The 114,761-nt window shown below is 56.2% G+C and carries 109 protein-coding genes, 1 tRNA gene and 1 riboswitch (1 of these 111 running past the window's edge); of the genes, 62 read left to right on the plus strand and 48 right to left on the minus strand.

What is annotated here, in order from left to right:
- Positions 1-542: 542 nt before the first annotated feature.
- On the plus strand, positions 543-1,361 hold the full coding sequence (locus tag N6P30_RS03390; RefSeq protein ID WP_023294536.1) for a DUF4225 domain-containing protein: 819 nt from the start codon (positions 543-545) through the stop codon (positions 1,359-1,361).
- Here the strand turns inward: N6P30_RS03390 and N6P30_RS03395 are convergent.
- Positions 1,339-1,665 (minus strand): hypothetical protein, encoded by a 327-nt coding sequence (locus N6P30_RS03395; protein WP_039265473.1) that lies wholly within the window; start codon positions 1,663-1,665, stop codon positions 1,339-1,341. The two genes, N6P30_RS03390 and N6P30_RS03395, sit on opposite strands and share 23 nt — an antisense overlap.
- A 258-nt stretch (positions 1,666-1,923) precedes the next feature.
- Entirely contained in the window at positions 1,924-2,475 is a 552-nt protein-coding gene (locus N6P30_RS03400) for a LuxR C-terminal-related transcriptional regulator (RefSeq protein ID WP_044597653.1), read from the minus strand.
- A gap of 672 nt (positions 2,476-3,147) precedes the next feature.
- Here N6P30_RS03400 and pgaA point away from each other — a divergent pair.
- From pgaA to pgaD, 4 genes are read left to right on the plus strand one after another with little or no spacing between them, the layout of a single operon-like run.
- The gene (gene pgaA, locus N6P30_RS03405) at positions 3,148-5,586 is read left to right on the plus strand and encodes a poly-beta-1,6 N-acetyl-D-glucosamine export porin PgaA (RefSeq protein ID WP_023294539.1); all 2,439 of its coding nucleotides are present in this window, start codon (positions 3,148-3,150) and stop codon (positions 5,584-5,586) included.
- Between the two features lie 2 nt (positions 5,587-5,588).
- A complete protein-coding gene (gene pgaB, locus N6P30_RS03410; RefSeq protein WP_170226934.1) occupies positions 5,589-7,532 on the plus strand; it encodes a poly-beta-1,6-N-acetyl-D-glucosamine N-deacetylase PgaB in 1,944 nt (647 codons plus the stop codon).
- A complete protein-coding gene (pgaC, locus tag N6P30_RS03415) occupies positions 7,525-8,853 on the plus strand; it encodes a poly-beta-1,6-N-acetyl-D-glucosamine synthase (RefSeq protein ID WP_260629931.1) in 1,329 nt (442 codons plus the stop codon). The genes pgaB and pgaC overlap by 8 nt, the downstream gene beginning before the upstream one ends.
- Positions 8,853-9,284 (plus strand): poly-beta-1,6-N-acetyl-D-glucosamine biosynthesis protein PgaD, encoded by a 432-nt coding sequence (pgaD, locus tag N6P30_RS03420; RefSeq protein ID WP_023294542.1) that lies wholly within the window; start codon positions 8,853-8,855, stop codon positions 9,282-9,284. The genes pgaC and pgaD overlap by 1 nt, the downstream gene beginning before the upstream one ends.
- Before the next feature lie 52 nt (positions 9,285-9,336).
- Here the strand turns inward: pgaD and gss are convergent, their stop codons facing one another.
- The 6 genes from gss to N6P30_RS03450 form a co-directional block, all read right to left on the minus strand.
- Positions 9,337-11,199, minus strand: coding sequence for a bifunctional glutathionylspermidine amidase/synthase (gss, locus tag N6P30_RS03425; RefSeq protein WP_023294543.1), 1,863 nt, complete (start codon positions 11,197-11,199; stop codon positions 9,337-9,339).
- Between the two features lie 183 nt (positions 11,200-11,382).
- Entirely contained in the window at positions 11,383-12,360 is a 978-nt protein-coding gene (locus N6P30_RS03430; RefSeq protein WP_023294544.1) for an ABC transporter ATP-binding protein, read from the minus strand.
- A complete protein-coding gene (locus tag N6P30_RS03435) occupies positions 12,357-13,334 on the minus strand; it encodes an ABC transporter ATP-binding protein (RefSeq protein WP_058673451.1) in 978 nt (325 codons plus the stop codon). The genes N6P30_RS03430 and N6P30_RS03435 overlap by 4 nt, the downstream gene beginning before the upstream one ends.
- Complete coding sequence (locus tag N6P30_RS03440; RefSeq protein WP_023294546.1) at positions 13,327-14,172, minus strand: ABC transporter permease; 846 nt, start codon at positions 14,170-14,172, stop codon at positions 13,327-13,329. Before N6P30_RS03440 ends, N6P30_RS03435 begins: the two co-directional genes overlap by 8 nt.
- Positions 14,173-14,177: 5 nt before the next feature.
- On the minus strand, positions 14,178-15,131 hold the full coding sequence (locus tag N6P30_RS03445) for an ABC transporter permease (RefSeq protein ID WP_023294547.1): 954 nt from the start codon (positions 15,129-15,131) through the stop codon (positions 14,178-14,180).
- Positions 15,132-15,176: 45 nt separating this feature from the next.
- Positions 15,177-16,766 carry an ABC transporter substrate-binding protein gene (locus tag N6P30_RS03450; RefSeq protein ID WP_023294548.1) on the minus strand — a complete coding sequence of 530 codons (1,590 nt, stop codon included), beginning with the start codon at positions 16,764-16,766 and terminating at the stop codon, positions 15,177-15,179.
- A 245-nt stretch (positions 16,767-17,011) separates the two neighbouring features.
- Here N6P30_RS03450 and yghU point away from each other — a divergent pair, with 245 nt between their 5' ends.
- The 4 genes from yghU to N6P30_RS03470 all read left to right on the plus strand — a co-directional run bounded on the left by yghU (position 17,012) and on the right by N6P30_RS03470 (position 19,233).
- Positions 17,012-17,878 (plus strand): glutathione-dependent disulfide-bond oxidoreductase, encoded by an 867-nt coding sequence (gene yghU, locus N6P30_RS03455; RefSeq protein WP_023294549.1) that lies wholly within the window; start codon positions 17,012-17,014, stop codon positions 17,876-17,878.
- Between the two features lie 158 nt (positions 17,879-18,036).
- Positions 18,037-18,369 (plus strand): glycine zipper domain-containing protein, encoded by a 333-nt coding sequence (locus N6P30_RS03460; RefSeq protein ID WP_008499797.1) that lies wholly within the window; start codon positions 18,037-18,039, stop codon positions 18,367-18,369.
- Between the two features lie 192 nt (positions 18,370-18,561).
- Complete coding sequence (locus N6P30_RS03465) at positions 18,562-18,894, plus strand: type II toxin-antitoxin system RelE/ParE family toxin (protein WP_008499798.1); 333 nt, start codon at positions 18,562-18,564, stop codon at positions 18,892-18,894.
- 12 nt (positions 18,895-18,906) lie between these two features.
- Positions 18,907-19,233 (plus strand): DNA-binding protein, encoded by a 327-nt coding sequence (locus N6P30_RS03470; RefSeq protein ID WP_008499799.1) that lies wholly within the window; start codon positions 18,907-18,909, stop codon positions 19,231-19,233.
- A gap of 44 nt (positions 19,234-19,277) precedes the next feature.
- On the opposite strand, the gene N6P30_RS03475 is transcribed toward N6P30_RS03470, so the two are convergent.
- The 3 genes from N6P30_RS03475 to N6P30_RS03485 form a co-directional block, all read right to left on the minus strand.
- Positions 19,278-19,550 (minus strand): hypothetical protein, encoded by a 273-nt coding sequence (locus N6P30_RS03475; protein WP_023294550.1) that lies wholly within the window; start codon positions 19,548-19,550, stop codon positions 19,278-19,280.
- A 202-nt stretch (positions 19,551-19,752) separates the two neighbouring features.
- On the minus strand, positions 19,753-20,007 hold the full coding sequence (locus N6P30_RS03480) for a hypothetical protein (protein ID WP_023294551.1): 255 nt from the start codon (positions 20,005-20,007) through the stop codon (positions 19,753-19,755).
- A 126-nt stretch (positions 20,008-20,133) separates the two neighbouring features.
- The gene (locus N6P30_RS03485) at positions 20,134-21,681 is read right to left on the minus strand and encodes a methyl-accepting chemotaxis protein (RefSeq protein WP_154827261.1); all 1,548 of its coding nucleotides are present in this window, start codon (positions 21,679-21,681) and stop codon (positions 20,134-20,136) included.
- A gap of 550 nt (positions 21,682-22,231) precedes the next feature.
- Between N6P30_RS03485 and N6P30_RS03490 the strand changes: the two genes are divergently transcribed.
- Together N6P30_RS03490 and N6P30_RS03495 are read left to right on the plus strand one after the other, a co-directional pair.
- Positions 22,232-24,778: an autotransporter outer membrane beta-barrel domain-containing protein gene (locus N6P30_RS03490; protein WP_225828805.1), complete on the plus strand. Its 2,547-nt coding sequence runs from the start codon at positions 22,232-22,234 to the stop codon at positions 24,776-24,778.
- 181 nt (positions 24,779-24,959) lie between these two features.
- Positions 24,960-26,000 (plus strand): aldo/keto reductase, encoded by a 1,041-nt coding sequence (locus N6P30_RS03495; protein WP_023294555.1) that lies wholly within the window; start codon positions 24,960-24,962, stop codon positions 25,998-26,000.
- 64 nt (positions 26,001-26,064) lie between these two features.
- Here N6P30_RS03495 and N6P30_RS03500 read toward each other — a convergent pair whose 3' ends face one another.
- Entirely contained in the window at positions 26,065-26,553 is a 489-nt protein-coding gene (locus N6P30_RS03500) for a TIGR00645 family protein (protein WP_023294556.1), read from the minus strand.
- An 82-nt stretch (positions 26,554-26,635) separates the two neighbouring features.
- Positions 26,636-27,139 (minus strand): ESA_00282 family adhesion-associated protein, encoded by a 504-nt coding sequence (locus N6P30_RS03505; protein ID WP_008499806.1) that lies wholly within the window; start codon positions 27,137-27,139, stop codon positions 26,636-26,638.
- A gap of 103 nt (positions 27,140-27,242) precedes the next feature.
- Between N6P30_RS03505 and N6P30_RS03510 the strand changes: the two genes are divergently transcribed.
- Both N6P30_RS03510 and N6P30_RS03515 read left to right on the plus strand, forming a co-directional pair.
- Complete coding sequence (locus N6P30_RS03510) at positions 27,243-27,647, plus strand: hypothetical protein (RefSeq protein ID WP_008499807.1); 405 nt, start codon at positions 27,243-27,245, stop codon at positions 27,645-27,647.
- Between the two features lies 1 nt (position 27,648).
- Positions 27,649-28,098, plus strand: coding sequence for a hypothetical protein (locus N6P30_RS03515; RefSeq protein ID WP_023294557.1), 450 nt, complete (start codon positions 27,649-27,651; stop codon positions 28,096-28,098).
- A 43-nt stretch (positions 28,099-28,141) separates the two neighbouring features.
- Here the strand turns inward: N6P30_RS03515 and exbD are convergent, their stop codons facing one another.
- Positions 28,142-28,567, minus strand: coding sequence for a TonB system transport protein ExbD (gene exbD / locus N6P30_RS03520; RefSeq protein ID WP_008499809.1), 426 nt, complete (start codon positions 28,565-28,567; stop codon positions 28,142-28,144).
- Between the two features lie 4 nt (positions 28,568-28,571).
- Positions 28,572-29,303, minus strand: a complete 732-nt coding sequence (gene exbB, locus N6P30_RS03525; RefSeq protein WP_021242115.1) for a tol-pal system-associated acyl-CoA thioesterase — start codon at positions 29,301-29,303, stop codon at positions 28,572-28,574.
- Positions 29,304-29,554: 251 nt separating this feature from the next.
- Here exbB and metC point away from each other — a divergent pair, with 251 nt between their 5' ends.
- Positions 29,555-30,742: a cystathionine beta-lyase gene (gene metC, locus N6P30_RS03530; RefSeq protein WP_023294558.1), complete on the plus strand. Its 1,188-nt coding sequence runs from the start codon at positions 29,555-29,557 to the stop codon at positions 30,740-30,742.
- A 143-nt stretch (positions 30,743-30,885) separates the two neighbouring features.
- Positions 30,886-31,545, plus strand: coding sequence for a DedA family general envelope maintenance protein YghB (gene yghB, locus N6P30_RS03535; RefSeq protein WP_008499812.1), 660 nt, complete (start codon positions 30,886-30,888; stop codon positions 31,543-31,545).
- A gap of 48 nt (positions 31,546-31,593) precedes the next feature.
- On the opposite strand, the gene N6P30_RS03540 is transcribed toward yghB, so the two are convergent.
- Positions 31,594-32,493, minus strand: coding sequence for an AraC family transcriptional regulator (locus N6P30_RS03540; protein ID WP_023294559.1), 900 nt, complete (start codon positions 32,491-32,493; stop codon positions 31,594-31,596).
- 194 nt (positions 32,494-32,687) lie between these two features.
- Here N6P30_RS03540 and yqhD point away from each other — a divergent pair, with 194 nt between their 5' ends.
- Positions 32,688-33,851 carry an alcohol dehydrogenase gene (gene yqhD, locus N6P30_RS03545; RefSeq protein WP_008502995.1) on the plus strand — a complete coding sequence of 388 codons (1,164 nt, stop codon included), beginning with the start codon at positions 32,688-32,690 and terminating at the stop codon, positions 33,849-33,851.
- Between the two features lie 105 nt (positions 33,852-33,956).
- A complete protein-coding gene (gene dkgA, locus N6P30_RS03550) occupies positions 33,957-34,784 on the plus strand; it encodes a 2,5-didehydrogluconate reductase DkgA (protein ID WP_023294560.1) in 828 nt (275 codons plus the stop codon).
- A gap of 97 nt (positions 34,785-34,881) precedes the next feature.
- Here dkgA and N6P30_RS03555 read toward each other — a convergent pair whose 3' ends face one another.
- On the minus strand, positions 34,882-37,056 hold the full coding sequence (locus N6P30_RS03555) for a YgiQ family radical SAM protein (RefSeq protein ID WP_063617857.1): 2,175 nt from the start codon (positions 37,054-37,056) through the stop codon (positions 34,882-34,884).
- Between the two features lie 199 nt (positions 37,057-37,255).
- Between N6P30_RS03555 and N6P30_RS03560 the strand changes: the two genes are divergently transcribed.
- Positions 37,256-38,731: a TrkH family potassium uptake protein gene (locus N6P30_RS03560; protein ID WP_008502992.1), complete on the plus strand. Its 1,476-nt coding sequence runs from the start codon at positions 37,256-37,258 to the stop codon at positions 38,729-38,731.
- A 31-nt stretch (positions 38,732-38,762) separates the two neighbouring features.
- Here N6P30_RS03560 and ftsP read toward each other — a convergent pair whose 3' ends face one another.
- From ftsP to N6P30_RS03580, 4 genes are all read right to left on the minus strand, one after another.
- Positions 38,763-40,175, minus strand: a complete 1,413-nt coding sequence (gene ftsP / locus N6P30_RS03565) for a cell division protein FtsP (RefSeq protein ID WP_008502991.1) — start codon at positions 40,173-40,175, stop codon at positions 38,763-38,765.
- Positions 40,176-40,233: 58 nt separating this feature from the next.
- Positions 40,234-40,971, minus strand: a complete 738-nt coding sequence (plsC, locus tag N6P30_RS03570; RefSeq protein ID WP_008502990.1) for a 1-acylglycerol-3-phosphate O-acyltransferase — start codon at positions 40,969-40,971, stop codon at positions 40,234-40,236.
- Between the two features lie 163 nt (positions 40,972-41,134).
- Positions 41,135-43,393, minus strand: a complete 2,259-nt coding sequence (gene parC, locus N6P30_RS03575; RefSeq protein WP_008502989.1) for a DNA topoisomerase IV subunit A — start codon at positions 43,391-43,393, stop codon at positions 41,135-41,137.
- Positions 43,394-43,511: 118 nt separating this feature from the next.
- Complete coding sequence (locus tag N6P30_RS03580) at positions 43,512-43,913, minus strand: YgiW/YdeI family stress tolerance OB fold protein (protein ID WP_023294562.1); 402 nt, start codon at positions 43,911-43,913, stop codon at positions 43,512-43,514.
- A 138-nt stretch (positions 43,914-44,051) separates the two neighbouring features.
- Between N6P30_RS03580 and qseB the strand changes: the two genes are divergently transcribed.
- The 4 genes from qseB (at position 44,052) to N6P30_RS03600 (ending at position 47,090) form a co-directional block, all read left to right on the plus strand.
- Positions 44,052-44,711, plus strand: a complete 660-nt coding sequence (gene qseB / locus N6P30_RS03585) for a quorum sensing response regulator transcription factor QseB (RefSeq protein ID WP_023294563.1) — start codon at positions 44,052-44,054, stop codon at positions 44,709-44,711.
- Positions 44,708-46,057, plus strand: coding sequence for a quorum sensing histidine kinase QseC (gene qseC / locus N6P30_RS03590; protein ID WP_023294564.1), 1,350 nt, complete (start codon positions 44,708-44,710; stop codon positions 46,055-46,057). Before qseB ends, qseC begins: the two co-directional genes overlap by 4 nt.
- A 105-nt stretch (positions 46,058-46,162) precedes the next feature.
- Complete coding sequence (locus tag N6P30_RS03595) at positions 46,163-46,744, plus strand: NAD(P)H-dependent oxidoreductase (protein ID WP_014833281.1); 582 nt, start codon at positions 46,163-46,165, stop codon at positions 46,742-46,744.
- A gap of 31 nt (positions 46,745-46,775) precedes the next feature.
- On the plus strand, positions 46,776-47,090 hold the full coding sequence (locus tag N6P30_RS03600) for a putative quinol monooxygenase (RefSeq protein ID WP_008502984.1): 315 nt from the start codon (positions 46,776-46,778) through the stop codon (positions 47,088-47,090).
- A gap of 96 nt (positions 47,091-47,186) precedes the next feature.
- Here the strand turns inward: N6P30_RS03600 and N6P30_RS03605 are convergent, their stop codons facing one another.
- From N6P30_RS03605 to N6P30_RS03625, 5 genes are read right to left on the minus strand one after another with little or no spacing between them, the layout of a single operon-like run.
- On the minus strand, positions 47,187-48,074 hold the full coding sequence (locus N6P30_RS03605; RefSeq protein WP_021242303.1) for a MurR/RpiR family transcriptional regulator: 888 nt from the start codon (positions 48,072-48,074) through the stop codon (positions 47,187-47,189).
- Positions 48,071-49,021 carry an iron-siderophore ABC transporter substrate-binding protein gene (locus tag N6P30_RS03610; RefSeq protein WP_025912500.1) on the minus strand — a complete coding sequence of 317 codons (951 nt, stop codon included), beginning with the start codon at positions 49,019-49,021 and terminating at the stop codon, positions 48,071-48,073. Before N6P30_RS03610 ends, N6P30_RS03605 begins: the two co-directional genes overlap by 4 nt.
- A gap of 9 nt (positions 49,022-49,030) precedes the next feature.
- Positions 49,031-50,071: a FecCD family ABC transporter permease gene (locus N6P30_RS03615; protein WP_023294566.1), complete on the minus strand. Its 1,041-nt coding sequence runs from the start codon at positions 50,069-50,071 to the stop codon at positions 49,031-49,033.
- Positions 50,068-51,051: a FecCD family ABC transporter permease gene (locus N6P30_RS03620; protein ID WP_023294567.1), complete on the minus strand. Its 984-nt coding sequence runs from the start codon at positions 51,049-51,051 to the stop codon at positions 50,068-50,070. Before N6P30_RS03620 ends, N6P30_RS03615 begins: the two co-directional genes overlap by 4 nt.
- Positions 51,048-51,860 carry an ABC transporter ATP-binding protein gene (locus tag N6P30_RS03625; RefSeq protein WP_023294568.1) on the minus strand — a complete coding sequence of 271 codons (813 nt, stop codon included), beginning with the start codon at positions 51,858-51,860 and terminating at the stop codon, positions 51,048-51,050. Before N6P30_RS03625 ends, N6P30_RS03620 begins: the two co-directional genes overlap by 4 nt.
- A gap of 385 nt (positions 51,861-52,245) precedes the next feature.
- Here N6P30_RS03625 and N6P30_RS03630 point away from each other — a divergent pair, with 385 nt between their 5' ends.
- A complete protein-coding gene (locus tag N6P30_RS03630; protein WP_023294569.1) occupies positions 52,246-54,387 on the plus strand; it encodes a TonB-dependent siderophore receptor in 2,142 nt (713 codons plus the stop codon).
- Positions 54,388-54,470: 83 nt separating this feature from the next.
- On the opposite strand, the gene parE is transcribed toward N6P30_RS03630, so the two are convergent.
- From parE to nudF, 5 genes are read right to left on the minus strand one after another with little or no spacing between them, the layout of a single operon-like run.
- On the minus strand, positions 54,471-56,363 hold the full coding sequence (gene parE / locus N6P30_RS03635) for a DNA topoisomerase IV subunit B (protein ID WP_008502977.1): 1,893 nt from the start codon (positions 56,361-56,363) through the stop codon (positions 54,471-54,473).
- A gap of 28 nt (positions 56,364-56,391) precedes the next feature.
- On the minus strand, positions 56,392-56,973 hold the full coding sequence (gene yqiA / locus N6P30_RS03640) for an esterase YqiA (RefSeq protein WP_008502976.1): 582 nt from the start codon (positions 56,971-56,973) through the stop codon (positions 56,392-56,394).
- Positions 56,973-57,800, minus strand: a complete 828-nt coding sequence (cpdA, locus tag N6P30_RS03645; RefSeq protein ID WP_008502975.1) for a 3',5'-cyclic-AMP phosphodiesterase — start codon at positions 57,798-57,800, stop codon at positions 56,973-56,975. The genes yqiA and cpdA overlap by 1 nt, the downstream gene beginning before the upstream one ends.
- Before the next feature lie 27 nt (positions 57,801-57,827).
- Positions 57,828-58,250 (minus strand): DUF1249 family protein, encoded by a 423-nt coding sequence (locus N6P30_RS03650; RefSeq protein WP_003862516.1) that lies wholly within the window; start codon positions 58,248-58,250, stop codon positions 57,828-57,830.
- Complete coding sequence (nudF, locus tag N6P30_RS03655) at positions 58,247-58,879, minus strand: ADP-ribose diphosphatase (RefSeq protein ID WP_008502974.1); 633 nt, start codon at positions 58,877-58,879, stop codon at positions 58,247-58,249. Before nudF ends, N6P30_RS03650 begins: the two co-directional genes overlap by 4 nt.
- Positions 58,880-59,083: 204 nt before the next feature.
- On the opposite strand from nudF, the gene tolC reads away from it, so the two are divergent.
- From tolC to N6P30_RS03670, 3 genes are all read left to right on the plus strand, one after another.
- Positions 59,084-60,562: an outer membrane channel protein TolC gene (gene tolC / locus N6P30_RS03660; RefSeq protein ID WP_023294570.1), complete on the plus strand. Its 1,479-nt coding sequence runs from the start codon at positions 59,084-59,086 to the stop codon at positions 60,560-60,562.
- A 194-nt stretch (positions 60,563-60,756) separates the two neighbouring features.
- Complete coding sequence (locus tag N6P30_RS03665) at positions 60,757-61,422, plus strand: DUF1190 family protein (RefSeq protein WP_008502972.1); 666 nt, start codon at positions 60,757-60,759, stop codon at positions 61,420-61,422.
- A gap of 2 nt (positions 61,423-61,424) precedes the next feature.
- A complete protein-coding gene (locus tag N6P30_RS03670; protein WP_021242309.1) occupies positions 61,425-62,585 on the plus strand; it encodes a glutathionylspermidine synthase family protein in 1,161 nt (386 codons plus the stop codon).
- 79 nt (positions 62,586-62,664) lie between these two features.
- Here N6P30_RS03670 and ygiD read toward each other — a convergent pair whose 3' ends face one another.
- The gene (gene ygiD / locus N6P30_RS03675; RefSeq protein ID WP_023294571.1) at positions 62,665-63,453 is read right to left on the minus strand and encodes a 4,5-DOPA dioxygenase extradiol; all 789 of its coding nucleotides are present in this window, start codon (positions 63,451-63,453) and stop codon (positions 62,665-62,667) included.
- Positions 63,454-63,649: 196 nt separating this feature from the next.
- Here ygiD and zupT point away from each other — a divergent pair, with 196 nt between their 5' ends.
- The 5 genes from zupT (at position 63,650) to N6P30_RS03700 (ending at position 69,649) form a co-directional block, all read left to right on the plus strand.
- The gene (gene zupT / locus N6P30_RS03680) at positions 63,650-64,423 is read left to right on the plus strand and encodes a zinc transporter ZupT (RefSeq protein ID WP_008502969.1); all 774 of its coding nucleotides are present in this window, start codon (positions 63,650-63,652) and stop codon (positions 64,421-64,423) included.
- Positions 64,424-64,755: 332 nt separating this feature from the next.
- Complete coding sequence (locus N6P30_RS03685; protein ID WP_021242311.1) at positions 64,756-65,316, plus strand: fimbrial protein; 561 nt, start codon at positions 64,756-64,758, stop codon at positions 65,314-65,316.
- 78 nt (positions 65,317-65,394) lie between these two features.
- Complete coding sequence (locus N6P30_RS03690) at positions 65,395-67,833, plus strand: fimbria/pilus outer membrane usher protein (protein WP_023294572.1); 2,439 nt, start codon at positions 65,395-65,397, stop codon at positions 67,831-67,833.
- A 9-nt stretch (positions 67,834-67,842) separates the two neighbouring features.
- On the plus strand, positions 67,843-68,604 hold the full coding sequence (locus N6P30_RS03695) for a molecular chaperone (protein WP_032676967.1): 762 nt from the start codon (positions 67,843-67,845) through the stop codon (positions 68,602-68,604).
- A complete protein-coding gene (locus tag N6P30_RS03700; protein ID WP_021242314.1) occupies positions 68,588-69,649 on the plus strand; it encodes a type 1 fimbrial protein in 1,062 nt (353 codons plus the stop codon). Before N6P30_RS03695 ends, N6P30_RS03700 begins: the two co-directional genes overlap by 17 nt.
- Positions 69,650-69,693: 44 nt before the next feature.
- On the opposite strand, the gene ribB is transcribed toward N6P30_RS03700, so the two are convergent.
- Positions 69,694-70,347, minus strand: coding sequence for a 3,4-dihydroxy-2-butanone-4-phosphate synthase (ribB, locus tag N6P30_RS03705; RefSeq protein ID WP_008502964.1), 654 nt, complete (start codon positions 70,345-70,347; stop codon positions 69,694-69,696).
- Between the two features lie 106 nt (positions 70,348-70,453).
- A riboswitch (FMN riboswitch) is annotated at positions 70,454-70,604 on the minus strand.
- 119 nt (positions 70,605-70,723) lie between these two features.
- Here ribB and ubiK point away from each other — a divergent pair.
- Positions 70,724-71,020 (plus strand): ubiquinone biosynthesis accessory factor UbiK, encoded by a 297-nt coding sequence (gene ubiK, locus N6P30_RS03710; RefSeq protein ID WP_023294574.1) that lies wholly within the window; start codon positions 70,724-70,726, stop codon positions 71,018-71,020.
- 115 nt (positions 71,021-71,135) lie between these two features.
- Here ubiK and hldE read toward each other — a convergent pair whose 3' ends face one another.
- The 3 genes from hldE to N6P30_RS03725 are packed head-to-tail and all read right to left on the minus strand — an operon-like array spanning position 71,136 to position 76,785.
- Positions 71,136-72,566, minus strand: a complete 1,431-nt coding sequence (hldE, locus tag N6P30_RS03715) for a bifunctional D-glycero-beta-D-manno-heptose-7-phosphate kinase/D-glycero-beta-D-manno-heptose 1-phosphate adenylyltransferase HldE (protein WP_008502962.1) — start codon at positions 72,564-72,566, stop codon at positions 71,136-71,138.
- A 40-nt stretch (positions 72,567-72,606) separates the two neighbouring features.
- Positions 72,607-75,462 carry a bifunctional [glutamate--ammonia ligase]-adenylyl-L-tyrosine phosphorylase/[glutamate--ammonia-ligase] adenylyltransferase gene (gene glnE / locus N6P30_RS03720; RefSeq protein WP_023294575.1) on the minus strand — a complete coding sequence of 952 codons (2,856 nt, stop codon included), beginning with the start codon at positions 75,460-75,462 and terminating at the stop codon, positions 72,607-72,609.
- Between the two features lie 21 nt (positions 75,463-75,483).
- Positions 75,484-76,785, minus strand: coding sequence for an inorganic triphosphatase (locus N6P30_RS03725; RefSeq protein ID WP_023294576.1), 1,302 nt, complete (start codon positions 76,783-76,785; stop codon positions 75,484-75,486).
- Between the two features lie 229 nt (positions 76,786-77,014).
- Between N6P30_RS03725 and N6P30_RS03730 the strand changes: the two genes are divergently transcribed.
- Both N6P30_RS03730 and N6P30_RS03735 read left to right on the plus strand, forming a co-directional pair.
- The gene (locus N6P30_RS03730; protein WP_025912514.1) at positions 77,015-77,635 is read left to right on the plus strand and encodes a TIGR04211 family SH3 domain-containing protein; all 621 of its coding nucleotides are present in this window, start codon (positions 77,015-77,017) and stop codon (positions 77,633-77,635) included.
- Positions 77,636-77,695: 60 nt separating this feature from the next.
- The gene (locus tag N6P30_RS03735; RefSeq protein ID WP_008502958.1) at positions 77,696-78,937 is read left to right on the plus strand and encodes a multifunctional CCA addition/repair protein; all 1,242 of its coding nucleotides are present in this window, start codon (positions 77,696-77,698) and stop codon (positions 78,935-78,937) included.
- A gap of 10 nt (positions 78,938-78,947) precedes the next feature.
- On the opposite strand, the gene bacA is transcribed toward N6P30_RS03735, so the two are convergent.
- Complete coding sequence (bacA, locus tag N6P30_RS03740; protein WP_023294577.1) at positions 78,948-79,769, minus strand: undecaprenyl-diphosphate phosphatase; 822 nt, start codon at positions 79,767-79,769, stop codon at positions 78,948-78,950.
- Between the two features lie 106 nt (positions 79,770-79,875).
- A complete protein-coding gene (gene folB / locus N6P30_RS03745) occupies positions 79,876-80,244 on the minus strand; it encodes a bifunctional dihydroneopterin aldolase/7,8-dihydroneopterin epimerase (protein WP_021242319.1) in 369 nt (122 codons plus the stop codon).
- A 107-nt stretch (positions 80,245-80,351) separates the two neighbouring features.
- Between folB and plsY the strand changes: the two genes are divergently transcribed.
- From plsY to ureG, 10 genes are all read left to right on the plus strand, one after another.
- A complete protein-coding gene (plsY, locus tag N6P30_RS03750) occupies positions 80,352-80,966 on the plus strand; it encodes a glycerol-3-phosphate 1-O-acyltransferase PlsY (protein ID WP_023294578.1) in 615 nt (204 codons plus the stop codon).
- A gap of 90 nt (positions 80,967-81,056) precedes the next feature.
- Positions 81,057-82,523: an MFS transporter gene (locus N6P30_RS03755; RefSeq protein ID WP_023294579.1), complete on the plus strand. Its 1,467-nt coding sequence runs from the start codon at positions 81,057-81,059 to the stop codon at positions 82,521-82,523.
- Between the two features lie 209 nt (positions 82,524-82,732).
- Entirely contained in the window at positions 82,733-83,560 is an 828-nt protein-coding gene (locus N6P30_RS03760) for an urease accessory protein UreD (protein WP_023294580.1), read from the plus strand.
- 10 nt (positions 83,561-83,570) lie between these two features.
- Positions 83,571-83,873, plus strand: coding sequence for an urease subunit gamma (locus N6P30_RS03765; protein WP_003862556.1), 303 nt, complete (start codon positions 83,571-83,573; stop codon positions 83,871-83,873).
- Between the two features lie 10 nt (positions 83,874-83,883).
- Positions 83,884-84,198 (plus strand): urease subunit beta, encoded by a 315-nt coding sequence (locus N6P30_RS03770; RefSeq protein WP_023294581.1) that lies wholly within the window; start codon positions 83,884-83,886, stop codon positions 84,196-84,198.
- Positions 84,191-85,894 (plus strand): urease subunit alpha, encoded by a 1,704-nt coding sequence (gene ureC / locus N6P30_RS03775; RefSeq protein WP_023294582.1) that lies wholly within the window; start codon positions 84,191-84,193, stop codon positions 85,892-85,894. Before N6P30_RS03770 ends, ureC begins: the two co-directional genes overlap by 8 nt.
- Before the next feature lie 9 nt (positions 85,895-85,903).
- Complete coding sequence (gene ureE, locus N6P30_RS03780) at positions 85,904-86,368, plus strand: urease accessory protein UreE (protein WP_023294583.1); 465 nt, start codon at positions 85,904-85,906, stop codon at positions 86,366-86,368.
- Between the two features lie 9 nt (positions 86,369-86,377).
- Positions 86,378-86,917 (plus strand): HupE/UreJ family protein, encoded by a 540-nt coding sequence (locus N6P30_RS03785; RefSeq protein ID WP_021242324.1) that lies wholly within the window; start codon positions 86,378-86,380, stop codon positions 86,915-86,917.
- Complete coding sequence (locus N6P30_RS03790; protein WP_023294584.1) at positions 86,917-87,591, plus strand: urease accessory protein UreF; 675 nt, start codon at positions 86,917-86,919, stop codon at positions 87,589-87,591. The genes N6P30_RS03785 and N6P30_RS03790 overlap by 1 nt, the downstream gene beginning before the upstream one ends.
- Before the next feature lie 9 nt (positions 87,592-87,600).
- Complete coding sequence (ureG, locus tag N6P30_RS03795) at positions 87,601-88,218, plus strand: urease accessory protein UreG (RefSeq protein ID WP_008503187.1); 618 nt, start codon at positions 87,601-87,603, stop codon at positions 88,216-88,218.
- 87 nt (positions 88,219-88,305) lie between these two features.
- Here the strand turns inward: ureG and tsaD are convergent, their stop codons facing one another.
- On the minus strand, positions 88,306-89,319 hold the full coding sequence (gene tsaD, locus N6P30_RS03800; RefSeq protein ID WP_008503186.1) for a tRNA (adenosine(37)-N6)-threonylcarbamoyltransferase complex transferase subunit TsaD: 1,014 nt from the start codon (positions 89,317-89,319) through the stop codon (positions 88,306-88,308).
- Between the two features lie 236 nt (positions 89,320-89,555).
- On the opposite strand from tsaD, the gene rpsU reads away from it, so the two are divergent.
- From rpsU to rpoD, 3 genes are all read left to right on the plus strand, one after another.
- Positions 89,556-89,771 carry a 30S ribosomal protein S21 gene (gene rpsU, locus N6P30_RS03805; RefSeq protein ID WP_001144069.1) on the plus strand — a complete coding sequence of 72 codons (216 nt, stop codon included), beginning with the start codon at positions 89,556-89,558 and terminating at the stop codon, positions 89,769-89,771.
- A gap of 114 nt (positions 89,772-89,885) precedes the next feature.
- Positions 89,886-91,631 carry a DNA primase gene (dnaG, locus tag N6P30_RS03810; protein WP_023294585.1) on the plus strand — a complete coding sequence of 582 codons (1,746 nt, stop codon included), beginning with the start codon at positions 89,886-89,888 and terminating at the stop codon, positions 91,629-91,631.
- Between the two features lie 154 nt (positions 91,632-91,785).
- Positions 91,786-93,633, plus strand: coding sequence for an RNA polymerase sigma factor RpoD (rpoD, locus tag N6P30_RS03815; protein ID WP_008503184.1), 1,848 nt, complete (start codon positions 91,786-91,788; stop codon positions 93,631-93,633).
- A gap of 98 nt (positions 93,634-93,731) precedes the next feature.
- Here the strand turns inward: rpoD and mug are convergent, their stop codons facing one another.
- A complete protein-coding gene (mug, locus tag N6P30_RS03820) occupies positions 93,732-94,238 on the minus strand; it encodes a G/U mismatch-specific DNA glycosylase (protein ID WP_008503183.1) in 507 nt (168 codons plus the stop codon).
- A 124-nt stretch (positions 94,239-94,362) separates the two neighbouring features.
- Here mug and N6P30_RS03825 point away from each other — a divergent pair.
- Positions 94,363-94,438, plus strand: a tRNA-Ile gene (locus tag N6P30_RS03825).
- A 143-nt stretch (positions 94,439-94,581) separates the two neighbouring features.
- Positions 94,582-95,412: an abortive infection family protein gene (locus N6P30_RS03830; RefSeq protein WP_023294610.1), complete on the plus strand. Its 831-nt coding sequence runs from the start codon at positions 94,582-94,584 to the stop codon at positions 95,410-95,412.
- Positions 95,413-95,576: 164 nt separating this feature from the next.
- On the opposite strand, the gene N6P30_RS03835 is transcribed toward N6P30_RS03830, so the two are convergent.
- The 3 genes from N6P30_RS03835 to N6P30_RS03845 form a co-directional block, all read right to left on the minus strand.
- Positions 95,577-95,840, minus strand: coding sequence for a hypothetical protein (locus N6P30_RS03835; RefSeq protein WP_162813945.1), 264 nt, complete (start codon positions 95,838-95,840; stop codon positions 95,577-95,579).
- 371 nt (positions 95,841-96,211) lie between these two features.
- Positions 96,212-96,685: a hypothetical protein gene (locus N6P30_RS03840; protein WP_023294611.1), complete on the minus strand. Its 474-nt coding sequence runs from the start codon at positions 96,683-96,685 to the stop codon at positions 96,212-96,214.
- The gene (locus N6P30_RS03845; RefSeq protein ID WP_008503179.1) at positions 96,663-96,965 is read right to left on the minus strand and encodes a polymorphic toxin type 44 domain-containing protein; all 303 of its coding nucleotides are present in this window, start codon (positions 96,963-96,965) and stop codon (positions 96,663-96,665) included. The genes N6P30_RS03840 and N6P30_RS03845 overlap by 23 nt, the downstream gene beginning before the upstream one ends.
- A gap of 300 nt (positions 96,966-97,265) precedes the next feature.
- Here N6P30_RS03845 and N6P30_RS03850 point away from each other — a divergent pair, with 300 nt between their 5' ends.
- Positions 97,266-97,757, plus strand: a complete 492-nt coding sequence (locus N6P30_RS03850; RefSeq protein WP_023294612.1) for an Hcp family type VI secretion system effector — start codon at positions 97,266-97,268, stop codon at positions 97,755-97,757.
- A gap of 389 nt (positions 97,758-98,146) precedes the next feature.
- Positions 98,147-99,316: a molecular chaperone DnaJ gene (locus N6P30_RS03855; RefSeq protein ID WP_023294613.1), complete on the plus strand. Its 1,170-nt coding sequence runs from the start codon at positions 98,147-98,149 to the stop codon at positions 99,314-99,316.
- Here N6P30_RS03855 and N6P30_RS03860 read toward each other — a convergent pair whose 3' ends face one another.
- Positions 99,317-100,081, minus strand: a complete 765-nt coding sequence (locus tag N6P30_RS03860) for a siderophore-interacting protein (RefSeq protein ID WP_023294614.1) — start codon at positions 100,079-100,081, stop codon at positions 99,317-99,319.
- 146 nt (positions 100,082-100,227) lie between these two features.
- On the opposite strand from N6P30_RS03860, the gene N6P30_RS03865 reads away from it, so the two are divergent.
- Complete coding sequence (locus tag N6P30_RS03865; RefSeq protein WP_008503175.1) at positions 100,228-100,722, plus strand: PadR family transcriptional regulator; 495 nt, start codon at positions 100,228-100,230, stop codon at positions 100,720-100,722.
- Here N6P30_RS03865 and N6P30_RS03870 read toward each other — a convergent pair.
- On the minus strand, positions 100,719-102,278 hold the full coding sequence (locus N6P30_RS03870; protein ID WP_008503174.1) for a methyl-accepting chemotaxis protein: 1,560 nt from the start codon (positions 102,276-102,278) through the stop codon (positions 100,719-100,721). The two genes, N6P30_RS03865 and N6P30_RS03870, sit on opposite strands and share 4 nt — an antisense overlap.
- Before the next feature lie 337 nt (positions 102,279-102,615).
- On the minus strand, positions 102,616-104,136 hold the full coding sequence (locus tag N6P30_RS03875; RefSeq protein WP_008503173.1) for a PAS domain-containing methyl-accepting chemotaxis protein: 1,521 nt from the start codon (positions 104,134-104,136) through the stop codon (positions 102,616-102,618).
- Between the two features lie 436 nt (positions 104,137-104,572).
- Here N6P30_RS03875 and ygjG point away from each other — a divergent pair, with 436 nt between their 5' ends.
- The 10 genes from ygjG (at position 104,573) to N6P30_RS03930 (ending at position 114,183) form a co-directional block, all read left to right on the plus strand.
- Positions 104,573-105,952 carry a putrescine aminotransferase gene (ygjG, locus tag N6P30_RS03880; protein WP_008503172.1) on the plus strand — a complete coding sequence of 460 codons (1,380 nt, stop codon included), beginning with the start codon at positions 104,573-104,575 and terminating at the stop codon, positions 105,950-105,952.
- Between the two features lie 511 nt (positions 105,953-106,463).
- Positions 106,464-107,006: a fimbrial protein BcfA gene (locus N6P30_RS03885; protein WP_008503171.1), complete on the plus strand. Its 543-nt coding sequence runs from the start codon at positions 106,464-106,466 to the stop codon at positions 107,004-107,006.
- Positions 107,007-107,078: 72 nt separating this feature from the next.
- Positions 107,079-107,612 (plus strand): fimbrial protein, encoded by a 534-nt coding sequence (locus N6P30_RS03890; RefSeq protein WP_021242352.1) that lies wholly within the window; start codon positions 107,079-107,081, stop codon positions 107,610-107,612.
- 45 nt (positions 107,613-107,657) lie between these two features.
- Positions 107,658-108,365 (plus strand): fimbria/pilus periplasmic chaperone, encoded by a 708-nt coding sequence (locus tag N6P30_RS03895; protein WP_008503169.1) that lies wholly within the window; start codon positions 107,658-107,660, stop codon positions 108,363-108,365.
- 77 nt (positions 108,366-108,442) lie between these two features.
- Positions 108,443-111,070, plus strand: coding sequence for a fimbrial biogenesis usher protein (locus N6P30_RS03905; protein WP_023294615.1), 2,628 nt, complete (start codon positions 108,443-108,445; stop codon positions 111,068-111,070).
- Complete coding sequence (locus tag N6P30_RS03910; RefSeq protein WP_008503167.1) at positions 111,071-112,078, plus strand: fimbrial protein; 1,008 nt, start codon at positions 111,071-111,073, stop codon at positions 112,076-112,078.
- A gap of 10 nt (positions 112,079-112,088) precedes the next feature.
- Positions 112,089-112,634, plus strand: coding sequence for a fimbrial protein (locus N6P30_RS03915; RefSeq protein ID WP_023294616.1), 546 nt, complete (start codon positions 112,089-112,091; stop codon positions 112,632-112,634).
- Positions 112,635-112,643: 9 nt separating this feature from the next.
- Positions 112,644-113,174 (plus strand): fimbrial protein, encoded by a 531-nt coding sequence (locus N6P30_RS03920; protein WP_023294617.1) that lies wholly within the window; start codon positions 112,644-112,646, stop codon positions 113,172-113,174.
- Positions 113,175-113,184: 10 nt separating this feature from the next.
- Entirely contained in the window at positions 113,185-113,886 is a 702-nt protein-coding gene (locus N6P30_RS03925) for a fimbria/pilus periplasmic chaperone (RefSeq protein WP_046092490.1), read from the plus strand.
- 9 nt (positions 113,887-113,895) lie between these two features.
- Positions 113,896-114,183: a hypothetical protein gene (locus N6P30_RS03930; protein WP_023294619.1), complete on the plus strand. Its 288-nt coding sequence runs from the start codon at positions 113,896-113,898 to the stop codon at positions 114,181-114,183.
- Positions 114,184-114,284: 101 nt separating this feature from the next.
- Here N6P30_RS03930 and lsrG read toward each other — a convergent pair whose 3' ends face one another.
- Both lsrG and lsrF read right to left on the minus strand, forming a co-directional pair.
- Entirely contained in the window at positions 114,285-114,578 is a 294-nt protein-coding gene (gene lsrG / locus N6P30_RS03935) for a (4S)-4-hydroxy-5-phosphonooxypentane-2,3-dione isomerase (RefSeq protein WP_008503162.1), read from the minus strand.
- Positions 114,575-114,761, minus strand: the 3' end of a protein-coding gene (lsrF, locus tag N6P30_RS03940) for a 3-hydroxy-5-phosphonooxypentane-2,4-dione thiolase (protein WP_023294620.1). The gene runs 701 nt beyond the window's last position; only the last 187 of its 888 coding nucleotides appear in the window; the start codon falls outside the window, past its right edge; its stop codon occupies positions 114,575-114,577. Before lsrF ends, lsrG begins: the two co-directional genes overlap by 4 nt.

Here is a 114,761-nt window from a genome sequence, read left to right on the forward strand (position 1 = left end):
TATTCAAAAAACCCGCCCTCGTGGCGGGTTTTTGCTTTCTGAGTCAACAACTTGTTGGTTTATCAGTAGTTACCCCTCTTATCTTTCCTCCGGCCCCGCTTCCCGGTGGTACAAAATGGGCATTATGATAAAGCCTACCAAAGACCGAAACGGCACCTACTATACAGTGGACACATGCCGGATTGCCCAGGGCCTCCGAAAACGTCCAGTCGTGCTGCACATCCGGCCTGATTGATGGTGAAATTCCCGACAAAAACGGCTGGCTTTCCGCTGGTGTTGCCCTTTCCCTACTACAGCGGCCACTCAAGCGAGAACGGGCTTCTCATTGATGCCATTGAGCAAAAATCTGGCCTGATACTTTCGGTGATGCCCGGTGAAAGCCGTCTAGTAGGCCGAGGTGTGTAGCTGCAAAAAGCGACTTCTGCTTCAGACCCCGTAACCACATTGCTACTATATTGTGCATGCGTTGGCACGCATGGCAGTCAGAGGGAGCCGTTTATCAGTCTAAACAGACGCCGGTAAAGCAATTGAGAGGAATTACAATGGATGCAGCATTGCTTAACATGATGCAATCAGGTGGAAGAAATAAAGCCTGGGCGGAAACGATGGTGAATATGGAAGCCAGGAAACTGGTAAATACAGCCAACACTCTGTCGGCTTTTCATCTCAGCGATGGTCTGACTCGAATGAAGTTCATTCAGGAAATTCGGGACCTCATAGAACAACAGTTTACGCTAGCTCGTCAGGCTAAATCAGATAAAGAATGCATGGACTGCGTTAAAATACTTCGAGAAGAAAACTATAACCTCCTGGAACAAGCTCGTTTATTACGAACGAAGGCAGCGAAGCTTTACGCGAAAGTCGAGTTCATCCGAGAGAATAACAAAATTGTTGGGTATGTTATCTCGGCAGTTAGTGTTGTCCTGGCCAGTGCTGAAATAGCCGCAGGATTTACACTGATTGGCACGATGACCCCTCTCGGAGTTCTTGCTGGTGCGATTCTGGTTACTGACGGGGCAAACAGCATCAGTAAAGAAGTGGCTCGCTACGCAACGAACAACACTACCAGTGAAGGGCTGGTCGCGAATGCCGCGATGTCTACAGCTGAGTTTATGGGCTTTAGTCGTGAGAATGGTTTAGGTGTCTACAAATCAATCTCACTGGCCGCTAATGCGTATACCATTTTTGGCTTGTTACGGCGACCTGGTACCTGGCGACTGTTTCGTTATCTACCCACAGACTATTACCGAAAGGTGAGCACATTGAGCCGCCCGCAGCTTACAATGAAAATAGCAGGTTACGGCGTGAAAGCTAAGATTATTTTTGATCTGTTGTCCGTCAGCGACCCGTCTCAGAATTAGTCAGCATTTTACGGTAACGCCAGGATTTGTAGCCAAGTTTTGCTGGCGTTATATACCAGATAAAAGGTAGTACAATCAATAACGTGAGCGCAAGTGTCAGACTTGTATCCCTGGATGCAAGTAAAAGAGTTAAAGCCAGTATGATAAAGGCAATAATAGTTATCCACTTCATTGCCTTAAAACGATTGGCCAGATCATGAGTTACGCTATCAAACGAACCACCGTAATTCTCGATATTGTTTTTTAGCTTTTGAAGATCTCGTTTACTAAAACCTGATTTTAAAAGTGCTTCTTCGCTGGTCATTCTACTAACCATCCCATAACTCACTGAAACATGTGACGAAGTTTAACTGAATTTGACGGATAAATCGCTACCTGTCGATATTTGTCAAATTTATATTTATATCAAATAGTTGAAGATATCTTACAGTGGCGGTGACCAGACTCTTCAATCGTGTCCATGACAACGTCCTTGTGTCGTTTTGAGCCAGAGTAAATCCAAACCCAAGGCCAGGAAGTTGTCCTCATCCAGCGTTCTCAAACCTCAGAATACCGCCCGCAATTATGCTTTTGATCTCTCCCCAACCCAGGGATCGTTCCCACCTGCGCCCAGCAGTTTGTTTTTGAAGATAAACAAACACGCCTCGTTGAAGTTCTCCGCCCCCAGCCGTTCCGAGAGCGCCATTCGTTTGCGATAGAGACTTTTCACCGACGTATTCAGCTCGCCTGCAATCTCCTCCATTGACATCCCTGCTCTCAGCAACCGCAACATGATCGTTTCATGCGTGCTCAGCCGTAAATTCAGCAGCCACTTCGTGGTCAGGCGACGGCCCTTCATATTGAGCACCAGGTTAAACAGCGAGGCCATGTCCGGCGCCGTCAGCGACGTATTCATAAACAGCTTCATACTGAGCAGATTCTCCTCGCGATGGCGCATATCAAGCATAACGCAGCAAATCGTTTTTTTCGTTCTGGCCGGATGGCGTATCAGGTAATCATATAAACGGAGCGGCGCACGACTATCAATCAATACAGAATATTCATCTGCACCGTTATCAAATATGTTTCTGTCAATCGAATCGAGCAGGATAATATCCGGAAAAAATATCCGCATCCCCCTGACAAGGTAGCGATCCTGAGTCACTAACACTATTGAAGTTGCCACTAACCATCCCTTTTAGATTAAAGCAAGAACGATCCTACGAAAAGAAGACCGCCTTCGTTTTATAGCGCTGTAATATTAACGATAGATGTATTCTGGCTTTAGACATCCCTCAATACACACATTGATGAGCAAGACTTCCTGTAGACTATCATTCAATGTCTGTCTTTAATTATAAATAAAAAACAATCGCAGAAAAGTCACTTCTCTAAACATTAAGAATTTTTGTCATGAAACTTCCCAAACATGCACCAGAAAGTACTTTAATTGAGGCTAGCAAGCGTCATTAAAAATATATACAAAACTGTCACAATAAAAATAAAATCATTATATTTCAATGAATTGTAATTAATCACTCAATTCAAAATAAACACAAAAATCTGCTCATTACAGAATTATCTCAAAACGACACAGCCGCTTTTCAGCATATTTATCGGGCAACATATCGGGTGTACATTACCTCCCATCCAGTCCACTAAGATGAGGCGCCATAATTACCTTTAAGTAAGTACCCCTTAACGTTACTGCATTCAGATTTAATGTTCTCATTTATGGCCTTTAACGCAGAGTTAAAAGGCAGCCGTGTTATGCAATGGATTCATGATAAACAAATGGCAAATAGATATGGAAAGATCGCTTCGCTTCAGTACATTATTCTTTTATCGCACCCCAACATTATTGTTTCTGTTATTACTCTTTCCTGTTCTGGTTCAGGCGACGGAATCCGTTTATGAGCAACAGATTCAACAGGCGCGTAACGGTAATTACACGTCGTTTCTCGATTATCTTCAGCGTTATCAGCAGCAGCATGCCCTGACGCCTGAGCACGTTGCGGACTGGTTACAGGTGGCTGCCTGGGCAGGTCATGATGACGAGGTTATTCAGGTCTGGCAGCGCTACAGCATTTATATGCCGCTGCCCGCCCGCGGCGTTGCGGCTGTCGCGCAGGCCAGACGAAATCAGAAAGCGTGGGAGCCCGCTCTGGCGCTCTGGAAAGAAGCGCGCAGCCTTGCGCCGGATAACGACGATTATCGTATCGGCTACATCAAAACCCTGGCCGATGCCCGTAAAGATACGCTTGCCCTTCAGGAGGCCCGACGGCTGGTGGCGGAGGCCCCCTCTCAGGCGCATCTTCAGACGCTGGCATACGTCTGGCTACGCCAGGGAAAAAGCTGGGATCGGCTTTTAGCCGACACGCGCGCGCTGTATATCGCGCCAGAAAATCACGCGCTTCTCCGCGAGCGGGTCGACGCGCTAACGGATAACCGGGTCAATACCCCCGCGCTCCTGCTTTCACAAAAGGTGGCGCTAGCCCCCGCGGAGCGTCGTCGTCTTGAGCTGAATGCCGCCGCCGAAAGCGTTCGCCTTGCAGACGTGCCGGGCAGAACAGAAAAGGAGCGCCTGCAGCTTGCGCAATCTGCGCTGAATCGTTACGACGCGCTGCTTTCTCGCTGGCAGAGCGAGCCGCAGGCGGCGGAAGACGTCGTGCTTGCGCGTATCGACCGGCTCGGCGCGCTGTATGCCCATGCCGATTACCCGCGGGTCATCAGAGAATATCAGGATCTGACGGCAGCCCGGCATCCGGTGCCGGGCTGGGCAATCGGCTGGGTGATCTCCGCATATCTGCAGGAGAAAAACGCTGCCGCCGCCTTCGCGCTTCTGCAACGCTATCCGCAGTACGCATCCGATCCGCAGGACGAGGAGCACGCGCTTTTCTACGCCTGGCTGGATACGGGAGAGTATCCGTCCGCCCGCCGGTATGCAGAGCGCCACACCCGCAACGTTCCCTGGACCCGTTACGATTTCGGTTCCCCTACCCCTCAACCGAACGATCGGTGGCTTACCGGTCAGTCGCTCCGTTTTAACTACTTGCTGGCGACGAATGCCCTGCCGGAAGCCGAAAAGCTGGCGCGACGTCTGGCAGCAACCGCGCCGGGCAATCAGGGATTGCAGATTGACTACGCCACCCTGCTTCAGGCGCGAGGCCTGCCGCGCGCGGCCGAGCAAACGCTGAAAATGGCGGAGGCGCTGGAGCCCTCGAATCTGGAGCTTGAGCAGCAGCAGGCTTACGTCGCCATGGATCTGCAGGAGTGGCGGCAGATGGATTTACTGGCCGACGACGTCGTTGCCCGCGCGCCGCGCGATCGCAGCGCAAGGCGTCTGGACAGGCTCCGCACCGTCCACCATATGTCCGAGCTGCGCCTCAACGCGAGCAAGGGTTTGCACTCCGATAACCCTGTCAGTGGGACGCACGACCTCAACTGGGACGCCACGCTCTATGGCCCGCCCGTAGCGGATAACTGGCGGCTGTTTGCCGGCACCCGCTATGCAGAGGGCAATTTCGATGAAGGCAAAGGCACCAGCCGTCACCTGTTGGGCGGCATCGAATGGCGGCCACGCGATCTCCAGCTCGAAGCCGAGCTCTCAAGCAACCGCTATCACGGCGCGAACAAGCCGGGCGCTCGCCTCTCAACGACGTACAGCCTCACCGATAGCTGGCAGGTCAGCGGCAGCCTTGAGCGCCTGTCGCGCAACACGCCCCTGCGGGCGTTACGCAACGGGATCAGCGCCAACCGGGGGGAAGGCGGCGTGCGCTGGTATCAAAACGAGCGCCGTGAGTATCAGTTCAGCGCCGCCCTCAGCCGCTTCTCGGACCATAACCGCCGACAGGAATACACCCTCACGGGCAAGGAGCGTCTCTGGCAGACCCCATCCCTGACGCTGGATCTCGAGCCGGGGATCGCTGCCAGCAAAAACAGCCTGCAGGACACCCTCTATTACAACCCGGCGCGGGATCTCTCCGTGACGGCCGCCCTGGCCGTTGACCATGAGATGTATCGCCATTACGACACCCTCTGGAGCCAGCAGTTCGTGGCGGGAGGCGGCCGCTACTGGCAGAAAAATCAGTCCGCTGGTGCCATCGCTGTGCTGGGTTACGGACAACGCGTTCAGTGGAACAACGTCATGGATACCGGCGTGATGCTGAACTGGGACAAGCGCCCTTACGACGGCAAACGCGAGAGCAACCTCTCCGTCACGTTTGATGCGACTTTACGCTTTTAAGGATGATGATAATGAACACACGTTTTTCCGCGAGCCTGATACTCATCGGCTGGCTCTGCCTCAGCGCGAGCGTCTGCGCGCAGGCACTCTCGTTTATTGCGCCCAGCGCACGGCCGCAGCTGGAGGCGAGTAAACCCTGGCCGCAGAACCAGTTTCTGGTGCTGGCCTACCACGACGTCGAAGACGATGCCGCCGATCAGCGCTACCTCTCCGTGCGCACCAGCGCGCTAAACGAGCAGATAAGCTGGCTGCTGCACAACGGTTATCACGTCATCAGCGTGCAGGACATTCTGGATGCCCATGACGGAAAAAAAACGCTGCCGCCCAAAGCCGTTCTGCTCAGCTTTGACGACGGCTACAGCAGCTTTTACACCCGCGTCTGGCCACTGCTTCAGGCGTGGAACGTCCCTGCGCTCTGGGCGCCGGTGGGCAGCTGGGTGGATACGCCGGAAAATCAAAAAGTTAACTTCGGCGGCCTGATGACGCCACGCGATCGCTTCGCGACGTGGGACATGGTGCGCGAGCTCAGCCGGTCTCCGCTGATTGAGATCGGGTCGCACACCTGGGCCTCGCATTACGGCATTGTTGCCAACCCGCAGGGCAGCCGCGAACCCGCCATCGCCAACCGCTTTTACGATAAAGCGACGGGCCGCTATGAAACCGATCGGCAGTTCAGCCAGCGGATCGGCGATGACGTTCGCAAAGTGACTGAAAAAATCACGCAGGTGACGGGCAAGGCGCCGCGCGCCTGGGTCTGGCCCTACGGTGCCGCCAACGGCACGTCGCTCGCCATCGCCAGACAGCAGGGTTATGAGCTGGCCTTTACCCTTGAGGACGGACTGGGGAACGTGCAGGAGCTGGGAAACATCCCCCGTCTGCTGATTGCCGGCAATCCCTCGCTCAAGGCGTTTGCCAGTACGGTCAGCCAGGCTCAGGAGCACGAACCCGTGCGCGTCATGCACGTCGATCTCGACTACGTTTACGATCCCAATCCAGCCCAGCAGACGCAAAATATCAACAGGCTGATTCAGCGGGTCTACGACATGAAAATCAGCCATGTTTTCCTGCAGGCGTTTGCCGACCCGCAGGGCGACGGCAGGATCAAGGCGCTCTATTTCCCCAACCGCCAGCTGCCGGTCCGGGCCGATCTCTTTAATTTTGTCTCCTGGCAGCTGCAAACCCGCGCGGGCGTGAAAGTCTTCGCGTGGATGCCGGTGCTCTCGTTCGATCTCGATCCTGCCCTGCCGCGCGTGCAGCGTCGGGACCGCTCGTCAGGCCAGCGACGCGCAGCCACCGATCCCTATATTCGGCTCTCCCCGTGGGACCCGCAGGTGCGCGAGCAGGTGACGGATCTCTATGAAGATCTGGCCCGCTATGCCAGCTTCAACGGGATCTTGTTCCATGACGATGCGGTGCTGACCGACGTGGACGATGGCCCTCAGAGCACAACACGTCAGAAAAGCCAGACGCTTATCGGGTTTACCCACGCCCTGAGCCTCGCGGTGAAGCATATCCGTGGCCCGCAGATAAAAACCGCGCGCAACATGTTCGCCTTGCCCATTCTGCAGCCCGAAAGCGAAGCGTGGTTCGCGCAGAATCTTGACGATTTTCTGGCGGAGTATGACTGGACGGTGCCGATGGCCATGCCGCTGATGGAGTCCGTCCCGGCAGACGAAAGTGATGCCTGGCTGACGCGTCTGGTTAACGCGGTCGCCGCGCGTCACGGCGCGCTCGATAAAACCATTTTCGAGCTGCAGGCACGGGACTGGGAGCGGAAACCGCAGCGCGCCGTCTCCGACAGCCAGCTGGCACAGTGGATGCGCGTGCTCCAGCTGAACGGCGTCAAAAACTACGGCTACTACCCCGACGATTTCATCAACAACCAACCTGATATCTCACGCATCAGGCCTGTATTTTCTTCGTACTGGTACCCTGACAATGACTGATCGCATTATCGCCTTTTCCATTTTATGTCTGGTATTCGGGTTGCCGTTAGGCGTGGCCGCCCTCTTTACCGGCGAGCTGATTCTGGATTTTGTGTTCTTCTGGCCGCTGTTCATGTCCGTGCTCTGGATAACCGGCGGGCTCTATTTCTGGTTTCAGCTTGAACGCCACTGGTCGTGGGAGAAAGAGACGCCCGCCCCGACGCTCGCCGGTGAGCCGCTCATCTCCATTCTTATCCCCTGCTTCAACGAGGGACGAAATGCCCGGGAGACCATCAGCGCCGCGCTGGATCAGCGGTATGAAAATATCGAAGTTATCGCCATCAACGACGGCTCGTCTGACAACACCGCGCAGGTGCTGCAGGCGCTGGCGCAGGAACATCCGCGCCTGCGGGTAATTAATCTCGCGGAAAACCAGGGGAAAGCGCTGGCGCTCAAAGCCGGGGCAGCGGCGGCCCGGGGAGATCTGCTGGTCTGCATTGACGGCGACGCCCTGCTCGACCGCGATACGGCAGCGTATCTGGTGGCCCCGCTGATTCAGTATCCCCACGTCGGGGCGGTCACCGGGAATCCGCGTATCCGCACGCGCTCCACGCTGATTGGCCGCATTCAGGTGGGCGAGTTCTCATCGATTATCGAGCTCATCAAGCGGACGCAGCGGATCTATGGCCGGGTCTTTACCGTCTCGGGCGTTATCGCCGCCTTTCGCCGACAGGCGCTGGCGGACGTCGGGTACTGGAGCCCGGACATGATCACCGAAGACATTGACATCAGCTGGAAGCTCCAGCTGCGCCACTGGGATATCTTTTTCGAGCCGCGGGCGCTGTGCTGGATCCTGATGCCGGAGACGCTCAAGGGCCTGTGGAAACAGCGTCTGCGCTGGGCCCAGGGCGGTGCGGAGGTGTTTCTGGTCAACCTGCGTAGGATTGTGCGCTGGGAGCATCACCGCATGTGGCCCCTGTTTCTTGAGTATGCCCTGTCAACGCTGTGGGCCTTCGCCTACGCCATGACGGTGCTGTTATTTATCCTCAGCCATATCACGCCGATTCCCGCCAGGCTGACCGTGGAGAGCCTCTTTCCACCGGAGTTTACCGGGCTGCTGCTGGGCGTGATGTGCCTGCTGCAGTTCCTGGTCAGCCTGTTCATCGAGCGGCGCTATGAACGGAAGGTGGCCAGCTCGCTTTTCTGGGTGATCTGGTTCCCGATGGTGTACTGGATGATCGGCCTGTTCACCACCCTCGTCGCGTTTCCAAAAGTCATGCTTAAACGCCAGCGCGCCCGCGCGCGCTGGATCAGTCCGGACCGGGGAAAAGGACGCATTTAATGAACGAAAATACCTTAATTCTGACCGAACATCGGCTGTTGCCACGTCTTTTCGATGCCGCGTTAACGCTGGTGGCGTGGGGAGGCTTTCTGTTTTTCCTGTATGCCCGGCTCTGGATGCAGCTCACCGAGGAGAGCGACCACCGCTGGAGCGTGATTATTGCGTCCTTTAATACGGTGTTGCTCTACCTGCTGTTCGCCGCGCTCAACGGCTGGCTGCTGATTTTGTGGTATCAGTACAATCGCCGTCGGGCCCACGCGAGGCGGCGTCAGCCGGGCTATATTCACCAGGAAGAGCTGGCCCGCAGCTTTAATGTTTCACCGCAGATCATCTCTGAGATGAGCCAGTACAACCTGCTGACGGTCTATCATGACCAGATTGGCCGCATCATCGATCTGAAGATCAACGGGCAGGAAGAGGAAGAACAGTAACGAAAAGCCCCCGCAGGATGTCCTGCGGGGGCTTTTTTATTGCGGGTAAGAACTACTTATCTTTAACCACGATCAGCGGCTCAATATCGCTCTCTTTCTTCACCACCAGCGAGTCATCGCCGCGCAGACAGGTCCCACCGTAGTTCCCGCCCACGGTAAAGGTACAGACCTGAATGTACTTGCCGTCGACGTTTGGCAGGCACCACAGTTGCTGGTAGATGTTTTTACGGTCGACAAACTTGCCGCTGGATTTATCCAGCAGTTCGTCCTGGGCGCTAATCAGGTCGATATTGCTGCCGCAGCGCCCGGCAATCGGCTTGACGGCATATCCGGTCTGCTTCAGCAGATCGTTGACCTCAAAATCGGTGTCGAGCAGGTAACGGTGATTCGGGAACAGTTGCCACAGCACCGGGAGAATCGCCTTGTTGCCGGGAATAACGGTCCACAGGGGTTCAAAGACCAGCACCTCCGGGCGCAGCAGGACGTCAATCAGGCGCACTTCGCCTTCAGGATGTCCGGTGCGGATCGGCACCGCCGCGTATTCGGTTTCGCTGACCTCACGGATCTGCTCTATCGCCGTCTCCCACGCCCAGGTTTTCCACACGCAGTTGACGTGGCGACCTTCGTCGTCAATCAGCTGTCCGGCGGCATCCCAGCTGAGCGCCCCCAGCCCGTGGAGGATTTTGGTCTCGAACCCGGCCTGCAGCAGAGAACGCTGGATAAAGAGCGCGTGATAGTCCTCTTCGACATCGTTGTCCTGCATGATGTGGACGAACGGCCGCGCGTGGCTGTGCTTCCACGCGCCGGTTAGCTCTTCCAGCAGGCCTTCCGCCGGGTTATGCCCGTTGCCGCGATAGCCGTTTTTCACCCACTCCTCAAGGATAAGCCCTCCCTCGGTATGGCAGGAGGCGGAGTCGGCGTTGTACTCGTAGACCTTGATGCCGCGCTCATCCATGCAGAAATCCATACGACCGGTGATCATATGGTGACGACGCCACTGCCAGGAGAGGCGCAGGCGCGGCCAGAGGATTTTCGGGATGTCGAAAAGCGCCAGCAGGCTATCGTCTTTCAGCACCTTATCCGTGGCGTGCAGGTACATCAGGTGCAGCTCGTTGGTGGCTTTGATCAGCTCCTGCTCGGCGCTTTCGGTAATGGTGAAGTACTGGCAGGGATCTTTGTTGATCACGTGACCGTTGGCGCGGATATACGCCTGCTGCAGCGCGTCATTTTCGTTGAGCCATTTCCCGTCGAACTGACGTGTGTTTTTCAGCCGCGCGCCGCTGATTTTCAGCAGTTCGCCGTCGATTTCCGGCTGCGGAATGCTGTGTTCTGTGTCGTCGGTCTGGATCATCCAGCCGAGAATTTCCGTGTCGCTGAAGGTGTCGTGGAGGGTGTAACACCCGTTCTCCACGCTCAGGCGCAGCTCGCGCGTCCACTGCTGCCCGAGCGGCAGCGGGGAGTGAATCACGTTCTGCTCGGCGATACGCACCTTATCGTCCAGAAGCTGGGTGATCACCGCCACGTGGCCGGTCTCGTGAAACTCGCCGCCCTTTTGCCAGATCAGCAGCGCCCCGGCGCGCGGCGCGCGTTTTGAGCCGTTGGCAAACGCCTGAAGGGGCAGAATGTTATCGTTCACCACCTGACGCAAAAAGCGCAGAGAGAAAATTTCCCACGCCATACCGACGTCGGTAAACACGAAGCCATAGTTGAGGAACAGGAAACGGCGGGCAAACTCAACGCACTGCCACTTGTGGCCCATGTATTCGTTGCCGATGTAGCTGCGGAAATCCGCATCTTCCGGATAGTTTCGCGGGTCCAGACTGCCGTAATTTGAAGAGTAAATCGCCACGCCACCGGGCGCATAGCCTAACAACGTCCCGAATGGCGCATCACTGCTTAACGTTCCTTTACGCATGTATCCAACCTAAAACAGGCAGGCGGCAATTTTTATGGGTTGTCGTCGTCTGCACGTTGTAATTAACCTGACAGAGGAGCGTTTATCATACACCTGCGTGGTAAATAATTCGCCTTACCCGGCCGACAAAACACAAACCCCTGTAGGTCGGGTAAGCGAAGCGCCACCCGACACGTTTAAGGCTCACATCTTAAACAGCCAGCACGCCGCGAAATGCCCTGGCGCGATCTCCTGCATCGCTGGCTCCTGCGTCTGGCAAACCGGCATGGCGTGCGGGCAGCGGCTGCAGAACTTACAGCCCGGCAGCGCGGACGTAGGGCCGGGCATTTCGCCGCGCAGGGTGGCGTCTTCGAGGTTGCGAATCCGCGGGTCGGGCTGGGGAACCGCCGCCAGCAGCGCGCGGGTATAAGGGTGCGCCGGACGCTGATACAGCTCATTCGCCGGGGCCACTTCCACCAGCTTACCGAGGTACATCACCCCAATGCGGCTGGAGATATGGCGCACCATCGAGAGATCGTGGGCGATGAACAGATAGGTCAGCCCCAGCTCCTGCTGAAGATCCTGCAGAATATTCACCACCTGCGCCTGCACCGAGACGTCCAGCGCCGAGAGCGGCTCATCGCACAGCACAAATTCGGGACGCACGGACAACGCGCGGGCAATACTGATGCGCTGGCGCTGCCCGCCGCTGAACTCATGCGGAAACCGCTCAAGGTGCTCCTGCTTGAGCCCCACTTTGTAGAGCAGCGTTTCCGTCCGTTCGCGCTGTTCTTCACGGCTGTAGCCGTGGATCTGCATTGGCTCAGCCACCAGCTGCCGCACCGTCATGCCGGGGTTAAGCGAGGAGTAAGGGTCCTGGAAAATCGCCTGCATCCGCTTACGCAGCGGCTTGAGCTCTTTTTCGCGGGCGTGGGCAATCGCCTGTCCGGCAAAGTGGATTTCGCCCGCGGTGATATCGAAAAGGCGCAGGATGGCGCGCCCGAGGGTGGATTTCCCGCAGCCGGACTCGCCCACCAGGCCAAACGTCTCGCCGGGCTGGATATCAAAACTCACGCCATCAACCGCCTTCACCGCCGCGCCTTTACGCAGCAAACCGCCGTTAAGCGGATAGTGTTTGCGCAGATCGCGCACGCTTACTAAAGGGGCCTGTTGTTCACTCATGCCTGAATCTCCTTATCGGCCCATAGCCAGCAGGCGGCGCGATGGCCTTCACCCATGGCGTAAAAAGCGGGCTGCCGTTCACACTGGGGCATGCGTTTCGGGCAGCGTTCGGCGAACGGACAGCCCGGCGGCGGGTTAAGCAGGCCAGGCGGCGCGCCTTCAATGGGCGATAAACGTTGGTTGACCTCATCCGGGCGCGGCAGCGAGGCCAGCAGCCCCTGGGTATAAGGATGTGCAGGACGATAAAAAATGTCCTCCACGCTCCCCTCCTCCATCACCAGCCCGCCGTACATCACCACCACGCGGCTGCAGACCTGCGCCACCACGCCGAGATCGTGGGTGATCAGCAGAATCGCGGTTTGGGTCTGCTGTTGCAGGCTTTTCAGCAGTCGCAGGATCTGCGCCTGAATGGTGACGTCCAGCGCGGTGGTCGGCTCATCGGCAATAAGCAGCTTCGGGTTGCAGGAGAGCGCAATGGCGATCATCACCCGCTGGCGCATCCCGCCGCTGAACTCGTGGGGATACTGGTCGTATCGGCGTTCCGCCTCGGCAATCCCCACCTGTTCCAGCATGGCGATCGCCGCCGCTTTGGCCGCTCTTTTGGTGAGCCCTTTATTGCGCATCAGGATCTCTGCCATCTGTTTGCCGATGGTCAGCACCGGGTTCAGGGCGGTCATCGGATCCTGGAAAATCATCGCGATCTCGTTGCCGCGAATGGCGCGCATCTGCGCAGGGGTTTTCTGCGCCAGATCGTCATTCTGGAAGCGAACGCTGCCGCCGGTTATCCGTCCGTTGCTCCCCAGAAGCTGAATGATCGACTTACAGGTGACGCTTTTCCCGCAGCCCGACTCGCCGACGATGCCGACAAGCTCCCCCGGCTGAACCTGAAAGCTCACGCCGCGCACCGCGTGAACCTCGCCCTCGCGGGTGCGGAAGGTGGTTTGCAGGTTCTCAAGCGCTAACAGGTTACTCATCGCGATTCGCTCCTGGCTCAAAGGCGGTACGGAACACATCGCCCAGCACGTTAAAGCTGAACACCGTCAGCAGGATAAGAATGCCGGGGAACATCGCCAGCCACGACGCTTCGCCAATATAAGACTGGGCGTTGTTGAGCATGCTTCCCCACGACGCCGCCGGTGCCTGTACGCCCAGCCCTAAGAAGCTGAGCGTCGACTCCATCAGAATGGCCGAGGCGATATTGAGCGTGGCGGCAACGATAATGGTCGGCAGCACGCCGGGAATAATGTGGCGCACGATAATGCGCAGCGGGTGCTCCCCCGACGCGCGGGCATAAAGCACATACTCGCGCTCTTTCACCGATAAGGTTTCTGCGCGCACCAGCCGCGACATGTTCATCCACGTCAGCAGGCTGATGATCAGAATGATGTTATCCACGCCCGGCTTGAGGTAAGCATTCACCACCAGCAGCAGGAAGAAGGCCGGAATGGCCATCAGGATATCCACGGCACGCATCATCAGGTTGTCCAGCCAGCCGCCAAAGTAGCCGCTCACCGTTCCCACCACCGTGCCGATAAGCGTGGAAAAGAGCATGGCGAGAAAACCGACCATCAGGGAGATCTGCCCGCCATACAGCGCGCGGGTGAAGTAGTCGCGCCCGTACTCGTCGGTGCCGAACCAGTGTGCGGCATCCGGCGGCAGCGTGCGTGCGCCAAGCGCCATCCGATCCGGATCGTAAGGACTCAAGCCCGCACAGAGCGCGGCGACAACGAAAATAAAAAGCACAAACAGGGAGAACTGCGCCGGACGATTGCGGCGCAGCTGGTGACGAACCTGCTGCCAGCGTCTGCTCATGCGGGTTACCTCAGCGTACGAATGCGGGGATCGGCGAAGCGATAAAGCAGATCGGCGATCAGGTTACCGACGATCAGCATCATCGACGAGAGCATGATGATCGCCATGATCAGCGGGTAGTCCAGCGAAGCGATCGACTGGATCCCGAGCAGCCCCATCCCCGGCCAGGAGAAGACGCTTTCCGTCACGTAGGCCCCCACAATCAGCTCACCGAACGACAATCCGAACAGGGTGATCACCGGCAGCAGCACGTTTTTCAGCACGTGGCGGAACAGAATGCTGGAACGCGTGGCGCCGTAGGCCAGCTGGGTCTGCACATAGTCGGCAGAGAGCTGCGAGATGGTGTTGGAGCGGATGTAGCGCACGTAGCTGGAGAGGTTGTAGAACGTGAGGGCAATGCACGGCAGCACGCCGTGGCGCAGCACGTCCAGCACATTATCCTCCATGCCGATGGTGCGCATTCCCATGCTGGGGAACCAGTTAAGCTGCACGGCAAAGACCGTAATGAGCAAAATGCCGAACCAGAAAATCGGCACCGAGATGCCGATATAGGCGAACAGGTTCAGCAGGTGATCCAGCCCGCGGTGCTTAAATGCCCCGGCCAGCAGGCCCAGCGGGATGGCCAGCACGATCGCCAGCAGCAGCGACGCGCCCATCAGCCCCAGGGTGGCCGGAATGCGTTCGCCGATCATCTCCAGCACCGGGCGGTGGTAAATCAGCGAATAGCCGAGATCGCCCTGCAGGACGTTTTTCAGCCACAGGACGTACTGCGTGACCAGCGGCTTATCCAGCCCCAGGCTCTGGCGAATACGTTCGATATCTTCCGGAGCCATGCGCGGTGTGATGTACGCCGCCACCGGATCGCCGGGCGCGAGCTTGACCAGCAAAAACGCCACCAGCGAAATGAAGAAAAGCATCGGCAGCAGCTGCAGCAGCCGACGCGTGAGGAGTGTGTTCACGACGTGCCCTTACCAAGGCCCCGACCCAACGGCCGGGGCAATCGCTTATTTCTGATAGATTTTTGACAGATCCTGGAACAGATAGACCGGTTTCGGCTCCGCTTCCTCGGTACCGCCGAAACGCTTGTCTACCGCGACGGTCGCATTGGTATAGGCGATCGGGTAGTACGTCATGTCGTTCGCCACGGTCTGCTGAATTTGCTTGTAGATATCGGCACGTTTTGCGGCGTCGGTTTCCACGGCGCCTTTATCCCACAGGGCATCAAACTGCGGATTTTTGTAGTGCGCGTAGTTATAGGCTTCGTTGCTCATGAACAGCGATTTGTAGCCGTCCGGCTCTGAGCCCATGATGTAGCCGCCCAGGTTCAGCTCCCACGCGGTGTTGTTCATATCGAGGCTGCGCTGAGACATGGCGTTGGAGTCCAGCGGCATCAGCTCCACGTTCACCCCAATGCCCTTCAGCGCCTGCTGAATGTAGAGCGCCATGCTCTCCTGGGTTTTGTTGGTATTCACATACGCCAGGCGCAGCTTGAGGTTGTCCGGCGCGCCGGACGCTTTAAGCAGCTCTTTGGCTTTTTGCAGGTCGAAGTTGTACTGTTCAACGTCATCCGTCTTGTAAAGCGTATCGGGCGTCAGGAAGGACGTCGCCGGTTTGGCGTAGTCCAGCGAGGTAAAGGCGGTCTGGGTCAGCTCGTCTTTGTTGATGGCGTACGCAATGGCCTGACGCAGTGCTTTGCTCTTCATTACCGGCACGTTCTGGTTGAACGTCATATAGGCCAGACGGCCTTCCGGATAGACCACGAAGTCAAACTTACCGGTATTTTTCAGGCGGTTCACGTCCTGCGGGTCAACCATCTTGAGGTTGATTTCACCGTTTTGCAGCGCAAGGTTGGCGGCGTTACTGTCTTTGGCGAAACGGTAGGTCACTGAATCTAGCTTCGCTTTGCCGTTCCAGTAATCGTCAAAACGGGTCAGGGCATAATATTGTCCGGCGCGGTACTCTTTAAATTTGAACGGCCCGGAGCCGACCGGTGCATCGTTTTTGCTGCTCTTTTCCAGGTCGCCTTCGCTGGCGAACACGTGCTGCGGGATCGGGTAGATCTGTACCAGCGTGCCGGTAAAGGCCGCGCTGACCTGCGGTAAGGTGAACTTAACGGTGCGGTCGTCAACCTTGCTTACCTGTACCGGCTTATCGCCGTAGGTGAACATGCTGCGGAAGAAGCTGTGCTGTTTGGCATCCAGCAGCTTATTGAAGGTGAAGACCACGTCGTCCGCCGTCAGCGGCTGGCCGTCCTGCCATTTCAGGTTCGGTTTTAACGTCAGGGTGTAGCTGAGGTTGTCGGCAGAGGGCGTCAGGCTTTCCGCCAGGCCCCATTCGATCTTACCGTTGTTGAAGCTATAGAGCGGGGCATAGAGCGCCTGCATGATCGTCAACGTGGTACGGTCGCTGGCGTAGAGCGGATTTACAGCTAACGGGTCGCCGGAGGTAATACCGATAATCAGCGAACCGCCCGCTTTTGGCGCATCGCTTTTTGCCGCTGAGGGCGTATTTGTCTCTTTATTTTTCGCATCATCACAGCCCGCCAGGCCTAACGCGAGCGAAACAACCACTGCCGATAACAGAAGCTTGCGCATCTCACTAACTCCTTGCCTTATAAAGTGTTTATGACTGCATCTTTTATTTATGTTGAAGCATCATATGCAGCTTTATCCGTTTACGCATTAATTATGAAAATGCGATTTTCGATTAAGCTTATGCCGGATTTGATATATATAAGCGCCGGAAGGAATAGCGGCAGATCGATTACGCTCAGTTCGTTAAACGCTTCACAAATCTCCTGCTACACTGCCTCAACACATCACTCAAAAGGCAGGCCAACATGTCAGACAACACGTATCAGCCACCCAAAGTGTGGGAATGGAAAAAGAACAACGGCGGCGCGTTCGCCAACATCAACCGCCCCATTTCCGGCGCGACCCATGAGAAAGATCTTCCTGTCGGTTCTCACCCGCTGCAGCTCTACTCGCTCGGCACACCGAACGGCCAGAAAGTGACGATCATGCTCGAAGAGCTGCTGGCGCTGGGCGTGACGGGCGCGGAGTACGACGCGTGGTTGATCCGCATCGGCGAGGGCGACCAGTTCTCCAGCGGCTTCGTGGAGGTGAACCCGAACTCGAAAATCCCGGCGCTGCGTGACCACTCCACGAGCCCGCCAACGCGCGTCTTTGAATCCGGCAATATCCTGCTCTATCTGGCGGAGAAATTCGGCCACTTCCTGCCGAAAGATCCGGCGGGACGCACCGAGACGCTGAACTGGCTGTTCTGGCTGCAGGGCGCGGCGCCGTTCCTCGGCGGCGGCTTTGGCCACTTCTATAACTATGCCCCGGTGAAAATTGAGTACGCGATTGACCGCTTTACCATGGAAGCCAAACGCCTGTTCGACGTGCTGGATAAACAGCTGGCGCGCGGTCGCTACGTGGCGGGTGAGGAGTACACCATTGCCGATATCGCCATCTGGCCATGGTTCGGCTGCGTGGCGCTGGGCAGCGTGTACAACGCCGCTGAGTTCCTCGACGCAGAAAAGTACACCAACGTGCAGCGCTGGGCGAAAGACGTGGCGAACCGCCATGCCGTTAAGCGCGGACGCATCGTTAACCGCACCAGCGGCGAGCTGAACGAGCAGCTTCACGAACGCCACGCGGCGAGCGACTTCGAGACCAATACGGAAGATAAGCGTCAGGCGTAATGTTCTGCCGGGCGGATCGCCGCCCGGCAACCGAGATCCTTTCGCAGGGCATGATTGGCCTAAAGGTTGAGCCGGTATTGCTGGCACTATCTGTGCGTTTTTCTCACCTCAGAGTGAGAAGCGACGTATCAACCGACAGCAGTCACAAAGGATCTGTTATGAAACTGATTAAAACAACGCTGGTTATCAGCGCCCTCATTTTTTCCACCTCGGGAATGGCCATCGATAAAACCGCCGCTGGCGCGGTAGCAGGCGCTGCCATTGGCGCGGCCACGGGCAAAGATCTGAAATCCACCGTTGGCGGTGCCGTTGTTGGCGCAGGCACAGGTGCCATGTTCAAAAACGGCGACAAAGGTAAAGCCGCGCGTAAAGGCGGCGCCGTAGGGGCTGCCGTGGGCGCAGGCGCCGCGGCGGTTACCGGCAAGAGCGTGCTGAAAGGTGCAGCCGTTGGCGCGGGAACGGGCGCGCTGATTGGTGAAGCGACGCACTGATAAACTTCGCCGGGCGTCGCAGCGCGTGCCCGGTCTCATTGCTGTTCAGTATTAATCCCGCACCCAATCTCGCATTTTTGCGAGCCGCTTTCCGAAATAGCATTTCCCCTCTGTCGCAGCGATGTTAACAATTGCCAGTCGTAGCCTGAAGATTACAATGCATTTGCTTATCGTAAACTACAGGCTACAATAATGGCTAAGGTTAAACACTACATCACAGCTGATGGGTATGACCCTTTTGATGCATATCTAAGAAGTGTGAAAGATCCCATAGCAAAAGCCATGATTGCCACGCGTGTCGCCAGAATGTCAACGGGTAACTATGGTGATTGTAAACCATGCAGAGAGAGCGTTTCAGAGCTCAGAATTAACCAGGGGCCGGGTTACCGTGTCTATTTCAGCGAAGTCTCCGATCCGGCAGATGGCGCAGTGAGTCTGGTGCTACTGACTGGAACGAAAAAAAAGCAAAGTGCAGATATTGAAAGAGCCGTTGAGTACCTCAACGACTACAAGCGCAGGATATAAAAGGAAATCGCAATGGCTAAATCAGTACTCCATGATGACGCAATGGTACAACTCCTGAAAGATTCTCCGGATTTCGCGCCCGTATATCTTCATCAGGCTTTCATTGAAATTGACGAGCCCGGAGGCTATGAGGCATTCATGCTGGCTTTACGACATGTTATAGAAGCCTCCGGCGGGATGACTGTCATTGCAAAACGCGCAGGCATTTCTCGCGAATCACTCTACAAATCACTTTCACCAAACGGTAATCCCTCATTTAAGCGTATCGCCGAAGTGGCATCTGCAACGGGATACCCAATATCCCGAATTGCAACAGCAGGATTAAACACAACAGCGTGAGAGCCACTCCAAAATAGGCCCGGATATGCGACCCGGGCAATACATCAATGGTGATCGTCATACTGATGCTCAATCACCATTCCTTCCGCCACGCTCGCCACATGGCGTGCACGCGGATGATAGACCGGTGCAGGGGCGGCATACGTTGTTTGTACAGGTGCAGGCGCAACGCTTACCGCCTCGGGAACCGTGGCTGACTGAGGAACAATCACGACCTTATACCCGGTGGGGACATCGACCGTGACGCTCTGGGCCATCGCTGTATTGACCACGGCAAAACCTGCCAGGGCAGCAAATAAAATAATACGGTTTTTCATAAATTGAATTATTTCCGGCTTCAAGAAGATAATTCATTATGTCGGCGAATTCTTAAGACAATATTAATTTTCATGTTCTGAAATGTGCAGAAAATGCCAAATATATTGTTACAAGCGAATATTTTAATATTTGAAATATATTGACTTACGCTTTTTAGAAAGGCGGCAAGAAACATGCTCGCATGCCGCCTCGCCTGTTATGTTAATACTTTATATTCCGCGCTTTTTGCCGTCCGGCCTGTTTCATCTGACGCTTGTCCTGGCGGCAGTCGTGATTACTCTGGTTATTGTTCGCCACGCAGGTCTGCTTCACCTGCCGTGACGCGTCGCGGGTTTCCTGCCTGACATCACGCGCCACGCGCCGCTCCTGCGCCTGCTGGGTCGCGCTGGTGGAAACCGAGAAAAGCGTCAGAAAAATGAGAGAAAGGACAGGGATAAAAGATAACGATCTGTTCATAGCAACACCTCGTAGAAGAGAGTCCAGAACGTCAGGGGTTAGCAAAAGAATAGCAGTTTCAGAGCACGCGGAATGGGGAAGGCGTTAATAATGTAAGGCCGCTCAAGGCGGCCTTACAACGTTGCGTTATGCCGTAAGGCGGAACTTCTGCACCGAGCGCTGAAGATCTTCGGTCTGACGCTCCAGCGCCGAAGCCGCCGCGGAAACCTCCTCCACCAGCGAGGCGTTTTGCTGGGTGACGCCGTCCATCTGGGTAATGGCGATACCGACCTGCGAAATGCCCTTACTCTGCTCCTCAGAGGCAGAGGCGATTTGCTTCATAATGGTTGTCACTTCCGTCACGTCCCGCAAAATCGCATCCATGGTCGTACCCGTGTCGCTTACCAGCTTTGCACCCTGCTCGACGCGGGAAACGGAATCGGTAATCAGCCCCTCAATCTCTTTCGCCGCGTTGGCGCTGCGGCTTGCCAGGTTGCGGACTTCGCCCGCCACGACGGCGAAGCCGCGCCCCTGTTCGCCCGCGCGCGCTGCTTCAACCGCCGCGTTAAGTGCCAGAATATTGGTCTGGAAGGCAATGCTGTTAATGACGTTGGTGATTTCAGCAATTTTCTTCGAGCTTTCCGAAATACCGCTCATGGTGCTTACCACCTCTTCCACCAGCGAACCGCCGCGGCTGGCGGTGGTTGAGGCCACATCGGCCAGCTGGCTTGCCTGGCGGGCGCTCTCCGCGTTCAGTTTCACCGTAGCGGTCAGCTGTTCCATGCTGGCTGCCGTCTCTTCCAGTGCCGCCGCCTGCTCTTCGGTGCGGGAGGAGAGATCGTTGTTACCGCTGGAAATCTCCGTCGCCTCGCGCCAGATATTTTCACTGCCGGAGCGGATCGTGCTGACCGCCTCGCGCAGGCTGTCCTGCATGGCGCTCAGCAGCGGCACCAGCTGTCCCACGCAGTTGCGGCCGAACGGCTCAATGGGCTGGCTGAGATCGCCCTGAGCAATCTGGCGGAACTGCTGGCGAATGCGGTCCAGCGGTTTGACCAGCATCGCGACCAGGTAACGGTCGGTGAAGAGCAGGATCAGCAGACCGACGATCGTAGCGACGATAATCACCGTACGGGTCATGCTGGTCAGGCCGTCCACCACCACGCGGGTGCTGTCGAGCGACTTCGCGGCAGCATTGTTGAACTCTTCAGCCGCCGCGCCGAACGCGCGGCTCAGCGTTGGCGTGACGTTATTAGCCTGCTGACGATAGCCGTCCAGCGCGCCCAGTTTCGCCTGCTGCATTTGCGGCGTCACGCCCTGTTCGAGCAGCGCCTGCCAGGCACCGATCACCCGGGAAGAGACCTGGGGGTCCATTGGGCCTGGGGAGATCGCCTTCATCTCGGCCAGCTTCTTGCCCATGTTATCCAGCGCCTGCTGGGCAGAGGCCAGATCCGGCGTGCCGCCTGCGGCTTTGACTTCCATTGCGCGGCTCAGACGGGTCACAAAGCGGAAATACTGATCGTTGCCCTGGCTGAGCACCGTCATCTGCTTGACCAGCTGGCGGTCCACCTCGTTGCCATCTGAAACGCGAGACAGAGACCAGGTGCTGTACAGCCCAACACCCGCCCACATTAAACAAAAGATCCCGAGAATCGCCAGCATGACGAAACGGATCGTGAAATTACGGAGCATATTCATAAGTCTTCCTTGCCGTGAGGGTGAATTCGCCCAGAGGCGAGTCTTACCCTCGTTATCGGCAGAAACTGACGAAGTTATACTATTTCGCGCGTAATTTTATAAAAATCTTCGCTACCCTGCCGTTCGCCGGAAAAGGATAATCACTGCGGGGAAAATCTTACTGCTCAATACATGTTTTCATATTTCAGCAGCCGTCGAAATGTAAAACAGACAAACAGTTAATTAACCTCACAACCCGAAAGGATGAATACCCTGATGAATGAGACGGTCAAAGAACCGCACGACCGGTCAAGAAACCCTTTAATTTGTATGCAAATCATTCCAAAGCATTTAGCTCATGAATTAAATTAAATTTATTAATCAGATTTAATTATTTAAACGCTAATTATTGTGCAGGATATTTTTTTAGATTTCATTACATCCTTACCTGCTGAGGAAGTTCTTATTTTAAATAAATTCATTTAAAAAGAGCCGGACAATTTTCGACTCATCCAGAGAACTTCAAATGCGCAAATTAATGAATCGAACATTGCTTTCGCAATGTGTATTAGTGGCTTTAACGTCATTTGGCGCCCAGGCTAACGTAACACCCGCTACGCCCTGCCAGCCGGGCGTGACATCGCAGACCTGCGGCTTAACGAAATATGTAGATAATAGTTTCTATGAAGATCCCGGCGTGACTAATGCCATTATGGCCGACACCACCGCAAATAATATCTTTATGGATGGAAGCCGTGAATCAGGGGATACCCAGTCATTAACCGTTTCTGGTACCGACATGTCCGGCCATTATATTCAGGGCAGCAACGGGGGGACGGCTAATATTACGGTGAATAACGGCGCCACCGTCGATATGATCGAAGTGGGCAATACCGGTGCAACCACCAATACGACGGTGACCATCGATGACGCCACGCTGAATGGCGAAAATGACGCCGGAAGTTACGAGGGCAAGAAAGCCTATATGATGGGTTCCGCCATTTATCTCGACCCCATGGATAAAGGTTACCACACCGTCAACGTTGAGGACGGCAGCATGCTGCACGGCAGTATTCTCAGTGCGGGAGCCGGTGCACAAAATATTGCCATCAGCAACAGCACGATGGATAAAGGCGGTATTTACGCGGGTAGCGATAAATCTGATACCAATATTACGCTGACTAACGCTTCCGTGGATGCCTCGCAGAGCGAAATCGCGCAGAACATCGACACGCTGGCGGTAAAACTGAGCGGATACAAGCCCTTCAGCGACATCAACCTGGATGCCTTTGGCGATGTTGCCATCGCGATGTACGGAACGAAGGCTGATTCGCTGGCGCTGGATAACAGTACGGTCACCGGCGACATTGGGGTCTTTAACGAAAACGGCACCACGCTGATTTCATTGACCAATAACAGCGTGGTAAATGGCAATGTGACCGTCGATGGTAACGCCGCAAATTCCGTTCTGGTGGATAACAGCACCGTGAACGGCGAGATAAATACCAGCCAGAGTACGGGCAATAGCACAATTACGCTGCAGAACAACGCGACCGTCAACGGTGATATTACAACGGGTGCAGGTGATGATACGGTCGTGCTGACCAATGATTCACATGTCAATGGCAATGTTAACGGTGGTGACGGCAGCGATACCCTGTCAATGGATGCGGGCAGTTCTATATCCGGACAAATAAGCCAGTTTGAAACGGTAAATACCACCAGTGATAACAGCATTGCCATTGATAAAATTAACGATGCAACCAGCTGGAGTTTGCAAAACGGTTCAACCCTGATTGCCAACACCACCGGCAGCAATGCGCTGGTTACCATGAGCACCGACAGCTACGTGAATTTCGGTAATATTACCGGCGCCAATAACGCCGTGGTGGTGAACAGCATTACGCCGTCAGCGCAAAATCAGCAGGGAATAGTCCTGGGGACCTTCACCACGTCGGGCAGCAGTGCGCCGCAGAATTATGCAGCAGCCACGTTTACCAACGGCGACCAGACCGTGGAGAACCGTAGCGGCGCCTATAACTACAACAACAGTCTGAATATTATTGCGGCCGACAGCGCGCCTCAGGCTCAGCTGACTGCAGATAATAGCCAGAGCTGGAATATTGAATTTAACAGCCAGAAGGGCAACCTTGCGAGCGATGTTCAGGGGCTGGTAGCCGGCCTGGATGCAGCGGAACAGGCCGGGCATCAGGTAGCGGATGACATCAGCAACCACATGAACCAGGTGCATCTGGCAAACCTGCTGGGAGAACAGCAGGACGGTGCGCAGGTCTGGGGCGATTTCCTTTATCAGAACGGTAATTTCAGCAACGACGTTGACTACAAAAGCATCACTCAGGGTGCGCAGGGCGGCGTAGACTGGACGGCGCATCTGGACAACGGCGACAGCGTCACCGGCGGTATCGCGCTGGCGTGGACGCGCAGCCGCGTGCAGGACACCAGCGACGGCGCGGATAGCTTCAAAGACAGCGTTTACGGTAACTACTACAGCCTGTATGGCGGCTGGCAGCAGGCGCTGAACGGCCGAACCTGGGGTCTGTTTGCTGACGGCAGCTTCAGCTACGGCGATATGCGTTACTCGCTGTCTGCCAACAACGTGACGGGCGATACCAGCGGCATGACGGAAGCGCTGCACGGCTCCACCGATGGCAGTCTGTATCTGGCGCAGGCCCGCACCGGGGTGAACGTGTTGCTGCCAGGCGAAACGCTGCTGCAACCCTACGCCACTCTTGGCTGGGATCAGACCAAAGCGAACGGCTTCTCTGACAGCGAAGTCACCTTTGCCGACAGCCAGGTCTCTTCCTGGAACGGCGGTGCGGGCGTGAGGCTCACCACCACCCTTCGCGATTTGAACAAGAACGTGAAGGTGATGCCGTGGATCGACGCGCGCTTCCAGAAAGAGTTCAGCGATGACACCGACATTCAGGCGGCGGATTATCACAACACCTCCGGTCACAACAACACCATGGGCATCTTTGGGGCAGGTATCAACGCCACCATCGCCCATAACTTCACCCTGACTACCGGCGTCTATGTCGGTACTGGCGATGTGGATAACGATGCCAGCGTACAGGCGGGGATGAGCTACAGCTTCTGATTGTCGTCTGATTGCCCGGTGACCTGCGTGTACCGGGCAGTGCGGGACTCAACGTCTGACGCATCCCGGGGAAAATTGCTGGCAGGGAGTTCTGCCATCGCTTCTCCCCGGGATTTGTGTTTTGATAAGGACAGAATGAAAACGCCGTTTCAAAAATTCCTCGATAAGAAAAGGAGACATCATGTCCTGGTACCCTGCCCCTGACCGCTACGAGAATATGCAGTACCGCCACTGTGGCAAGAGCGGCCTTCGCCTGCCCGCGCTTTCGCTTGGCCTGTGGCATAGCTTCGGCCACGTTCAGCCTCTTGATGCCCAGCGGGCGCTGCTGCGTAAAGCCTTCGACCTCGGCATTACCCATTTCGACCTTGCCAACAACTACGGCCCGCCAGCAGGCAGCGCGGAAGAGAATTTTGGCCGTCTGCTGCGGGAGGACTTTGCCGCGTATCGCGACGAGCTGGTTATCTCCACCAAGGCGGGTTACGACATGTGGGCCGGGCCATACGGCTCAGGCGGATCGCGCAAATATCTGCTCGCCAGCCTCGATCAGAGCCTGAAACGCCTGGGCGTCGACTACGTGGATATTTTCTATTCCCACCGCGTGGATGAAACCACGCCGATGGAAGAGACGGCCTCTGCGCTTGCCCACGCCGTGCAGAGCGGCAAAGCGCTGTATGTAGGCATTTCCTCCTATTCAACCGAGCGCACGCAAAAAATGGCCGAGCTGCTGCGCGAGTGGAAGATCCCCCTGCTGATCCACCAGCCGTCCTATAACCTGCTCAACCGCTGGGTCGATAAGACCGGTTTGCTGGATGCGCTGGCGGCCAACGGTACCGGGTGCATCGCCTTTACCCCGCTGGCGCAGGGGCTGCTGACCGGAAAATACCTGAACGGTATTCCTGAAGATTCACGCATGCAGCGTGAAGGCAAGAAAGTCCGCGGTCTGAACGAAAAAATGCTGACCGAAGCCAACCTGAACAGCCTGCGTCTGCTGAGTGAAATGGCGCAGGCGCGCGGTCAGACCATGGCGCAGATGGCGTTGAGCTGGCTGCTGAAAGACGCGCGCGTGACGTCAGTGCTGATTGGCGCAAGCCGCCCGGAACAGATTGAGGAGAACGTTCGGGCGCTGGATAACGTGTACTTCAGTGAGGACGAACTCAAGCGGATTGACCAGCATGTTGCGGATGGGGAGTTGAACCTGTGGCAGGCGTCGTCTGATAAATAAGGCCGCACCGAGCAGTCCCCTCTCCCCTTTGGGGAGAGGGTTAGGGTGAGGGGTAAGGCGTACTTTACTTCTTACTGATCTTATCCAGATACCCCATCACAAACGCAGACAGCACAAACGTCAGATGGATAATGACGTACCACATCAGTTTGTTATCCGGCACGTTCTTCGCGTCCATAAACACGCGTAGCAGGTGGATAGAAGAGATTGCCACAATCGACGCGGCCACTTTATTCTTCAGCGACGAGGCATCCATTTTGCCCAACCAGCTGAGCTTCTCTTTGCGCTCGTCGATATCCATCTGAGAGACGAAATTCTCGTAGCCGGAGAACATCACCATTACCAGCAGCCCGCCCACCAGGGTCATATCCACCAGCGACAGCAGAACCAGAATCAAATCCGCCTCGGCAATGGAAAAGATATTCGGCAGAACGTGCAGGATTTCCTGAAAGAACTTAATCGTCAGCGCGATAAGCGCCAGCGAAAGGCCAAAATAGACGGGAGCCAGTATCCAGCGAGAGGCGTACATGGCATTTTCAAAAAAGCGTTCCATAAAGTCCTGTTTGCAAAAGAAACCAGCGCCCAGTATATCCCAATGGCGCTGACTGTTTGCAATAGCTCACCAGTATGGTCACTCAGACGTTGTCGGGGTTAACCTCGGGACGGGCGTATTCCGGCCAGACCAGCACCACCAGCTCCGGGTAGGCTTCCAGGCTGAACTCACGAAAACACTGACGCAAATTTAATACGTCCAGATCGGAATAAGAGACCTTCTCGCCGTTAAGGCAGCGTTTTTTGATATTGTCATAATATTTATACACGGCTGAATTGAGATCGCTACAGCGACGCTGTGCTTCAAACAGTCCGGGCGTGTCATTAATTTCCGACATTTTCATGCGTTTAATTGTCGCGTGTAAAAAGTCGATATATTCATGGTTCACCCGCCAGTACCAGACAGGCGTAACGGAGTTCATCAATACAGAGAAATGGTCTTCCCCTTCCTCTTTTGTCATGAGTTCCGGTTGCGGCGGTTCACTGGTGTCTTTCGACACTTTCGTTTTATTGAACTCCTGCATCAATAAAAGCACACCAGCGGTCAGTAATAGTAATGTGATGACCGTAAAAAAGATGCTGTTCATGGGTAGGCTCCATTTTTTTTGATTTTAAATTTGCCTCATGATATTGTCAACGAATCTCACGCCTTTACCAACCCCACCCTGTTGAAATTAAAGGAAATTAAAAATGCTGCCCGACTATCTCGTCCCGGCTAAGTACCACATTACGCCTGTGGAACAGCAACCGACGGAAGCAGAAAAAGAGGTCAGTTTCACTCAGGGGAAAAGAAAGCTCTCTGATTTCGAGCCTGATATATTAATTGGTGTTTCCCGTACCGGCAAATCCCGTAATATGTTGCTGGAAGAGCACGATCGTCATATAAAAGACCGCTTATTTCGCGCCATAAAAATTGAAGCTTTTGTCCACCTGCTGAATGATCTGCAGGCCGAAGGTGAAATAGATGCCCAGAAACTAAGTCAAATATTGGCCGAAAAAACCAAAGAAATTAACGAAGCGGGCAATGAAATTTGGCTTAACTTAATTACGCGCGAAAAAAACAACCCAATTTTTTATAGCCTGGGGGAGGATTAACGTGAAGGAAGTTAAAAATAACGACGTTTATTTGACTTTGGATGATAAAAAAAGTGATGAATTTATCTTAAAGCAAAATCTCGACGCGCTGCGAAACACAAAAAATGACGAGATGACGCGCATTACACAAGACCTGGTATCGATCCCGGCGACGCTGGTGCGGCTGAAATGGCAGAATCGCCGTGAGATTTATCCGCTGCAGGTCAAAGAAGAAATTTACGGTGCCGTGATGAACGCCATCATGGAACAGCGGCCAGAGCTAAAAGAGAAGCTTCTGGGACGCCTTGAGGCCAACTACCAGTACCTGCTTGCCAGAGAGATCGCCACCCTGCGTCTGACGCGCAAACTGTCAGACGGCGAGTACCGTACCTCAAACGTCACCTGCGTTGCGCTTGATGAGGACGCGCTGGCAACCCCCTCTACCGCACCGACGGAAAATAAGAACGCATAAACCCAACAGGCATAAAAAAAGCCGGCTTTCGCCAGCTTCTTTATCACTTCGCGGCCGCTTTCTCTTCGCCGACCAGCCCAATCTTCAGATAACCCGCCTGATGCAGCGTGTCCATTACCTTCATCATGGTTTCATAATCCACGGTTTTATCCGCACGGAAGAAGACCGTGGTGTCTTTTTTACCGCCGGTAAGCTGATCCAGCGCCGGGATAACAGAGTCGGCCGTTACCGGGTCGTTACCGAGGAACATCGATTTATCGGCCTTCACGGACAGATAGACAGGCTTTTCCGGGCGCGGCTGCGGCTGGCTGGACGAGGCTGGCAGATTCACCTTCACGTCCACCGTCGCCAGCGGCGCGGCCACCATGAAGATGATCAGCAGAACCAGCATGACGTCGATAAACGGCGTCACGTTGATCTCATGCATTTCGCCGTTATCGTCCAGATTTTCGTTTAGACGCATCGCCATAATATCAACCCACGCGCAGTTTGGACGCCGCGTGCACCGGCTTAACGGCGCTGGCATTCAGGTCGAGATCGCGGCTCTGCAGCAGCAGAACCTGCGCGGCAACGTCACCGAGGGTGGCTTTGTAGCTGCCAATCATGCGCGCGAAGATGTTGTAGATAACCACCGCCGGAATCGCCGCGACCAGACCAATCGCCGTCGCCAGCAGCGCTTCGGCGATACCCGGCGCAACGACCGCCAGGTTGGTGGTTTGGGTCTGCGCGATACCGATAAAGCTGTTCATGATGCCCCAGACCGTACCGAAAAGACCGATGAACGGCGAAATCGCGCCGATGGTGGCCAGATAACCATTGCCGCGCCCCATGTGTCGGCCAACCGCCGCCACGCGACGCTCCAGACGGAAACCGGTACGCTCCTTGATGCCTTCGTTATCTTCACTGCCCGCGGAGAGTTCCAGCTCGTTCTGTGCTTCATTCACGAGCAGGGTAGTCAGGCTTTTCGCGTGGAAGGATGAGGTCATATCTGAGGCCTGATCCAGAGAGCGGGCTTCTGCCAACTGCTGCTGTTCCCGCTTGAGGCGACGCTTCTGCGAAAGCAGCTCGGCGCTCTTGCTGAAGAAGATAGCCCAGGTGACAACGGACGCCAGAATCAGGCCGATCATCACAATCTTAACCACGATGTCAGCATGCTGATACATGCCCCAAACGGAGAGATCCGCCTGCATCAAATTATTACCCACTCTGTATCTCCAGGACGCAAATCACAAAATCTGAACGTAATAATATCAAAACATCGTCGAATTGATAGTAGTTCTCATTAGTATTTGCATAGTGCCGCAATTTTCGTTCACTTTCCTTGCGCTTACGCAGTAAAAATTTCTTATGCGCTTTTTTGCTAATATTTTCTGCTTATTCGATAAGCCTGCGGGTGCAGTTTTTTCCAATCGTGGTAGTCTGGACGTCCAGACGTATAAAAACAGGGTTAGCGAACATGACAACGAAGCATCTTGATACCACGCTGGTACAGGCAGGACGCAGCAAAAAATATACTCAGGGATCGGTCAACAGCGTGATTCAACGCGCCTCCTCGCTGGTGTTTGACACCGTTGAGGAGAAAAAAATCGCCACGCGCAACCGCGCAAAAGGCGGGCTGTTTTATGGCCGTCGCGGCACGCTAACCCACTTTTCTCTGCAGGAAGCGATGTGCGAGCTGGAAGGCGGCGCAGGCTGCGCGCTGTTCCCGTGCGGCGCGGCGGCGGTCGCCAACACCATTCTGGCGTTTGTGGAACAGGGCGACCATATCCTGATGACCAACACCGCCTATGAACCCAGCCAGGACTTCTGTACCAAAATCCTCAGCAAGCTCGGCGTGACAACCGGCTGGTTCGACCCGCTGATTGGTGAAGGTATTGCCGAGCTTATTCGGCCAAACACGCGCATTGTGTTCCTGGAATCGCCGGGGTCACTCACCATGGAAGTTCACGACGTGCCGGCTATCGTCAAGGCCGTGCGCAGCAAAGCGCCAGAGGCGATCATTATGATCGACAACACCTGGGCGGCAGGCGTGCTGTTTAAAGCGCTGGAATTCGACATTGATATTTCCATCCAGGCGGCGACGAAATACCTGATTGGCCACTCTGACGGCATGATTGGTACTGCGGTTTCCAACGCGCGCTGCTGGGATCAGCTGCGTGAAAACGCCTATCTGATGGGCCAGATGGTGGATGCCGACACGGCGTACATGACCAGCCGCGGACTCCGCACGCTGGGCGTTCGCCTGCGTCAGCACCACGAAAGCAGCCTGAAGGTGGCCGAATGGCTGGCGCAGCATCCGCAGGTTGAGCGCGTAAACCATCCGGCGCTGCCGGGCAGTAAGGGGCATGAATTCTGGCAACGTGACTTTACGGGCAGCAGCGGTTTGTTCTCGTTTGTGCTGAAAAAACGGCTGAATAATGACGAGCTGGCAAGCTATCTGGATAATTTTAGCCTCTTCAGTATGGCCTACTCATGGGGCGGTTTTGAATCCCTGATCCTGGCTAACCAGCCGGAGCAGATCGCGGCCCTGCGCCCCGGCGGTGAAGTGGACTTCAGCGGTACCCTGATTCGACTGCATATCGGTTTAGAAAATGTTGACGATCTGATTGCGGATTTAGCAGCAGGGTTCGAGCGTATCGTGTAGAGTGCTGGCTGAAAATGTACTCTCTGGACGCTTTTGTGGACACCGCAAGCAGAAAAGTCTGCATGAGTTGCGCCCGGGATCAAACCCGACGGGCGAATTAGGGAGTACAATAGCGCTATATCTGCTGTTCCACAGGAAAGTCCATGGCTGTTATTCAAGATATTATCGCGGCGCTCTGGCAACATGATTTTGCCGCTCTGGCGGATCCTCACGTCATAGGCGTCGTCTATTTCGTGATGTTCGCAACGCTGTTTCTGGAAAATGGATTACTGCCAGCCTCGTTTTTACCCGGTGACAGTCTGCTTTTGCTTGCCGGGGCGTTGATCGGCAAAGGCGTCATGGACTTTACGCCCACGATGGTTATCCTCACTTCCGCAGCCAGCCTGGGCTGCTGGCTGAGCTATCTGCAGGGCCGCTGGCTCGGCAACACGCGCGTGGTCAAAAGCTGGCTGGCGCAGTTACCCCATAAATACCATCAGCGTGCAACCTGCATGTTTGACCGGCACGGCCTGCTTGCGCTACTGGCCGGACGTTTTCTGGCGTTCGTTCGCACCCTTCTGCCGACGATGGCGGGCATTTCCGGTTTGTCGAACCGCCGCTTCCAGTTCTTCAACTGGCTGAGCGCCCTGCTTTGGGTTGGCGTGGTGACGACATTCGGCTACGCGCTGAATATGATCCCCTTCGTGAAACACCACGAAGATCAGGTGATGACCTTCCTGATGGTGCTGCCGATGTTCCTGCTGGTGGCGGGTCTGGTGGGAACCATCGCGGTAGTGATTAAGAAGAAGTACTGCAGCGCATAATTCAACAAAGCCGGGTGGCGCTATCGCTTACCCGGCCTACGTTTTTCGTCAGACTCCCTGCATCGTTCTTATACGCGACGCATCCTCTCCCGGCGTGACGCCGAAATAGCGCTTAAACTCCCGACTGAACTGCGACGCACTTTCATAGCCCACCCGCATCGCCGCCGCGCTGGCCTTCATGCCGTCGTGGATCATCAGCATCCGCGCCTTATGCAGCCGGTAGGTTTTGAGGTACTGCAGCGGCGAAGTGCTGGTCACCGATTTAAAGTTATGGTGAAACGCCGAGACGCTCATATTGGCTTCCGCCGCAAGCTGGTCGACGCTGAGGTTTTCGGTGTACTGGCTTTCGATACGCTTGAGCACGCGGCTTATCAGGCTGAAGTGGGTCTGTCGGCTCACCAGGGCAAGTAACGCGCCGCCGCCCGGGCCCAGCAGCACGTGGTACAGAATTTCTCGGATAATCTGCTTGCCCAGTATGCGCGCGTCCAGCGGCCTCTCCATGACGTCCAGCAGACGCTCAATGGCGCAGAGGATCTCTTCCGACAGCGTTGCCGAGTTGATCCCGCTTGAGGCCATCGAAGGCTGGAAGAGTTCATCTTCGCCAATCTCCATCAGCAGCTCCTGCAGCTGGAGGATGTCGACATTGACGCGGATCCCCGCCAGCGGAACCGCCTCTGTCGCGAAGGTTTCACATTCGAAGGGTAAAGGTACTGTCAGCAGCAGATATTCATTGGTGTCGTAGCGGAACACGCGCTCGTTGATATAGCCAATTTTATGGCCTGAAAAGAGAAAAACGATGCCCGGCTGGTACATGACCGGCGTGCGCGTTCCGGGCTGCGTGCCGTAGAGCAGGCGAATGTCCGGCAGCAGATCGCTGGCACGATTTTCATTATCTATCAATCTCTTAATCTGCGCAGTGAGCTGCTGGCAGATAGCCTCACGGTTCATCTTGCGTTACTCCGGGTGCGGTTTTCGACGTTGACAGTGTGCGTTGTTTTCCGCGCTTTCTCCAGCGCTCTGTAGAAATGGGCAAGACATCGGCAGGAATGTGCATTGAGGGCGTAGCCCCGGACGGCCACAATGAGCAGCATCAGGTCGCCCTCTGCGCACCACGGTTTTTCACCCACTAAAGGGAACGAGCAATGAACAACTTTAATCTTCACACCCCAACCCGCATTCTGTTTGGTAAAGACGCTATCGCTGACCTGCGCGCACAGATCCCTGCTGACGCCCGCGTGCTGATCACCTACGGTGGCGGCAGCGTGAAAAAAACCGGCGTGCTGGATCAGGTTTACAGCGCGCTGGACGGTCTGGACGTGCGTGAGTTCGGCGGCATTGAGCCAAACCCGTCCTACGAAACGCTGATGAACGCGGTGAAAATCGCCCGCGAAGAAAACATCACCTTCCTGCTGGCGGTCGGCGGCGGCTCCGTGCTGGACGGCACCAAATTCATCGCGGCGGCAGCGCACTATGCTGACGGCATCGATCCGTGGCACATTCTGGAAACCCGCGGCAGCGACATCAAAAGCGCCATCCCGATGGGCTCCGTGCTGACCCTGCCAGCGACGGGTTCTGAATCCAACAAGGGCGCGGTGATCTCCCGTAAAACCACCGGCGACAAGCAGGCCTTCATGAACGAACACGTTCAGCCCGTGTTCGCCATCCTGGACCCGGTTTACACCTACACCCTGCCTGCGCGTCAGGTCGCGAACGGCGTGGTCGATGCCTTTGTTCATACCGTCGAGCAGTACGTCACGTATCCGGTGAATGCCAAAATTCAGGATCGTTTTGCGGAAGGCATTTTGCTGACGCTGATTGAAGAAGGTCCGAAAGCGCTGAAAGAGCCGGAAAACTATGACGTTCGCGCCAACGTGATGTGGGCCGCCACCCAGGCGCTGAATGGCCTGATCGGTGCTGGCGTGCCGCAGGACTGGGCGACCCACATGCTGGGCCACGAGCTGACGGCGATGCACGGTCTGGATCATGCGCAGACGCTGGCCGTTGTGCTGCCTGCGCTGTGGAATGAAAAACGTGATACCAAACGCGCCAAACTGCTGCAGTACGCTGAGCGCGTGTGGAACATCACCGAGGGTTCTGACGATGCGCGTATTGATGCCGCCATCGAAGCGACCCGCAGCTTCTTTGAAGGTCTGGGCGTGCCAACGCGTCTGTCTGGCTACGGTCTGGACGGCAGCTCTATCCCTGCCCTGCTGGCGAAACTCGAAGAGCATGGCATGACCCATCTGGGCGAGCACGGCGACATCACCCTGGACGTCAGCCGCCGTATTTACGAGGCGGCACGCTAAGCGTTTTTGTCCCCCCGACTTTCGTTTTTTGACATTTCGTCCAGACTTAATGCACACCCCATCGCCGGAGTCTCCCTCCGGCGATGCGCACCTGAAGGAGGAAAAATGGCAAACCAAACCGTAATCAAGCTGCAGGACGGCAACGTGATGCCCCAGCTGGGGCTAGGTGTATGGAAAGCCGGTAACGACGAGGTCGTCTCCGCCATTCATAAAGCCCTGGAAGTCGGCTACCGGTCGATTGACACCGCCGCCGCGTACAAAAACGAGGACGGCGTGGGGACCGCACTGGTCAGCGCCGGTGTCCCCCGCGATGAGTTATTCATCACCACGAAACTGTGGAATGACGATCAAAAGCGTCCCCGCGAAGCCCTGCAGGAGAGTCTGGAGAAGCTCCAGCTCGATTTCGTCGACCTGTATCTCATGCACTGGCCGGTTCCGGCCATCGACCATTACGTTGATGCCTGGAAAGGGATGATTGAACTGCAAAAAGCGGGGCTGGTGAAAAGCATCGGCGTCTGCAACTTCCAGGTTCATCACCTGCAGCGGCTGATTGACGAGACGGGCGTCGCGCCTGTGATTAACCAGATCGAGCTGCACCCGCTGTTGCAGCAGCGCCAGCTTCACGCCTGGAACGCCACGCATAAGATTCAGACCGAATCCTGGAGCCCGCTGGCTCAGGGTGGTGAAGGGGTATTCGATCAGAAAATTATCCGCGACCTGGCGGATAATTACGGCAAAACCCCGGCGCAGATCGTCATTCGCTGGCATCTGGACAACGGCCTGGTGGTGATCCCGAAATCGGTCACGCCATCGCGCATCGCCGAGAATTTCGACGTCTGGGATTTCCGTCTGGACAAAGATGAGCTGGGGGAAATTGCGAAGCTGGATAAGGGCAAGCGGCTTGGGCCAGACCCGGATCAGTTTGGTGGATAATCGCGTAAAAAAGCCGAGTGGCGGCTGCGCCTTACCCGGCCTACGCGCTGGCCTGTAGGCCCGGTAAGCGCTAGCGCCACCGGGCTTTGTTACAGGTTTAACCGATCTTACGTTTTACGTTCTTCTTCGTTCCCGCTCCACCGTTCGAACGCTGATGCACAATCGGCGTGTGCTTGGTCAGCGCCGGGCGCGTATTGCGATTCTGGCGACGCGCTTCGCGCATCTCCTCCAGCGTCGGGGCCGGTACCAGACAGTCGCGGCGCGAGCCGATCAGGTGCTTTTTGCCCATCTCTTCCAGCGCCTGGCGGATCAGCGGCCAGTTGGCCGGATCGTGGTAGCGCAGCAGCGCTTTGTGCAGACGACGCTGTTTATCCCCTTTCGGCACCACCACGTCTTCACTCTTATAACCAATCTTACTCAGCGGGTTCTTGCCGGTGTAGTACATGGTCGTCGAGTTGGCGAGCGGTGACGGATAGAAGTTCTGCACCTGATCCAGGCGGAAGCGGCGCTGCTTCAGCCACAGCGCCAGGTTCACCATGTCCTCATCACGCGTGCCCGGGTGGGCGGAGATGAAGTACGGGATCAGATACTGCTCTTTGCCCGCCTGCTTCGAGTAGGTGTCGAACAGCTGCTTAAAGCGATCGTAGCTGCCCATGCCCGGCTTCATCATCTTCGACAGCGGGCCTTCTTCAGTGTGCTCCGGCGCAATCTTGAGATAGCCCCCCACGTGGTGCGTCGCCAGCTCTTTGATGTAGCGCGGATCTTCCACGGCGATGTCATAACGCACCCCGGACGCGATGAGGATCTTCTTGATGCCTTTCAGATCGCGCGCGCGGCGGTAGAGGTTGATCGTCGGCTCGTGGTTGGTGTCCATGTGCTCACAAATGCTCGGATAGACGCAGGAGAGGCGACGACAGGTCTGTTCCGCGCGCGGTGATTTGCAGCGCAGCATATACATGTTGGCGGTTGGGCCGCCAAGATCGGAAATCACGCCGGTAAAGCCCGGCACGGAGTCGCGAATGGCTTCGATCTCATTGATGATTGAATCTTCAGAGCGGCTCTGAATAATGCGCCCTTCGTGCTCGGTAATGGAGCAGAAGGAACAGCCACCGAAGCAGCCGCGCATGATGTTGATCGAGAAGCGGATCATCTCATACGCCGGGATGCGGGCGTTGCCGTACGCCGGGTGCGGCACGCGCTTGTACGGCAGCGCAAAGACGCTGTCCATCTCTTCGGTGGAGAGCGGGATCGCTGGCGGGTTGATCCAGATAAAACGCTCGCCGTGCTTCTGCATCAGCGCGCGGGCGCAGCCCGGGTTGGTTTCATGGTGCAGAATACGGGACGCGTGCGCGTAGAGCACCTTGTCGGCTTTCACCTTCTCGAAGGAGGGCAGCAGTACGTAGGTCTTTTCCCACGGCTTCGGACGCGGCGGCTGCACGACGATCGCCTTCGCTTCCGCCTTCTTTGGCTCTACCGGTTTGTTATCGGCACACGGCAGATCGTCGCCGTACGGATGTGGGATCGGGTCGATTTTGCCCGGCATATCGATGATGCGGGAATCTACCCCGCGCCAGCCCGGCAGCGCCTCTTTCACCATAATGGCGGTATTGCGCACGTCGCGGATGCTGCTCACCGGCTCGCCTTGCGACAGGCGGTGCGCCACTTCCACCAGCGGACGCTCGCCGTTTCCGTAAATCAGCATGTCGGCCTTGGAATCCACCAGCACCGAGCGGCGCACGGTATCTGACCAGTAGTCGTAGTGTGCGGTACGGCGCAGGCTCGCCTCGATGCCGCCCAGGATCACCGGCACGTCTTTCCAGGCTTCTTTGCAGCGCTGGGTGTAGACGAGGGTTGCGCGGTCCGGACGTTTGCCCGCCACGTTATCCGGCGTGTAGGCGTCGTCATGGCGCAGCTTACGGTCGGCGGTATAGCGGTTGATCATCGAGTCCATGTTGCCTGCAGTCACGCCGAAGAACAGGTTCGGTTTTCCCAAACGCATGAAGTCGTCTTTGCTGTTCCAGTCGGGCTGGGAGATGATCCCCACACGGAAGCCCTGCGCTTCGAGCATACGGCCACAGATGGCCATGCCGAAGCTCGGGTGGTCAACGTAGGCATCGCCCGTGACCAGAATGATATCGCAGCTGTCCCAGCCCAGTTGGTCCATCTCTTCCCGGGACATCGGCAGGAACGGCGCCGGTCCAAAGCAGGCCGCCCAGTACTGGGGCCAGGAGAAGAGGTCACGATCCGGCTGGATCAGGGAAATTGCGCTCATAATGCTTCCGAAGAAAAAATAAACAAAAGGAGCGGGATTATACGCTGTTCATCTGCCAGATTTGAAGAAAAGGATGCAGGAAGCAGGCAGATATTCACGGAAGTCGTTAAAATACGCCGCCCTGATAATTTTGGATCATAATATTCACTCTATTTTCCGGTGATTTGCCCCGGAATGCGTGTTTGTGCGGAGCTCAGTTGTGAAGCCCAACGATTCGTTACATGTCTCCCAGCTGCGGGTTGTCCTGCACCTCTGCGGTTTCCTTGTACTGCTGTACAGCCTTTCCATGCTGCCGCCGATGGTTATCGCCCTGCTGAACAAAGAGCGGACCTACTTTGCCTTCCTGACCACTTTTTTAACCTTTTTTAGTCTCGGAGGCTTAACCTGGCGGGCAACCCGCCACGCCGGCATCCAGCTGCGCACCCGCGACGGTTTCGTGATTATCGTGCTGTTCTGGCTGCTTTTTTCATTGATTAGCGCCATGCCGCTCTGGATGGATGACGGGCTTCAGCTCTCCTTTGCTGACGCGCTCTTTGAGGGGGTTTCCGGGATCACCACTACCGGAGCGACGGTGATCGGGGACGTCAGCGCCCTGCCTAAGTCGTACCTGTATTACCGCGCTCAGCTGAATTTCATTGGCGGGTTAGGCGTCATCGTGCTGGCCGTCGCGGTCCTGCCGCTGCTGGGCATTGGCGGCATGAAGCTTTATCAGTCAGAGATGCCGGGGCCGTTCAAGGAGGAGCGTCTGACGCCCCGCCTTGCCGATACCGCGCGCACGCTGTGGGTGACCTACTTCGCGCTGGGCGTGGCCTGCACTCTGGCCTACTGGCTGGCGGGAATGTCCTTTTTTGACGCCGTCTGTCACGGGCTTTCGACCGTGTCACTGGGCGGCTTCTCCACCCGCAGCGAGAGCATTGGTTTTTATGACAGCCACGCAATCGAGCTGGTTGCCGGGGCGTTTTCGCTGCTCTCCGCGTTTAACTTCACCCTCTGGTACGTCGCCATTGTCCGACGTACCCTGAAGCCGATTCGTCGCAGCCCGGAGGTTAAATTCTTCCTGAGCGCCGCTGCGGCGATTATCCTCATCACCGCCTGGCAGGTCTGGCATGCAGGCATGTACAGCCCCACGGATAGCCTGGTGCACGCCTTCTTCCTTGCCAGTTCGATGATGACCGATAACGGCCTGTCGACCGCCGACTACGCCCAATGGCCCACCCACACCATCTTCCTGCTGTTGAGCGCCAGCTTTTTTGGCGGCTGCGTAGGCTCGACCTGCGGCGGGATCAAAGCCCTGCGTTTTTTGATTATGTTCAAGCAGAGTATTCAGGAGATGAACCAGCTGGCGCATCCGCGCGCGCTGCTGAGCATTAAGGTGGGCAAAAGCGTGGTGAATGAACGCGTCCTGCGCTCGGTCTGGAGCTTCTTCTTTCTCTACGTGATGATCACGGGCTTTTTTGTCTGGGCGCTTAATCTGATGGGCTACGATCTGTTTACGTCATTCGCGACGGTCGCCGCCTGTATCAACAACATGGGGCTGGGATTTGGCGAGACGGCGTCGACGTTCGGCACGTTAACAGAAGGGGCTAAGCTGTTGATGTGCGCGGCGATGATCTTAGGGCGTCTGGAAATTTACCCGGTGCTGATTCTGTTCTCGCGCTTTTTCTGGCGGGCATAAACCATTCCCGGCGAACCGGGAATGTCAGAGGTTATGGCGCGGGGTTGATCAGCATTTGCCCTACGGACCCCCTGTCCATCATCTCCAGCGTCTGGCTGTGGAACAGGAACGGGAAGTGCGGCCACGAAGGCTGGCCGTAGTAGACGAGCAGTTCAACCTGACCGTCCACCCAGACGGTATCTTTCCAGCCGCGATCTTCCGGGAACGGCATCGCGCCGTTAACGTTGCGGATCAGGAAGCTTACCCCTTCAATATGGAACGACTGCGGCATATCTGAACGCACCGTCCAGCGCTCCCAGGTGCCCTGTTGCGCGGTGATGTCGATGCGGTTGACGTCCCACAGCGCACCGTTGATGCCCGGATCGTCGCCCAGGCTGATATCACGGCTGCGCACCGGGGAGCCGCTCATGATCTCCTGCGGCAGCAGGCGCATGGGCAGGCTATCGGTCACCAGCGGCAGCAGGCCGGTTGGACGCAGGGTCAGCACCAGGGTCGAGACAAGAATGCTCGACGGTTCAAAGAACCCGCGAATACGGTCAACAATGCTTGCCGCTTCGCCGCAGGTCACAGAGACTTCATCCCCGTTGGTCATATCAATGAGAATTTCGCGACGCTCACCCGGCGCGAGCGCCAGCTGTTTGACGGACACCGGTGCCGGTAAAAAACCCTGATCGCCGGAGATGACGTGCAGCGGACGGCCATCGCTCATTTGCAGCTGATAGCGGCGCGAGTTAGACGCGTTGAGCAGGCGCAGGCGCACCCAGCCACGGGACACTTCGACATACGGGCTCTGCGCGCCGTTAACCAGCAGCGTATCGCCAACGAAGCCACCGCTCCCCGGTTCGCTGTATTCCGGCGTACCGAAATTATCCAGACGTTTGTCCTGGATGATAATCGGGAAGTCATCCACGCCGTAGTGGTTCGGGATCGGCAGGGATTTGCTGACTTCATCTTCCACCAGCCACATGCCGGCCAGGCCGTTATAGACCTGCTGCGCCGTGCGGTTAGGGGTGTTGGCGTGATACCACAGGGTTGCCGCGCTCTGGCGAATCGGCAGAACGGGCGCCCAGTCGGCGCTGGGCGACATCATGCGCGCCGCGCCGCCAATCAGCGGGCCAGGCACCTGCAGGCCGCTGATGGTCATGGCGACATTTTCAGGGGTACGGTTACTGTAGATGAGCTTTACGTCATCGCCATTCCACACGCGTATGGTCGGCCCAAGGTAACGTCCGTTAATGCCCCAGACCGGCGCACGCGTCCCCTGGGTAAAGGACCAGTGGCTGCGCTGCAGCGTCAGGAAAAGCGGCTGGCCGCGACGGGATTCAATGAGTGGCGGAATAGGCAGCGGCTGTTGCTGCCCGGCGGCGCTGGCTGTCAGCGGCATCGCACCCGCACAAAGGGCGATCCCCGAAGCCTGAATAAACTGACGCCGACTGAGTGACATATAAGCTCCATCTGAAACGACTAACAACGCGGGAATTCGTTTTCCCTTCAACGCCGGGTTAGATCTTACCGGCGGCTTCTCTCTCTGCGACTTCTTTGTCGAGCAGCGCAATATGCTCAGCCATCAGATCACGGCAGTGCGCTGCCAGCTCGCGCACCTGATCTTTACCGTATTTGCTGGTATCGACGGGTGGCAGCATTTCGACAATCACCAGCCCGTTATTCAGGCGGTTAAGATTAATCTTATTCGAAGTATTGGAAACGCACACAGGAATAATTGGAACACCTGCCGCAATTGCGGCATGAAACGCACCGGTTTTAAACGGCAGCAGGCCGCGGCCGCGGCTGCGCGTCCCTTCCGGGAACATCCAGATTGAGATCCTGCGCTTTTTAAAATGATTCACCACTTCTGCAATGGTGCCGTGCGCTTTTGCACGGTTATTACGGTCAATCAGCAGGTTACCGGTAAGCCAGTACAGCTGACCAAAAAACGGGATCCACAGCAGGCTTTTTTTACCCACCGTCACGGTCGGTGGAAGCACGATATTGGAGGCCGTCACCATATCGTAGTTGTTCTGATGGTTGGCGATATAGATGGCGTTACCGAAATTCTCCGCTCCTTCCGGCAGGCGTTTTTCAACTTTCAGACCAAACAGCGGCGCAAGACGCCCGAACATATGGCCAAAGGTGGCGACATGCTTCGGATTACGCGGGCTGAACAGGCAATAAATAGAGCCGAAAATACAGACCAGAATACAGTAGATAACGGTAAGAATAAGACGAACAATATATAGCATAGCGACCTCTGAAGCCCTGACAGCTGACAATTATACTTCACCTGTGGCCAGGTAAGGACTTTATTACGAGCGCGTATTGTTAATCGCAACGCACGAATTAACAACGATTTTACGGGAAATTTTATTGAAATTCCCCCTCCGGACAGAGGGGGATATCACGACATTACTCTTCGCTGTCACCCGCCGCGCTGCGTGCAGGAGAGTCAATCTCCACGCGGTCGATACGCTGCAGGCCGCGCATCAGCGAGCCGCGGCGACCGCGCTCGCCCACCACCTTCTGCAGCTCTTCCGGACGAAGCTTGATTTTGCGCTTGCCGACGTGAATGGTCAGCGTGCTCTGCGGCGGCAGCAGGAAGAGGTGCGCCAGGCCATCTTCGCCTTTCGCGGCCTCCGCCGACGGGATGTTGATGATCTTGTTGCCCTTGCCTTTTGACAGCTCCGGCAGATCGCTGACCGGGAACATCAGCATACGTCCGGCGGTGGTGATCGCCAGCAGCATGTCGCTTTCGTTCTCGATCACCAGCGGTGCCATTACGTGAGCGTTGTCCGGCAGGCTAATCAGCGCCTTACCGGCACGGTTGCGGGAAACCAGATCGTTAAAGGTACAGATAAAGCCGTAGCCTGCATCAGACGCCAGCAGCAGCTTCTGGTCATCGGCTTCCATCAGCATATGGTCAACCGTCGCGCCCGGCGGCAGCGTCAGCTTGCCGGTCAGCGGTTCACCCTGCCCGCGTGCGGAAGGCAGCGTGATCGGGTCAATGGCATAGCTGCGACCGGTGGAGTCGATAAACGCCACCGGCTGGTTGCTCTTGCCTTTCACCGCCGCTTTAAAGCTGTCGCCCGCTTTGTAGCTGAGCCCCGGCGCGTCGATATCGTGGCCTTTGGCGCTGCGCACCCAGCCGCTCTGCGACAGAACAATGGTCACCGGCTCGGACGGCTGCATGTCGTGCTCGTTCATCGCCTTCGCTTCTTCGCGCTCGTGCAGCGGAGAACGACGGTCGTCACCAAACGCGTCGGCATCAGCCTGCAGCTCTTTCTTCAGCAGGGTGTTCATCTTGCGTTCGGACGCGAGGATCGCCTGCAGCTGATCGCGCTCTTTTTCCAGCTCGTTCTGCTCACCGCGGATCTTCATCTCTTCCAGTTTGGCGAGATGGCGCAGCTTCAGCTCGAGGATCGCTTCGGCCTGGGTTTCGCTGATGCCAAAGCGCGACATCAGGGCGGGCTTCGGCTCGTCCTCGGTACGGATGATCTCAATCACCTCGTCGATATTGAGGAACGCCACCAGCAAACCTTCGAGGATATGCAGGCGCTTAAGCACTTTCTCCAGACGATGGTTCAGACGACGGCGTACCGTATCGCGGCGGAACGTCAGCCATTCGGTGAGGATCTCCAGCAGGTTTTTCACCGCCGGGCGTCCGTCGAGGCCGATCATGTTCAGGTTTATGCGGTAGCTTTTTTCCAGATCGGTGGTGGCGAACAGGTGATTCATCACCTGCTCCATGTCCACGCGGTTGGAGCGCGGCACGATCACCAGACGGGTCGGGTTCTCGTGGTCAGACTCGTCGCGCAGGTCGTCCACCATCGGCAGCTTTTTATTGCGCATCTGGGAGGCGATCTGCTCCAGCACTTTGGCACCGGAAACCTGATGCGGCAGCGCGGTGATGACCACGGCGCCGTCTTCTTTATTCCACACCGCGCGCATGCGCACGGAGCCGCGACCGTTCTGGTAGATTTTGCGGATTTCCGCACGCGAGGTGATGATCTCAGCTTCGGTCGGGAAGTCCGGGCCCTGCACGATATCCAGCAGATCGTCGAGCGAGGTTTTCGGCTGCTCAATCAGGGTGATGGCGGCTTTCGCCACTTCACGCAGGTTGTGCGGCGGAATGTCCGTCGCCATACCGACCGCAATCCCGGTGGTGCCGTTCAGCAGGATGTTCGGCAGACGCGCGGGCAGCATCTTCGGCTCCTGCAGCGTACCGTCGAAGTTCGGTACCCAGTCAACGGTCCCCTGGCCCAGCTCGCCCAGCAGCACTTCGGCATATTTAGAGAGGCGGGACTCGGTATAACGCATCGCCGCGAAGGATTTTGGGTCGTCCGGCGCCCCCCAGTTCCCTTGACCATCCACCAGCGGGTAACGGTAAGAGAACGGCTGCGCCATCAGCACCATCGCTTCATAACAGGCGCTGTCGCCGTGCGGATGGTATTTACCCAGCACGTCACCGACGGTACGGGCGGATTTCTTGAACTTGGCGGTGGCATTCAGCCCCAGTTCGGACATCGCATACACGATGCGGCGCTGAACGGGCTTCAGGCCATCCCCGATAAACGGCAACGCCCTGTCCATGATGACGTACATGGAGTAGTTCAGGTAGGCGTTTTCCGTGAATTCATGTAGCGCGAGGCGCTCTGCCATATCGCTCATTACGTGTGATTCCTCAACTCAGAAACCGAAGGGTTTCAGGCAATATTGCCGCAGATACTACCCTATCTGACGAGTTGAGTCACAAAGAAAAAGGGCCGCTTATGCGGCCCTTTTCGGGTTATTTGTTCAGCTTAATGACCTGCTTCACGTCGATTTCAAAATCGTTCCACTCTTTATCGACCTTGCCCTGGATTTCCACTTTATCCTGCGGGGTGACGGTCACGCCGTTCCAGCGCTTGTGGTCAATTTCCACGTTCACCGTGCCGGTCTCATCGCGGAAGGTGTAGCGGTCATCGGACAGGCGCTGGGTGATGTTCCCGCGCAGCTTCACCCAGCTGTCGTCCTTCATCTCTTTCACCTTCACCGCGGTGGTGAGGTTGGCGTCGTTATCGACAAAACCGCCTGCCTGCGTCTGGGTCTGGGTTTGCGTGGCGGACGGGCCGTTAAATCCGCCCTGCGCGGCAAAAACGGGGGCAGTGGTCATCATCATGATGGCGGCAATGACAGCGAATTTTTTCATATTAACTCTCCCTTTAATCTGGTTTCGCAGTCCATTAAACAGGGTAATCCTTAACAACTTCTTAAGGGAAAAATTTATTTATTATTGCTGTACAGCAGGCGCTTACAGAGGGTTTACTGACGGCATCAAGGAGGGAACATGCGCATTTTACTGGTAGAAGACGACACGTTAATCGGCGACGGTATCAGGGCGGGTTTAAGCAAAATGGGCTTTAGCGTGGACTGGTTTACCGATGGTAAAACCGGTCAGGCCGCGCTCGCGTCTGCGCCCTATGATGCCGTGGTGCTGGATCTGACGCTGCCGGAAATCGACGGTCTGGACATCCTGCGCGCGTGGCGCGAAAGCGGGCACAGCGAGCCGGTATTGATCCTGACCGCGCGGGATGCGCTTAACCAGCGCGTGGAAGGGCTGCGTCTTGGCGCGGATGATTATCTCTGCAAGCCGTTCGCGCTGATTGAAGTGGGTGCCCGCCTCGAGGCGCTGGTCCGCCGCAGCCACGGCCAGACGCATAGCGAGCTACGCCACGGCAAGGTCACGCTCGATCCGACCCGTCTCGTCGCCACGCTGGACGGTGAACCGCTGACGCTGAAGCCGAAAGAGTTCGCGCTGCTGGAACTGCTGATGCGCAATGCAGGCCGCGTGCTCCCTCGCAAGACGATTGAGGAAAAACTGTATACCTGGGACGACGACGTCTCCAGCAACGCGGTAGAAGTCCACGTTCATCATCTGCGCCGCAAGCTTGGCAGCGAGTTTATCCGCACCGTGCACGGCATCGGCTACACCCTGGGTGACGCATGAAGCTGACGCAACGCCTGAGCCTGAAGCTGCGCCTGACGCTCCTCTTTTTAGCGCTCTCCCTGACGGCATGGTTTGCCGCCAGCCTGGTGGCCTGGCAGCAGACCACCCACAAGCTGGATAAGCTCTTCGACACGCAGCAGATGCTGTTTGCCAAACGGCTGCTGACGATGGATCTGGACGAGATCCGCGCCCCCGAGCGGATGCGCGAGATCCCGAAAAAAGTGAAGCATGGCCGTCTCGATGACGACGCGCTGGCTTTCGCCATTTACAGCGTCGAGGGCAAAATGCTGCTGAACGACGGCGAGAACGGGCGCGATATTCCGTACCACTATCGCCGCGACGGGTTTGCTAACGGGCAGCTCCAGGACGACAACGACGAATGGCGTTTCCTGTGGCTGACCTCACCCGACGGGAAGTACCGCGTGGTTGTCGGTCAGGAGTGGGAGTACCGCCAGGATATGGCGCTGGACGTGGTCAGCTCGCAGCTCACGCCCTGGCTGGTGGCGCTGCCGGTGATGCTGCTTTTGCTGGTTCTCCTCTTGAGCCGGGAGCTGAGGCCGCTCAAAAAGCTGGCGCAGACCCTGCGCTCCCGCTCGCCGGATGCGACCGATGCGCTTGTGCTTCAGGGTGTGCCCACGGAAGTGCGCCCCCTGCTCGACGCGCTGAATCACCTCTTCGCACGTACCCAGGAGATGATGACCCGCGAGCGCCGCTTTACGTCCGATGCCGCCCACGAGCTGCGCAGCCCGCTGGCGGCCCTGAAGGTGCAAACTGACGTGGCGCAGCTCTCGCAGGACGATCCGCAGGCGCGGGAAAAAGCGCTGGCACAGCTGCATGCGGGAATCGACCGCGCTTCGCGGCTGGTGGATCAGCTCCTCACCCTGTCGCGTCTGGACTCGCTGGATAACCTTGACGATGTCGAACCGATCACGCTTGCCGATTTACTGCAGTCGGCGGTGCTGGATATCTGGCATCCGGCGCAGCAGGCAGGGATTGATATTCGCCTCAACAACCATGCCCCGCAGGTCAAACGTCAGGGGCAGCCCCTGCTGCTCAGCCTGCTGGTGCGCAACCTGTTGGACAACGCCATCCGCTACAGTCCGCGCGGCAGCGTGGTGGACGTGACGCTGGGCGCGCGTAGCTTTAGCGTGCGCGACAACGGTCCCGGCGTTGACCCCGAGGTGCTGGCGCGCATCGGCGAGCGTTTTTATCGGCCACCGGGGCAGAACGCCACGGGCAGCGGGCTGGGGCTCTCTATCGTCAGGCGCATTGCCGCGCTGCACGGGATGCACGTCTCGCTGAGCAATGCGGCGGAAGGCGGCTTTGAGGTGAAGGTCAGCTGGTAGCGGATTATTGCATCTCCAGCAAAAGACTTTGCACATTTTGCTCATTTTTCCGCTCCGTCCTCGCGCGTAGAATACCCGGCATACTCTCATCGTCGAGGACAAAAAATGAGCAACATTCTGATTATTAACGGTGCAAAAGAATTTGCGCACTCTAAAGGCCAGCTGAATGACACCCTGACCGAGGTCGCGGACGGTTTCCTGCGCGACGCCGGGCATGATGTTAAGGTCGTGCGTGCAGACAGCCACTACGACGTGAAAGCCGAAGTGCAGAACTTCCTGTGGGCTGACGTGGTGATCTGGCAGATGCCAGGCTGGTGGATGGGCGCGCCGTGGACCGTGAAAAAATACATGGACGACGTGTTCACGGAAGGTCATGGCTCGCTGTATGCCAGCGATGGCCGCACCCGCTCTGACGCGTCCAAAAAATACGGTTCAGGCGGCCTGATTCAGGGCAAAAAATATATGCTGTCACTGACCTGGAACGCGCCGCTGGAAGCCTTCACCGAGAAAGATCAGTTCTTCGAAGGCGTGGGTGTAGACGGCGCGTACCTGCCGTTCCACAAGGCGAATCAGTTCCTGGGCATGGATCCGCTGCCGACCTTTATCGTCAACGACGTGATTAAAATGCCTGATGTCCCGCGCTATATCGCAGAATATCGCAAGCATCTCGCGGAAATTTTTGCTTAACTGGTAGCCTGGAATTAAAGGAGTAGTAAACATGCTTACCGTTATCGCAGAAATCCGTACTCGTCCAGGTCAACATCACCGCCAGGCGGTGCTGGATCAGTTCGCGAAAATTATCCCGACCGTACTGAAAGAAGAAGGCTGCCACGGCTACGCGCCGATGGTGGATGCCGCCACTGACGCCAGCTTCCAGGCGACCGCGCCGGACTCGATCATCATGGTTGAGCAGTGGGAAACCGTCGCGCATCTTGAAGCGCATCTGCAGACCGCGCACATGAAAGCGTGGAGCGACGCGGTGAAGGGCGACGTGCTGGAAACCCACATCCGCATTCTGGAGCAAGGGGTTTAAGTTCGTGGAATTTGCCGGGTGGCACTGCGTTTACCCGGCCTACAAAACCTGAACCGTAGGCCCGGTAAGCGCTAGCGCCACCGGGCTTTGTTGTTTTTAGCTGCTTTTCTTCCCCGGCTTTAACCCGCGATGGAGTTCGTTGATGCGCTTCATCGACTTGATGGCGCGCTGCGGTTCGGTGGCGGCGACGGATAAAATGATCATCTCCAGACAGAGCAGCACCGTGCCGTGGAGCGGGATTTTGCCCTTTTCGCCGCCGCGCGGAACGTGGATCACCACGCTGGCCTCCTTACTGAAACGCGAATCAAGGGCGTTGGTCAGCAGGATGGTGGGAATGCCCAGACGTTTTGCTTCACGCAGGGTGGTTTGCCCTTCCCGGTGCGCGGATTTCTGCGCCATCATCACCAGCACGTCACCGCGCTGAAGCGCAATCAGCTGTTCGGCAAGCCCGATCCCGGTACGGTTGAGCGGCGTGGCGGGTAACCCCATACGGCTGAACAGCCTGGCAGTGTACTCGGCCAGAATGCCGGAGGCGCCAATGCCAAATATGGCGACCTGCCTCGCCTGGGCCAGCAGTGAGACCGCCTGCGCCATCGCGTAGCGGTTGTGGGGCTCGGATAATACCTCGCAGGTGTGTTGATGCCCCTCCAGCACAAAATCAATGCTCGCGTTGACGTCGCTGGCGAGCGTGTTCACCGTGGTGGACATCTTTTCGCTGGAGGTGACCACCGGGCCAAACCACTGCTCCAGCGTCTGCTTGAGATCGCGCAGCCCGGCGAACCCCAGCGCCTGTATGGCGCGGACCACCGTGGCATCCGAGGTTTTCACTACGGCGGCAATCTCCATGGCGGTCTGCTCCATCACCGCTTCGCGGTTGTCATGGATATAGCGTGCGACCTGCAGCAGACGCGGCGTCAGCTGATGCGCCCGCGCGCGAAAGCGGTCGCCATAGACATCCACGCGCCCCTTCTCTTTGCGGATCACCGTGAGGCCTCCGGCAGCGGACGCCCGGCAATCTGTGACTGCACCTGCGCGGCCATCAGCCCTAAAGACGCGAACGAATTCGAGATCGCCTCTTCACGCGAGATCAGCACATAATGCCCGGTTCGGCAGGCAGTCAGGAACTGACACCAGCCCGGCATCACCGCCTCCATCGCGGCCAGCTCGTCCTGCGGTTTACCGCCCGTATCCCCGCGCCAGGTAGCAAAGACGAAATCGGCATCCAGCTCCGGCAGGCGCTCGGCGCTGACGTCGATGCGCCCCCCTTCCGGGATGGACTCAATCAGCGGCGGGAATTTGAATCCGGCGTCGCGCAGAACGCGGCCCAGCGAGTGGTAGCTGTGCATGGCGTTGATTTTCCCCTGATTGGCCTGAATCACCGATACGGTGATTTTGCGCGTGTCGATGGTCGCCTTCAGCGCCTTGATTTGCTCCTGATATCGCCGCTCCAGAACCTTGAGCCGCGCCTGCGTTCCTGTCAGCTGAGCCAGCTTGCGGTAGATTTCCGGCGCGCCGCCGTCGAGATGATCGATGCTCACCGTCGGGGCAATTTTCGCTAATTGTTCCACCGGCGTGTTGCGGGTCGGCTCGGTAACGATCAGGTCAGGTTTGGCGGCGGCGATGGCTTCGATGTCAATATCCGCCGTGCCGATAAATTTGATATCGGAATTATCGAAGTCGACGCCGGTTAACATGCCGCTGGAGCGCAGAAAATGGCTGCCGTCCGGCCGCGTGCGGCCATGGCTCGCCACCGGCGGCACGCCAAGCTCAATCAGCGGAATGGTGATGTCCAGATCGTGTAAGGAGACAATCCGTTTCGGGTGCACCGGCACCACCACCTTTCGGTTCAGATCGTCGGTAAAGACCTGCGTCGGCTCCGCCGCGCTCACCGCGAACCCCACCAGCAACAGCATCGAAAACAGTACACGCATCATAATCCCCTAAAATCTGTCCCGACGCTGCCAGAGCAGCAGCAGGAAAAACGGTCCGCCAATCAATGAAATGACAATTCCCGCCGGCAGCTGCAGCGGGAGGAATGCCAGACGCCCGACGTTATCCGCCAGCAGCACCAGCAGCGCGCCCAGCACGGCGCTTCCCGTCAGGAGCGCGGTCTGACCACCGCGCAGCAGCAGGCGCGCCATATGCGGGGCAATCAGCCCCACAAAGCCAATGCTGCCCACGCAGGAGACGCAGGCCGCCGTCAGCACTACCGGGGCGAGAACCCGCAGCAGCGCCAGCCGGGTTGTGCGCACGCCAAGGCCCGCGGCGGCCTGATTGCCGAGCAGCGCCACGTCCGCTGCCCGCGCGGTAAAGAGCAGCAGCGCAAACGCGGGGGCAGCCCAGAGCGCGGCCAGCCCTACCAGCGTCCAGTTTGCCGCGTGCAGGCTGCCCGCCAGCCACAGCATCGCCGTCTGCACGTCGCGCACGTCGGCGGTGGTCATAAAGACGCCCATTGCCGCGGCAAACGCCCACGACACGCCGATGCCGATCAAAATAAACCGCGGGCGCGAGATATCGCGCGCCAGAGCTATCACCAGCAGCGCGGTGAGCAGCCCGCCGGCCATGCCAACCAGCGGACGCCAGGCCAGGCTCAGCGCCGGGAACTGAAAAATCAGCAGCAGTACCGCCGCGCTACAGCCCTCCTTCACGCCGATAAGCCCCGGGTCAGCCAGTCCGTTGCGGGTGATGGACTGCATCGCCGCCCCCGCCATGCCGAGCATCGCGCCGCACAGCACCGCCATCAGCAGGCGCGGCAGGCGGATATCCATCACGACGTAGCGCGTCTCCGCCGTCAGACTTTCAGGCGAAAACAGCGCCCGCCCGATGGCAGAGGCGGGAATGGGCAGAGAACCGTGCGTCAGGCCAAAGCCCAGCAGGCCTAGCGCCATCAGCGCGAAAAGCGACAGGTACGCCAGCGCCTTCGGGCGAACCAGCGCCGACAGGCGGCCAACACGGATCGCGCGGAGTCCGGACCGGTTCATTTGAACATCCTCGAGGCCATAAGGATGAACACGGGCGCGCCGACAAGGGCCGTCATGATGCCGGTTGCCAGCTCCCAGGGGGTAAACAGCGTGCGGGCAGCGATATCCGCCAGCAGCAACACCAGCGCGCCGCAGAGGGCCGACAGCGGCACCATCGCGCGCAAATCGACCGACACCAGACGGCGGATGAGCTGCGGCACCACAAGGCCGATAAAGCCAATCGGTCCGGCGAGGGAGACGGCCGCGCCGCAGAGCAGCGCGATGGCCAGCAGGGCAAGGAGGCGGGTTTTCAGCAGCGACACGCCAAGCCCCTGCGCCATTCTGTCGCCCAGCGCCAGCATGTTGAGCGAGGGCGACAGCCCGATAGCAAGAAGAAAACCAGCGGCTGCAGCCCACAGGGCGCTCTGGAGCATCTGCGCGTTGATCCCGGCGATATCACCCGCCAGCCAGGTGCGCAGAGAGAGCAGCGTCTGTTCATCCAGGATTAACACCGCGGCGGTAATCGACGAGGCAAACGCCGACATCGCCACGCCGCACAGGGTGACCTTCATTGGCGTGAGCCCGGTGCGACCGGTCGAGGAGAACATCAGCACCAGCAGAAACAGCGCGGCGGCACCGGCGGCGGCAATCAGCGGACGACCAAACGGCAGCGACAGCCCAAGCGCGCTGGTCACCACCACCGCGAGCGCTGCCCCGGCGTTGAGCCCCAGAATATGCGGCTCGCCGAGCGGGTTGCGGATCACGGACTGCAGCAGCACGCCCGCCACGCCGAGCGAGGCGCCGGTAACCATTGCGGCGCAGAGGCGCAGCAGCCGTAGTCTGATGATGATGTTATGGTCGAAATTGCGCGGGTCGAAGTGAAAGAATGCCTCCACTACCGTTTGCGGGGCGATAAAGCGTGCACCGATCCCCAGATGAGCAATCGCCCCCATTGCCAACAGCAGGGTGAAAATCAGGAAAGCCAGAGAGATGCGCATCATGGCTTCTGAATGCTCTGGCGAAACGGCATAAAGAACGGTTTGCCGGTCAAGGGGTTGATGGACATATGCACGTCCACATCAAACACCGCTTTGATCAGCTCCGGCGTGCAGGCGTCGCCCTCATGTAACACTCCCTCGACTTTTCCCTGGCGTAAAAAGACCAGGGAATCACCGTAGTTCACGGCAAAGTTGAGATCGTGCAGCACCACCACGACGGTACGCCCGTGCTGGCGGGTCAGGGCGTGCAGCAGTTCCAGGATCTCCACCTGGTAGCGAAGATCGAGGAACGTGGTGGGTTCATCCAGCAGGATATACGGCGTTTGCTGCGCCAGCGCCATGGCGATCCAGCAGCGCTGACGCTGGCCGCCGGATAAGCTTTCCACCGGCATATGGGCAAACGCTGCCGTGCCGGTCAGGCGCAGGGCCTCTTCCACCGCCAGTTCGTCCTCGTCGCTCCACTGGCGCATAACGTTTTGCCAGGGAAAGCGGCCGCGCGAGACCAGCTCAAAAACGGTTAACCCTTCCGGGAGCAGCGGGGACTGCGGGAGAATACCAAGCTGGCGGGCGACGGCTTTGGTCGGCTGCTCGTGGATCGCCTTGCCGTCGAGAACCGCCGCGCCGCCAAGCGGCTGGAGCAGCCGCGCAATGGTGCTCAACAGCGTGGATTTCCCGCAGCCGTTTGCGCCCACCAGAACGGTTATTTTCTGCTGGGGGATCGCAAGAGAGATATCATCAACGATGATTTTTTTCTGATAGCCCGCAGAGAGGTTCTCCAGAACCAGTCCCGGTTGTTTTGTGTTGTAAGCCACGTGAACGCCAACGTAATAAAAAAGCGCAACAAATATAAATAAAAATCATTCTCTTTTGAGAGTTTGACGCCACGCCATGTAGTAGTCAAGAGAAGAAACACCCTGAAAAAACCAGGGGTAACGGAGCGTTACCGTGCAGACCACAAAATTAATAAATCATTATTTTTCAATTGAATAATTAAGTACCCTTGTACTTTCCCGTTGCGTTTCATACATGTAGCCGATTTTTATCATTTTTCATTTACTACTACATCCCCGCATGATTGAATGATTCTCAATTACATGTTCGATGCCGGTTCTGGCTAACGAGCAGAGCATAAAAGGGCAATGACTCACACATTCTTCCGTGAAGGTGATTCACGGATATTTTGGGATAACAGATGTAATGGCTACGTTCACACCTTCACTCTCTGGGGTAAAAGGGCGCGCGCTCTTTTCACTGCTGTTTATGGCGCCGCTGGCCCAGGCGGCGGACACCACCGCGGCTAAAGACGGCGAAACGCTTACCGTCACTGCCGATCCAAATACGCCGGCGGAAGCCACCAACGGCTATCAGCCGCTGAACACCTCCACCGCTACGCTGACCAACATGCCGATGCTGGATATCCCGCAGGTGGTGAATACCGTCAGCGATCAAGTGCTGGAGGATCAGCACGCCACCACGCTGGATGAGGCGCTCTATAACGTCAGCAACGTGGTCCAGACCAATACCCTCGGAGGTACGCAGGATGCCTTCGTGCGCCGCGGGTTTGGCGCGAACCGGGACGGCTCGATCATGACCAACGGCCTGCGCACCGTCCTGCCGCGCAGCTTTAACGCCGCCACCGAGCGCGTGGAGGTGCTTAAAGGCCCGGCCTCAACGCTGTATGGCATTCTCGATCCGGGCGGCCTGATTAACGTCGTCACCAAACGCCCGGAGAGAACCTTCGGTGGTTCTCTGTCCGCCACCTCCTCCAGCTTTGGCGGCGGCACCGGACAGGTCGATGTGACCGGCCCGATCGACGGTACACGCATGGCGTATCGCCTCACGGGTGAGTATCAGGACGAAGATTACTGGCGTAATTTTGGCAACGAACGCAGCACCTTTATCGCCCCGTCGCTCACCTGGTTCGGCGATGATGCCACCGTGACCGTGCTCTATTCGCATCGCGACTATAAAACGCCGTTCGATCGCGGAACGATCTTCGATCTCAACACCAAAAAGGCCGTTGATGTCGATCGTAAAACCCGATTTGACGAGCCGTTTAACGTGACCGATGGTCAGTCCGATCTGGCGCAGCTGAACGCGGAATACCGTCTTAACAGCCAGTGGACCGCGAAGTTCGACTACAGCTACAGCCAGGACAAATACAGCGATAACCAGGCCCGCGTGATGGCCTACGATGCAAAAACCGGCAACCTGACCCGCCGCGTGGATGCGACCCAGGGCTCGACCCAGCGCATGCACAGCACCCGCGCGGACCTGCAGGGGAATGTGGATATTGCAGGCTTTTACAATGAGATCCTGACCGGCGTATCGTATGAGAATTACGATTTGCTGCGTACGGACATGATGCGCTGTAAGAACGTCAAAGGTTTCAACATCTACCATCCGGTTTACGGCAAACTCAACAAGTGTACAACCGTCTCCGCCGCAGACAGCGACCAGACGCTCAAGCAGGAGAGTTATTCGGCCTACGCGCAGGATGCCCTGTACCTGACGGATAAGTGGATCGCCGTCGCCGGGATGCGCTATCAGTATTACACCCAGTACGCGGGCAAAGGTCGTCCGTTCAACGTCAACACCGACAGCCGCGACGAACAGTGGACGCCAAAGCTGGGGCTGGTTTACAAGCTCACGTCATCCGTCTCGCTGTTTGCCAACTACTCGCAGACGTTTATGCCGCAGTCGTCCATTGCAAGTTACATTGGCGACCTGCCGCCGGAAACCTCAAACGCCTACGAAGTGGGCGCGAAGTTCGACCTGTTCGACGGCGTTACCGCCAATATCGCGCTGTTTGATATCCACAAACGCAACGTGCTGTACAACGAAAGCGTGGGAGGTGAAACCATTGCCAAAACGGCGGGCCGCGTGCGATCCCAGGGCGTGGAGGTGGATCTTGCCGGGTCACTGACCGAGAACACCAATATTATCGCCAGCTACGGCTACACCGACGCGAAGGTGCTGGAAGACCCGGACTACGCGGGCAAACCGCTGCCGAACGTGCCGCGCCACACCGGCTCCCTGTTCCTGACGTACGATATTCACAATGCGTTTGCCGGGAATACCCTGACGCTGGGCGGTGGCGGACACGGCGTGAGCCGTCGTTCAGCGACCAACGGCGCGGATTATTATCTGCCGGGCTATTTTGTGGCGGATGCCTTTGCGGCCTATAAGATGAAGCTGCAGTATCCGGTGACGCTGCAGGTGAACGTGAAGAACCTGTTTGATAAGACCTACTACACCTCGTCCATTGCGACCAACAACCTGGGCAACCAGATTGGCGACCCTCGCGAAGTGCAGTTTACGGTGAAGATGGAGTTTTGATGTAAAAAAGCCCGGTGGCGCTGGCGCTTACCGGGCCTACGATCCATTCCCTCTCCCTGCGGGAGAGGGTTAGGGTGAGGGCATCAAGCCTCAATATCCGCCATATCGCCTTTCTCCTGCAGCCAGTTACGACGGTCTTCCGAACGTTTCTTGGCAAGGAGCATATCCATCATGGCGTTGGTCTGCTGTTCGTCTTCATCGCTGATCGTCAGCTGCACCAGACGGCGCGTGTTCGGATCCAGCGTCGTTTCGCGCAGCTGCATCGGGTTCATCTCGCCCAGCCCTTTAAAGCGCTGCACGTTCGGTTTGCCCTTCTTGCGCTTCAGCTGTTCCAGCACGCCCGCTTTCTCTTCTTCCGTCAGGGCGTAGTAAACCTCTTTGCCGAGGTCGATACGGTATAGCGGCGGCAGCGCCACGTAGACGTGACCGTTTTTCACCAGCGTACGGAAGTGCTTCACAAACAGCGCGCACAGCAGCGTGGCGATGTGCAGACCATCGGAGTCCGCATCCGCGAGAATGCAGATCTTGCCGTAGCGCAGCTGGCTCAGATCGTCGCTGTCCGGATCGATGCCGATCGCGACCGAGATATCGTGGACTTCCTGCGAGGCCAGCACTTCGTCTGAAGACACTTCCCAGGTGTTCAGGATCTTACCCTTGAGCGGCATGATCGCCTGATATTCACGATCGCGCGCCTGCTTGGCCGACCCGCCCGCCGAGTCCCCTTCCACGAGGAACAGTTCGGTGCGGTTGAGATCCTGCGCGGTACAGTCTGCCAGCTTGCCCGGCAGCGCAGGGCCGCTGGTCAGCTTTTTACGCACCACTTTCTTGGCGGCGCGCAGACGACGCTGGGCGCTGGAGATCGCCATTTCGGCCAGCATCTCCGCCGCCTGAACGTTCTGGTTCAGCCACAGGGTAAAGGCATCTTTCACCACGCCGGAGACGAACGCCGCACACTGGCGTGACGACAGACGTTCTTTGGTCTGACCGGCAAACTGCGGATCCTGCATCTTCACGGAGAGCACGTAGGCGCAGCGGTCCCAGATATCTTCCGCCGACAGCTTCACGCCGCGCGGCAGGATATTGCGGTATTCACAGAATTCGCGCATCGCGTCCAGCAGCCCCTGACGCAGGCCGTTGACGTGGGTCCCGCCGAGCATGGTGGGGATCAGGTTAACGTAGCTTTCGGTCAGCAGCTCGCCGCCTTCCGGCAGCCACAGCAGCGCCCAGTCCACCGCTTCGGTATCGCCGCTAAAGTTGCCGACGAACGGTTTTTCCGGCAGCGTTGGCAGGCCGTTTACCGCTTCGCACAGGTAGTCGTTCAGGCCATCGGCGTAGCACCAGGTCTGCTCGGTATTATTAACGTGATCTTTAAAGGTGATTTCCACGCCCGGGCAAAGCACCGCTTTGGCTTTCAGCAGGTGCGTCAGGCGGGACACGGAAAAGCGCGGGCTGTCGAAGAAACTTTCGTCAGGCCAGAAGTGGACGCTGGTGCCGGTGTTGCGTTTGCCGCACGTGCCGACAACCTGAAGATCCTGCACCTTCTCGCCGTTTTCAAACGCGATGTTGTAGACCTGACCATCGCGACGGACGTTCACTTCCACGCGTTTGGACAGGGCGTTGACGACGGAAATCCCCACGCCGTGCAGGCCACCGGAGAACTGGTAGTTTTTGTTGGAGAACTTACCGCCCGCATGCAGACGACAGAGGATCAGCTCAACGGCCGGGACGCCCTCTTCCGGGTGGATATCCACCGGCATGCCGCGCCCGTCGTCAATAACTTCCAGCGACTGATCGGCATGCAGGATGACGTCAACGCGTTTGGCATGGCCCGCCAGCGCTTCGTCCACACTGTTATCAATAACTTCCTGGCCCAGATGGTTTGGGCGCGTCGTATCGGTGTACATCCCCGGGCGGCGGCGAACCGGCTCTAGCCCGGTGAGGACCTCAATGGCATCAGCGTTATAGGTTTGCGTCATGATTTAAACTAGCAATTCGCATTGATTGTCAGTGGCTGTGCAGTCCAAGAAAATCGACAATCTGGGTGAAATGATTCTCAAAGCCCGTGAAAGCATGGTTTCCGCCCTCTTCTATAGTCTGGCGGCAGGAGGCGTAATACGCCACTGCCTGGCGGTAATCCAGCACTTCATCACCCGTCTGCTGCAGCAGCCAGATGAGATCCGGCGCCTCGAGCGGGTCGACCTGCATAACTTTGAGATCGTAAATATGGCGTGACTCTAGCACATATTGCTGGCCGGTGTAGGGGTTCTCGTTTTCGCCAAGAAAGTCCCGCAGCAGCTCAAATGGCCGTACCGCCGGATTAACCACCACGGCGGGCAGCATAAAGCATTGCGAGAGCCAGGTGGCGTAATATCCCCCCAGCGATGAACCGACCACACCAAAGGTTTCGCCGCCGTGCGCAAGCACGATGGATTCCAGCATTTCCGCGGCTTCTGCCGGGTAAGGCGGCAGCTGTGGGATAATCATCTCAACGTCAGGGTGATGCTCGCTCAGCCACTGGCGAAACTGTGTCGCTTTTGCGGAGCGCGGCGAACTGTTGAATCCGTGCAGATAAAGGAGCGTAGACATCAATAGCCTTCTGAAGCGGTGTCCGGGCGGAACTGTGCGCCGGTCAAACGGCAGACTTCCGTGGTCAGCGTGCCGTCGGGATGCAGTTCCAGCCAGCGCCAGCCTGGCGCGATGGTATCCAGCGTAAAGTTGGCGCAGTGCGGCTTAAACTGAACGCAGGTCGACGGCGTCGCCAGCATGCGGCGTCCGTTCCAGTCGAGATCCTGTTCCTGGTGAATATGCCCACACAGCAGATTTTTCACCCGCGGGAACTTCGCCAGCACGCGATCCAGCGCCGCGGAGTTGCGCAGGCTGTGCTGATCGAGCCAGCTGCAGCCCGCTGGCAGAGGATGATGATGAAGCAACAGCAGCGTATGACGTTCAGGTTCAGCGGCCAGTTTGGTCTCCAGCCAGTCGAGCTGAAACTCACTGAGTTCACCGTGCGGGACGCCGAACACCTGGCTGTCCAGCAGGAGGATCTGCCACTGTTCACCCGCAAAAACACATTTCGCCGGAGAAATCCCCGCATCCTGGAGAGAACTGTACATTGCGGGCTGAAAATCGTGGTTACCCGGCAGCCAGACGCAGGGCGCGCTAAAGCTCGCGATGCCTTCAGCAAAATGCTGGTAGGCCGCGGAAGATTGGTCCTGCGCCAGATCGCCCGTTGCGACAATCAGATCGCATGCACGGTTTTCAGCGTGAATGGCGCTCAGTACCGCCTGATAACTCTCCCAGGTATTCACCCCCAGCAGCGTTTCATGCTTTTCGGCAAAAAGGTGGGTATCGGTGATTTGTAATATCCTGACTGGCGCCCCACCAGCAACAGTCAGGTTCAACAGGCTTTCCAAATGGTGTCCTTAGGTAGGTTTATGACGCTAACAAACCGGAATCGCCATTGCTCCATGTGCTAAACAATACCTTAGCCAGTCGGCTAAAAACTGGTTAATTTGATGCTTTTCGTCGCGTTGATGCAACTTTTTATTCGGGTAATCATACCGCGCCTTGAAGCGAAAGATCTGCTGGCTTGAACACACTTCAGCGACCATCGCGTCGTGATAGAGGCGTACCGTCATCGACGGCAGGCTCCAGTAGCTAATGCTGGGTGCCGTTTGCTCAATCTCCACCAGCGTAGTGTAGCGCGTTGATTCTGTTATCGTTAATCGATACTGCGCGTTGCTCACCTGATAGCTTACCGTTTCGCCGGGTGCGTCGTTTCTCGGCAGCAGGCGGCGCAATTGTGCAAAATTCGTTTCGCACAGGCGCATCATTTCTGGGAAGTCAGGCGTATAGCGCTTCATTTTTTCCACTCGTTTCGTAATGTCTGATAATGCAGCTGCAGCCATTGCAGGGCGATGACAGACGCTGCGTTGTCGATTTTCCCCTCTTCTACCCACTGATAAGCCTGTTCCCGGCTCACCACATGAACCCGAATATCTTCGTTTTCATCAGCCAGACCGTGAATGCCTTCTGCGGTCGTGGCGTCCACTTCGCCCACCATAATGGATAAGCGTTCGCTGGTGCCACCCGGACTCGCCAGATAGCTCAACACCGGTTTGGTGCGGCCCACCACCAGCCCAGCCTCTTCCAGCGCCTCGCGCCGGGCGACGTCTTCAACCGTCTCGCCTTCTTCGATCATCCCGGCCACCATCTCCAGCAGCCACGGGCTCTCACTGACGTCATAAGCGGCGATGCGGATCTGCTCCACCAGCACGACTTCGTCACGCACTGGGTCAAAGGGTAGCAAGACTGCCGCATGCCCGCGCTCAAAAATTTCGCGTCTGATTTCGCCGCTCATTTCACCGTTAAACAGGCGATGCCTGAAACGGTAAAGATCCATTGAAAAAAAACCGCTATAAAGCGTTTCTCGTGCAATAATTTCTACATCGTTTTTGGCGAATGTCACGGGCAACTTTTCTGGTTTTTGCATGAGTCGAGTCCTGGTAGCAATGGTGATGAAATTGTGAATTTCAAGGCTGTTTGGCTGCCGTTTGTAAGGCTATATGGTAGATTGGTGCAAATTACCGCCAGATGGCACGTAACGCCAACCTTTTGGTGTGGATGATTCTGTTAGAATCGGCAATTATTTTTTAATTAGATCAGCGCTAATACTGCTTCACAACAAGGAATGCAAATGAAGAAATTGCTCCCCATCCTTATCGGCCTGAGCCTGACGGGCTTCAGTGCAATGAGCCAGGCGGAAAACCTGTTACAGGTCTACCAGCAGGCACGTCTGGGCAACCCTGATTTACGTAAATCAGCGGCCGATCGTGATGCTGCGTTTGAAAAGATTAACGAAGCGCGTAGCCCCTTGCTGCCACAGTTAGGGTTAGGTGCAGATTATACCTACAGCAACGGTTTCCGCGACGCTAACGGCGTAAACTCCAATGCTACCAGTGCCTCACTGCAATTAACACAGACGCTGTTTGATATGTCCAAATGGCGTGCCCTGACCCTGCAGGAAAAGAGCGCGGGCATCCAGGATGTGACCTATCAGACCGACCAGCAGACGCTGATCCTGAACACAGCTACGGCGTACTTCAACGTGCTGAGCGCCATTGACGCGCTCTCCTACACCGAAGCGCAGAAACAGGCCATTTACCGTCAGTTAGATCAAACCACCCAGCGCTTCAACGTGGGTCTGGTGGCGATCACCGACGTGCAGAACGCCCGTTCACAGTACGACACCGTGCTGGCCAACGAAGTGACCGCGCGTAATAACCTCGACAACGCGCTGGAATCCCTGCGCCAGGTGACCGGGAACTACTATCCTGAGCTGGCCTCCCTGAACGTCGACAGCTTCAAAACGGATAAGCCGCAGGCCGTTAACGCCCTGCTGAAAGAGGCGGAAAACCGCAACCTGACGTTGCTGCAGGCGCGTCTGAACCAGGACCTGGCCCGCGAGCAGATTCGTCAGGCGCAGGACGGCCATCTGCCAACCCTGAGCCTGAGCGCCTCTACCGGCGTTTCTGACACCACCTACAGTGGCTCTAAAACCAATTCTGCCCAGTATGACGACAGCAATATGGGTCAGAACAAAGTGGGCCTGAGCTTCTCCCTGCCGCTGTATCAGGGCGGTCAGGTTAACTCCCAGGTGAAACAGGCGCAGTACAACTTTGTTGGCGCGAGCGAGCAGCTGGAAAGCGCCCATCGTAACGTGGTGCAGACCGTACGTTCATCCTTCAACAACGTGAACGCCTCAATCAGCAGCATCAACGCCTATAAACAGGCCGTTGTGTCTGCACAGAGCTCCCTGGACGCGATGGAAGCGGGTTACTCGGTCGGTACACGTACTATCGTTGACGTGCTCGACGCCACCACCACGCTGTACAACGCGAAGCAGCAGCTCTCCAGCGCGCGTTATCAGTACCTGATTAACCAGCTGAACATTAAGCAGGCTCTGGGTACGCTGAACGAGCAAGACCTGCAGATGCTGAACAGCGCACTGGGCAAACCGGTCTCTACCTCTCCGGACAGCGTTGCACCGGAGAACCCGGAGCAGGTTGCCGCGGTTGATAACTTCAACGCTAACAACACTACCCCTGCTGCACAGCCTGCTGCCGCGCGCACCACAGCGCCTGCCAGCAAGGGCAACAATCCGTTCCGTAACTAAGCATTGCCCGATGGCGCTTCGCTTATCGGGCCTACTGAATCGTAGGCCGGGTAAGCGCAGCGCCACCCGGCGCAAAATCACATCCGAACGTAAGCCAACGTAAAGATCCCCCTGATTCCGCCCCTCTTCGCTTCATTTTCAACCACTCATCCTCTATCCTGAGCGTTATTACCACTGGGTCCTGGAAGACAAACATGAAACGGACAAAAACGATCAATCACGCGTCGTTCCGCAAGAGCTGGAATGCACGTCACCTCACCCCTGTTGCGCTGGCGGTTACCGCTGTCTTTATGCTGGCAGGCTGTGAGAAAAACGATGAAACGGTTTCGCTGTATCAAAACGCGGATGACTGCTCTGCCGCCACCGGGAAAGCGGCCGAATGTAAAACGGCCTACACCAACGCGTTGAAAGAAGCGGAACGCACCGCGCCGAAATATGCCTCACGCGAAGACTGCGTAGCGGAATTTGGTGAAGGTCAGTGCCAGCAGGCACCGGCTCAGGCAGGCACGGCACCTGAAAATCAGGCACAGGCGCAGTCCAGCGGCAGCTTCTGGATGCCGCTGATGGCAGGCTACATGATGGGCCGTCTGATGGGCGGCGGTGCGGGCTACCAGCAGCAGCCGCTGTTTAGCTCGAAAAACCCGGCCAGCCCGGCTTACGGTCAATATACCGATGCCAGCGGTAAAGGCTACGGTGCAGCGACTCCGGGCCGCACCGTAACCGTACCGAAAACCGCGATGGCGCCGAAGCCTGCGACCACCAGCACCATCACCCGCGGCGGGTTCGGTGAGTCTGTGGCGAAACAGACCAGCATGCAGCGCAGTGCATCAGGCACCTCTACTCGCTCAATGGGCGGCTGATCATGGAACGAGTCAGTATTACCGAGCGCCCGGACTGGCGCGAAAAAGCCACCGAGTACGGCTTTAACTTCCACACCATGTACGGCGAGCCGTACTGGTGTGAAGACGCTTACTACAAGCTCACCCTGGCCCAGGTTGAGAAGCTGGAAGAGGTCACGGCTGAGCTGCACCAGATGTGCCTCAAGGTGGTGGAAAAAGTCATCGACAGCGACGAGCTGATGGCCAAGTTCCGCATTCCAAAGCACACCTGGAGCTTTGTCCGCCAGTCGTGGAAAACGAATCAGCCTTCGCTTTACTCTCGCCTGGATCTGGCGTGGGACGGCGTGGGTGAACCGAAGCTTTTAGAAAACAACGCCGATACGCCAACCTCCCTCTATGAAGCGGCATTCTTCCAGTGGATCTGGCTGGAAGATCAAATGAACGCCGGAAACCTGCCGGAAGGCAGCGACCAGTTCAACAGCCTGCAGGAGAAGCTGATCGAGCGCTTTGCCGAGCTGCGCGAGCAGTTTGGCTTCAACCTGCTGCATCTCGCCTGCTGCCGCGACACGGAAGAAGATCGTGGCACGGTTCAGTATCTGCAGGATTGCGCCGCCGAAGCGGAAGTGGCGACCGAGTTCCTCTATATCGAGGATATCGGCCTGGGTGAAAAAGGTCAGTTTACGGACATGCAGGATCAGGTCATCAGCAACCTGTTCAAGCTCTACCCGTGGGAGTACATGCTGCGCGAGATGTTCTCCACCAAGCTGGAAGATGCGGGCGTGCGCTGGCTGGAACCGGCCTGGAAGAGCATTATCTCCAACAAGGCCCTGCTGCCGATGCTGTGGGAGATGTTCCCTAATCACCCGAACCTGCTGCCAGCGTACTTTGCGGAAGATGATTACCCGCAGATGGAGAAATACGTCGTTAAGCCGATCTTCTCCCGCGAAGGCGCGAACGTGTCGATCATCGAAAACGGTAAAACGCTGGAAGCGGTTGAAGGGCCTTACGGCGAGGAAGGGATGATCGTCCAGGCGTTCTATCAACTGCCGAAATTTGGCGACAGCTATACGCTAATTGGCAGCTGGCTCATTAACGATCAACCTGCCGGAATTGGCATTCGCGAAGATCGCGCGCTGATCACGCAGGATCTGTCGCGGTTCTACCCGCATATTTTTGTGGAGTAAGATCTGCCGGGTGGCGGCTTCGCCTGACCCGGCCTACGGTTTTGTAGGCCCGGTAAGCGTAGCGCCACCGGGCATATTTTCACCCTACCTGCACCGACAGCATACTCAGACTTCCCATCTCTAATCCATCGACCGGGATCGTAACCGGCTCCTCACCGTCCCATGCGCCAAGCACGTACAGCAGCGGCAGGAAATGCTCCGGCGTCGGGTTAGAGAGCGAACCGCCCTCGTGCTCCAGATAGTTCACCAGCGGATGCGCCTCAGCCGGGCCTTGCCAGGTCAGGTTCGCTTTAACGTAGTCGTTAAAAGCGGTCGCCCACGGGTATGGCGTGTTTTCGCCATGCCAGCGCGCCGTACGCAGGTTGTGCACCACGTTGCCGCTTGCCACCAGCATGATGCCTTCATCACGAAGCGTCGCCAGCTTGCGCCCCATCTCCAGATGCCAGGCAGCCGGTTTGGTGCTGTCGATGCTCAGCTGCACCATCGGGATATCCGCATCAGGATACATTTTTATCAGCACGCCCCATGAGCCATGGTCAAAGCCCCAGGCTTCTTTATCCAGCGCAACCGGAACAGGCGCCAGCAGTTCCACCAGCCTTTGTGCCAGCTCAGGCGAGCCGGGGGCCGGATAGTGCGTGTCATACAGCGCCTGCGGGAAGCCGCCAAAATCGTGAATGGTCTTTGGCGCTTCCATGGCGGTCACGCCCGTGCCGCGGGTGAACCAGTGCGCAGATACCACCACAATCGCTTTTGGACGCGGCAGCGTCTCGCCCAGATGACGCCATGCGCGAGTATAGACGTTATCTTCCAGAACGTTCATTGGGCTGCCGTGGCCTAAAAACAGGGCTGGCATACGGGATGAAGTCATGATGATATCCTTACAGAAGGTGTCAATTTAATGGTGCTACATTACGCGCAATCGGACAAAGATGAACGCTGATAAGCGTGAAGATCATCATCAGGAATTTTGAATGTAAGGAATGTGTAAAGCCGGGGTTCGCCCCTCGCTTTGCCAGAAATGAATCATTTATATTAATGATAATCATTATCATAAGGAGCAATGCATGTCAGTCCCTCTGATCCTGACCATACTGGCGGGCGCCGCGACCTTTATCGGCGCAATCCTCGGCGTGCTTGGTCAGAAGCCGTCAAACCGCGTGCTGGCCTTCTCGCTGGGCTTTGCTGCCGGGATCATGCTGCTTATCTCCCTGATGGAGATGCTCCCTGCTGCGCTGGGCACCGACGGGATGTCTCCCCTGCTGGGCTACGGCATGTTTGTCGTTGGCCTGCTGGGTTACTTTGCCCTCGACCGGATGCTACCCCACGCGCATCCCCAGGATTTAATGCAGAAAAACGTAACGCCTGTGCCGCGGAATATTAAGCGAACGGCGGTTCTGCTCACGCTGGGAATTAGCCTGCATAACTTCCCGGAAGGGGTCGCGACCTACGTGACGGCCAGCAGCAATCTGGAAATGGGCTTTGGCATCGCGCTGGCGGTGGCCTTACACAATATTCCTGAAGGACTGGCGGTCGCCGGACCGGTGTATGCCGCCACGGGCTCGAAACGTACCGCGGTATTCTGGGCAGGAATTTCCGGGATGGCTGAAATCCTCGGCGGTGTCCTGGCCTGGTTGATTCTCGGAAGCCTGGTCTCCCCTGTCGTGATGGCCGCCATTATGGCCACAGTTGCCGGGATTATGGTGGCGCTTTCCGTCGATGAATTAATGCCGCTGGCGAAAGAGATCGATCCCAATAACAACCCCAGCTATGGCGTGCTGTGCGGAATGTCAGTCATGGGCTTAAGCCTGGTGTTATTGCAATCTGCAGGTATCGGTTAGGATTAGTCTGCCTCCGTATAATACGGAGGCAGACTTTCGAAACGTTAAGATATAGATAGAAATGATACGTTATTTTGTTGCCAACAAAGCCCTTGCAAAATATATATCTCATAGAAATAGAATGATGAAACTTTATCAGTCAATTATCTGAGTTACTGCATATATTATGAATGTTAGCCGATGCTTACAATCAACATTAATTATATATTAATATAATCTTAAAATAGCTTTAAGATGCAGTAATCGCATCTCCCCTTCGTCCTCCCATATACTCCATTTGCGTTTTGAAACTTATATTCAGAGTATGAATTCGTTTGAAAAAGGATATTTTCATGTATATGGGTAAAAAAATTCTATTAGCTGTAACTATCGCTGCCGCAGTATCGGGTTCCGCCTTTGCTGCCGAGCAGGGGTCGGGAAAAATCAAATTCAAAGGCGTTGTTATTGATGCGCCTTGCAGCATTGCACCAGACAGCGTTGATAAAGAAGTCGATCTCGGTGAAGTGACCACAGCCGTGATCAATGCCAACAAGAAGTCCTCCGCTGTTCCGGTTGATATCAATCTGGAAAACTGCCAGCTTGACGATCCGGCCGACGAGACTGACACACCAGTGACCAAAGTCGATGTCACGTTTACCAGCTCAGCGACAGACGCGACCGACACCAGTCTGATGACCAATACCTATGCAAGTGGTGCACAGAACGTGGGCGTTCGTCTTCTGAATAACGCCGAAGCCAACATTACGCTGGGTGCTGCTAATGAGGTTGCTCTGCTGGCAGGTTCAACGACTCAAACGCTGCACTTCAAAGCATTAATGGAAGTGGTAACGGGTAAAACGGCGACTGCTGGCCAGGTGGAAGCTACAGCCAACTATATTCTGGCGTATAAATAACTACGCCATGTTTCAAATTAAACCGGCTGGCATTTAATGTCAGCCGGCGTTGAATGTATTTATTTGAGTAACAGGGCGATGACATATAAATTACAATGCATAATTATTATGACGTCCCTGTTTATGGTGGAACTTGCCTCCGCTACCGAATTTAACATCAATGCCATCGATAAAGATCAGCGTGGCAGCGTTGATTTATCTCTTTTTAAAGATCAAATATCGATCACACCAGGCGACTATTTTGTTACCGTTTCAATTAATGATATCCCGCTGGCAAATGGCTGGCAGCTCCGCTGGCAGGAGATAGACAAGAGCGTACAAGTCTGTATTCCACCTGAACTGGCCGATACATTTGCTCTGCAGGACAATATCCGTAGCGCATTGGCGGAAAAAGACGGGTGCGTCGACTTTGCATCAAAACCGGATATTAAATTTAATTTTGAGCAATCCAGCCAGACGCTGAAGGTCACGATACCTCAGGCCTGGTTACAGTACCGTGCCGCAGACTGGATGCCCCCTTCAACCTGGGACAACGGCGTGCCGGGCGTACTACTGGATTACAATCTTTTTGCCAGTCATTACCAGCCGAACGATGGCAGCAGCACGGATAACGTCAACACTTATGGCACTGCCGGCGCGAATATGGGCGCGTGGCGACTGCGCGGTGATTATCAGTATACTCAAACCCATACCGACGCAGGTTCAGTGAATGACGGGCGCTTTTCACGCCTCTATATGTTCCGTCCTCTCCCCTCGCTCGGAGCCAAACTCACACTGGGTGAAACGGATTTCCAGTCCGCTATTTTTGATGCCTTCACCTATACCGGAGCCTCCCTGACTAGCGATGAGCGCATGCTGCCATGGTCGCTGCGCGGCTACGCGCCACAAATTACCGGCCTCGCGCAAACTAACGCCACGGTAACGGTTAGCCTGGCTGACCGTGTCATTTACCAAAGCAACGTTCCGCCAGGGCCGTTTGTTATTCAGGATCTAAACCAGTCTGTACAGGGTACGCTGGACGTCAAAGTGACAGAAGAAGATGGGCGCGTAAGCACCTTCCAGGTTTCTGCGGAATCGGTGCCTTTTTTAACCCGCAAAGGTCAGGTTCGCTATAAGCTGGCGGCAGGAAAAGCACGCAAAGACGCCTCGCATGACGTTGAAGATAACGCGTTTATGAGCGGCGAATTCTCCTGGGGGATGCTGTCACAAACCTCCCTCTACGGCGGTACGCTCGCCGATGGCGATCGCTACCGGTCCGTTGCCGCCGGAATAGGTCAAAACATGGAGTACCTGGGCGCGCTCTCTTTTGACGTGACGCAGGCAACCAGCCAGTTGCCCAATCAGAATAGCCAGACAGGTTACAGCTACCGTTTCAACTACAGTAAGCGTTTCGATACCACCGGCAGCCAGCTTACGCTCGCCAGTTATCGCTATTCCGACCCGCAGTTTCTCAGCTACGCCCGTTTTCTGGATGATGACAATAACGATCGGCAGTCAGAAAAACAGACGCTCAGCGTGACGGCAAGCCAGTACATTTCGGCGCTATCGCTCAACCTCTATGTGAACATGCTGCGTCAAACCTGGTGGAACGATTCCTCCTCCACGACGGGCAGCGTGACCGCAGGCTATAACTTTGATATCGGTCGCTGGAAAAATCTGGGCCTCACCGTGTCGTGGAGTAAAACCCACTATGAAGACGAAGACGACGATACGCAGTTCTATCTCTCACTGAGCGTACCGCTCGATCCCGATCATCGTCTGAATTACGACCTGCGCAACAGCGACAGTCTGAGCCAGAACGTATCGTGGTATGACACATCAGACCGCAACAACACCTGGGGCGTTTCGGCAGGTACCGAAAGCGAGAAGTCAGATGCCGGCGCGCAGGTGAGCGGCAACTATCAACATTATTCTCCTTATGGCGACCTGAATCTCTCCGGGAGCGTTAAGGCTAACGAATACAATTCCCTGAGTGCCAGTTGGACCGGTTCATTCACCTCGACGGCTAAAGGCGCTGCGCTGCACCGCCGCAGCTACGGTAACGAGCCGCGCGTGATGGTCAGTACCGATGGCGTAGGCAACATCCCGCTGAACATGTCGCGGGATGAAACCAATCGCTTCGGGATTGGCGTTTTACCGTCCATCTCCAGCTATTCGCCTTCCAGCGTGCAGGTCAATATGAACAACCTGCCCGATGGCGTAGACGTTGACACCCGCGTCGTCACCTCAACCTGGACGGAAGGCGCCATCGGGTACCGTCAGATCGCGACGCGTGCAGGCAATGATATCGCAGGCATCTTACGAACTGCCTCTGGCACGCCGCCGCTGGGCGCCGTTGTTCGCCAGCTGGAAGACGATCGGCAGATTGCCATGGTCGCCGATGACGGCCACGTCTGGCTCGGCGCCGTAGAGCCACAACAACAGTTTCGCGTGACGTGGGGAGACAATCAGCAGTGTCGCTTCACGTTACCTTCACACCTTGAAAACAGTATGCAGTTGATACTGCCATGTCAGTAAGAAATCATGATGAAATTAACCTTACTCAAAAGCCTGTGCCTGATGCTGGTCGGCACAGCATTCACCACTCACGCGGCCGTAAACCTGGACCGCACGCGCATTGTCTTTCCGGAAAGCGACAAGGCCAGCAGCCTGAAGATTGAAAACCAGAGTAAAGCGCTGCCCTATCTGGCGCTCTCCTGGATTGAAGATGAGAAAGGCCGTAAAGAAGACAGGCATTTCATGGCGCTGCCTCCGATTCAACGCATTGAAGCGGGTTCCGCATCGCAGGTCAGGATCGTTAAGCAAGCGGCCACCAGTCAGTTACCGAAAGACAGAGAATCCCTGTTTTATTTCAACCTGCGCGAAGTGCCGCCGAAAAGCACCAGCGCCAGCGATGAACGCAGCGTCATGCAGGTGGCGATGCAGAGCAGGATCAAGCTGTTCTGGCGTCCTAAAGCGATTACCAAAAAACCCGGCGAGCAGGCGGAAATGCGGATGGAAGTTTCAGCCACTGCGAAAGGGCTGACCATACATAACCCGACGCCGTACTACATCACGCTGGCGTGGCTCAGTAAGAATGCCAGAACCATGCTGCCGGGCTTCGACAGCCTGATGCTTGCGCCTTTCGCGACAGCAACAACCTCTACCGGTGACTACCACGGTAACTATTACAGCATCGGTTATATCGACGATTACGGCGCGCTGAAAAAGGTCGACGTACAGTGCGCGGGAACGGCGCAGTGCTCGCTCACCGAACGGAAGATCGAAAAAAATGCGCAATCTCGCTAACGTATTGTTCATAGTGCTGCTCTCAGTGCTGCCTTTAAGAGAAGCGCTGGCGCTCGACTGCTACCTGGGCGGTTCGGGCGGCCCCGTAGAAGAAACTAAAACGATCTCGCCGTTTGCTATCCCCAGTAATGCACAGGCAGGTGAGAAAATTTGGGAATCGGATGACATCAAAATCCCGGTGACATGCAACCACAATGTCACAAGCAGCTTTCAACCGGAGGATATTTTTGGCTGGGTGAATCCTTATCCTTCAACCTCCGATCCCTATTATGAACTGGGCGTAACCTATGAAGGGATAGACTACGATGCAAAAGGCCAGCCTAACGGCGTCGATACCCGACAGTGTCTGGACAACCAAAACATCACGATTTATACCCCCGAGCAGATCCGACAAATGGGATGGGAAAATCGTATCTGTTCCGGTAACCCGGATGATATCCACACTTCACGAACCTTCATTGCTCGTCTGCGCTTATACGTAAAAATTAAAGCCATGCCGCCTCACGGCTACGTCAGCTCGCTGAGCGATTACATCGTTGTCCAGTTTGACGGAAAAGGCGGCGTGAACCAGATGTCGGATGCGAAAAACCTCAAATATCACATCAACGGGCTGCAAAATATTACCGTTCTGGACTGCGGGGCAACGTTCAGTATTTACCCTGAGAACCAGGAGATTGATTTCGGCACCTTTAGCGCACGCGATATTGTGAATCAACAGACGCGTAAACGGACCTTTTCGGTGAAGACGACGAAAGTGCAGGATGCCCAATGTTCAGATGGCTTCAAAATGGACTCGTCGTTCTATACAAATGAAGCGCTTACGGCCAACGATACCGCACTGCTGATAGGCAATGGCCTGAAGCTGAGGATCCTTAACGGAACCGAGCCCTACACCTTTAACCACTATAACGAATACGTGGATTTTACGGGCAGCACGCTTGAGCATGAGCAGCAATACACCGCAGAGCTGTCGCCGGTCGAAGGAAAAGCGATCCAGTCCGGGCCGTTCGAAACGGTGGTGCTGTTCAAAATTAACTACCACTAAAGACAAAAAAGCCGGGTTTCCCCGGCTTTTTCACATCAGCCATTTCAGCTGGCTTTGCGCTCGTGCGCCTGGCGATACTCAATCAGATCTTCAATCGTTACCACCGGCATGTTGTGCAGACGCGCGAAGGTGATGCACTCTGGTGCACGCGCCATGGTGCCGTCGTCGTTGGTCAGTTCACACAGCACGCCCGCAGGTTTGAAGCCTGCCAGCGTCACCAGGTCGATCGTCGCTTCGGTGTGACCGCCGCGGGTCAGCACGCCACCCGCCTGCGCGCGCAGTGGGAAGACGTGGCCTGGACGATGCAGATCGGATGGCTTCGCATCATCAGCAATCGCGGCACGTACGGTGGTCAGACGGTCAGCCGCAGACACACCGGTGGTCACGCCATGCGCCGCTTCAATGGTCACGGTAAATCCGGTACCAAAGGCGCTGGTGTTGTTTTCGACCATCATCGGCAGCTCGAGCTGCTTACGACGATCTTCGGTAATACACAGGCATACGATGCCGCTGCCGTGACGGATAGTCAGCGCCATCTGTTCAACGGTCATGTTTTCGGCGGCGAAAATCATGTCGCCTTCGTTTTCACGGTTTTCATCGTCAAGCACCATCACACCGCGGCCTTCGCGCAGTGCATCCAGTGCATGTTCAACACGTTGAGTTGAAGTGCCAAAAGAGGAAAGTAGCGTCTGATTCATGGTAAAAAAACCTCATTAACATTATGGTTACCAGAATCAGGGCAGTCTTAGGAGCGCCGTATAAGCGGCAAAAAGATAACGTGAGCGGGCCCATGCCCGACTGGATCGTTACTCTCTCCCATCCGGACTCTAACCGTCGGCCCCGGAATTACACCGGATCTGCTGACCTTTGAGAATTCACCCAAAGCGCTCGCGGGCTTTCAGCGTTAAGCTGATTTACCGCCGGTGGGGAATTTCGCCCCGCCCTGAGAATAAGCGAGATAACTATAACGCTATTGATTATCCTGGGCAATGCATAAGCATCAAACAATTTTGTTTACCCCGGGCATGACGCGCTACAATGGACACTAACACCTTTTCATCAAGGGAAACGACAATGATTGACCCGAAGAAAATTGAGCAAATTGCGCGTCAGGTTCACGAGTCTATGCCAAAAGGCATTCGTGAATTTGGTGATGACGTTGAGAAGAAAATCCGCCAGACGCTGCAGGCGCAGTTGGTTCGCCTTGATCTCGTCAGCCGCGAAGAGTTTGACGTGCAGACCCACGTTCTGCTGCGCACCCGCGAGAAGCTGGCACTGCTGGAACAGCGTCTGACCGAGCTGGAAAATCGCAATGCGCCGGAAGAAGTGAAGCCAGCGCCGGCCATTCCGCCGGTGGATAACCAGGAGTAAGTGCGGCCTGTTGAGCCCGGTGGCGGCTACGCCTTACCGGGCCTGAATGAACGCGTAGGTCGGGTAAGGCGCAGCCGCCACCCGACATAAAAAAACGGGCCAATAGGCCCGTTTTTTACTGACTGTCTTTCTGGATCTTCTTAATGATGTTGGTGGTGGAACACCCATCTTCAAAGTTGAGCACCATCACCTCACCGCCGTTGGCCCAGACCTCTTCGCTGCCCGCGATTTGCTCCGGCTTGTAATCGCCGCCCTTCACCAGCAGGTCCGGCAGAATACCGGCAATCAGGCGCTGCGGCGTGTCTTCTTCAAACGACACCACCCAGTCCACGGCTTCCAGCGCGCCGAGCACGATCATACGCTGCTCAAGCGGGTTCACCGGACGCGTTTCACCCTTCAGACGTTTGGTTGAGGCATCGCTGTTGACCGCCACAATCAGGCGATCGCCCAGCTTACGCGCATTCGCCAGATACGACACGTGGCCCGCGTGCAGGATGTCGAACACGCCGTTGGTCATCACCACTTTTTCACCGCGCTTGCGCGCGGCAGCAACGGCCACTTTCAGCTCCTCTTCGGTCATGACGCCAAAGCCGGTGTCCGCACGGCCGCGCACCGCGTTTTCCAGCTCGATTGGCGAAACGGTTGAGGTACCGAGTTTACCGACGACCACACCTGCCGCGGCGTTGGCGAAGTAGCACGCTTCTTCCAGGGAGTTCCCCGCCGCCAGCGTCGCCGCCAGCACGCCGATCACCGTGTCGCCGGCACCGGTCACGTCGTAGACTTCCTGCGCCTGGGTTGGCATATGCAGCGGCGCCTTGCCCGGCTGCAGCAGCGTCATCCCCTGCTCGGAGCGGGTCACCAGCAGCGCAGATAATTCGAAGTCAGCAATGATCTTCATGCCGCGCTCAACCAGCTCTTCCTCGGTTTTGCATTTGCCCGCCACCGCTTCAAACTCGGAGAGGTTTGGCGTCAGGAGGGTTGCGCCGCGATAGCGCTCAAAGTCGGTGCCCTTAGGATCGATCAGCACCGGTACGCTGGCCTTACGCGCCAGCTGGATCATCGTCTGCACGCTGGCCAGCGCGCCTTTCGCGTAGTCGGACAGCACCAGCGCGCCGATATTGCCTAACGCCTGGTTAATGCGCTCGTGCAGCGGCTCGGGATCAACGCCTTCGAACCCTTCTTCAAAGTCAAGGCGGATCAGCTGCTGGTTACGTGACAGCACGCGCAGCTTGGTGATGGTCGGGTGGGTCGGAACAGAAACGAAGTCACACTTCACGTTCACGTCCGCCAGCGACTTGCTCAGCGCGCGCGCCGCATCGTCGATACCGGTCAGGCCAACCAGACGCGAGTGCGCGCCCAGAGAGGCTATGTTCATCGCCACGTTTGCCGCGCCGCCGGGACGCTCTTCAATGGTGTCGACCTTAACCACCGGTACCGGTGCTTCCGGAGAGATGCGGCTGGTCGGCCCATACCAGTAGCGATCCAGCATCACATCCCCAACAACCATTACTCCAGCACGTTCAAACTCTGGCAGTGTTACTTTCATTCCTGACTCCAGAAAGATTCACAATTTGCGCGCGATAATATCACACTTGATTTGTTACGCACGGTTCCACCAGCCACTTCTGCCAGCTGGCCGTTACCTGAGCGCGCTCTGCGACAAAACAGTCCAGCGCCACGTGCCCCGGCTGCTCCTGTAGCGCCAGGTGATGCAGCTCGTCGCGCAGCGTGGTGTAGGCGCGGGTTAAAGCCTGCGCCTCCTGCTCGTCCATAATGTCGTTTTGCGCCAGCAGCTCCAGAATGCGCACGTTATCCGACCAGCGGGTCAGCTTCGGCTTGTCGTGCGCGTGGAGCAGCACCAGATACTGGGTAATGAACTCAATATCGGTAATCCCGCCCTCGTCGGCTTTGATATCAAAGCGATCGCGGTGTTTATTACCCAGGTGCGCGCGCATTTTCTCGCGCATCTCGCGCACTTCCGTCTGCAGCGTACTGCCCTCGCGCGGGGTGGTCATCACATCCTTACGGACGGCATCGAACTGCGTTTTGAGCTGCGGATCGCCATACACCACGCGGGCGCGCACCAGCGCCTGATGCTCCCAGGTCCAGGCTTCATTCTTCTGATAATCGGCGAAGGACTCCGTTGAGGTGACCAGCATACCCGCCGCACCGGACGGACGCAGGCGCGCATCGACTTCATACAAAATGCCCGACGAAGTGCGGGTGCTGAACAGGTGCATGATGCGCTGGGCCAGGCGCAGATAAAACTGACGCCCGTCAATCTCACGCTCGCCGTCGGTCATCACGTCAACCGGGCAGTCGTGCAGGAAAATTAAATCCAGATCGGAACTGTATCCCAGCTCCCAGCCGCCGAGCTTGCCATAACCGACCACGGCAAAGCCTCGCCCCTCCCGGTCAGCAAGGTGCTTCGGCTGGCCGTAGCGGGACACCATCTGCACCCATGCCTGCTGCACGACCGCGTCGATGATCGCTTCCGCGAGCCATGTTAAGTGATCGCTCACTTTCATTACCGGCAGCGTTCCGGCGATATCCGCCGCCGCCACGCGCAGCATCTGGGCCTGCTTAAACTGTCGCAGCGCCTCCAGCTGCTGCTCTTCGTCCTCTTCCGGCACGCGCAGCAGATACTGACGCAGCTCGTCACGGTAGGCATCCGTCGCCGTGGGTTGATACAGGGTGTTCGGGTCGAGCAGCTCATCCAGCAGCAGCGGATAACGCGCCAGCTTGTTGGCCACCATCGGGGAGGCGGCGCAGAGCGTAATCAGGTGCTTGAGTGCCCCCGGAAACTCGCTCAAAAGTTCAAGGTACGTGGTGCGCGTGATGATCCCGCTCAGCAGCGGCATCATGCGCGACAGCGGCACCGGCGCATCCGCCCGCGAGCAGACCTCGCTCAGCAGGTGCGGCATCAGGTGATCCAGCACCTGACGGCCGCGCGGGCCAATGGCGCGCTTGTTCAGCTCAAGACGGAAATCGGCAATCAGCGCCACCACGCGATGGCGCGCGTCGTCGGTTAAATGCGTCAGCACCGGCGTGGTGTCATCTTCCTGGAGCGCGTCCTGCCACAGCTCGCGCCAGTGCTCGGAAAGGGCATCGTCCTGCGATTCGCTTTCGTCATCACCGATTAGCTCGTTGAAGATGCGGCGCACGCCTGCCATATGGGCATCGAGCCGTTCGGTCAGCGTTGACCAGTCATCCACGCGCATCCCCCAGGCCAGACGCGCCCGGTTAAGGTCATCCCCCGGCAGGGTCTGGGTCTGTTCGTCGTTGATGCTTTGCAGCAGGTTTTCCAGACGGCGCAGGAAAAGATAGGCCTCGCGCAGGGTTTGCGCGTCGCCGTCCGGCAGCAGGTGAAGCTGCTCAATGGCGCTCAGCGTCGGCAGCAGCGAGCGGGACTGTAGCGACGGCTCGCGCCCGCCGCGAATCAGCTGGAAGACCTGGACGATAAATTCGATTTCGCGAATGCCGCCCGCGCCGAGCTTGATGTTGTCCTTCAGACCGCGACGGCGCACCTCACGGGCGATCATCCCTTTCATATTACGCAGGGACTGGATGACGCTGAAGTCGATGTAGCGACGGAACACGAACGGGCGCAGCATGGCGCGCAGCTCGTTGGCGTAGGCGTCATCGCTGTCGCCCATGATCCGCGCTTTGACCATCGCATAACGCTCCCAGTCGCGCCCCTGCTCCTGGTAGTAATCCTCCAGCGCGGCAAAGCTCAGCACCAGCGGCCCGCTATCGCCGAACGGACGCAGGCGCATGTCCACGCGGTAGACAAAACCGTCCTGCGTGGGCTGGTCCAGCGCCTTAATCAGACGCTGGCCGAGGCGGGTAAAGAACTGGGCGTTGTCCAGCTCGCGACGGCCGCCGCGCGTGGAGCCGTTCTCAGGCCAGGCGAAAATCAGGTCGATATCGGAGGAGAAGTTCAGCTCGCAGCCGCCCAGCTTGCCCATCCCCAGGATCAACAGCGGCTGAGGAACCCCTTCCTCGCTGCACGGCGTGCCCCACTCTTTACAGCAGGCGGCGTAGAGCCAGTCGCGCGCGGCGACAATCAACGTCTGCGCCAGCTCGCTTAACTGCTGCAACGTACTCTCTTCACTCACCAGTTCCAGCGCCTGCGCCCAGGCAATGCGCACCATCACACGACGGCGGAACTGACGCAGGACGCGCATCAGCGTCGCCTCATCCGCGACGTCTTCAAGCGCGGCCTGCAGCCAGCCGGCATAGTGCCGCCACTCGTCCGCCTGCGGCGGTGCGTTCTCAAGCTCCGCCAGCCAGTCCGGGTAGACGGCAATGCTTTCCTGCACAAAATCACTGAAGACGAGCACGCTTTTCGCCTGCTCGCTTAACGATGACGCCGGTAATGACTCAGGCAGACGTTCGCAAACGGTCTGCCACTGCTGCTGTAACGGTGAAGAAAGCGGCATTCTAAGGGTTCCTTGCCAGAGTTAACGTTTTCCGCTGTGCAGCCAGTACGGCTCCTGCGAAATGGCCTCGTTACGGAAATGCTCTATCTCAATATGCTGACGGGTTTCGATGGCATGCTTCAGCCCCTGCCAGTTTTCCAGCCACGCCTGCGCCTGTGGCCCGTCGTAGGCACCGGAAAGGAGCAGCATGCTGTCGATGTTGCGCGAAAGACGGGGAAGCTGATCGCCATACTTATCGCCGAGCGGATACGCAAAGGTGCTCTTCAGTTCGGCCGCATGACGGGAAAGATGAATATCTGCGAAACGCTTAAAGTTTTCCGCGATTTTGGCCTCGGCTTTCGCATCCAGGAAGGCGCGCCAGCCGCGCGTCACCAGAAACTCGGTCAGCGCCAGTTTTGCCGAAGCGGCTTGCGGACTGTAGATCGCCGTTTGCGCAGATACGTCCGAGAGCATCAGCGTTTCGGTTTGCGTCAGCAGATCACGTAAGTGAGCGCTCGCTTTGCGAGGAACAATACCGCCGAAGAGCGTCAGGGTATGGCGCACCAGGGCAATGGCCGCCAGCACGTGGGATTTGGCGTTTTTCACATTTCGTACCCACAGCTCTTCATGGTACTGCCACTGAGAAAGCGCCAGCTCCAGCGCGGCTTCCAGCCCCTGCTCAACGCTGGCTTTCGGCGCAACGCGCAAAATGGTCGTCTCTTTCAGCACGCGCGGCGCATTTCCGGCGGCCAGATGGTAACCCCGCGCGGCTTTGCTCAGGCTCCCCTGGCGCAATCCGGACTGGTTCACCAGCCTGCGCGCCAGCTTCAGCACGTCATTTGCGTCCCCTTCCAGCAGCTCAAGCTCCAGTTCGCAGATCGGCTCCTGGTACTCACCCGCCTTCACCTCACCCAGATCGAGGGCGATTTCGATGCGGCTTTTACCTTCCGTCACCAGCCATTTCTCGCGCCAGAAATCGGTGCTGAACAGCGGCTGCACCTGCTCCGCCAGCGTGGCAGGCAGCTCGCCTTCCGGCCAGACGTCCGCCGGAAAACGTTCCAGCTCAAGTTCTGGCTGACTGATGTCGATATTGTATTCCGGACGCTGATGTAACCCGCCGACCACGCGGCCGGCAATTTTCATCGTCATCTCGTAGCGCCCACTCGCGCCACGGATGCGCAGCCCCATATCGTGGCGGCGTAGCCAGTTATCCGGCGTTTCGTAATAGATATTAAGCAGTTGTACCGGTGCATGGTGTTCGCCGGAGAGCGTATGCAGATGCTGGCGGAGTGCGTCAACGCTGTCTTTTTCGACGATAAATTTTAATTCGATTTCCTGAGCCATAGCCTTGTACTTTTGCGGGCGTCACAGACGCGTCAATGAGGGCGAACTTCCTCGCCATTTGTTTGTCAGTACATAGTATTTTGCGCCAAATTGCCATGCAATGAGCAATTTGACGGGCGTAAATGTGTAGAGTCGTGACACAGATGATTCTGATTGCTGATGAATGCTTTGCGTAGAGACACTGTTGCCACTACTATCGTTCCACTATTTATGAAAATAACGACTAATGATGCTTAAATTACGCCTGATTGGACTTACTTTACTCGCTTTTAGCGCCGCAACCGCAGTGCACGCTGAAGAGAAGCGTTACGTTTCTGACGAACTGAACACCTGGGTACGCAGTGGCCCCGGAGATAATTATCGCCTCGTGGGCACGGTAAATGCCGGCGAGGAAGTCACCCTGTTACAGACCAACGCGGACACCAACTACGGTCAGGTTCGCGACAGTTCTGGCCGCACGTCCTGGATCCCGCTGAAAGAGCTGAGCACCGTGCCAAGCCTGCGCACCCGCGTACCGGATCTGGAAAATCAGGTGAAAACCCTGACCGACAAGCTGAACAATATCGACGGAACCTGGAACCAGCGTACCGCCGAGATGCAGCAGAAAGTGGCGCAGAGCGACGGGGTGATTAACGGCCTGAAAGAAGAGAACCAGAAGCTGAAAAACGAGCTGATTGTCGCGCAGAAGAAAGTGAATGCCGCCAACCTGCAGCTCGATGACAAACAGCGCACCATCATCATGCAGTGGTTTATGTATGGCGGCGGCGTGCTGGGCGTCGGCCTGGTGCTGGGTCTGGTTCTGCCGCACCTGATCCCAAGCCGTAAACGTAAAGATCGCTGGATGAACTAATTCGTCTTCTCTGCCAGACTTACGTATCATTCTGGAAAAGAGAAAACGGGAGTGTCAGGCGTGAAGAGTTATCTGGTCGGTGGTGCGGTACGTGATGCGTTGTTAGGTCTGCCGGTCAAAGATAAAGACTGGGTGGTGGTGGGCGCCACCCCGGAAGAGATGCTCGACGCGGGCTACCAGCAGGTAGGCCGCGATTTTCCCGTCTTTTTACACCCGAAAAGCCGCGAAGAGTACGCCCTGGCGCGTACCGAGCGGAAATCAGGTTCGGGCTACACTGGCTTTACCTGCTACGCCGCGCCGGACGTCACGCTGGAGGACGATCTCCTGCGTCGCGATCTGACCATTAACGCGCTGGCGCAGGACGAGCACGGCCAGATTATTGACGCTTATGGCGGCCAGGACGATCTGCGCAACCGTCTCTTACGTCACGTCTCCCCGGCGTTTTCTGAAGATCCGCTCCGCGTGCTGCGCGTGGCGCGTTTTGCCGCGCGTTACGCCCATCTCAGCTTCCGCATTGCCGATGAGACCATGGCGCTGATGACCGCCATGACCGAGGCGGGCGAGCTTGAACACCTGACGCCAGAGCGCGTCTGGAAAGAGACCGAGAATGCGCTCACCACGCGTAACCCGCAGGTCTTTTTCCAGGTTCTGCGCGACTGCGGCGCGCTGAAGGTGCTGTTCCCGGAAATAGACGCGCTGTTTGGCGTACCGGCTCCGGCGAAATGGCATCCGGAGATTGACACCGGCGTGCACACGCTGATGACCCTGAGCATGGCGGCCATGCTCAGCCCTGACGTGGACGTGCGCTTTTCCACCCTGTGCCACGATCTCGGCAAAGGCTTAACGCCAAAAGAGCTCTGGCCTCGGCACCACGGGCACGGTCCGGCAGGGGTGAAGCTGGTCGAAGGGCTGTGCCAGCGCCTGCGCGTGCCGAACGAAATCCGCGATCTGGCGAAACTGGTGGCCGAATTCCACGACCTGATCCATACCTTCCCGATCCTGAAACCGGCCACCATCGTTAAGCTGTTCGATAACATCGACGCCTGGCGCAAACCCCAGCGCGTGGAGCAGATCGCGCTCACCAGCGAGGCTGACGTGCGCGGGCGTACCGGATTTGAAGCCTGTGACTACCCGCAGGGACGTTTACTGCGTAAAGCCTGGGAGGTAGCCAAAGCGGTGCCGACGAAGGACGTTGTCGAGGCGGGATTCAAAGGCCCGGACATTCGCGAAGAACTGACGAAACGGCGGATTCAGGCGGTATCAGAGTGGAAGGAAAAGCATTGCCCTCAGCCAAAAGACTGAGGGCAGTCGGTCAGAAGAAGACCACGTAAACCGCAGCGGCAACGATAAAGCGGTAGATCGCGAACGGAATGAACGAGATACGCTTAATCAGCTGCAGGAAGGTTTTGATGGCAATCAGCGCCACGATAAACGCGGTGATGAAGCCGACGGCGAACATCGGAATGTCGCCCGTGGTGAGGAAACCGATGCTTTTATAGAGGTCAAGCGCGGTGGCCCCCATCATCATCGGCACCGCCAGCAGGAACGAGAACTCTGACGCGGCGTAACGGCTTACGCCCATCAGCATCCCACCGGAGATGGTTGCGCCTGAACGGGAAAAGCCCGGCCACAGCGCCAGACACTGGAAGCAGCCAATGATAAACGCCTGACGATACGTCATATCGTCCAGCCCTTCCGCGCGCGGCGTTTTTGGCTTCAGCACTTCCGCGGCGATCAGCAGGAAGCCGCCCACCACCAGCGCGTACATCACGTTAATCGGGTTAAACAGCGATTTGATGGCGTCGTGGAAAACCAGGCCCAGCACCACCGCCGGGATCATCCCGAGCAGAATATGGATCAGCGACAGGCGGCCTTTACTCATCCCTTCGTGCTGCGACGGACGGCCAAAATGGATACCGATCAGGCCAAACAGACGGCGCCAGAACATCACCACCACCGCAAGAATCGAACCCAGCTGGATAACCACTTCGAACGTTTTTGCAGTATCGCCTTCAAAGCCCAGCAGATGACCAACAATGATCATATGGCCGGTACTGGAAACCGGTAAAAACTCCGTCAATCCTTCGACCACACCCAGTATTGCCGCCACCAGCAGCGAGTGCATATCGCTCATCTATAAACCCCTAAAAAAATATAAAAAAAACGGTCGCCCCAACGGCTACCGTGAAAGATACAGCTATAAGACAGATATAACCTAAAAGGGTTTAGCTATTATGACGTTAAATCCTGCCTTTCAGATTTGTGCCACGCTCGATAATGACGCCCACGTTGGCCGCGCGCGCCACCGCGCCCGGTTTGCTCAGCTTGATGCGCACCCACGGTGAGTTGAATTTTTTCAGCAGCAATTCTGCGACTTCTTCCGCCACCCGTTCGACCAGCGCAAAACGTTGCCCTTCCACGTGGCCGATGACCGTTTCACTGATGTCGGCGTAGCTGAGACAGTCGTTCACGTCATCGCTTTTTGCCGACTTGCGGTTATCCCAGCCCATTTCGATATCGAACACCAGCTTCTGCTCGATGGTCTGTTCCCAGTCGTAAACACCAATAGTGGTGATTACCGAAAGTTGCTCTATAAATACAATATCCATCACGACCTGCCTGCTTTTTGGCTAAACCGGATACCACTTCCGGCGAATTATGCGTATTATCCACAGATGCTGAGAATACAGATACATTTTCAAAACGGAACAGCGTTATGAGTGCAATCGCGCCTGGAATGATCCTCCTCGCCTATCTTTGCGGCTCAATCTCCAGCGCCATTCTGGTCTGCCGCATCGCCGGGTTACCTGACCCGCGTGAAAGTGGTTCCGGGAATCCGGGAGCGACCAACGTACTACGAATTGGCGGCAAGGGAGCAGCCGTAGCGGTTTTGATTTTTGATGTTCTGAAAGGGATGCTACCCGTCTGGGGCGCGTATGCGCTGGGCGTCACGCCGTTCTGGCTGGGCCTCATTGCCATTGCTGCCTGTGTCGGCCACATCTGGCCCGTATTCTTCGGTTTTAAAGGTGGTAAAGGTGTGGCGACCGCCTTTGGTGCCATTGCGCCTATCGGCTGGGATTTAACCGGCGTGATGGCTGGCACCTGGCTGCTCACCATTCTGCTGAGCGGCTATTCGTCGCTGGGCGCGATCGTCAGCGCGCTGATCGCCCCGTTCTACGTCTGGTGGTTCAAACCTCAGTTCACCTTCCCGGTATCGATGCTCTCCTGCCTTATCCTGCTGCGTCATCACGACAATATTCAGCGCCTGTGGCGTCGTCAGGAGACCAAAATCTGGACGAAGCTCAAGAGGAAGAAAAAAGACGTCCCGTAAGGTTAGTTATGCCTTATAGCCAAATGTGATTTTGGTCACCTTCTGCCTGTGGTAACTGTTAATGACACAACACAACCACATAAGAAGAAAATGGCAGAAATCACAGAAACAACTCCCCTTTCAACGGCAGGAAAACGTTCCGATGGCGACATCCAGTGGGTGCGCAGCGCATCGGATGTTTCACGCCTCGTTAATGATGGTTCTCAGGGCCGGGCCAATGCTCGCATCGTGATCGGTATCGCGCTGGGCGGGATTTTCCTCGATGCCTACGATCTGGGCGCGCTGGCCTTCGGCATAAAAGATATCACCCGCGAATTTGACCTGACGCCCGCCGGTACCGGCATGGTGGCGTCCGCCATTACGTTTGGCGCGATTGTCGGGGCGCTGCTCGGCGGTTATCTCACGGATAAAATCGGGCGCTATCGCGTCTTTATGGCCGACATGCTCTTCTTCGTGGTGGCCGCCATCGCCTGTGCGCTGGCCCCGAACGAATATGTGCTGGCGGGTGCCCGCTTTGTCATGGGGCTTGGCGTCGGGATCGACCTTCCCGTGGCGATGGCATTTTTAAGCGAGTTCGCCAGGCTAAAAGGCCCCGGCAATAAGGCCTCCAGCGTCGCCATGTGGTGCCCCACCTGGTATGCCGCCATCAGTATCTCCTACCTGCTGGTGCTCTTCTTCTACGCCGTGCTGCCGGAAAGCCACAGCGACTGGCTGTGGCGCCTGATCCTTGGCTTCGGCGCGGTACCCGCGCTGGTGATTATCGCCATCCGCAGCCGCTATATGAGCGAATCGCCGGTCTGGGCGGCAAATCAGGGCAACCTGAAGGAGGCGGCGTCTATTTTGCGTCAATCGTATAACATCAATGCCCACGTGCCGCAGGATGCGCTCAGCCAGCCAGCTCCCGTCGTGAATAAAGCGAAATGGTCCAACTATCTGAACCTGTTCCGCGGCGTCTACTTACGCCGCACGACGCTCGCCACGCTGCTGTCCGTCGTCTCTTCGTTCGCCTATAACGCGGTGGCGTTTGGTCTGCCGGTGATCATCTCCAGCTTCTTCGTCCAGTCGATGCTGACCACCATCCTGATTTCTCTGGTGCTTAACCTGCTGTTTGCCTTCGTCGGCGGACTGCTGGCGGTACGCTACGTGCCGCGCTTCGGCGCCTGGCGGATGTCGCTGGCGGGTTACGCCTGCCAGCTGGTCGCGCTGCTGGGCCTGGGGCTAATTGGTCGTCCGGAAGGCGCCACCGAAGGCGTGCTTGCCGTGGCGATGCTGGCGCTCTTCCTGTTCGGCCAGGGCTTCGGCCCGGGCGCGCATACCATGACGTTTGCCTCGCTGAGCTACCCGACCTCGCTGCGCGGCGTCGGCGTTGGCCTTAACCAGACGCTGATGCGCAGCAGCTCGACGCTGTCGCTGTTCCTGTTCCCGCTGCTGGTCGCCTCGCTTGACACTGCCGTGTTTTGGGTGATTGCGCTGGCGCCGTTTATCGGCCTGGCCTCGCTGCTGGCGATCCGCTGGGAGCCGTCGGGGTATGATGTGGATGCGGAGGATTACCGCTAGCCTTTCCTGCCGGGTGGCGCTGCGCTTACCCGGCCTACATTGCGCATTCTCTTGTAGGCCCGTGCAAGCGTAGCGCCGCCGGGCGATTATCAAAAGTTTGAAACCGGCTCATATGAGCCGTTTTTTTATCCATAAGCGACTCATATGACAGCCTTCAATTCTGCCAGGGCATACTGAAACGACCCCGATGATGCGCAGATGGATGCAGCATGTTAGCAGCTCAGGTCACTGATAATTCGTACAAAGGCTGGCAGGCGTCGCTTGCCCTGCAGTTTTGTCACACCCCTGAGAAAACCCTCCTGCACTCCGCTCATCACGTCGGGCCGCTTACCGTTCAGCGTCCATTTTATCCCGAAGGCGAGACCTGCCACCTCTATCTTCTGCACCCGCCGGGTGGGGTTGTGGGCGGGGATAGGCTGGATATTACCGTGCGTCTGGACGCCAAAAGCCATGCGCTTATCACCATGCCCGGCGCCAGCAAGTTCTATCGCAGCAGCGGCCCGCAGGCTCGCCTGCATCAGCACTTTTATCTCGATGAGGGATCCACGCTGGAGTGGCTGCCGCAGGACACCATTATCTTCCCCGGGGCGAATGCCGCGCTGCGCTCCGTCTTCCACCTGAAGGCCTCCAGCACGCTGCTGGCGTGGGAGCTGTACTGTCTGGGACGACCGGTGATCGGTGAGACCTTCAGCCACGGCACGCTGGAGAGCCGCCTTGAGGTGTGGGTGGATGACGAACCGCGCCTGATAGAGCGCCAGCACCTCGGCGACGGCGATCTCACGCCCGTTGCCGGACACCCGTGGATCGGCACACTGCTGTTCTATCCGGCCAATGAAGAACATCTCGACACGGTGCGCGCGCTGCTCGCGCCTCTGGGCCATTTTGCGGGGGCAACGCTCACCGACGAGCTGCTGTCGGTGCGTTTTCTCTCCCACGATAACCTGATTTGCCAGCGGGTGATGCGCGATATCTGGCAGTCGCTTCGCCCGCTTCTCACCACCAAAACCGCCTGTTCGCCGCGCATCTGGCAGACATAAGAGAAACGCTATGGAACTGACTCCCAGAGAAAAAGACAAGCTGTTGCTGTTCACCGCCGCGCTGGTTGCCGAACGCCGCCTTGCGCGCGGGGTAAAGCTCAATTACCCGGAATCGGTCGCGCTGATCAGCGCCTTCATCATGGAAGGCGCGCGCGATGGCGAAACCGTCGCCTCGCTGATGGAGGCGGGCCGCCACGTCCTGACGCGCGACCAGGTGATGGAGGGCGTGCCGGAGATGATCCCGGACATTCAGGTGGAAGCCACCTTCCCGGACGGATCCAAGCTCGTCACCGTCCACAACCCGATCGTCTAAGGAGCGCGTGATGATCCCAGGCGAATACCAGATCCAGCCCGGCACGATTGCTATCAACGTCGGGCGCGAAACCCAAACCGTGATTGTCGAAAACCACGGCGACAGGCCGATCCAGGTCGGATCGCACTATCACTTTTACGAGGTCAACCCGGCGCTGAAGTTTGACCGTGAGGCGACCCGAGGCTACCGGTTAAACATCCCGGCAGGCACCGCCGTGCGCTTTGAGCCCGGCCAGAAGCGGGAAGTGACGCTGGTTCAGGTCTCGGGTGCGCAGCGCATTGTCGGCTTTCGCGGCGAGGTAATGGGCGAGGTGAAACATGGCTGAGATTTCGCGCCAGGCTTACGCCGATATGTTCGGCCCCACCACCGGAGATAAAGTCCGGCTGGCCGACAGCGAGCTGTGGATTGAAGTGGAAGACGATCTCACGATCTACGGCGAAGAGGTCAAGTTCGGCGGCGGGAAGGTGATCCGCGACGGCATGGGTCAGGGGCAGATGACCGCAGACGACTGCGTGGATCTGGTGCTGACCAACGCGCTGATCGTCGATCACTGGGGGATCGTGAAAGCCGATATCGGCGTCAAGAACGGGCGGATCTTTGCCGTCGGTAAAGCCGGGAACCCGGACATCCAGCCCGGCGTGACGATCCCGATTGGTGCCGCAACCGAAGTCATCGCCGCCGAAGGGAAGATCGTCACCGCAGGCGGGATCGACACCCACATCCACTGGATCTGCCCGCAGCAGGCGGAAGAGGCGCTGGTCTCCGGCGTTACCACCATGATCGGCGGCGGCACCGGTCCGGCGGCAGGCACCAACGCCACCACCTGTACGCCGGGGCCGTGGTATATCGCCCGCATGCTGCAGGCTGCCGATACGCTGCCGGTGAATATTGGCCTGCTCGGCAAGGGGAACGGCTCCAACCCGGATGCCCTGCGCGAGCAGATTGCCGCGGGCGCCATCGGGCTGAAGATCCACGAAGACTGGGGCGCGACGCCTGCGGCGATCAACTGCTCGCTGGAGGTGGCCGAAGAGATGGACATTCAGGTGGCGCTGCACAGCGACACGCTGAACGAGTCCGGGTTTGTCGAAGACACGCTGGCGGCTATCGCCGGGCGTACAATCCACACCTTCCACACCGAAGGGGCGGGCGGCGGCCACGCGCCGGATATCATCACCGCCTGCGCGCACCCGAATATTCTGCCCTCTTCCACCAACCCGACCTTGCCCTACACGGTGAACACCATCGACGAGCATCTCGACATGCTGATGGTTTGCCATCACCTCGATCCGGATATCGCCGAGGACGTGGCGTTTGCCGAATCCCGCATTCGTCGGGAGACCATCGCCGCGGAAGACGTGCTGCACGACATCGGCGCGTTTTCGCTCACGTCGTCAGACTCGCAGGCCATGGGCCGCGTCGGGGAAGTGATTATCCGCACCTGGCAGGTCGCGCACCGCATGAAGGTCCAGCGCGGCGCGCTGCCGGAAGAGACCGGCGAAAACGACAATTTCCGCGTCAAGCGCTACGTCGCCAAATACACCATTAACCCGGCGCTGACCCACGGTATCGCCCATGAAGTCGGTTCGATTGAGGCGGGCAAGCTGGCAGATCTGGTGGTCTGGTCCCCGGCGTTCTTCGGCGTCAAGCCCGCCACCATCGTCAAGGGCGGGATGATCGCCTGCGCGCCGATGGGCGACATCAACGCCTCGATCCCCACGCCACAGCCGGTGCATTACCGCCCGATGTTTGGATCGCTGGGCGCCGCGCGCCACGCTACGCGGCTGACGTTTGTCTCGCAGGCCGCCAGTGCGAACGGCATCCCGCAGCAGCTCAACCTGCAGAGCGCCACGGCGGTGGTGAAAGGCTGCCGGACGGTGAAAAAGGCCGACATGATCCATAACGCTCTGCAACCGAACATCACCGTCGACTCGCAAACCTACGAGGTGCGCGTCGACGGCGAACTGATAACCAGCGAACCGGCTGACGTTCTGCCGATGGCGCAACGCTATTTCCTGTTTTGAGGAGTGATGATGATTTATCTGACCCAACGTCTGGACCACGCGCACCCGACTACCGCCAGCGTCACGCTGCCGATTGACGTGCGGGTGAAAAGCCGCGCCCGCGTAGCGCTGAACGACGGGCGCGAAGCCGGGCTGATGCTGCCGCGCGGCCTGCTGCTGCGCGGGGGGGACCTGCTGACCACCGACGACGGCAGCGAAGTGATCGAAGTGATCGCCGCGGCTGAGTCCGTCTCCGTGGTGCGCTGCGCCGACCCGTTCCTGCTGGCCCGCGCCTGCTACCACCTGGGCAACCGCCACGTGCCGCTGCAGGTGATGCCCGGCGAGCTGCGCTATCACCACGATCACGTTCTCGACGATATGCTGCGCCAGTTTGGGCTGGAGGTGACCTACGCCAGCCTGCCGTTTGAACCGGAAGCGGGCGCGTATGCCAGCGATGCCCACAGCCATAGCCACGCTCACGCCCATTCACATTAAGGATCCATCATGCGCAAGTTACTCCCCCTGTTACTGCTGGCTTTTTCCGTTCCCGCGCTCGCGCATCCCGGCCACGGTGCCGACAGCTTTCAGGCCGGTTTTTTCCATCCGCTGACCGGGCTCGATCATCTCCTGATGCTAGCGGGCGCAGGCGTGCTCTCGGCGCTGAGCGGCCGCAAGCTCCTGCTGCCGTTTGCCACCCTCGGGATGATGCTTGTCGGCGCCATCGCAGGCAGCCTGCTCGGCGGCTTTAGCGGCATGGAGATGCTGATTATCGCCTCGCTGGCGGTCAGCGGCGTGATGATGTTTAAGACTGAAAACCGTCTGCTGCTCGCGGTGCCTGCCCTGGCGATGTTCCACGGCTGGGCGCACGGCGTGGAGATGTCCGGCCATAGCTTCTGGCTGTTCACCAGCGGGTTTATGTTCGCCAGCGCCACGGTGCTGTGCGCCAGTTTCGCCGCAGGCTTGCTGCTGCGCCGTCACGACGGTCTGCGTAAAACCTTCGGCGGCGGGCTGATCGTCTCCGCCCTGCTGGCGCTGATGAGCTGATGGAGCACGCCCGCCAGTGGCTGCGCCTGATGCAGCTCTCCAGCAGCAGCCTGCCGGTCGGGTCGTTTACCTGGTCGCAGGGGCTGGAGTGGGCCGTGGAGGCGGGCTGGGTCGCGAACGTCGACGCCTTTAAACGCTGGCAGATCCAGCAGATGGAGCAGAGTTTTTTCTGCGTCGATCTGCCGCTGTTTCACCGCCTCTGCCAGGCCTGCAATCGGAACGACCTGGCGACGGCCAGACGCTGGACGGCATACCTGCTCGCCTGTCGGGAAACGCGCGAGCTGCGCGAAGAAGAACGCAACCGCGGAGCGGCCTTTACGCGTCTCATCAAAAGCTGGGAGCCGGACTGCCCGGCAGAATGGCTGGCGCTGTGCAGGCAAAGCCAGCTCTGCGGCATGGCGTGGCTCGGCGTGCGCTGGGGCATTGACGTGCGCGAGCTGGCGCTGAGCCTCGGTTACAGCTGGATTGAGAGCGCGGTCATGGCAGGCGTCAAGCTGGTGCCGTTTGGGCAGCAGGCGGCGCAGCAGCTGATTATCGAGCTGAGCGACTATTTTGCCGCCGGGCTTGAACAGGCCTTTTTACGTCGCGACGACGCGCTGGGAGCAGCTACGCCGCTGTCCGCCATCGCCTCCGCGCGCCACGAAACCCAATATTCACGACTATTCCGTTCCTGAGGAGTCAACATGGCTGATTACAAACATCCCCTGCGCGTGGGCGTGGGTGGCCCGGTAGGGTCGGGCAAAACCGCGCTGCTGGAAGCGCTCTGCAAGGCAATGCGCGACACATATCACCTGGCGGTGGTGACCAACGATATCTACACCAAAGAGGATCAGCGCATCCTGACCGAGGCGGGCGCGCTGGCACCGGAGCGCATCGTGGGCGTGGAGACCGGCGGCTGCCCGCATACCGCTATCCGCGAAGACGCCTCGATGAACCTGGCGGCGGTGGAAGCGCTCAGCGAGAAGTTCGGCAATCTGGATCTGATCTTCGTGGAAAGCGGCGGGGACAACCTGAGCGCGACCTTCAGCCCGGAGCTGGCGGATCTGACCATCTACGTGATTGACGTGGCCGAAGGGGAAAAAATTCCGCGCAAGGGCGGGCCGGGGATCACCAAGTCCGATTTTCTGGTGATTAACAAAACCGATCTCGCGCCGTACGTGGGGGCGTCGCTGGAGGTGATGGAGCGCGACACCAACCGCATGCGCGGCGAGCGTCCATGGACCTTTACCAACCTGAAAGCGGGAGACGGTCTGGGGACAATTATTGCGTTTCTGGAAGAGAAAGGGATGCTGCGGGTGTAGTGCAGGTTATTGCCGGGTGGCGGCTTCGCCTGACCCGGCCTACGGTTTTGTAGGCCCGGTAAGCGCAGCGCCACCGGGCAAAAAAACTCACGCCTCAGGCAGTTCCGCCAGCGGCCAGCGCGGACGCACGGACACGCTCAGGTCAGACGTTGCGCCAGCGTTCAGGCGCACCATACCGGCGTAGGCAATCATCGCCCCGTTATCGGTACAGAATTCGGGACGGGCGTAGAACACTTCCCCACGACGCTTTTGCATCATCTCGGCGAGCTTCGCGCGCAGCGTGCGGTTGGCGCTGACGCCGCCCGCCATCACCAGACGCTTGAAGCCGGTCTGATCCAGCGCGCGCTTGCACTTGATCATCAGCGTATCCACCACCGCATCTTCAAACGCGCGGGCGATATCGGCGCGGGTCTGCTCGCTGTCGTCGTTATTGCGGATCGTGTTGGCCGCGAAGGTTTTCAGCCCGGAGAAGCTGAAGTCCAGCCCCGGACGGTCGGTCATCGGACGCGGGAAGACAAAGCGCCCTTCCGTTCCCTGCGCCGCCATTTTGGACAGCATCGGGCCGCCTGGGTAATCCAGCCCCAGCAGCTTGGCGGTTTTGTCGAACGCTTCACCGGCAGCGTCGTCGATTGACTCGCCCAGCAGCTCGTACTTGCCAATGCCCGTGACGCTAATCAGCTGCGTATGGCCGCCGGAGACCAGCAGCGCCACAAACGGAAATTCAGGCGGATTCTCTTCCAGCATCGGCGCCAGAAGGTGCCCTTCCATATGGTGAACCGGGATGGCCGGCACATCCCACGCGAAGGCCAGCGAACGGCCAACCGTCGCGCCAACCAGCAGCGCGCCGACCAGACCCGGCCCCGCGGTGTAGGCCACGGCATCAATATCGGTTGAACTTAACCCGGCCTCTTTCAGCGCCGCCTGAATCAGGGGAACCGTTTTACGCACGTGGTCACGAGAGGCCAGTTCAGGCACGACGCCGCCGTAGTCAGCGTGCAATTTCACCTGACTATACAGTTGGTTGGCCAGAAGCCCTTTTTCGTCGTCGTAAATGGCGATGCCGGTTTCATCGCAGGATGTTTCAATACCCAGTACACGCATGACTTGTTTTACCTCGTTTCAATACCGCGCAGTGTAGAGCCTGGGCGGGTTGATGTAAAACTTTGTTCGCCCCAGGAAGAAGGCTCGTGTATACTCCTCACCCTTATTAAAGTCCCTTTCAAAATCGCATCGGTGCTTTACAAAGCAGCAGCATTTGCAGTAAAATTCCGCACCATTTTGAAATAAGCTGGCGTTGATGCCAGCGGCAAACCGAATTTATTAAAGGTGAGAGTTACATGCCGGTAATTAAAGTACGTGAAAACGAGCCGTTCGACGTAGCACTGCGTCGCTTCAAACGTTCATGCGAGAAAGCAGGTGTTCTGGCTGAAGTTCGTCGTCGTGAGTTTTATGAAAAACCAACGACCGAACGTAAGCGCGCTAAAGCTTCCGCTGTGAAACGTCACGCGAAGAAACTGGCTCGCGAAAACGCACGCCGTACTCGTCTGTACTAATTGGTTGAGGGCCTCAGCCCTCAATTGACAGACAGAGTAGTAGTCGTAAGGCCGTGCTTCCGGAAGGAATGCGCGGCTTGTTTTCGTTTATAAGTCGCTTAAATTTTGGGGCATATGGCCGGAAGAATCCCACGCGTTTTCATCAATGACCTGCTCGCCAGAACCGACATCGTCGATCTCATCGACGCGCGGGTAAAGCTGAAGAAGCAGGGCAAGAATTACCATGCGTGCTGTCCGTTCCATAACGAAAAAACCCCCTCCTTCACCGTAAACGGTGAAAAGCAGTTTTACCATTGCTTCGGCTGTGGTGCTCACGGTAATGCCGTCGATTTTTTAATGAACTACGACAAGCTCGAGTTCGTTGAAACCGTCGAAGAGCTGGCGGCAATGCATAACCTTGAAGTGCCGTATGAAGCAGGCAGTGGGCCAAGTCAGATCGAGCGCCATCAACGGCAAACGCTGTATCAACTGATGGATGGCCTGAATTCGTTTTACCAACAGTCTCTTAAGCACTCTGCGGCTGAACCTGCGCGTCAGTATCTGAACAAGCGCGGACTGAGCGACGATGTCATTGCGCGTTTCGCTATTGGCTACGCCCCGCCCGGCTGGGACAACGTGTTAAAGCGTTTTGGCGGCAATAGCGAAGATCGTAAGTCTCTCATCGATGCAGGCATGCTGGTCACCAACGACCAGGGACGAAGCTACGACCGCTTCCGCGAACGGGTAATGTTCCCAATCCGCGACAAGCGAGGCCGGGTAATTGGTTTTGGTGGTCGCGTGCTGGGTGATGCCCTGCCGAAGTACCTCAACTCCCCGGAAACCGATATTTTCCATAAGGGCCGCCAGCTTTACGGCCTTTATGAGGCGCAGCAGGATAACGCGGAACCTCCGCGTCTTCTGGTCGTCGAAGGCTATATGGACGTCGTTGCGCTGGCGCAGTACGACATTAACTACGCGGTTGCGTCGTTAGGAACGTCCACGACGGCGGATCACATCCAGCTGCTGTTCCGCGTGACCAACAACGTGATTTGTTGTTACGACGGAGACCGCGCCGGACGCGATGCCGCCTGGCGCGCGCTGGAAACCGCGCTACCCTATATGACCGACGGGCGTCAGTTGCGCTTTATGTTCCTGCCCGACGGTGAAGACCCGGATACGCTGGTGCGTAAAGAGGGCAAAGCGGCATTTGAAGCGCGGATGGAGCAGGCACAGCCACTCTCCACGTTTTTGTTTAACAGCCTGATGCCGCAGGTTGATTTGAGTACCCCTGACGGGCGCGCGCAGCTCAGCACGCTGGCGCTGCCGTTAATCAGTCAGGTGCCCGGCGAAACGCTGCGCATCTACCTGCGTCAGGAGTTAGGCAACAAGCTCGGCATTCTGGATGACAGCCAGCTTGAACGTTTAATGCCTAAACAGGCTGAAAACGGTGCGGTTCGCCCCGCGCCTCAGCTAAAACGCACAACCATGCGTATACTGATAGGGTTACTGGTACAAAACCCCGAGCTGGCGCCACAGGTGCCGTCGCTGGCGGGTTTGAACCACGAAAAATTGCCCGGGCTTGGCTTATTTTCAGAACTGGTTAACACGTGTTTGTCTCAGCCAGGTCTGACCACCGGACAACTTTTAGAGCATTATCGCGGCACAAAAGAGGCCGCTACCCTTGAAAAATTGTCGATGTGGGACGATATAGCAGATAAGGACATTGCAGAAAAAACGTTCACCGACTCACTCAACCATATGTTTGATTCGATGCTTGAGCTGCGCCAGGAAGAGTTGATAGCTCGCGAGCGCACACACGGTTTGAGCAGCGAAGAACGCCGGGAGCTCTGGATGATTAACCAGGAACTGGCGAAGAAATAAATAAATTTAACGGCTTAAGTGCCGAATATCGATCGGGAAGCCCCCGGCAGCCGCACTGAGAGGCAGCGGCAAAAATATAAGTACGCCCTCGCTTTAAAGGTTGGCAGCCCCATCGCCGACACCAATCAAACGAATTAAGTGTGGATACCGTCTTATGGAGCAAAACCCGCAGTCACAGCTGAAACTTCTTGTCCAACGTGGTAAGGAGCAAGGCTATCTGACCTATGCCGAGGTCAATGACCATCTGCCGGAAGATATCGTCGATTCAGATCAAATCGAAGACATCATCCAAATGATCAATGACATGGGCATTCAGGTGATGGAAGAAGCACCGGATGCCGATGATCTGTTGCTGGCTGAAACCTCCAACAACACTGACGAAGATGCGGAAGAAGCTGCTGCACAGGTACTGTCCAGCGTGGAATCTGAAATCGGGCGTACCACTGACCCGGTCCGCATGTACATGCGCGAAATGGGTACCGTTGAACTGTTGACCCGCGAAGGCGAAATTGACATCGCAAAACGCATCGAAGACGGGATCAACCAGGTTCAGTGCTCTGTTGCCGAGTACCCGGAAGCGATCACCTATCTGCTGGAGCAGTACGATCGCGTTGAAGCGGAAGAAGCGCGCCTGTCTGACCTGATCACCGGTTTTGTCGACCCGAACGCTGAAGAAGATATGGCGCCTACCGCCACTCACGTCGGTTCTGAACTGTCTCAGGAAGAGATGGATGATGACGAAGACGAAGATGAGGAAGAGAGCGACGACGACAGCGCCGATGATGACAACAGCATCGACCCGGAACTGGCGCGCGAGAAGTTTGCCGAGCTGCGTACTCAGTACGAAGTGACGCGTGACACCATCAAAGCGAAAGGCCGCAGCCACGCAGCCGCTCAGGAAGAGATCCTGAAACTGTCTGAAGTGTTCAAACAGTTCCGCCTGGTGCCAAAACAGTTCGACTACCTGGTGAACAGCATGCGCGTGATGATGGATCGCGTACGTACCCAGGAACGCATCATCATGAAGCTGTGCGTTGAGCAGTGCAAAATGCCGAAGAAGAACTTCATCACCCTCTTCACCGGCAACGAAACCAGCGAAACCTGGTTCAACGCGGCTATCGCGATGAACAAGCCGTGGTCTGAAAAGCTGCACGACGTGAAAGAAGACGTGTATCGCGGCCTGCAGAAGCTGCAGCAGATTGAAGAAGAGACCGGCCTGACCATCGAGCAGGTTAAAGATATCAACCGTCGCATGTCCATCGGTGAAGCGAAAGCCCGCCGTGCGAAGAAAGAGATGGTTGAAGCGAACTTGCGTCTGGTTATCTCTATCGCCAAGAAATACACCAACCGCGGTCTGCAGTTCCTGGATCTGATTCAGGAAGGCAACATCGGTCTGATGAAAGCGGTAGATAAGTTTGAATACCGTCGTGGTTACAAGTTCTCCACCTACGCAACCTGGTGGATCCGTCAGGCTATCACCCGCTCTATCGCGGATCAGGCGCGCACCATCCGTATTCCGGTGCATATGATTGAGACCATCAACAAGCTCAACCGTATTTCCCGCCAGATGCTGCAGGAGATGGGTCGCGAGCCGACGCCGGAAGAGCTGGCCGAGCGCATGCTGATGCCGGAAGACAAGATCCGTAAGGTACTGAAGATCGCCAAAGAGCCAATCTCCATGGAAACACCAATCGGTGATGATGAAGATTCGCATCTGGGTGATTTCATCGAGGATACCACCCTCGAGCTGCCGCTTGACTCTGCCACCACCGAGAGCCTGCGTGCCGCAACGCACGATGTTCTGGCTGGCCTGACCGCCCGTGAAGCGAAAGTCCTGCGTATGCGTTTCGGTATCGATATGAACACCGACCACACGCTGGAAGAAGTGGGTAAACAGTTCGACGTTACCCGCGAACGTATCCGTCAGATCGAAGCGAAGGCGCTGCGTAAGCTGCGTCACCCAAGCCGCTCTGAAGTGCTGCGTAGCTTCCTGGACGACTAATCTGTTCTGACAGTGAAAAAGCTCCCCTCGGGGAGCTTTTTTTATTGCCTCGACCTGTGGGAAAGGGTCAGGGTGAGGGCATCAGGCCGTAGAGGTCCCTAAAGCCCCCGCACCATCAGCGCCTCATCCAGCTCCCTGTAGGCCTCCACCAGCTTGTCCAGCGTCGCCCTGTTGAGCCCGCTCGGGTTCGGCAACACCCACACCTGCGTAACGCCAATCATGATGCTCTGCTTACCCCACTTAGCCCCACGCTGGCTGAATGCCTGCTCGTAGGCCTGCTTGCCGAGGATCGCCAGCGCGGCCGGCTGGTAGTCTTCAATCTTCTTCACCAGCTCCCGCCCGCCGCTGCGCAGTTCATGCAGGTTGACCTCGCTTGCCTGTACCGTCGGCCGCTCGACCAGCATGGTAATTCCGCAGCGCGTGTCCAGCAGATGCTGCTCCTCTTCGGGCTTGAGTAACCTGTCGGTAAACCCGGCCTGGTAGATCACCTTCCAGAAGCGATTGCCCGGATGGGCAAAGTGAAAACCGGTGTGCGCCGAGGACTTGCCCGGGTTGATTCCGCAGAACACCACCCGCAGGCCAGGGGCCAGAATGTCGTTGATCATCTTTACTCCCGCTGATACATCGTTATGGAAGTATAAAGGATTGATTATGCGTTGTTTATAAAAACAGCAGGCAGGTGTGAATGGCTGGATTGCTGCGGGGAGTTACTTTATAATTCACCGCCACGGCCCCTTAGCTCAGTGGTTAGAGCAGGCGACTCATAATCGCTTGGTCGCTGGTTCAAGTCCAGCAGGGGCCACCAAATTTTCCCTTTAGTATCAGCAATATATCCATCGCAAATCCTTGTAAAACTAGCTGTTCTCTTCCGTTGTGTCGCAAAAGTGTCGCACGACTTAGCCACTGCGAGCCAACGCACCAACATTTCAAACGACGAGTTAGAGGAAAATGGAAAGAAAAATTCCGCAGCCTTTAGTGTCAGTTGTAGCCGATCACATATCATCCGTAGAAACCCACGCTAGTTTAGATAGTCTTTTTTTCTATGCCGATGCTCCGGGAGATGCTCCCGAAGGTTCAAAGCATGTAAAAGCTTTAGAATGGTTACGTAGAATTAATAAAGTATGCGAAGACCCTTTATCGGTACTCGGCAAGTTGATCGAGGGATACATGGAGAGTGAGGAATCTTACCCTACACCATCGCCGTTCAGCTTTCTTGCAGATAACAAAAACGAGCCAACCTTCAAAGAAAACGTAAATAAAATGTTGGCTAAATACGGTTTTTCTTATATGACAGGCGGCTTTATTGCTTCTGGTGGATCGAAGCCATCGCTATCATTGCAAGAGGCAATTGTAGGTAGAAACATGCCCGCGATTGAAATGGAATTCAATCGAGCCCTGGAGCACATTCAAAAAGAGCCAAAAGAATCAGTTTCGGCTGCATGTAACATTCTTGAATCTGTATGCAAAATTTATATTACAGACGAAGGTTTACAAATGCCCGCCAAACAAGACCTTCAGAGCGTCTGGAAGGTAGTGAAAGATAGTTTAGGTATGAATCCACAAGTCATTGAGGATAATGATCTGCGCAGAATCCTCACAGGATTGTTCTCTATAGTAGATGGTATTGGCGCTTTTCGTACACATGCCAGCACAGCACACGGCGCAGGAAGAAAGTCCTATAAGGTTCTGCCTCGCCATGCAAGGCTTGCAATTAACTCAGCTCATACGCTTGTTTTGTATATTCTTGAGTCATGGGACGAGAGGAAAAAGAAAGAATAGATTTCAGTTTTTATATAACAGATTACTGTCCACAAACCCGCACCCTACTTGGTTTCGCGGGTTTCTATTTCCCTCCTCGCACCAACATAACTTGATCCATTCAACTCACAAAAATCAAAAAATATTCATATTTTTCTGGATGTTAAGCTCACAATCAGATCCTGTTAAGATCCACTAAACTGAAAAATACTGAAATTCTTTTCACTCTTTTCAGTTCTGGTTTTACGCAAAGGCGCCAGCACTGGCGCGGTCTGGCGGTCTGGTTTGAAGAAAAATAAAACTGAAAATATTTTTATGATCCAAAAACCGCAGGCGGGTGCGGTAATGTTTGGGGCGCACTCACGCCGGTTGCAGCTAGTGGAGCAAACTGCATAAACCACAATAATTAAAATGATATTATGTTCTGCGCCCGGCGTGTCCATCATCACATTTTAGAGATTCATGCTGTGAACTGTTATTTGTGACGAGCGCCAGAACCTTAGCAAAACTTAACATTTCAAATTGCGAATTCGTAATTTTGACGGATCCGCGTGTCGGTTTCGTTTTTTAACGGTAATTTTCTGCGAATTCGCAGATCGTATGTGGGGGATTCTGGCTGTAATTTTTGCAGGGAAGTTCTTCCCTGACAATATCAACCGGATCTCCCCCTCGCCCCAGCCATTAACCTGCATGGGTAATACCCGGCGGGCAATCACAATGTACTTTTGATCCATGAACCGCTACGGGTACGCCGTGAAACTTACACGCGGCTCATCGAGTCATTGACACGACCGCAGGGGATTTTTAAATAAATAATTATCTATCGACTAAATTTCCCCTTGCCCCAGCCCTCGCCACGGGCCGTTAAGTCGATTGACGGCGCGGCAGCTATTCCCTCAGCATCATAAAAAAATGCGGACGTTGTAAAGCTGTACACGGTGCCATAAACAGTAAATGAGATATTGTTGCCTATGCCGTCAACTTTCGCACGGGCGGTGTTCGCGGTAAGCGTTGGGGCGATATGTTGTTTTTCGAGAGCCGCCAGCGGATCGCCGTCAATCTTACTTGCTAAAAAATAACGATATACTTCCCCTGTGGTCATGTTCGAGCCTTCATATTCAGTTATATATAACCACGTACGGGGCGTGAGTTGGCGAACCTCATAAAGTTTGTCACTCACCGTTAAGCGCTGGATATGCTGAAAATAACAGTATCCCGCAATCACGATAGCCATGGTGAATGTAGCCACCCAATGCAACGCCTTAAACGCCTTAATAGTGGTGCTGCTTAACATAGTCTATGCCTTGCTTTATCCAAAATTGGTCCATCGGATCATCACCAAACGGCGGGGCTCCCGTAAAATTGCCCCATTCCGGCCTTGATGTGCCGGCCTTCCACTGCGCCGCGCCAGCGGCAATAAGCAAAATCTTTTCAGGGATGCACGCTGCATAACCCACAGCGCCGTAATGAAAATTTCCGAAGTCAGCGTAAGCCCGTTTTTGTTGTTTGTAATCCCACGGTCCGCCGTTCCTTACTCGCTCATAAAACCACGTATACGTAAGCGGGGTGGCCATGTCCTGAACTCCGTGACGCGCCCGCGCAAGCCTGATGTGTTCGCGCAATATCTCCAGCCCGCGGGGCGGGTAAATCGGTATACATGCCATCGTTATTCCCTTTTGCCTGGCAAAACCAGCAACATAAGAGCAACAGCACGGCGCGATACTGTTTGAGTATCAATCTATTAATTTTATTTGCAACATCAATAAGTAACCCGATTAAATAACACGAATCTATAACACAATTTGTATCACCTGCGATCGGTTTTTAGCCGTTAATGAGGGTTTATTCTCTTTACATAAAATGGAGTTTTAAAAATGGCTATTCCTGCTTACCTGTGGCTTAGAGACGATGGCGGCAACCCGATTTATGGATCTGTGGATGTTCAAAACCGCGAGGGAAGCATTGAGGTGCTTTCTTTTAGTCACGGCCTGTTAGTTCCTACCGATAACAACACGGGCAAAATCACCGGTACACGCTTACATGCGCCGCTCGTAATAGAAAAGGAGTTTGATAGCTCCAGCCCATATCTTTATAAGGCCGTAGCTACCGGGCAGACGCTGAAAAGCGCGGAAATTAAGTGGTATAAAATCAACGATGCGGGGCAAGAGGTAGAGTATTTCAACATGCTGTTGGAAAACGTCCGGATAGTCAGCATTAACCCCGTTATGCATAACTGCAAAGAGCCAGGTTTACAGATGCATAATCATAATGAGGGCGTACAGCTGCGCTATGAGCGGATCACCTGGAAGTATTGCGATGGGAACGTCCAATATTCAGACGCGTGGAACGAGCGTGTAACAGCGTAAAAAAAAGGGCGGTTAATCCGCCCTATATTGTTTTTAGTGCCAATTCTTTCGCACCTTGGGTTTGCCAGCACGTAGCCTCCCTCGATGGCAATACCTCGCGCGATCACCCGGTGCCGGCTCTCCGCACTTCTTACACGTTTGGGGTATTTTAATCATGCTTAATGCTGTTAAGCATTCTCTGGCAGTTACCGCCTCTGATTTTTGCTGCACCCTATGCAAGCACATACGTAATCAATCACACATAGTCCGGCCTGCCGCTCACCCTCACAAACCCTAAAAACTAAAGAAATCCCCCATCGCGCCGATCATCATCCGTGTGTATTATTTCCTGTAGCTTTTACAACAACTAACCTTAACTCAAATACTTAAGCGCCAAAGCGAAAGGCATCATGAGCACACCGATCAAACGGCTAGAAATCATTAAAAATGCCATTGAGCTGGAAGATGACGACATCATCCAGAGCCAGCTGACACGCCTGAAAAATGAAGCGTTTGACGATGAGCTACAGGCAATCGTCGTGGCGCTTGAGGAGAAGAACTACACCGCGGCCATGGCGGCCATTACCGCCTGGCTGCAGGGCCAGCGCGCCGTGACGCCGTGGCGCGATCCGCAGGTGGCGGCCAGCAAGCTGGAGCTGAAGGCGCTGGAAGAGCGTCTGCGCGATCTGATTGACCGCCGCAACGCGCGGGTGCAGCAGCTTGATGAGTTCAACGATCTCTATTTCTCCCGCCTGGGGCCGCTGATGCAGCAGATCCTCGCCCTGCGTAAAACGCTGGCGGAGCTGAACCTGCGTCGTCAGCAGGCGGAAGCGCGTCGTCGCGAGGAGGATTACCGTCGCTGCCAGCACTATATGGCGCAGGCGGTAGAGGTGCTGGCGACGCTGACCCAGCGCTGGCGCGATCTCCCGGCGGACTCCGTGCAGGCCGCCGAGGCGCGTAAGCATCTTGAGCAGCAAAGCAATCTGATTGCCAACCTGCTGGCCGAAGCGCAGGAGCTGGAGAGCGGCTTAACGCGCGAAGAGGAGCCTGCGCGTCAGGCTCGCGACGAGGCCAACGAAGAGTACGAGAAGTATCGCGAACAGCATCACGATGCCGAAGTGCGGCTGCGCAAAGGTAAGCATCTTTCACAAGAGGACCAGAACGAACTCAAGCGTCTCTGGCGGCAGGCGAGCAAGCTCTGCCACCCGGATCTGGTGGCGGACGATTTGAAAGAAGAAGCCAACAGCATGATGGTACAGCTTAACCAGGCGAAGCAGCGCGGCGATGTGAAAGCCATTCGTTCGCTGGTGGCCCGCCTGCAGCAGGGCTTCGAGCCATTGATGGCAAGCGACAGGCTGAACGATCTGGAACGTATCCGCAAAAAAATGGCGCAGGTTCGCGAGCAAATCGACATTTTAGTGAACGAGCTGGCGGAGCTGGAGAAAGAGGAGTCCTGGCTGCTGGTCTCCTCGCTGAGCAATATGGAAGCGTACTTTGCTCAGCAGGAGAAAGCGCTGCACGAGGTCCGCGCCTCGCTCGAACATCAGGTGAGCGAAGCGCAGCTGGATTCGGCAGCCTGATTATTTGGCGTGCCAGTATGCGCTGGCACGCACCAGCTGTGGGTCAATCGCGTCGGTTTCAAACTGACGGCTCAGGCGTTTCACCACCTTCCCTTCCCCGGTCAGCCAGATGAAATAGTCTTCCCCCGGAACGGTCAGCGCCGCCAGATGGTCTACGACCGCCTGCGCGTTGTGGCCCACCACCCAGGTGATGTTGAACGCGCTCAGGTGCGCCAGATAGTCCTTATACGATTCATCCCCAACCATCACGACCGCGTGTATGTCCGGGCGAACCGGCAGTTGAGCAATGCTCTCTAAGCGTCGGCGCAGCGCGGGCATGCCGGATTCATCGCACACGTACAGCTGCCAGGCGTAATCCTCCGGCACCACCAGCGAACCGCGCGGGCCGCCGATGGTCAGCTTGTCTCCCGCTTTCGCCTCAACCGCCCAGCTGCTGGCAATGCCGCCGTCATGAATGAAGAAATCGAGAACCAGCTCATGATTTGCCTCATCGTATAGCGGCGTATAGTCGCGCGCCTGCGGACGCACGCCGTCGCCCCAGTCGATGCCTTCATCGGTGACCACCGGCGGCGTAAACGTCGTCCCGGGTGCCGGGAAAAAGACTTTGGTATGGTCGTCGAAACCGCGGGAGCTAAAGCCCTCCAGCGCCTCGCCGCCTAAAACAATGCGCTGGAAACCCGCGCTGGCGCGCTCAACGCGGAGCACCGTCAGCTCGCGAAAACGCAGGTCATTACGAACACGCTGTGGATAACGAGTAGATGCCATTTTTAGACCCTTTTCTGGTGAATACGATATATCTAAATCAATTTTCAAATGATAATGATTACTAATAAGGAAAAATGCAAGATCTTTTAGATTGCATCTGAATATATCTTAGATATAGTTTAGATATATCAAAAAAAGGGAATACTATGCGACACGAACACGAGGGCGGCGGACGTCGGCCGCGCTTTTTCGGCCACGGCGATTTGCGGCTGGTGATTCTGGATATCCTGACCCGCAACGCGAGCCACGGCTATGAGCTGATTAAAGAGATCGAGAACCTGACCCAGGGGAACTACACCCCGAGCCCGGGCGTCATCTATCCAACCCTGGATTATTTGCAGGATCAGGCGTTTATCACCATTACAGAAGAAGAGAACGGGCGTAAGCGCATTGCGATTACCGCTGAAGGACAACGCTGGCTGGACGAAAACCGGGAACAGCTGGAACAGATCCAGGTGCGTATCAAAGCGCGCAGCGTCGGCTTTCAGCTGCGCAAAAACCCACAGATGAAGCGGGCGCTGGATAACTTTAAGGCGGTATTAGACCTGAAGGTGAATCAGGGAGAGCTCAGCGACGCGCAGCTTAAGCAGATTATCGGCGTGATTGACCGCGCGGCGCTGGAGATCTCCCAGCTGGATTAAGCCGGTGCGTGCTCGCTCACGCGGAAGACGCGTACCAGCTCTTTCAGGTGCATCGCCTGTTCGTTAAGCGATGCCGCCGCCGCGACGGATTCCTCCACCAGCGCGGAGTTTTGCTGGGTAGTGGCATCAATCAGGCCAATCGCGCTGTTGATCTGCGAGATCCCCTCCGTCTGCTCATGGCTGGCCTGACGGATCTCGCGCAGGATCGCATCCATCTCCTCCACGTTGCCAACCATGCCGTTGATCAGCCCACTCGCTTTTTCGACCAGGTTCATCCCGTCCTGGGTCTGGCTGGTGGAGCTCTCAATCAGCTCGCGGATTTCGCTGGCAGACGACGCGCTCTTCTGAGCAAGCTGGCGCACCTCTCCTGCCACCACCGCAAAGCCGCGGCCGTGCTCACCGGCGCGCGCCGCTTCCACCGCCGCGTTCAGCGCCAGAATGTTGGTCTGGAACGCAATAGCGTCGATCAGGTCGATAATGTCGGACATCCGGTTGGAGGTCTCGTTAATCAGGCGCATTTTGCTGGTCACCTGCTTCATCATCTCACCGTTGTTTTTGACCACCGTGGCGGCATCGGCAGAAAGGTTGGTCGCTTCACCGGTATGCGAGGCGGTATTTTTCACCGTCGCGGTGATCTGCTCCATCGAGGCGGCAGTCTGTTCAACGGAGCTGGCCTGCTCTTCCGTGCGTGCGGCCAGATCTTGGTTCCCGGCGACAATCTGCGCGGCTGCGCTGGAGATATTCTCCGAGCCGGTCTGCACCTGCTGCACAATGTCCAGCAGACGCGTCTTCATCTCCATCAGCGCATGCAGCAGCAGGCCCGTTTCGTCTTTGCCGTGCGGCGTGATGCTGCCCGTCAGATCGCCCTCTGAAATCGCTTTTGCGAAACTCACCGCCTCACCGAGCGGGCGGGTGATGGCGCGCACGATAAACCAGCCAATCAGGCTGCCTGCCCCAACGCTAAAGAGCGTGAGGAGGATCAGCAGCAGACGGTTAGACCTGAAATCTCCTTCCACCTGCGTGCCCGCACGCTGCATTTCGCTGTTCTGAATGGCGATCAGCTCCTTCACCTTCGCTTTATAAGCCTGCTGCACGGCGAGGGTGGTAGTCATCATTTCCTGTATGGCGCCCGCACGGTTGTTGTTCTGCACCGCCTGCAGAATGCGGTAGCGTGAATCCAGGTACTGCTGGCGCACGCTGCGGATATCCGCCAGCACCTGCTGAGACTTTTGATCCTGCAACGCGGTGTTCAGCTCGCCCAGGATCACCGTGATATGCTCGCTGATCTCTTTCAGGCGCTGCTGAGATTGCCCCGTGTAGGTACCCTGCTCGTCCAGCAGCATCAGCTGTTGAGTGCTAATAAATTCCTGGAAGTTATCAATTAACTGGTTCGCTTTTACCGTGGTCGGATAGTCATGGGTAACAATGGACTGCATCCCATTATTTGCCCGGTTCAGGCTCAGCAAAGACACACTTGCGCTGATCGCCATCAGGACAATAAAGAACCCAAACGCCAGAAATAATTTTGTGCCGATCTTTACGTCATGAAAGAACATATTTTCTCCATCGATGTGATTATTTCTCAGACGATCGCTGTTATCGGTAACGATTTCGCTAACTTTATGAGTTTGATCGTTTTTTTATTTCATAATCCTCACAATACATAGGTGCAGGCTATTAATATGGCCTCATCGATCGTTACCAGACCGCCAAACGGGGTATTTTCGAAATAGCATTCTGAAGAACTGACTTAGGCAGGAATAAATAACTGACGCACTTTCTTTAGTTATTTAATATTAAATTAACAATAAACCCCATTAATAGTCACAATCAGAAAAATAAAAAGCCGTTTATTCCCTACGGTATAAACGGCTTTTTTGGAACATGACTGACTCAATGGAGCACGGTCACCGCATCCTTAAGGCGTCCGGCGCGGTGCTTCACCATGGCCGAAATGTGCGCGCTCTCCTCGACCAGATCGGCGTTTTTCTGCGTGATGCTGTCGAGTTCAGCTACCGCGCGGGTTAGCTCTGATAAGCCGGTTGCCTGCTCGGAGGTCGCGTGGCTGATCTGGGCGATAAGCTGGGTCACGTTTTTCACCTGCACAACGATATCATCCATCGTACGGCCCGCGGCGTGAACCTGCTCAGAGCCGGACTGCACCTTGCTGGCGCTGGCATCAATGAGTTTACGAATATCATTAGCCGCACTGGCGCTGCGGCTGGCGAGATGACGGACTTCGCCCGCGACCACGGCAAACCCTTTGCCCTGCTCCCCTGCCCTTGCCGCTTCAACCGCCGCGTTCAGCGCCAGAATGTTGGTCTGGAACGCGATATCGTTAATCAGAGAGGTAATCGAGCCAATGCGCTGCGTGCTGTCGGCAATGTCATCCATCGTTTTAACCACGGTTTGCATCGCGTTGCCCCCTTTCGTCGCCGCGCTGCTGGCGGCCACGGAGAGTTTGTCCACCTCGGCGGCGGTTTCGGAGTTACTCTGAACGGACGCGGCCATCTGGTTCATTGTCGCGACGGTCTGCTGCACGTTCGCGACGGTCTGACGGGTCCGATCGTTCAAATCTTCATTCCCCTGCGCCAGCCTGTCGCTGCCGTCACGGACGCTCACCACCTGGCTCGACACGTCATTGATCAACCAGCGGCACATCAGGCCAAGTTGTCCTACCGCGCGCAGCGTCAGGCCCAGCTCATCGCTGCGGTTAAGATGCTGCACGCTGTTGCGCTCGCCGGTGGCGACCTTCAGCGCCTGTCGCGCCACATTCTCTATCGGGCGGACAATCTGTTGCTCAAACAGCAGCGTTCCCATCAGCATCACCACCGCAGCGGCGGCAAGCGGTAACCAGCCTGCGGAGGTGGCGGCCAGCGTGGCGGCGAGTCCAGCAAAGAGCACCGCCATCACGCTGCGCACGCGCCAGCGCAGCGGCATGGCCGGGAGTTTACCCAGCCAGCCCTTTCCCACCACCAGCCCTTTGTGAATACGTTTTTTACAGCGCCCGTCGTTCAGCGCCCGGTAGAGCGGCTCCACGGCGGCGATCTCCTCCGCTGTGGCTCTGGTGCGAATCGACATATAGCCCGTCACCTGCCCGCGGCGCACCATCGGCACCGCGTTAGCACGCACCCAGTAGTGGTCACCGTTTTTGCGCCGGTTTTTGACAATCCCGCTCCACGGCTCGCCCTGCTGCAGCGTGTACCACATATCGGCAAACGCAGCTTTTGGCATATCGGGATGGCGCACCATATTGTGCGGCTGGCCCGTCAGCTCATCGAGCTGATAGCCGCTCACCTGCACAAAGGTGTCGTTGGCGTGGGTGATGTAGCTGTGGACGTCTGTGGTAGACATTAAGGTGGTGTCATCGTCCAGAGGATATTCATTCTGGGTGACATAGGTTGGAGAGGACATCGTGAGCATCCCTTGCAGGTTATTTGAATGTTAATTTTGTGGGTCAATGTTTTTTCGGCGGTAAACAATTTATCTTTAGTTGTTAAACTTGATGAAGATCGCAGATTTGACTTAAACCATACTTTTTGTACGATATTTTAATTCATTGATTTCAAATACTTTCGCAAAGAAATTACCGACAAAGTATGACCTGTTAATGCCCGCTTAAGTTGCAGCGTATGCACCTCTTTAGTGCAGCGACGCTCTTCCCCCCTTTCTTTATACTTGCTGCCCCGTACCGCTAAATCCCGTTTGGCTTCTATCGGCATGATTAAATATTGTGCAACATTATTTTAACCTGGCGTTTATCCCGATTTTCGTTAAGGCCTCTGAAGTGGCGTAATCCCTGCAATACTTAAACCAGTATCATGTGATACGCGATCCCCGGGAGCACATTTTGAACAGGTTACCTTCCAGCGCCTCGGCTCTTGCCTGTACCGCGCACGCACTGAATCTCATTGAGAAGCGAACGCTTGATCATGAGGAGATGAAACAACTTAACCGTGAGGTCATCGATTACTTTAAAGAGCACGTCAATCCAGGGTTTCTGGAGTATCGCAAATCTGTTACCGCCGGCGGGGATTACGGAGCCGTAGAGTGGCAAGCGGGAAGTCTCAACACGCTTGTCGACACCCAGGGACAGGAGTTTATCGATTGCCTGGGAGGTTTTGGAATTTTCAACGTGGGGCACCGTAATCCAGTTGTGGTTTCCGCCGTACAGAATCAACTTGCGAAACAACCTCTCCATAGCCAGGAACTGCTCGACCCGCTTCGCGCCATGCTCGCGAAAACGCTGGCGGCCTTAACGCCCGGCAAACTGAAATACAGCTTCTTCAGCAACAGCGGCACAGAATCGGTCGAAGCGGCGATTAAGCTCGCCAAAGCGTACCAGTCGCCGCGCGGGAAATTCACCTTTATCGCCACCAGCGGCGCGTTCCACGGTAAATCCCTCGGCGCACTGTCGGCGACCGCTAAATCCACTTTCCGTAAACCGTTTATGCCGCTGCTGCCGGGCTTCCGCCACGTGCCGTTCGGCGACATTAACGCCATGCGCACCGTGCTGAGTGAATGCCGTAAAACCGGCGATGACGTGGCGGCGGTGATCCTGGAGCCCATTCAGGGTGAAGGCGGCGTCATCCTCCCTCCGCAGGGCTATCTGCCTGCCGTGCGTCAGCTGTGCGACGAGTTTGGCGCGCTGCTGATCCTCGACGAAGTCCAGACCGGCATGGGGCGTACCGGCAAGATGTTCGCCTGCGAGCACGAAAACGTGCAGCCGGACATTCTGTGCCTGGCGAAAGCGCTCGGCGGCGGCGTGATGCCGATTGGCGCGACGGTCGCCACCGAAGAAGTCTTCTCGGTGCTGTTCGACAATCCGTTCCTGCATACCACCACCTTTGGCGGTAACCCGCTGGCCTGTGCGGCGGCGCTGGCGACCATCAACGTGCTGCTGGAGCAAAACCTGCCTGCGCAGGCGGAGCAAAAAGGCGACATGCTGCTGGACGGCTTCCGCCAGCTGGGCCGGGAATACCCTGACCTTGTGCAGGAGGCGCGCGGCAAAGGGATGCTGATGGCGATTGAGTTCGTTGATAACGAAATCGGCTACAGCTTCGCGAGCGAGATGTTCAGGCAGCGTGTGCTGGTGGCCGGGACGCTTAATAACGCAAAAACCATTCGTATTGAACCGCCGCTTACGCTGACCATTGAGCAGTGTGAGCAGGTGCTAAAAGCGGCACGTAAAGCGCTGGCAGCACTCAGAGTGCGCGTAGAAGAGATCTGATTAATCCCCCCTCTTAACCGAGGGGGATTTCATTTTTCTGGTATAAATATTACAAATTGAAATAAAAGTATTATATTTCAGACATACATTTATACTTTTAAAATTATAAAGTTCCTTTTCTCTTACATGATTTTTTTTGCAACCAAACCGATATCCATACACCACCTTTATCTATTTGACCGCAAACAGGCCGCCCATTGTTAAAATCCGGTAAAAACACCACTACTTACATCATTTAAAAATATTAATTAATTCTAATATTATACCTAAAAAAAACTAACGGCATATTATACCACCATACATTGAAATAATATTTCACGACTCCTAGAATACCTGCCGCGGAACATCATAAACATGATGAAAAGAGCTTTTCAATAAGCCCGTCCATTATGCGAAATGCATATTCTAAATAACGGAACTTGTTAAACGTTATTCAAGTTCACGCTGTGAAAGCATATAGCTTTTACTCAATTTCAATTTGACAGAAAGATGTTTATTTAAAAGGATTTGTATGAAAAAGCACGTTTTAGCAATGGTCATTGCAACGGCAATGGTAAGTGGCGTAGCGATGAACGCACAGGCAGACACCGTCACGGTTTCTGGCGGTACGGTTAACTTCGTTGGCCAGGTTGTTAATGCTGCATGTTCGGTCGCAGCTGACTCCGTAGATCAGACTGTAACGCTGAGCCAGGTTCGTACTGTGAAATTGACGACAAAAGGAATGCAGGCGAACCAGAAAGAAGATTTCAAAATCGTTCTGGAGGATTGTGACACCACGGTAAGCCAGAACGCCGCTGTGATTTTCAACGGTCAGCAAGACGCAGCACTGGCAGGTTCACTGGCTAACACAGCGGGCGCTGGCTCAGCAACTAACGTCGCACTGCAACTGTTCGGACCGGATGGTAACGTACTCAATATCGGTGATACCTCCTCCAACGTGAAGCTGATCAATGGCGAGAACACCATCCCGCTGAGCGTTGACTACATCGCTACCGGTGCGGCCACGCCGGGTAACGTATCCTCGACTGCAACATTCCAGATGGTTTACTCCTGATTCGTTAGCTGCAGTAACACCCTCGGAATCTGATTCGGGGGTGTTTTGCCGATCCATCGAAACGGAGTCACTATGCGACAGGTCACCAGGCAATCAGTGCTGTTTTTCAGCGTATTGCTGTGCGTTGCACTGCCCGCCTCGGCAATTGACGACGGAAGCGTGCATTTTCAGGGGCAAGTCGTCAACACCGGCTGTTCCGTCAGTGCAGAAAGTCAGGACCAGATTGTGCGTATGGGCCAAATACGCAATAACGAATTTGCCGCAACGGGCGATTGGGCAGCACCAACAGCCTTTCAGATAACGCTAGAAGACTGCGATACCAGCGTCAGTCAACGTGCGGGCGTACTGTTCAGCGGCGAGTCCGATGCAAAAGACCCGCAAATTTTTCGCGCAGGTTATGGCGCAGGCGCAGCGCAGGGGATTGGTGTGGGAATATTTGACGCAACCGGTCATCTACTTATTCCGGATACAGCCCCGCCCTGGTACGCCCCCTTGCAGAACGGCGCCAATGTTCTGCGTTTTATGGCGAAATACCGCTCCACACAACCGCACGTTCAGGCTGGTACGGCCGACGCCCAGGTATGGTTTAACGTCGTCTACCAGTAAAACACTCAGAGGCCCGAGTGCCTCGTCATGAGAATTGAGGGAACAATGCAAATGAACACATCACCTACGTCTTTGTCTCGCCTGATGATGGCTGGTACGTTGCTGCTGACAATGGGTCTGGCAACGAATGCCTCTGCAGGTGGAATTGCTTTAGGGGCTACCCGCGTCATTTATCCGCAGGGGGATAAACAGGTTTCATTACCGGTGATCAATTCGTCGGCAGACAATACGTTCTTAATACAATCATGGGTAGCCAACGTTGAGGGTATCAAGTCACCAGACTTTATCCTTACGCCACCGTTGTTTGTTATCCACCCCAAGAAAGAGAACACGCTGCGTATTATGTATATCGGCCCCGACCTTCCTGCCGATCGCGAAACTGTTTTCTATCTGAACAGCAAGGCTATTCCGTCTGTCGATAAAAATAAGCTTCAGGGCAATACGCTGCAAATAGCAACACAGAGTGTGATTAAGTTATTCATTCGCCCTAAGAAATTAACATCCCTTTCCGTGGATGCGCCCAAAACGCTGACGTGTCGGACAGAAAATGGAAAAGTCATCATAACGAATCCATCACCGTATTACGTATCGTTGGTGCAGTTCTTTGTTGGGGGAACCCGTCTTCCCAATTCAATGGTCGCACCTAAAAACACGTTGACGGTGGATATCCCCGGCGGCGGTTCCGGCAGTGTGAAATTCCAGACAGTGAATGATTTCGGCGCAAATACCCCTACGCAGATTTGTTCCCATTAACAACCTGAAATGAAATAGCAGACCTGCATTTTGTCTTCAAGGAAGGAAGTACTTAGCATTTACTGCAGGGAAAAGAGATGAAACGTAATACTTCACTGATTTTTAGCACATTTTCTTTAACATCCCTTACGCCAGTGGCGATGGCGATAGCAGGATTGCTATCGCCATCAGATGCAAGTGCAGAATATTTTTTCAACCCGGCATTTTTGTCTAGCGATCCCTCTGCCGTTGCTGACCTGTCGCGGTTTTCCACCAATGGCCAGGCACCAGGCGTTTATCGTGTTGATCTCTGGCTTAACGGGGCGTTTGTGGCGACTCGCGATATCACCTTTACGGCAAGAAATACCGCGTCGACGGCACAACCGCAGGCGGATGATACCGGTCTGACCGCCTGTTTATCAGCAAAAGCGCTGGAAAACCTGGGCGTTAACCTTCAGGCGTTTCCTGCCCTGACGGCGGAAAAGACGGACAGCTGTATTGATATTGCGTCAATCATTCCCGCCTCATCAACCACCTTTGATTTTGAGCATCAGCGGCTGGATATCAGTATCCCGCAAGCCGCCCTGAGGAATAGCGCACGCGGATACATTCCGCCTGAACAATGGGATGAAGGCATTAATGCCCTCCTGCTGAATTATAACTTCACCGGCTCTCGTAGCCGCGATCGGGGGGAGAGCAACTCAACCAGTAAAAGCTATTTCCTCGGGCTTAACAGCGGGTTGAACCTTGGCCCGTGGCGGTTAAGGGATTACTCAAGCTGGAATTATCACAACAGCGATGACTCACGCAGCGACAACTGGCAGCACATTAATACCTATGTTGAACGCGCGGTCATTCCGCTGAAAGGAAGACTGACGCTGGGTGACAGCTACACCCCATCAGACGTGTTTGACAGCCTCCCTTTTCGCGGTGCGCAAATCGCCTCTGATGACAATATGCTGCCCGATAGCCTGAAGGGTTTCGCGCCCACGATCCGTGGTATCGCAAAAAGCAATGCTCAGGTAACCATTAAGCAAAATGGCTACACCATTTATCAAAGCTATGTTCCACCGGGTGCATTTGCGATTAGCGACCTGTTTCCCACGTCCTCAAGCGGTGACCTCAGTGTTGAGGTAAAAGAATCTGACGGTAGCATCAACAGCTATTCCGTGCCTTATTCCACCGTTCCCGTACTCCAGCGTGAAGGCCGCGTAAAGTACGCATTAACAGCGGCCGAATACCGCAGCAGCAGCGATCAACAGGACGAGGTTAATTTCGTTCAGGGGTCTCTAATCTGGGGGCTTTCACATGGCTTCACGCTGTATAGCGGATCGCAGATAACCAACAATTACCACTCGCTGGCATTCGGCACCGGCCTGAATATGGGTGAACTGGGCGCTATCTCTGCGGATGTGACTCACGCGAAGAGCACGCTGGCGGATGACAGCACGCATTCAGGGCAATCGATCCGTTTTCTGTATGCAAAATCCCTTAACGGCCTCGGCACTAACTTTCAGCTGCTGGGCTACCGGTACTCGACATCGGGATTCTATTCACTGGATGAAACAGCCTATAAGCAAATGCGCGGCTACACGGGTGACCACGAGGACAACGATACCGAACAGCAAAATCCCTGGATGGATTATTACAATCTGTACTACACCAAGCGAGGAAAGGTTCAGTTCAACATCTCTCAGCAGCTTGGTCATGCAGGTTCGCTCTTTGTCACGGGCAGCCAACAGACCTACTGGCATACCGATGAAAAAAATACGCTACTCCAGGTAGGCTTTAGCGGGACCATTAAAGATGTGTCCTACAGCCTGTCCTACAACTACAACAAATCACCGGGCATGTCGAAAAGCGACGAGATTTACGCGCTGAATTTGTCGCTGCCATTGAGCCTGTGGCTGCGTCCACAAAACGATGTCAGCCAGAAGCATAACTATGCTTATGCCACCTACAACATCAGCACCGACAAAAAGGGTGAAACCTCGCAAAATGCCGGGATCAACGGCACATTGCTTGAGGATAACAACCTGAGCTACAGCGTTCAGGAAGGGTATTCAAGCCAGGGGACAAAATCACAAGGCTCCAGCAGCCTTGAATACGATAGCGCCTATGGCAATGCGAACGTGGGCTATAACTACAGCGGAAACGGCGACTACCAGCAGGTGAACTACGGTTTGAGCGGCGGCGTCATTGCTCACCGGAACGGCATCACCCTTAGCCAGCCACTGGGTGATACCAACGTGCTGATTGCCGCTCCGGGCGCGAGTAACGTCAAGGTCGAGAACGAGCCAGGTATTCATACCGACTGGAGAGGCTATGCCGTGGTTCCCTACGCTTCCTCGTATCATCTCAACCGCATGGCACTGGACATCAACTCACTGGCTGACGATATGGATATCGATGATGCCGTAACCAATGTGGTCCCAACCCGTGGCGCGGTTGTGCGTGCAACCTTCAAAGCCCGGCCTGGTACGCGTGCGTTAATGACCTTAACCCATCGGGGCAAACCCGTTCCTTTCGGTGCCATGGTGTCACGTGATGACAATGGCAGCGATACGATTGTGGGTGAAGACGGAGAGGTCTATCTCTCTGGCCTGAGCCCGGCGGGAACGCTGAAAATTCAGTGGGGTGAAGGGTCAGACAAGCAATGTAGCGTGAAGTATCAATTACCTGAAAGTAAACAGCCGCTGCTGCGGTTGAAAACGGAGTGTATATAAATGAAATTATGGATGATTTTATTTTATGTGGTCGGGCTGGCATTCTCACCTTATGGAATAGCCGATATTTGTAAAAATGCTAACGGTGGCATCTCGATTGTTAACTATGATTTGACCACCACGCTGAACACCAATCAGAACATTAAAGGTGGCTCCACAGAGCTGGAAAAAAATCAGGATGTGCAGGTTAACGCCACCTGTCCACCGGGTGAGTGGGAAAAACGCACCTATCGCTCCTATTTGAGCCCTTTTCCGGTCGTCAAAACGGATGGTGAATGGAAATATCTCCAGCTTGACCCGGATTATATTATTGGCGCCATGAAAATAAATGACGCAACCATTGGTGAGTTTTATCCCCCCATTGAGTACGTTCACATGGGCGGCCACGATGAAGTGGATACCGGCGGCGTTTTCCCGGTCAACGATAATGACCTGATCTTTAAATTACAAATTGTCAGGCCTTTTATCGGCACCGTGGTTATCCCGCCAAAATTGATGTTCAATGTGTACGTCACCACGACGAATAACGATCGCCTGACCAATATTGTCTACCAGATTACCTACAGTGGCGTTATTACCGTGCCGCAAAACTGCGTCATTAATGCCGGGCAAACCGTGACGGTGGATCTGGGTTCTCTTTATCACGGTGATTTTACGCGCGCCGGGCAGATGCCGGACAACGCTCAGCCCAAAACCTTTAATGTGCCCATTGAATGTAATGCTGACGTGAACTCGCCAGCACAATTAACCTTGCGCGTTATGGGCACATCGGACCCTCGCTACCCGGAAGCGCTGGCATCGGATAATCCTGATGTTGCCGTCGTGGTTACCAGTGAGCAAGACAACATACTGAAACCGAATGTCTTTTCAAGTAGCGCACCTTTTACGACTGATGAGGCGGGCAAGGCCAACGTGACGCTGAAAGCATATCCTATCAGCACAACGGGCAATTCCCCGGAACTGGGCGTGTTCACCGCTCTGGCCTTGTTACGCGTTGATTTCGCATAAGGATTGGGTGATGAAAAAGCGCTATTTTCTCCTGTTTCTGCTGGCAAATCTGGCGTTGTCCTTACAGACCGCCAGAGCAGATAATGACAGTTTCAATGTTCAGTTTATCGGCACCATCGTGGGGGAGTCCTGCAACGTCGACACAGGCAGCGTTGAGCAGACGGTCGAACTCGGTGACTTTACCGCGGATGATTTCCCGTCGGTTGGCACCACAACGCCGGATACAAAGTTTGAAATCACGTTGAAAGGTTGCACCCGCGCCATTACCGGCACCAAAGTTTGGTTTACCGGGAATGTGGATGCGAACAACCCGACATTGCTGGCACTTTCAGATAACGGAAAGGGAACGCCTGGCAGGATGGCAACGGGCCTCGGCGTCGAGCTACTGGATTCCAATCGCACCCCAATACCGATCAATAATACGGAGTCCTCGCTTTATCCGCTGCTGCCTGGGGATAACACGCTCACGTTTTATTTGCTCTATAAATCCACGCTGCCCGTCGTGACGTCAGGAAATGCGACTGCCGTTATGTATTTTGACCTGCTTTATCAGTAAGGAATATGAATGAAACCGTTTCTCCGGTTATTTTTCTTCTGCATTATCCTGATGCACCTGGGCAGTGCGAGTACAATGGCGCACGACGGGACCGTTTATATTGTAGGCACCGTAAAAAGCAAAACCTGCATCATATCGCCTGATTCGGAAAATCTTATCGTTCGTATGAGCGACGTCGCCACAGGGCAATTTACGAACCAGAAAAATAATACGCCATGGGAACATTTTGCTATCAATCTTGAAAACTGCGGCGCAGGGTTGAATAACATCAGTACCCATTTTGAAGGCACGCCCAATCAGGGCAACGCAGATTTGCTTTCGCTGACAGGCGGTCCGGGTTATGCCAGCGGCGTGGCTATCGGTATTTATAATCCGGACAAAACGCTTATACCGCTGGGCGATGAAAGCCAGCTGTTTACGCTGTCAAATAACCAGCTTACTGCCACCCTTGATTTTTATGCCCGTTATCTTGCTGACGGAGGCGCTGTATCGCCTGGAACAGCCAATGCTGCAGCAACCTTTATTTTGACTTATGCCTGATAACACCGTGATGAAACTGCGCATCCTGATCCCTGTTTTAGCACTCTTAACGTTCATCTCTTTTGCGCATGCAGGCGTCGTGATAGGGGGGACACGCTTCGTCTATCCTGAAAAACAGCACTCCATTACCGTTTCAGTGCGCAATAAATCCACGCTTCCCTGGCTGGTCAGCGCAAAAATTTATGCTGGCGGAAACTGGCCAGGGGCAACCTCTGCCCCCCAGGCGACCTCGGCGCTTGTTGCAACGCCCGCGCTTTTTGCACTACAGGGCGGACGCGAAAATAGCATCAGGATTTTTCGTGCCGATGAGGGTTTGCCTGCTGACCGTGAAACGCTTTTCACCCTCAGCATCTCAACCATTCCAGCCAGTAAGACCAGCAGCGACAACGTGCAAATGGCCGTACGTTCAAGCTTCAAAGTGTTCTATCGCCCTGAGGGATTAAACGGCAATCCAGAAAACGCGTATCGGGAAATCCTCTGGTCATATTCAGCAAACCAGCTCGTGGTGAAGAACCCGACCCCCTACTACGTGACGCTCTTCCAGACGCGTATTAACAACAAATCCATTGATAACGCGGGCATCATTGCCCCTTTTAGCCAGCGAACAATGGACGAGTGCCAGAAGGCGCCTCGCTGCGAAATACGCTGGCAAACCATAAACGACTATGGCCGGGTTATGCCGCCCGTGGTTAACATCCTTAATCTGAAATGAGTACCCATCATGTTTTTCATAAAGCACCCCTTCCTCGTTCTGACCGTTTTCGTCACACTGACCGCACCGGCGCTGAGCCAGGCCGCTGAGTTTACCGCTGAGCAGAAGACGGAAATCGGCAAAATCGCCGAGGATTACTTTATCGCCCATCCGGAAAAAATGGGTGAAGCGATATCTATCTACCTGGCTAATCATCCTGAGTTTCTGGTTGCCGCGAGCGAAAACCTACGCCAAAGCCAGCAAGCGGCCTCGCAAAAAATGAAAGAGATGCAGGACGCAGCCAAAAAAGCGCAGTAAAGCAAAATCTAAAGCCGGGCGGACTACGCTCATCCGGCCTACAAAACCATTCCACCTTTTCCCCAAAAGCCCGGTAAGCGCAGCGCCACCGGGCAAGACCATTACTCCGGCAATAACCCGACAAAGCTGCGTTTTTTGCGCGGCTCCGACATCAGCTCCTCCAGCTTGTCCACGCACGCGAGATAGTGCGGGGTTTGCTTATGCGCCAGCACCGCCTCTTCGTCTTTATAGGCTTCGTAGATAAAGAACCGGGTTTTCACCCTCGGGTCCTGCAATACGTCAAAACGCAGGTTCCCCGGCTCCTGGATTGCGCCCTCGTGGTTGGCGCGAAACACCTCCAGAAACTCGTCCACCCGCTCGGGCTTAATGTTGATCTCTACCAGCGTCACGTTCATTTTGCTTCTCCCTGTTTCTCTTCCTGCCAGAACTGGAACGCATCACGGGCATTCCAGTTCTCGTGCACCACTTTCTTCACCGCCTTCAGCATGGCGAGCGGCGCACTGGACTGGAAGATGTTGCGCCCCATGTCCACGCCGGACGCGCCCTGGTCTATCGCGCGCCAGCACATCTCCAGCGCC

Source organism: Enterobacter sp. PL1, assembly GCF_945957325.1.
GTDB lineage: Bacteria > Pseudomonadota > Gammaproteobacteria > Enterobacterales > Enterobacteriaceae > Enterobacter > Enterobacter roggenkampii.

Excerpts from the sequence above, each read along its gene's own strand:
- N6P30_RS03390 (WP_023294536.1), top strand. The coding sequence starts at position 543 with ATGGATGCAGCATTGCTTAACATGATGCAATCAGGTGGAAGAAATAAA.
- N6P30_RS03395 (WP_039265473.1), bottom strand. The coding sequence starts at position 1,665 with ATGACCAGCGAAGAAGCACTTTTAAAATCAGGTTTTAGTAAACGAGAT.
- N6P30_RS03400 (WP_044597653.1), bottom strand. The coding sequence starts at position 2,475 with ATGCGGATATTTTTTCCGGATATTATCCTGCTCGATTCGATTGACAGA.
- pgaA (WP_023294539.1), top strand. The coding sequence starts at position 3,148 with ATGGAAAGATCGCTTCGCTTCAGTACATTATTCTTTTATCGCACCCCA.
- pgaB (WP_170226934.1), top strand. The coding sequence starts at position 5,589 with ATGATGATAATGAACACACGTTTTTCCGCGAGCCTGATACTCATCGGC.
- pgaC (WP_260629931.1), top strand. The coding sequence starts at position 7,525 with ATGACTGATCGCATTATCGCCTTTTCCATTTTATGTCTGGTATTCGGG.
- pgaD (WP_023294542.1), top strand. The coding sequence starts at position 8,853 with ATGAACGAAAATACCTTAATTCTGACCGAACATCGGCTGTTGCCACGT.
- gss (WP_023294543.1), bottom strand. The coding sequence starts at position 11,199 with ATGCGTAAAGGAACGTTAAGCAGTGATGCGCCATTCGGGACGTTGTTA.
- N6P30_RS03430 (WP_023294544.1), bottom strand. The coding sequence starts at position 12,360 with ATGAGTGAACAACAGGCCCCTTTAGTAAGCGTGCGCGATCTGCGCAAA.
- N6P30_RS03435 (WP_058673451.1), bottom strand. The coding sequence starts at position 13,334 with ATGAGTAACCTGTTAGCGCTTGAGAACCTGCAAACCACCTTCCGCACC.
- N6P30_RS03440 (WP_023294546.1), bottom strand. The coding sequence starts at position 14,172 with ATGAGCAGACGCTGGCAGCAGGTTCGTCACCAGCTGCGCCGCAATCGT.
- N6P30_RS03450 (WP_023294548.1), bottom strand. The coding sequence starts at position 16,766 with ATGCGCAAGCTTCTGTTATCGGCAGTGGTTGTTTCGCTCGCGTTAGGC.
- yghU (WP_023294549.1), top strand. The coding sequence starts at position 17,012 with ATGTCAGACAACACGTATCAGCCACCCAAAGTGTGGGAATGGAAAAAG.
- N6P30_RS03460 (WP_008499797.1), top strand. The coding sequence starts at position 18,037 with ATGAAACTGATTAAAACAACGCTGGTTATCAGCGCCCTCATTTTTTCC.
- N6P30_RS03465 (WP_008499798.1), top strand. The coding sequence starts at position 18,562 with ATGGCTAAGGTTAAACACTACATCACAGCTGATGGGTATGACCCTTTT.
- N6P30_RS03470 (WP_008499799.1), top strand. The coding sequence starts at position 18,907 with ATGGCTAAATCAGTACTCCATGATGACGCAATGGTACAACTCCTGAAA.
- N6P30_RS03475 (WP_023294550.1), bottom strand. The coding sequence starts at position 19,550 with ATGAAAAACCGTATTATTTTATTTGCTGCCCTGGCAGGTTTTGCCGTG.
- N6P30_RS03480 (WP_023294551.1), bottom strand. The coding sequence starts at position 20,007 with ATGAACAGATCGTTATCTTTTATCCCTGTCCTTTCTCTCATTTTTCTG.
- N6P30_RS03485 (WP_154827261.1), bottom strand. The coding sequence starts at position 21,681 with ATGAATATGCTCCGTAATTTCACGATCCGTTTCGTCATGCTGGCGATT.
- N6P30_RS03495 (WP_023294555.1), top strand. The coding sequence starts at position 24,960 with ATGTCCTGGTACCCTGCCCCTGACCGCTACGAGAATATGCAGTACCGC.
- N6P30_RS03500 (WP_023294556.1), bottom strand. The coding sequence starts at position 26,553 with ATGGAACGCTTTTTTGAAAATGCCATGTACGCCTCTCGCTGGATACTG.
- N6P30_RS03505 (WP_008499806.1), bottom strand. The coding sequence starts at position 27,139 with ATGAACAGCATCTTTTTTACGGTCATCACATTACTATTACTGACCGCT.
- N6P30_RS03510 (WP_008499807.1), top strand. The coding sequence starts at position 27,243 with ATGCTGCCCGACTATCTCGTCCCGGCTAAGTACCACATTACGCCTGTG.
- exbD (WP_008499809.1), bottom strand. The coding sequence starts at position 28,567 with ATGGCGATGCGTCTAAACGAAAATCTGGACGATAACGGCGAAATGCAT.
- metC (WP_023294558.1), top strand. The coding sequence starts at position 29,555 with ATGACAACGAAGCATCTTGATACCACGCTGGTACAGGCAGGACGCAGC.
- yghB (WP_008499812.1), top strand. The coding sequence starts at position 30,886 with ATGGCTGTTATTCAAGATATTATCGCGGCGCTCTGGCAACATGATTTT.
- N6P30_RS03540 (WP_023294559.1), bottom strand. The coding sequence starts at position 32,493 with ATGAACCGTGAGGCTATCTGCCAGCAGCTCACTGCGCAGATTAAGAGA.
- yqhD (WP_008502995.1), top strand. The coding sequence starts at position 32,688 with ATGAACAACTTTAATCTTCACACCCCAACCCGCATTCTGTTTGGTAAA.
- dkgA (WP_023294560.1), top strand. The coding sequence starts at position 33,957 with ATGGCAAACCAAACCGTAATCAAGCTGCAGGACGGCAACGTGATGCCC.
- N6P30_RS03555 (WP_063617857.1), bottom strand. The coding sequence starts at position 37,056 with ATGAGCGCAATTTCCCTGATCCAGCCGGATCGTGACCTCTTCTCCTGG.
- ftsP (WP_008502991.1), bottom strand. The coding sequence starts at position 40,175 with ATGTCACTCAGTCGGCGTCAGTTTATTCAGGCTTCGGGGATCGCCCTT.
- plsC (WP_008502990.1), bottom strand. The coding sequence starts at position 40,971 with ATGCTATATATTGTTCGTCTTATTCTTACCGTTATCTACTGTATTCTG.
- parC (WP_008502989.1), bottom strand. The coding sequence starts at position 43,393 with ATGAGCGATATGGCAGAGCGCCTCGCGCTACATGAATTCACGGAAAAC.
- N6P30_RS03580 (WP_023294562.1), bottom strand. The coding sequence starts at position 43,913 with ATGAAAAAATTCGCTGTCATTGCCGCCATCATGATGATGACCACTGCC.
- qseB (WP_023294563.1), top strand. The coding sequence starts at position 44,052 with ATGCGCATTTTACTGGTAGAAGACGACACGTTAATCGGCGACGGTATC.
- qseC (WP_023294564.1), top strand. The coding sequence starts at position 44,708 with ATGAAGCTGACGCAACGCCTGAGCCTGAAGCTGCGCCTGACGCTCCTC.
- N6P30_RS03595 (WP_014833281.1), top strand. The coding sequence starts at position 46,163 with ATGAGCAACATTCTGATTATTAACGGTGCAAAAGAATTTGCGCACTCT.
- N6P30_RS03600 (WP_008502984.1), top strand. The coding sequence starts at position 46,776 with ATGCTTACCGTTATCGCAGAAATCCGTACTCGTCCAGGTCAACATCAC.
- N6P30_RS03610 (WP_025912500.1), bottom strand. The coding sequence starts at position 49,021 with ATGCGTGTACTGTTTTCGATGCTGTTGCTGGTGGGGTTCGCGGTGAGC.
- N6P30_RS03615 (WP_023294566.1), bottom strand. The coding sequence starts at position 50,071 with ATGAACCGGTCCGGACTCCGCGCGATCCGTGTTGGCCGCCTGTCGGCG.
- N6P30_RS03620 (WP_023294567.1), bottom strand. The coding sequence starts at position 51,051 with ATGATGCGCATCTCTCTGGCTTTCCTGATTTTCACCCTGCTGTTGGCA.
- N6P30_RS03630 (WP_023294569.1), top strand. The coding sequence starts at position 52,246 with ATGGCTACGTTCACACCTTCACTCTCTGGGGTAAAAGGGCGCGCGCTC.
- parE (WP_008502977.1), bottom strand. The coding sequence starts at position 56,363 with ATGACGCAAACCTATAACGCTGATGCCATTGAGGTCCTCACCGGGCTA.
- yqiA (WP_008502976.1), bottom strand. The coding sequence starts at position 56,973 with ATGTCTACGCTCCTTTATCTGCACGGATTCAACAGTTCGCCGCGCTCC.
- N6P30_RS03650 (WP_003862516.1), bottom strand. The coding sequence starts at position 58,250 with ATGAAGCGCTATACGCCTGACTTCCCAGAAATGATGCGCCTGTGCGAA.
- nudF (WP_008502974.1), bottom strand. The coding sequence starts at position 58,879 with ATGCAAAAACCAGAAAAGTTGCCCGTGACATTCGCCAAAAACGATGTA.
- tolC (WP_023294570.1), top strand. The coding sequence starts at position 59,084 with ATGAAGAAATTGCTCCCCATCCTTATCGGCCTGAGCCTGACGGGCTTC.
- N6P30_RS03665 (WP_008502972.1), top strand. The coding sequence starts at position 60,757 with ATGAAACGGACAAAAACGATCAATCACGCGTCGTTCCGCAAGAGCTGG.
- N6P30_RS03670 (WP_021242309.1), top strand. The coding sequence starts at position 61,425 with ATGGAACGAGTCAGTATTACCGAGCGCCCGGACTGGCGCGAAAAAGCC.
- ygiD (WP_023294571.1), bottom strand. The coding sequence starts at position 63,453 with ATGACTTCATCCCGTATGCCAGCCCTGTTTTTAGGCCACGGCAGCCCA.
- zupT (WP_008502969.1), top strand. The coding sequence starts at position 63,650 with ATGTCAGTCCCTCTGATCCTGACCATACTGGCGGGCGCCGCGACCTTT.
- N6P30_RS03685 (WP_021242311.1), top strand. The coding sequence starts at position 64,756 with ATGTATATGGGTAAAAAAATTCTATTAGCTGTAACTATCGCTGCCGCA.
- N6P30_RS03690 (WP_023294572.1), top strand. The coding sequence starts at position 65,395 with ATGACATATAAATTACAATGCATAATTATTATGACGTCCCTGTTTATG.
- N6P30_RS03695 (WP_032676967.1), top strand. The coding sequence starts at position 67,843 with ATGAAATTAACCTTACTCAAAAGCCTGTGCCTGATGCTGGTCGGCACA.
- N6P30_RS03700 (WP_021242314.1), top strand. The coding sequence starts at position 68,588 with ATGCGCAATCTCGCTAACGTATTGTTCATAGTGCTGCTCTCAGTGCTG.
- ribB (WP_008502964.1), bottom strand. The coding sequence starts at position 70,347 with ATGAATCAGACGCTACTTTCCTCTTTTGGCACTTCAACTCAACGTGTT.
- ubiK (WP_023294574.1), top strand. The coding sequence starts at position 70,724 with ATGATTGACCCGAAGAAAATTGAGCAAATTGCGCGTCAGGTTCACGAG.
- hldE (WP_008502962.1), bottom strand. The coding sequence starts at position 72,566 with ATGAAAGTAACACTGCCAGAGTTTGAACGTGCTGGAGTAATGGTTGTT.
- glnE (WP_023294575.1), bottom strand. The coding sequence starts at position 75,462 with ATGCCGCTTTCTTCACCGTTACAGCAGCAGTGGCAGACCGTTTGCGAA.
- N6P30_RS03725 (WP_023294576.1), bottom strand. The coding sequence starts at position 76,785 with ATGGCTCAGGAAATCGAATTAAAATTTATCGTCGAAAAAGACAGCGTT.
- N6P30_RS03730 (WP_025912514.1), top strand. The coding sequence starts at position 77,015 with ATGCTTAAATTACGCCTGATTGGACTTACTTTACTCGCTTTTAGCGCC.
- bacA (WP_023294577.1), bottom strand. The coding sequence starts at position 79,769 with ATGAGCGATATGCACTCGCTGCTGGTGGCGGCAATACTGGGTGTGGTC.
- folB (WP_021242319.1), bottom strand. The coding sequence starts at position 80,244 with ATGGATATTGTATTTATAGAGCAACTTTCGGTAATCACCACTATTGGT.
- plsY (WP_023294578.1), top strand. The coding sequence starts at position 80,352 with ATGAGTGCAATCGCGCCTGGAATGATCCTCCTCGCCTATCTTTGCGGC.
- N6P30_RS03755 (WP_023294579.1), top strand. The coding sequence starts at position 81,057 with ATGGCAGAAATCACAGAAACAACTCCCCTTTCAACGGCAGGAAAACGT.
- N6P30_RS03760 (WP_023294580.1), top strand. The coding sequence starts at position 82,733 with ATGTTAGCAGCTCAGGTCACTGATAATTCGTACAAAGGCTGGCAGGCG.
- N6P30_RS03765 (WP_003862556.1), top strand. The coding sequence starts at position 83,571 with ATGGAACTGACTCCCAGAGAAAAAGACAAGCTGTTGCTGTTCACCGCC.
- N6P30_RS03770 (WP_023294581.1), top strand. The coding sequence starts at position 83,884 with ATGATCCCAGGCGAATACCAGATCCAGCCCGGCACGATTGCTATCAAC.
- ureC (WP_023294582.1), top strand. The coding sequence starts at position 84,191 with ATGGCTGAGATTTCGCGCCAGGCTTACGCCGATATGTTCGGCCCCACC.
- ureE (WP_023294583.1), top strand. The coding sequence starts at position 85,904 with ATGATTTATCTGACCCAACGTCTGGACCACGCGCACCCGACTACCGCC.
- N6P30_RS03785 (WP_021242324.1), top strand. The coding sequence starts at position 86,378 with ATGCGCAAGTTACTCCCCCTGTTACTGCTGGCTTTTTCCGTTCCCGCG.
- N6P30_RS03790 (WP_023294584.1), top strand. The coding sequence starts at position 86,917 with ATGGAGCACGCCCGCCAGTGGCTGCGCCTGATGCAGCTCTCCAGCAGC.
- ureG (WP_008503187.1), top strand. The coding sequence starts at position 87,601 with ATGGCTGATTACAAACATCCCCTGCGCGTGGGCGTGGGTGGCCCGGTA.
- tsaD (WP_008503186.1), bottom strand. The coding sequence starts at position 89,319 with ATGCGTGTACTGGGTATTGAAACATCCTGCGATGAAACCGGCATCGCC.
- rpsU (WP_001144069.1), top strand. The coding sequence starts at position 89,556 with ATGCCGGTAATTAAAGTACGTGAAAACGAGCCGTTCGACGTAGCACTG.
- dnaG (WP_023294585.1), top strand. The coding sequence starts at position 89,886 with ATGGCCGGAAGAATCCCACGCGTTTTCATCAATGACCTGCTCGCCAGA.
- rpoD (WP_008503184.1), top strand. The coding sequence starts at position 91,786 with ATGGAGCAAAACCCGCAGTCACAGCTGAAACTTCTTGTCCAACGTGGT.
- mug (WP_008503183.1), bottom strand. The coding sequence starts at position 94,238 with ATGATCAACGACATTCTGGCCCCTGGCCTGCGGGTGGTGTTCTGCGGA.
- N6P30_RS03830 (WP_023294610.1), top strand. The coding sequence starts at position 94,582 with ATGGAAAGAAAAATTCCGCAGCCTTTAGTGTCAGTTGTAGCCGATCAC.
- N6P30_RS03840 (WP_023294611.1), bottom strand. The coding sequence starts at position 96,685 with ATGTTAAGCAGCACCACTATTAAGGCGTTTAAGGCGTTGCATTGGGTG.
- N6P30_RS03845 (WP_008503179.1), bottom strand. The coding sequence starts at position 96,965 with ATGGCCACCCCGCTTACGTATACGTGGTTTTATGAGCGAGTAAGGAAC.
- N6P30_RS03850 (WP_023294612.1), top strand. The coding sequence starts at position 97,266 with ATGGCTATTCCTGCTTACCTGTGGCTTAGAGACGATGGCGGCAACCCG.
- N6P30_RS03855 (WP_023294613.1), top strand. The coding sequence starts at position 98,147 with ATGAGCACACCGATCAAACGGCTAGAAATCATTAAAAATGCCATTGAG.
- N6P30_RS03860 (WP_023294614.1), bottom strand. The coding sequence starts at position 100,081 with ATGGCATCTACTCGTTATCCACAGCGTGTTCGTAATGACCTGCGTTTT.
- N6P30_RS03865 (WP_008503175.1), top strand. The coding sequence starts at position 100,228 with ATGCGACACGAACACGAGGGCGGCGGACGTCGGCCGCGCTTTTTCGGC.
- N6P30_RS03870 (WP_008503174.1), bottom strand. The coding sequence starts at position 102,278 with ATGTTCTTTCATGACGTAAAGATCGGCACAAAATTATTTCTGGCGTTT.
- N6P30_RS03875 (WP_008503173.1), bottom strand. The coding sequence starts at position 104,136 with ATGTCCTCTCCAACCTATGTCACCCAGAATGAATATCCTCTGGACGAT.
- N6P30_RS03885 (WP_008503171.1), top strand. The coding sequence starts at position 106,464 with ATGAAAAAGCACGTTTTAGCAATGGTCATTGCAACGGCAATGGTAAGT.
- N6P30_RS03890 (WP_021242352.1), top strand. The coding sequence starts at position 107,079 with ATGCGACAGGTCACCAGGCAATCAGTGCTGTTTTTCAGCGTATTGCTG.
- N6P30_RS03895 (WP_008503169.1), top strand. The coding sequence starts at position 107,658 with ATGCAAATGAACACATCACCTACGTCTTTGTCTCGCCTGATGATGGCT.
- N6P30_RS03905 (WP_023294615.1), top strand. The coding sequence starts at position 108,443 with ATGAAACGTAATACTTCACTGATTTTTAGCACATTTTCTTTAACATCC.
- N6P30_RS03910 (WP_008503167.1), top strand. The coding sequence starts at position 111,071 with ATGAAATTATGGATGATTTTATTTTATGTGGTCGGGCTGGCATTCTCA.
- N6P30_RS03915 (WP_023294616.1), top strand. The coding sequence starts at position 112,089 with ATGAAAAAGCGCTATTTTCTCCTGTTTCTGCTGGCAAATCTGGCGTTG.
- N6P30_RS03920 (WP_023294617.1), top strand. The coding sequence starts at position 112,644 with ATGAAACCGTTTCTCCGGTTATTTTTCTTCTGCATTATCCTGATGCAC.
- N6P30_RS03925 (WP_046092490.1), top strand. The coding sequence starts at position 113,185 with ATGAAACTGCGCATCCTGATCCCTGTTTTAGCACTCTTAACGTTCATC.
- N6P30_RS03930 (WP_023294619.1), top strand. The coding sequence starts at position 113,896 with ATGTTTTTCATAAAGCACCCCTTCCTCGTTCTGACCGTTTTCGTCACA.
- lsrG (WP_008503162.1), bottom strand. The coding sequence starts at position 114,578 with ATGAACGTGACGCTGGTAGAGATCAACATTAAGCCCGAGCGGGTGGAC.